The organism is Pseudomonas typographi, assembly GCF_014694385.1.
Classification (GTDB): Bacteria; Pseudomonadota; Gammaproteobacteria; order Pseudomonadales; family Pseudomonadaceae; genus Aquipseudomonas; species Aquipseudomonas typographi.
Window position 1 is genome coordinate 1 of the sequence record NZ_JAAOCA010000014.1, and the last position, 112755, is coordinate 112755.

Below are 112755 nucleotides of genomic sequence, written 5' to 3' on the forward strand. Positions count from 1 at the left end.
GCCCCGAGCCCGCCCACCACACAGAATTGGCTGGGCACCGACAACCAGGCCCGCGACGTACTGGCGCGTGTGCTCTATGGCACCCGCGTTTCGGTGCTGTTTGCGCTAGCGCTTACCTTGATCAGCTCGCTGATCGGTATCGCCGCCGGGGCCCTGCAGGGCTACTACGGCGGTTGGGTCGACCTGTTCGGCCAACGCCTGCTGGAGGTGTGGTCAGGCTTGCCGGTGCTGTACCTGTTGATCATTTTATCCGGCTTCGTCGAGCCGAATTTTTGGTGGTTGTTGGGGATCATGGCGCTGTTCAACTGGTTGGCGCTGGTCGATGTGGTACGCGCCGAGTTCCTGCGTGGGCGCAACCTTGAGTATGTGAAAGCCGCCCGTGCGCTGGGCCTGCCCACCCGCCGGGTGATCGTGCGGCACATCCTGCCCAATGCGATGACCGCCACCCTGAGCTATTTGCCGTTCATCCTAACCGGTGCGATTTCCACGCTCACGGCGTTGGATTTTCTCGGTTTTGGCATGCCCGCTGGCAGCGCGTCATTGGGCGAGTTGGTCGCCCAGGGCAAGGAAAACCTACAAGCCCCCTGGCTGGGCCTTACGGCCTTTTTCACCCTGGCCCTGCTGCTGACCCTGCTGGTATTCATTGGCGAGGCGCTGCGCGACGCCTTCGACCCTCGCCGCTGACGGAGCCCCCATGAGCGAAGCCTTGATCCAAATCCGCGACTTGCATGTGGCCTTCGCCGGGCAACCGGCGTTGAGCGGGGTAAGCCTGGATATTTTCGAAGGAGAGTGCCTGGCCTTGGTGGGGGAGTCCGGTTCCGGCAAATCGGTAACCGCCCACTCGATCTTGCAACTGCTGCCGACCGCCGCCTGCACCTGCGAAGGCAGCATCCGCTACCGCGGGCAGGAACTGCTCGGGGCGGGCCCGCGCATTCTGCGCCACCTGCGTGGTAACCGGGTGGCGATGATCTTCCAGGAGCCGATGACCTCGCTCAATCCGTTGCACACGGTGCAACGGCAAATCGGCGAAACCTTGTTGGTACACAAGGGGTTGTCTGGCAAGGCCGCCACCGCGCGTACCCTGGAACTGCTCGAGTTGGTCGGTATCCCGCACGCCCGGCAACGGCTCAAGGCCTACCCCCACCAACTCAGCGGTGGGCAGCGCCAGCGGGTGATGATCGCCATGGCCCTGGCCTGCGAGCCAGACCTGCTGATCGCAGACGAACCGACCACGGCGCTGGACGTGACCGTGCAGCGCAAAATCCTGCTGCTGCTCAAATCACTGCAGCAGCGCCTGGGCATGTCGTTGCTGTTGATCAGCCACGACCTCAACCTGGTGCGGCGCATCGCCCAGCGCGTGTGCGTGATGAAACAAGGCCAGGTGGTAGAGCAGGCACCCTGCGCGCAGTTGTTCAAAGCGCCGCAGCACCCCTACAGCCGCCTGTTGCTGGATGCCGAGCCTGCCGGCACGGCGCTGCCCCGGGATACCCGCGAGGTGGTGCTGCAGGTAGAACAGCTCAAGGTGTGGTACCTGCTGGGCGGCGGCTGGTGGCGCAAGCCGCTGCACGCGATCAAGGCGGTGGATGGCATCAGCCTGAGTGTGCAGCGCGGTAAAACCCTGGGGATCGTGGGCGAATCCGGTTCGGGTAAATCCACCTTGGGCCAAGCAATCCTGCGCCTGCTGCCCGCCGAAGGGCGCATTCGCTTCGAGGGGCAGGCGTTGGAGGGGCTGAGCGAAAAACAGCTGCGGCCATGGCGCAAGCGCATGCAAGTGGTGTTTCAAGACCCCTTCGGCAGCCTCAGCCCGCGCCTGTCGGTGGCGCAGATCATCAGCGAGGGCCTGGAGGTGCACTCCAGTGCAAACGCTGCCGAGCGTGAGCGGCTGGTGGTCCAGGCCCTGGAAGAAGTGGGGCTGGACCCGGCCAGCCGGCACCGCTACCCGCACGAGTTCTCCGGCGGCCAGCGCCAACGCATCGCCATCGCCCGCGCGCTGGTGCTCAAGCCGGCGCTGATGTTGCTCGACGAACCCACCTCGGCACTGGACCGCACCGTGCAAAAGCAGGTGGTAGCGTTACTGCGCCAGCTGCAGGAGCACCATGGGTTGACGTATCTGTTCATCAGCCATGACCTGGCCGTGGTGCGCGCCCTGGCCCATGACGTGATCGTGGTCAAGGATGGTCAGGTGGTGGAGCATGGGCCCAGCGACCAAGTGTTCGAGGCGCCGCAGCACCCTTATACGCGGGAGCTGTTGGAGGCGTCGGCATTGGAAGGCTGAGCGCTGGATACGGGTTCCGGCTGCACCGCGTTTTCCTTGCCCAGCAATGCCCGCTTACGCTCTACCCCCCAGCGGTACCCTGCCAACGCCCCGTCGTGGCGCACCACCCGGTGGCAGGGCACCGCCACCGCCAGGCGGTTGGCGCCACAGGCCTGGGCCACGGCGCGCACCGCGCCGGGCTGGCCGATACGTTCGGCCACCTGTGTGTAACTGGCGGTTTCGCCGGGCGGGATGTCGCGCAGGGCCTGCCACACCCGTTCCTGAAAGGCCGTGCCGCGGATGTCTAACGGCAAGGCCAGGCCCAAGCGCGGCGCCTCGACGAAACCCACCACTTGCGCCACCCGCTGTTCGAACCCGGGGTCGGCACCGATCAACTCGGCACGAGGGAAGCTGTCTTGCAGCTGCTCCAGCAAACGCTCCGGCTCGTCGCCCAGCAGAATGGCGCAGATGCCTTTGTCGCTTTCGGCGACCAGGATCGTGCCCAGGGAACACGCGGCCAAGGCAAAGCGGATGTGCACCCCTGCCCCGCCTTGGCGAAATTGCTTCGGCGGCATGCCCAAGCGCGGTTGGCTGCTGGCATAAAAGCGGCTGTGGGCGTTGAAGCCTGCGTCGTAAGCGGCGGCGGTCACACTGCGCGAAGGGTCGGCCAAGCCGTCACGGGCGCGGCGCGCACGGGCGGCATCGGCGTAAGCCTTGGGTGTCAGGCCGGTGTGCGCCTTGAACAGCCGGTGAAAATGCGCCGGGCTCAACCCGGCCCGTTCGGCCAGCGCGTCGAGGCGCGGGGGGGCTTCGGCCCGGTCGATCTGCCGGCAGGCTTCGACCACCAGGCGGGCATGCTGGGCGCGGCGTGTGGGGGGCGGCATGGCAAATGTCCTCGAGGCGTCGGCTATAAGCTGCAGGCTAACCAAGCCTGGGCATTGGCGCCTCCCGTTTCTTGTGCTCAACAACGGCAAAGGCCACCCGAAGGTGGCCTTTGTGCAGCATAAGGGCTAACCCTTACTTGACCGGCCAGCCGGTCAGTTCCGACAGCGCCTTGCCGATGTCGGCCAAGGAGCGGACGGTTTTCACGCCGGCGTCTTGCAGGGCGGCGAACTTCTCGTCGGCGGTGCCTTTACCACCGGAGATGATCGCGCCCGCATGGCCCATGCGTTTGCCGGGCGGTGCGGTCACACCAGCGATGTAGCTCACCACCGGCTTGGTCACGTTGGCCTTGATGTAGGCCGCGGCTTCTTCTTCGGCCGAACCACCGATTTCACCGATCATCACGATGGCTTCGGTTTTCGGGTCTTCCTGGAACAGCTTCAGGATGTCGATGAAGGTCGAACCCGGGATCGGGTCACCGCCGATGCCCACGCAGGTCGACTGGCCGAAGCCGGCGTCGGTGGTCTGCTTGACCGCTTCGTAGGTCAGGGTGCCGGAACGGGAAACGATACCGACCTTGCCTGGCAAGTGGATGTGGCCAGGCATGATGCCGATCTTGCACTCGCCTGGGGTGATCACCCCAGGGCAGTTCGGGCCGATCAGGCGCACGCCCAGTTCGTCGCACTTGACCTTGGCGTCGAGCATGTCGAGGGTGGGGATACCTTCGGTGATGCACACGATCAGCTTGATGCCGCCATTGGCCGCTTCGAGGATCGAGTCCTTGCAGAACGGGGCCGGTACGTAGATCACCGAGGCTTCTGCACCGGTGGCTTCCACGGCTTCCTTGACGGTGTTGAACACCGGCAAGCCCAGGTGGGTGCTCCCACCCTTGCCCGGGGTTACGCCGCCGACCATCTTGGTGCCGTAGGCGATGGCCTGTTCGGAGTGGAAGGTGCCTTGCGAGCCGGTGAAGCCCTGGCAAATGACCTTGGTGTCTTTATTGATCAGGACGCTCATTACTTGCCCTCCGCGGCTTTGACGACTTGTTGCGCAGCGTCGGTCAGGCTGGTAGCCGCGATGATGTTCAGACCGCTTTCCGCGAGTACTTTGGCGCCCAGTTCAGCATTGTTGCCCTCAAGGCGAACGACTACCGGCACTTTCACGCCCACTTCCTTCACCGCGCCGATGATGCCTTCGGCAATCATGTCGCAGCGAACGATACCGCCGAAGATGTTGACCAGAACGGCCTTCACATTGCTGTCGGACAGGATAATCTTGAACGCTTCGGTCACACGTTCCTTGGTGGCACCGCCACCTACGTCGAGGAAGTTGGCCGGTTTGCCACCGTGCAGGTTGACGATGTCCATGGTGCCCATGGCCAGGCCCGCGCCGTTGACCATGCAGCCGATGTTGCCTTCCAGGGCCACGTAGTTCAGTTCGAACTTGGCGGCGTGGGCTTCGCGCGGGTCATCTTGCGACGGGTCGTGGAACTCGCGCAGTTTTGGCTGGCGGTACACGGCGTTGCTGTCGATGTTGATCTTGGCGTCCAGGCAATGCAGGTTGCCATCGGCCTTGATCACCAGCGGGTTGATTTCCAGCAGGGCCAGGTCGTAGTCCTTGAACAGCTTGGCAAGGCCCACGAAGATCTGGGTGAACTGCTTGATCTGGTTGCCTTCCAGGCCCAGTTTGAAGGCCAGTTCACGGCCTTGGTACGGCTGTGCGCCGACCAGCGGGTCGATGGTGGCCTTGAGAATTTTCTCGGGGGTGTTATGGGCAACGGTTTCGATGTCGACACCGCCCTCGGTGGAAGCCATGAACACGATACGACGGCTGGAACGATCCACCACCGCGCCCAGGTACAGTTCCTTGGCGATGTCAGTGCACGACTCGACCAGGATCTTAGTGACTGGCTGGCCATTGGCATCGGTCTGGTAAGTCACCAGGCGCTTGCCCAACCACTGGAGGGCAAATGCCTTGGCGTCTTCTTTGCTCTTGACCAGTTTTACGCCACCGGCTTTACCGCGGCCACCCGCGTGGACCTGGGCTTTGACCACCCATTCGGTGCCGCCGATTTTGTCGCACGCCTCTGCGGCGGCTTCCGGGGTGTCTACCGCGTAGCCCTTGGATACCGGCAGGCCGTACTCAGCGAACAGCTGCTTACCCTGATACTCGTGAAGATTCATGCTTTTTACCGTCTTCGTTAGGTACTGCGCTCTCGGCGCTGCGCCCCAATGGAGGGGTGCCGCGCCACCTGTGACTGCTTATTGCAAAAGCGGTTCGGGCACCGGGGTCGCGTCGCTCACTCGGCGCCCTGCTGCTCTACAAGGTCGCGTCCGGCGTACATTCCGCGGTAAGCCCTGGGCTTACGACGGGCAGTGCGCCGTTGGTTTCTTATTGTGTTAACGCTTCTTGCGGTTGGCCACGTGGATGGCACCGCCATTCACGGCCAGGGCTGCCTCGTGCAGCGCCTCGGACAACGTGGGGTGGGAGAACACCATCATCCCGAGGTCTTCGGCACTGGTGCCGAACTCCATCGCGATGGCGCCTTCCTGCACCAATTCTGCAGCGCTAGGGCCGATCACGTGTACACCCAGTACGCGGTCGGTCTTGGCATCGGCGATAACCTTGACGAAACCGCCGGTGTCGTTGGCGGCCATGGCACGGCCGCTGGCAGCGAACGGGAAGGTGCCCACATTCACTTCAATGCCCTCGGCCTTCAGTGACTGTTCGGTCTTGCCCACCCAAGCAATTTCCGGGTGAGTGTAGATCACCGACGGGATCAAGTCGTAGCTCATGGTGGCTTTATGGCCCTTGATGCGCTCGACGACCATCACGCCTTCTTCCGACGCCTTGTGCGCCAGCATCAGGCCGCGCACCACGTCACCGATGGCATAAACGCCCGGTACGCTGGTGGCACAGTAGTCATCGACGAAGATAAAGCCGCGCTCGTCGATGTCCACGCCGCTGTCCGACGCCAGCAGGTCGGCGGTCACCGGGCGGCGGCCGACGGCCACGATCAGCTTGTCGAACGTGATCTTCTGTTCGCCATTGGCGTCGGTGTAGGTCACTTCGACTTCTTCGCCGTTGACCTTCGAACCGGTCACGCGGGCACCCAGCTTGATATCCAGGCCCTGCTTGGTCAGGGTTTTATAGGCTTCCTTGGACACGGCGGCATCGGCAGCCATCAGGAAGGTGTCCAGAGCTTCGAGCACGGTCACTTGAGCACCCAGGCGAGACCAAACCGAGCCCAGCTCCAGGCCGATGACGCCAGCACCGATCACACCCAGGCGCTGAGGCACAGAGGCGAATTCCAAGGCACCGGTGGAATCGACGATGACCTTTTGGTCAACCGGGGCGGGCGGAATGTCGATCGGGCGGGAACCTGAGGCCAGGATCACGTTGTCGGCCTCGATCACCTCGGTGGTACCGTCCGGCTTGGTCACTTCGACCTTCTTGCCGGCCAGCAGTTTGCCGTGGCCCTCGATGGAAGTCACGCCGTTGGCCTTGAACAAGGTGGCCACGCCGCTGGTGAGGTTTTTCACGATACCGGCCTTGCGGCCGATCATCGTGCCCACGTCCATCTTCACCTCGCCGGTGGAGATGCCGTGGACGTTGAAGCTTTCTTTCGCTTCCTTGTACTTCCAGGAGCTGTCGAGCAGCGCCTTGGAGGGAATGCAACCGACGTTGAGGCAGGTACCGCCCAAGGCGAGCTTGCCATCCTTGTCGGTGTATTTCTCGATGCAGGCGGTTTTCAGGCCCAGTTGGGCGGCCTTGATCGCCGCCACGTACCCACCAGGGCCGGCACCGATCACTACTACGTCGAATTTCTGAGTCATAAAGGATCCTTAGTGCTACAAGCTGCAAGCTTTACGCTGCAAGCGCTGGCACAGGCTTCTGCCGAAGCGTGCCGCTTGTCGCTTGCAGCTGCGTTTTAAATATCCAGCAGCAGACGAGCCGGGTCTTCCAGCAGGTTCTTGATAGTAACAAGGAACGTGACCGCTTCCTTGCCATCGATCAAGCGGTGATCGTAAGACAATGCCAAGTACATCATCGGCCGAATCACCACTTGGCCATTGATGGCCATCGGGCGCTGGAGGATGTTGTGCATGCCCAGGATCGCGGCCTGCGGCGGGTTGACGATCGGGGTCGACATCATCGAACCGAAGGTACCACCGTTGGTAATGGTGAAGGTGCCACCGGTCATTTCTTCCATCGACAGTTTGCCGTCGCGGGCCTTCTTGCCGAAGGTGGCGATGCCATTCTCGATCTCGGCCAGGCTCATCAGCTCGGCATTGCGCAGCACCGGCACCACCAAGCCGCGATCGCTGGACACGGCCACGCCGACGTCGGCATAACCGTGATAAACGATGTCGTTGCCGTCAATCGACGCGTTCACCGCCGGGTAACGCTTAAGCGCCTCGGTAGCGGCCTTGACGAAGAACGACATGAAGCCCAGGCGCACACCATTGTGGCTCTTCTCGAACAGGTCCTTGTACTTCGAGCGCAGCGCCATCACTTCGGTCATGTCGACCTCGTTGAAGGTGGTCAGCATCGCCATGTTCGACTGTGCCTCGACCAACCGTTCGGCGATCTTCGCACGCAGGCGGGTCATCGGCACGCGCTTCTCGGTGCGGTCGCCGCTGCCTTGTACCGAAGGTGCGGCGGCAGCAGCGGCGGGCTTGGCGGCCGGGGCCTGGGGGGCGCTCTTCTTCGCTTCGATGGCAGCGACCACGTCTTCCTTGGTCACGCGGCCATCTTTACCCGTGCCCTTGATGCTCGACAGGGCAATGCCGTTTTCCTCGGCCAGCTTGCGCGCCGCGGGTGCGCCGAGGGTGTCGTCCTCAGTGGCAGGCGCGGCGGCAGCAGGCGCGGCGGCGGGGGCGTCGGTAGCGGGGGCGGCAGCCGAAGGCGCCGCCGCCGGTGCCGCGGCGCCGCCCGCTTCGATCGAACCCAGCAGCTCGTCGGACAGAACAGTGTCGCCTTCGTTCTTGACGATCGCGCCCAGTACGCCGTCAGCGGTGGCGAGCACTTCCAGTACAACCTTGTCGGTTTCGATGTCGACAATCAGCTCGTCACGCTTAACGGCCTCGCCCGGTTTCTTGTGCCAGGTGGCAACGGTGCCATCGGCAACCGATTCCGGGAAAGTGGGGGCTTTGATCTCGATAGCCATTCTCAGTGGTTCCTTAAATTCGGTTTCGTTGGCTCGAAGGCCTTAAACGGTAAAGGCATCGCGCAGCAGTTTTTCCTGCTGCTCGGCGTGCATCGAAGCGTAACCGCAGGCCGGCGCGGCCGACGCATCGCGCCCGGCGTATTCCAGGAACAGGCCCTTGTTGTGGCCTGCCAGGATACGGCGGAAATGATGCTGGCTTTGATACCAGGCACCTTGGTTCATCGGCTCTTCCTGGCACCACACCACGTGCTTGAGGCTGGTGTACGGCGCGAGGATTTCGACCAAGTCGTCTTCCGGGAACGGGTACAGTTGCTCGATGCGCAAAATGGCGGTGTCGTCGCGGCCTTCGGCCCGGCGTTTCTCCAACAGGTCGTAGTACACCTTGCCGCTGCACAGCACCAAGCGCTCGACCTTCGCCGGGGCGATATTGTCGATCTCCGGGATGATGGTCTGGAACGAGCCTTCGGCCAAGTCCTCCAGGGTGGATATCGCCAGTTTGTGGCGCAGCAGCGACTTGGGCGTGAGCACGATCAGCGGTTTGCGCAGCGGGCGGATGACCTGGCGGCGCAGCAAGTGGTAGATCTGTGCCGGGGTGGTCGGCACGCACACCTGGATGTTGTGCTCGGCGCACAACTGCAGGTAGCGTTCCAAGCGCGCCGACGAGTGCTCGGCGCCCTGCCCTTCGTAGCCATGTGGCAACAGCATGGTCAAGCCACACAGGCGGCCCCACTTATGCTCGCCGCTGGTGATGAACTGGTCGATCACCACCTGCGCGCCGTTGGCGAAGTCACCGAACTGGGCTTCCCAAATCACCAGCGCGTTCGGCGAAGTGGTCGAGTAACCGTATTCGAAGGCCAGCACCGCTTCCTCGGAGAGGAACGAGTCGTACAGGTCAAAGGCCGGCTGGCCACTGTACAGGTGGTTCATCGGTACGTAGGTGCTTTCATCCTTCTGGTTGTGCAGCACTGCATGGCGGTGCGAGAAGGTGCCGCGGCCTACGTCCTGGCCGGTAAGGCGGATGGGGTGGCCTTCGAACAGCAAGGTGGCGTAAGCCATGGTTTCGGCGTAGCCCCAGTTGATCGGCAAGCCGCCGGCCTGCATCTTCTGGCGGTCTTCGAGGATCTTCGCCACTTGCCGCTGCACCACCAGCCCCTCGGGAATTTCCAGCAGCTTGGCCGACAGTTCCTGCAGGGTCTTGAGGTCGAAACGGGTATCGTGGCGGGCCGTCCAGGAGTGGCCCAGGTAGGGGCGCCAGTCTACGAACAGTTCCTTGTTCGGCTCCTTGACCAGGCTCTTGACCACGTGCAAGCCGTTATCCAGCGCGTTGCGGTACTCGTCTACCTGGGCCTGAACGGCCTCGGTGGTCACGGCACCGGCTTGAACCAGGCGTTCGGCGAACAATTCGCGGGTGGTGCGCTGCTTGGCGATCTGCTGGTACATCAGCGGTTGGGTGCCGCTCGGCTCGTCGGCCTCGTTGTGGCCGCGGCGGCGGTAGCACACCAGGTCTATGACCACATCGCGCTTGTACTGCATGCGGTAGTCGACGGCCAGTTGGGTAATGAACAGCACCGCTTCCGGGTCATCGCCATTCACGTGCAGGATCGGCGCCTGGATCATCTTGGCAACGTCGGTGGCGTACTCGGTAGAGCGCGCATCCAGCGGGTTGCTGATGGTGAAACCCACCTGGTTGTTGACCACGATGTGGATGGTACCGCCCGTTTTGAAGCCGCGGGTTTGCGACATCTGGAAGGTTTCCATCACCACACCCTGGCCCGCGAAGGCAGCGTCGCCGTGAATGGAAATCGGCACCACCTTGTCGCCATTCGCATCGTTGCGGCGGTCTTGGCGGGCGCGCACGGACCCTTCCACCACCGGCGAAACGATCTCCAGGTGGGACGGGTTGAACGCCATCGCCAAGTGCACTTCGCCGCCACCGGTCATCACGTTGGAGGAGAAGCCCTGGTGGTACTTCACGTCACCGGAGCCCAGCTCGACCTTTTTCTTGCCTTCGAACTCGTCGAACAGCTCACGTGGGTTCTTGCCCAGGGTGTTGACCAGCACGTTCAGGCGCCCGCGGTGGGCCATGCCGATGACGATTTCTTTCGAACCGTAAGAGCCGGAGCGCTGGATGATCTCATCGAGCATCGGGATCAAGCTTTCGCCGCCTTCCAGGCCGAAACGCTTGGTGCCGGGGTACTTGGTGCCCAGGTATTTTTCCAGGCCCTCGGCGGCGGTGACGCGCTCGAGTATGTGGGTCTGCACCTCGGGCGAGAATACCGGCCGGCCACGCACGCTCTCGAGGCGCTGCTGGAACCAGCTACGCTGCTCGGAATCGACGATGTGAATGAATTCGGCGCCGATGGTGCGGCAATATGTCTGCTGCAAGGCCTCGTAAATTTCACGTAGGCTCGCTTCTTCCTTACCGATGAACAGGTCGCCGGTACGGAAGGTCGTGTCTAGATCGGCATTGGTCATGCCGTAATGATTGATCGACAGGTCGGCCGGCGCGGGCCGTTTCCACAACCCCAACGGGTCCAGTTGGGCAGCCTGGTGGCCACGCAGCCGGAAGGCCTGGATCATTCGAAGTACTTCAACCTGCTTTTTCTCATGCTCGCTGCTCACGCTACCGGCAGACACCGGCTGTGCGCGGCGCTGGTTCTTCGCCAGCAATACGAAATGGTCGCGAACGGTCGAGTGCGAAACATCGGGAGCGGTGCTGCCGTCGGCGGGCAATTTCTGGAAGTAAGTGCGCCACTCTTCTGGCACAGCGTTAGGGTCGTGCAGGTAAAGCTCATAGAGCTCTTCCACATAGGCCGCGTTACCACCTGAAAGGTAGGCGCTGTTCCACATGCGCTGCATCACGCTTTCTTGCATGCTTGGTCACCCTCGGTTAGGGGCCACCACCGGCGTGAACCACAGCGCGCTCGCGTGCCGCAAGCCACCAAGGATCCCACAGATGTTCCGGGTACCAGCCCGGCTGCCCCTGCTGGTCTCATTGCTTCAAAGTAAAGGCAAAGGCCCGTGGGCCCTGCCCGATTTCGCCATGGCGCGGGCCAAGGCCCGAAACACGGCACACTGCGGTGCTGCGGTGCTGCGGTGCTGCGGTGCTGCGGTGCTGCGGTGGATCAGATACCGCTAGACAACAACATGTTACGCACGTGGCCGATGGCCTTAGTGGGGTTCAACCCCTTGGGGCACACGCTCACGCAGTTCATGATGCCGCGGCAGCGGAATACCGAGAACGGGTCATCCAATGACGCCAGGCGCTCGCTGGTGCGGGTATCACGGCTGTCGGCCAAAAAGCGATAGGCCTGCAGCAGTGCAGCCGGGCCCAGGAACTTGTCTGGGTTCCACCAGAAGGACGGGCAAGACGTCGAGCAGCAAGCGCACAGGATGCACTCGTACAAGCCGTCGAGCTTTTCGCGCTCTTCCGGTGTTTGCAGGCGCTCGATGGCCGGAGCCGGCGTGTCGTTCTGCAAGAATGGCTTCACCTTCTCGTACTGCTTATAGAAGATGCTCATATCGACCACCAGGTCACGTATGACCGGCAAACCTGGCAGTGGGCGGAGCACCAGCTTGTCGCCCTTGACCACGGCAGACAGCGGCGTGATACACGCCAGGCCGTTCTTGCCGTTGATGTTCATGCCGTCGGAACCGCACACGCCTTCGCGGCAGGAACGGCGGTAGGAGAACCCTTCGTCCTGCTCTTTGATCAAGGCCAGCACGTCCAGGACCATCAAGTCCTTGCCGCCGGTGTCGACCTGGAAATCCACCATCGCCGGCGCGGAGTCCTGGTCAGGGTTGTAACGATAGACGCTGACTTGCAACATGGTGATCACCCTTAGTAAGTCCGGACTTTAGGTTCGAAGGCCGGTACGGTCTTCGGCGCGAAGTTGACAGAGCGCTTGGCCACACGTTTCTCCCCAGGGAAGTACAGGGTGTGGCACAGCCAGTTCTCGTCGTCACGGTCTTCGAAGTCTTCGCGGGCGTGCGCGCCCCGGGATTCTTCTCGGGTATTGGCGGCGATCGCCGTAGCCTCGGCAACCTCCAGCAGGTTTTGCAGTTCCAGGGCTTCGATACGCGCCGTGTTGAAGCCTTGGCTTTTGTCATTGATCTTGACGTTGGCGATACGTTCACGCAGGCCCGCCAATTGGGCGATGCCTTTTTCCATGTATTCGCCGGTACGGAACACGCCGAAGTAGTTCTGCATGCAGTTCTGCAGCTCGCGGCGCAGGCTGGCGACGTCTTCGCCGCTGTTGCGCTCGTTGAGGCCGGCCAAGCGCGACAGTGCCACGTCGATGTCGGTGTCGCTGGCGTCGCGGTATTCGATACCGTCAGATAGCGCTTTCTCCAGGTGCAGGCCGGCCGCGCGGCCGAACACCACCAGGTCGAGCAGCGAGTTGCCACCCAGGCGGTTGGCCCCGTGAACCGACACGCACGCCACTTCACCCACGGCGAACAGCCCCGGGATGATGTGGTCGACGCCATCGGTGCCCATGGTGATGGCCTGGCCATGGATGTTAGTGGCTACGCCGCCCATCATGTAGTGGCAAGTCGGGATCACCGGGATCGGTGCGACCACTGGGTCGACGTGGGCGAAGGTCTTGGCCAACTCGCAGATACCCGGCAAGCGACTGTGCAGCACTTCCTCGCCGAGGTGGTCGAGCTTAAGCAGTACGTGGTCCTTGTTAGGGCCCACGCCATTGCCGGCCAGCACTTCCTTGACCATCGAACGGGCCACCACATCGCGGCCGGCCAGGTCTTTGGCATTGGGCGCATAGCGCTCCATGAAGCGCTCGCCATTGGCGTTGATCAGGTAACCACCCTCGCCACGGCACCCTTCGGTGACCAGCACACCGGCGCCGGCGATGCCGGTGGGGTGGAACTGCCACATTTCGATGTCTTGCACCGGCACGCCGGCACGCAGGGCCATGCCCACGCCGTCACCGGTGTTGATCAACGCATTGGTGGTGGAGGCATAGATACGCCCGGCACCACCGGTGGCCAGCACGGTGGCCTTGGCGCGGATATAAACGGTTTCGCCGGTTTCGATGCAAATGGCAATCACACCCACGAAGGCGCCGTCCTGGTTCTTCACCAGGTCCACGGCATACCATTCGTTGAGGAAGGTCGTGCCGCTCTTCAGGTTGGCCTGGTACAGGGTGTGTAACAGCGCGTGGCCGGTACGGTCGGCCGCGGCGCAGGTGCGCGCCGCCTGGCCGCCCTTGCCGAAGTCCTTGGACTGGCCGCCGAAGGGGCGCTGGTAGATACGGCCGGTTTCGGTGCGCGAGAATGGCAGGCCCATGTGGTCCAGCTCGAAGACCGCCTGTGGCCCCACTTGGCACATATATTCGATGGCATCCTGGTCACCGATGTAGTCCGACCCCTTCACGGTGTCGTACATGTGCCAGCGCCAATCGTCGTTCGGGTCGGCCGAGGCGATTGCGCAGGTGATGCCGCCCTGGGCGGACACGGTGTGCGAACGGGTCGGGAACACCTTGGTGACCACGGCGGTCTTGTGGCCGCCTTGTGCCAATTGCAGCGCCGCGCGCATGCCGGCGCCGCCGCCACCGATGATGATGGCGTCGTAGTTCAGTGTACGAATGCTAGACATGTATCAAATACCCCAAAGAATCTGCACACCCCAGACGAAGTAAGCGAACATCACCACGCCGCATACCGCCTGGAACAGGAACCGCACGACCGTCGCCGACTTACCCAACGCCATCGGCGTGAGATAGTCGGTGGAGATGGTCCACATGCCAACCCAGGCGTGGGCGCTCAAGGCGACCAGGGCCAGCAGGCTGAAGATGCGCATCCAGTTGTTGGCGAACAGCGCGTGCCACTGGGCGAAATCGAGGCCCGGGTGCACCACGAGGTATCCGATGAGGAAAATGAAATAAACCGCGAGCACGACCGCAGACACCCGTTGTGCCATCCAGTCATAGAGGCCCGAACGGGACAGGTTTGTGACGTTGGTTACCATACCCAGACTCCTGCCAGAACGATGAGCACCACCGAGACGACGATGACGATTTTCGAGCCCAGCTTGCCGCCTTCAAGCGTTTCGCCGAGGCCCGTATCCATCACCAGGTGGCGCACCCCGGCTACCAGGTGGTACAGCAGGGCAGAAAGCAGGCCCCACGTCACCAGCTTGACCAGCGGGCTGGTCATGAACGCCTTCACCTCGCCGAAGCCATCCTCGGAGCCGAGCGACTTGCCCAGCGCGTAGAGCGCGATGGCAATGCCGACGAAAAGGATGACACCCGAAATGCGGTGGAGAATGGACGTGTAGGCTGTGACGGGGAGTTTGATGGTCCTTAGGTCGAGGTTTACAGGTCGTTGGCTATTCACGGCTTTTTTCACACTGAAGAGCCCCCTTGCAAGCAGGGCAAGTTGTCGGGAAGTGTACTGGTCAGGTACCCACCACCCAGGGAGTGACGACCACGTAAGCTGGCCTTTGCGAGCCGCTGGCGGTCGGACGCCGAGTATAGACAGTTAGGAAACTAATGACAACGCACAGCACTGCCCCGAAGGGCGCATTGCAAACACCCCGTAAAAGGCGTAAATGGCGTTGAAAAGCAGAAAAAAAGCCCTCTGGCGTGCGGCTAAAGGCTAACACTTGGCAAATTGACTTTGGTATTTATCCCACTATAGTGGTGCGGGCCCTGCGTGGGGGGTCTGTCAGATGATTTGAAGCATAAAATAGGAGGCCATATGGCTGACAAAAAAGCGCAGTTGATCATCGAGGGCGCCGCCCCCGTCGAGCTGCCCATTTTAAATGGCACCCTTGGCCCTGATGTCATCGACGTCCGTACACTGACCGCCTCGGGGGTGTTCACCTTCGACCCGGGTTTCATGTCCACCGCCTCATGCGAATCGAGCATCACCTACATCGACGGCGAGCAGGGCGTGCTGCTGCACCGCGGCTACCCGATTGAGCAATTGGCCGAACAATCGGACTACCTCGAAACCTGTTACCTGCTGCTCAACGGCGAACTGCCCAACGCCGAGCAAAAGGCCACGTTCGTCAGCACCGTGAAAAACCACACCATGGTGCACGAGCAGCTCAAAACGTTCTTCAATGGCTTTCGCCGCGACGCCCACCCCATGGCGGTGATGTGCGGCGTGGTCGGTGCGTTATCGGCGTTCTACCACGATTCGCTCGACATCAAGAACCCGCAGCATCGCGAAATCTCGGCGATCCGCCTGGTTGCCAAAATGCCGACCCTGGCGGCAATGGTGTACAAGTACTCCATCGGCCAACCGATGCTGTACCCGCGCAACGACCTTTCGTATGCTGAAAACTTCCTGCATATGATGTTCAACACACCGTGCGAGATCAAACCGATCAGCCCGGTGCTCGCCCGCGCGATGGACCGGATTTTCATCCTGCATGCCGACCACGAGCAGAACGCGTCCACCTCTACCGTGCGCCTGGCCGGCTCCTCCGGGGCCAACCCGTTCGCCTGTATCGCCGCGGGCATCGCTGCACTCTGGGGCCCGGCCCACGGCGGCGCCAACGAAGCGGTACTGGCCATGCTCGATGAAATTGGCGATGTGTCCAACATCGACAAGTACCTGGCCAAGGCTAAAGACAAGAACGATCCGTTCAAGCTGATGGGCTTCGGCCACCGCGTGTACAAGAACTTCGACCCCCGCGCCAAGGTCATGAAGCAAACCTGCGACGAAGTGCTGGCCGAGCTGGGCGTGAAGAACGACCCGCAGTTGGAACTGGCGATGAAGCTCGACGAAATCGCCCGTAACGACCCGTATTTCAAAGAGCGCAACCTGTACCCGAACGTCGACTTCTACTCGGGTATCATCCTCAAGGCGATCGGCATCCCGACCAGCATGTTCACCGTGATCTTCGCCCTGGCTCGCACCGTGGGCTGGATCTCGCACTGGAAAGAAATGCTCTCCAGCCCGTACAAAATCGGCCGCCCTCGCCAGTTGTATACCGGCGAGCGCAAGCGCGATCTGGTCAGGCTCGAAGACCGGAAATAAGCATCGAAACCGCCCCTCGGGGCGGTTTCAAGTGCTAAAGGGTTTGACCTGCCCTTGTAACACCGCCAAATGCTGCCCTATTTTTCCGCAGCCGCCTTCAACCCTTTCAACGTATTGAACGGCGCGTCGACCACAAACTTGTTGGCGACCCATGACGGCACGCTACCGCCTGGCTCGGTATGCACCTGGTAGGTCACTTCGGTACTGTTGGGCCCTTTAGGCACCAGTGCCCAAAAGCCCTTCACCTCGGTAACCCGCACGAAGCCCTTTTCTTCCGGGATATAACCCGGCACACCTTCCAGGGTGCGGGTCAGGCTGCCATCGGCGGCTTCGCGGCTTACCACATGCACCACCGAATCACGGGGCGTCACCGGCCATGGGGTGTTGAACTGGGTATAGGTCCACGCCTCGGCACCGTGAGACTTGAGCAGCTTCGATACCTTGCATTCATGTATCCAGCGGCAGGCATTGGGCAGGTCCTCCTGCAAGGCGCGGATTTTATCGAGGCTGGCGTTGATCAAGGTGGTCCCGCGGTAGGCCTTGTAGCTGGACCCGGGTACGTCGGCCAGCGATACGGTAATGCCCTGCTCGCTCTTGGCGACTTGCCAATCCTCGGCGTGGGCGGCGGCAAGCGGCGTGAGTGCGAGGGTGAACAGCAGTGCAATGCTTGGGGTCGATCTCATGGGTTTTCCTTGTTGTTAGAAGATCAAAAGCGCAGCCGTATCAAGCTGCCGTAGCCGCCTCCAGCCAGCCGATCAAGCGGATGGCCGCTTCACGATCATCACCGCACACCTCGGGCCCTGGCCGAAAGCCCGAACACACCGGGGGGCGGCGTGGGTCACCGAAGAGGCCACAGCGGTAGTCTTCCAACAATTGCACGCAGCGCACCCCGGCGGGCTTGCCATGGGGCATACCCGGTATCGAGGAACTGATCGAGGGCGCGGTGCAACAAGCGCCGCAACCGGAACGGCATTGCATGGACGACCTCATGAAACGGAACGACCGAGCGTGGTGCAGCCAACCTGCATCACGCTCGGTCGATAGTATCGGCTCAAACGGCCGTTTCAAACCACCGAGCGAACCTTTTTTATTGCGGGAATTTGAAATCCAGCGCCGCGCCGTCTACATCCTTGCGCGCCTCAGTGCGCAGGTTCAGGTCCATCTCGTTGCTAAGCAAGCGGCCATTGAGCTCGAAGCCGTCGGGTGGTTTCTGCTCGAACAGCTTGGGCAATACTGGCTTGGGCACCTCTTCGGCGTCAATTTTGGCCTGGGGTTCGAGCTTTTGGACCATGCCTTTGGGCAAGGTCAAGTCCAGCTTAGGCTTGGGTAACTCATTAGCAATAGCATCGGCCTGCTTGCGTGCCGGCGTTTTGTTGGCAGCCTTTTTAGGCTGTTTGCCAGCGGGCGGTTGGGTCGGCGCCTTTTTTGCCGGCACACGCTTGGCCTGGGTCGCCGGCCCCTGGCCCGCTTCGGCCAGTAAAAGGCCGGCCGGCCTAATGCCCGGTTCGGGCATTGGTGTGGCAGCGCCGGCCATCGCGCAAAGCGAAAGGCCCAACAGCAGGCCGATGACGTTGAGTCGTTTCATGGGCGAGGCAGCCAAAGCAAAACGCAAATTCAAAGCCCCTATGCTCTCGCTTGGGCGGGCGGGTAGCAAGTGAGGCCCCATGAATGGCTAATAAACCGTGCCGTGGCCGCCCTCCTGGCACAATTGGGTGGCCAACCAGCCCAGGGTCATCAATGCCTGTTCGGTTTCGTGGTTCCATGCAATACCACAATTGAGCCGGATGCAGTGGTTGAATTGTTCAGTGTTGCTGAAAATCAGCCCCGGGGCGATCGACAGCCCATGCTCCAGGGCACGCACGTGCAGCTCTTGGGTATCGACCCGGCCCGGCAAGCTTACCCACAGCACGAAGCCACCGACCGGGCGGGTCATTTGGGTGCCGGCCGGAAAATGCTGTTGCACCGCCAACTGGTAAACACTGAGGTTCTTGCGAAACTCTTGGCGCACGTAACGCAGTTGGCGGTCGTAGCCACCATGTTCCAGATAACCGGCCACCGCCATTTGCGTAACGCTGCACGCCGAATGGGTGCTGAACGTTTGCAACCGCTGTACCTCGGCCTGGTGCCGGCCAGCCAGCATCCAACCGATGCGCAGCCCGGGGGCGAGCGTTTTGGAAAAACTCGAGCAGTACACCACCAGCCCGGCCTTGTCGTAAGCCTTCAGCGCCTTGTAACGCCCGGGGTCGAATACCAACTCGCCGGCCACGTCGTCTTCGATCACCTGAATGTTGAAATCCGCCACCAGGCGCAATAGGTGTTTTTGCCGTTCTTCAGGCATGGTGCTGCCCAGTGGGTTGCTCAGCCGCGCCGACAACACCAGCGCCTTGATCGACCATTGGTTGGCCGCCAATTGCAAAGCCTCCACGCTGATCCCCAATGCCGAGTCGCTGGGGATCTCGATCACTTTGAGGCCCAACAGGTCCGCCAGCTGCAGCAGGCCATAGTAGGTGGGCGATTCCGCCGCGATCAGGTCGCCGGGGCGGGTGAGCACCCGCAAGGCCATTTGCAGGGCATCCACCGCGCCGTGGGTGATTACCACCTCGCTGGGGTCGACCACCACGCCGGCATCGCGCATGCGTATGGCAATCTGCCGCCGCAGCGGCTCATAGCCGGGGCTGAACATGTAGCTGAAGGCCCGTTGGCTTTGGAACCGAGTCACCCGCGCCAATTGCTGGTGCAGTGCCCGCACCGGCAGGTAAGAGGGGTGCGGCACTGCGGCACCGAGGGGGAACACGCCCTCCTTGCGTGACTCGTCCAGCACCTGCTCGATAATGCTGCTGCGGGTGACCAACCCCGGGCGCTCGACCCTGGCGATGTCCGGGGTCGAGGCTGTCAGCGCTGGCGTTTGGTGCACGTAATAGCCCGACTGCGGGCGGGCCCGGATCAGGCCCTGGTCTTCCAGGCTGGCATACGCCTGCAGCACCGTGGCATGGCTAACGTTAAGCTGCGCACTGAGCTTGCGCACCGACGGCACCTTCTCGCCGGGGCGGTAAACGCCCCGGCGGATGTCGTCGGCCAATTGTTGGGCGACACGCTGATATAACAACGGTGGAATCATCGATGGCTCGAAGCTGTAGCAGCCGCTGGACCGCGAACTGTACGCCATTCATCTTCGGTGGGCCACTATACTACCGCGCATTGACTCCCCGGCCGGCCCTCTTCGCTCAACGACCTCACCGCTATCAGCTCGACGCCACTGCCGTACCCGCGCTCGTCACGGGCCAAAGTGCCTGCCACGAACGGCAGGTATACGGTAAACATCAACAGCCCCGTGGGCAGCGAGGCGCTGGCCATGCGGCCCACACCCAACTGCGCTACCGCGTCGGCCGCAAGCGGCCCCGCCATTTGGATAACGCCCAGTGCGCTGCTGCGCAGGGCGCCGTTGGTTAACGTGCCGTCGAGCACCCGGTTGGGCGTGAGCTTTTCGAATGCAGGGCTAATCCGCAACGGCCCGCTGGCGCCATTGGCGGTAATCAGCACGAAGTCGTCCACGGACGCATGCACGGCAGTGAATGCTGCCGGCAAGGCGACCTGCACCCAGGGGGCTGGAGAGCCAAGCCCGGACAAAACCCAGCCTTGCAGTTCGTTCACCGCCACCCCAGTCAGGGCGAAGGAACCTGCCGCCATCACGGTGGGTATTGGCTGGAGGTCGGCACCGTTACTTTTGAGCGGTATGAACTTACTAATGCCGTCGCGCAGCATGGAATACAAGGCGCTGGCCAGCGTGCTTGCCACGAAGTCGCGCGGATTGGCAAGGGCCAAGACAGTGCCGGCGCTGGACGCGCTCAACGCCATCATCGCCAGCCGGCCAGCACAACTGGCGCCCGTGGCGCGCTTCTGGATCACATCCCGGAGAAACCCGACGGCGTTCAGTGCGGTGGGAACCAGCAGCAGCCATTGGCTGGCTAATCGAGCGTTGGCATCTTCGCCTTCGGCATCACCGACCACCCCGGCCAGCACACCGCGAATGTAGCCCTCGAACGCTGCCGTACAACCGGCGATGATGCCGGTACGCAACGCCACGCTGGCGAGGTTATGCAAGGGGCCGGTTATCACCTGGGCGCTATTGACCGCCTTGGTTAAACGGCCCCATACGCTCTGTAGCGGCGAAGCGTTTTGATACATGTTGTAAAGTGCGGTAACGGGGTATGAGGCGGATACTGCAGGCATGGCACGTGACCTTTATTATGCCGAGTCACCAGCCACTGTCTTCTTCCAGTTCGGCTTGTGCCTCGGGGCTGAATACATCTTGCATAAACTGCTGGATAAGCGCATTGGAGGCAAAGGCAGAGGCAAAGGTATCTGACAGTACCTTGTATTCAGGCCGCCCTTCCTCGCCGCGGCTTTTCATGCTCGCCAGCATCTTCTGCAATATGCCCATTTGCCCCTGCGCGGTTTTATACAAAAGCGCTCCATCCCCGTTGGCATATTGTTTCAAAAAGTTTAAAACGGCGGTGCGCCCTTCTGGTGCCCGCTCCAACAACTGCGAATAGATAGCCTCCAGCTCCGGGTCTGGCCCTGGCAAGGGCACCGTAGCGCCCACACGCGTGTCGAGGTCGGTGACGGTGCCCGCGTTGGCCTGGCTGGCACGTGTGGGGCTGCGGTCAATGCTCGGGATCATGTTCAGGCTCCAAAATGGGTGTGAGTTCATCCAGCAAACGGCCAAACCACGCTTGCACCTGTTCGCGCACCTCGGCATCCAAGGCGCGCGCCCCAGTGCCCGAGCGGCCGAGCTGGCGTACCCATTGCAGGGCTTCCCGTTCGGCAGTGGCGGGTACGTCCAGTTCCAGCACCTGGTCGCCCAAGCGGAACAAGAACCGTTCTTGATCGTGATAGTGCACCTGCAGCGGCCCTTGCCAATGCTGGTTTAGGCGCTCACGTAACGCTACATGGCTGGCTTGGCACGCCCGTGGCAACCACAGCCCCAGGCATTGGCCGGGCGAAGCCTCGCGCTCGGCCAGCCAATGTTCGGCCAAGCAACTTACCCACTGCTCACTGAGCAAGCATTGGCCAAGCCGCGCTTGCAAGGCATTGGCGGCCTCTTGGCGCATGCGCTGCGCCTAGCCTTGTTCACCGAGCAGCCACTGGGCCACATCGGCAGCGGCGTGGGTGATGCCTTGCACATAGCCTTCGCGGTACGCCGCCAGGCGCAGCGCTTGCGCCTCCTGCTGGGCCTGCTCTACCAGTTGCCGCGCCCGGCGCTGCGCTTCGGCCTGCAGCCGCCGTTGCTGCTGGGCACTGGCAAGCGCCTGGGCACTGATGAGCAATGGCTCCTCGCCGGCATCAGCCAGCGTTTTGAGAGAATCGAGCATAATTCACCGCTTGAACGAGTAATCGAAAATCGGCGGGCAGCGCCGGCAAGGTCAGTGCCAAGGCTTCGGCGGCCGGGCTGAACTGCAGCGGCAGGCGTTGGCGCAACGCAACCGGCAGCCCGCCGGCGGCACCTTGCAGGCAGCGCAGGCCGGTGGCTTCCAGGCGAAGCGGCAACGGCACCGCCGGCGCTATGCCGCTAGGGGCCCGCGCACCCAGGGCGAACGTGGCGAAGCGCCGCTGCGCCGGGCTCAGCCCCTGCAGGGCGGCCCCCCAGGCCAACTGCGGCCACAGCAGGTACGCCGCTACCCAGTGCGCTGCGCTCGGCAAGCATCGCCAGTGTTGCACCCACCACCGACATTCAGGTTGGCAGGCCCACTGCCCCTGCCCTGGCGCCAACCCCAGCGCCTCGACCAGCACCGGGCCCAGCGCGGTACGCAGGTGGGGAGTGTCCAGGTCCCGCGGCACGCTTAATCGTGCCGGGTGCAGATAGGCCAAAGGCTGCTCGATAACCTGGCGCCAGGCATCAGCGTGGCTTGGCATACTCAGCCACCTTCTGCTGGATACGCTCACGTTGCCACCATGCGGCGGCGCCGAAAACCAGCAGCACCAGCACAGCGGCCAAGCCGAGTAACAAAGGCCACGGGCTTGCGCTGGCAGCGGTTACCGGGCCGGCATGCTGGGTCAAGGTACGCTTGTTCAACACCACGGAAATGTTGTCGTACTCGACCCCGGCAAAACTGTTGCGCAAAAACCTTTTGATATCGTTCACCAGGGCCTGGGGATCGACGTCACGCTCATACACCGCCAATGCCGACAGGTGCATCGGGGCAGCCTTGCGCCCGCCTTCGCCGGTGTCCAGGTCATAGCTGACGTGCACACGCGCGGCGGTAATGCTATCCAGGGTGTTCAACGATTGTTCCAGGCGTTGCTCCAGCGCTGAGAACAACCGGGCCTTTTCCGCGCGCGGAGACGCGACCAGCGCATCGGAAGGGAACAGGTCGGCCACCTCCGTGCGTGGGCGCGACGGCAATGCATAGGCGTTGATCAGGTCTACCGCCGCCGCGAAGTCGGCCTGGCCTACTTGCACCGAGTAGCCGAGCTTGCCGTTTTCGCGTTTGTTCGCCGCGATGTTGTTGCGCTGCAGTACCGAAACCACTTCGTTGGCCTGCATTTGGTCCAGGCCCTGTAACAATTCGGGTTGGCGGCAACCAGCCAACGCCAGCAACGCCACCACCAATAGGGCGAATGTTTTCATGAGGCACGCAACAAGGTTTCTACCGTACCCACCGCTTTGCGAACCAGGGCGTTGAGCAACGTGACATCGACGTTGTACTGCGCCAACTGGGTTTGCAACTTGGCCAGCACTTCCGGGTGGGTAATATCGGGGCTGTCGATGATTGCCTGGATCGCCGCTTCGGCCTGGCGGGTTTCGACACCGGCCGAGGCATAAGCGCCCAGCAGGCGGTCCTCAAGGGACACGGGGGTGGCCATCGAGTCGTTGGAAAGCGCCGCGATTTGGGTGCCGGCTGCGCCAACATCCGAGATAGCGAGGATTGACATGGAACCTTCCTGTAAAAAAAGAATGGCGCACGGCAGGGCCGGCGCCATGGGGGGGTCAGCGAGCGGCCTGAATAATCGTGGAGTCGATTTCCTTGAAGCCCTTGATGGTGTTGGTCGCTGCGTTGCGGAACACGTTGTACGAGGAGAACGCCGCTTGATAGGCGGCCAGCAGGCCCGGGTTGGAGGGGTCGCTGTGCAGCTCGTTCAAGGCATCATCGAGCACTGTCTTGAGTTCTTGGGCGCCTTGTTCGAAGCCATTGGCCTGCTGGCCGAGAAAATCGTTTGCGAAGCGGACCGGAACGGATACGTTTGCCATGAGTACTACTCCTCATTGTGGCTTGGGGAAATACCAGGACGATGGGGTGAGTTTGATGTACCCCTGGGGGCCGTACTGGAAGGATTTGTCTTTGAGCCAGTCATCCTTGAGCTCTACCGCAAAGTGCACGTAGCGGTCGCCCCACGCCCGATAGAACTCGTTGACGTAGTCGCGCACCGCGATCAATTCGGTATCGGCCAAGTTGCCTTGCACCCGGAAGGTCACCGATTCGGTTTTGTCATCGCGCTCGTAGGGCACCGCCAGGCGCGCCAGGCCACGCTCGGCCGCCGCCACCAATGCCGTGTCGTCGTATTGGCGCAGGTTTACGTCCGCGGCGTAGGGCGCGGCGTCACGCAACAGGCTGTGCAGCGCTTGTTGGAACTGGGGCGTCAACAGGTTGCGCTGCTGGCTCAGCCACAGCTCGGGCTTGCGCACATCGCTCAAGTCGATGCGGTGATAGGCCAGGTTCGGGTAGCGGTCGGCCAATAGCGCCTGCAGCCGGCTGCGTTCATCTTGCAGCGACAACACCGGCGTGGCGCCCTGCCCTTGGCGGGTCAGCACCTGGCGCGCCCAGCGTGCCTCGCGCTCTTGCTCGGCAAACACGTACACTTGGCCGCGCGGGCCACGCACCACCTCTAGGGGCGTAGGCGCGCCGGCGACCAACTGCTCCACATCCGCCACCGGGTTACTGCGCAGTGCCCACGCGCCGATACCCAGCGCCACGGCCAGCAGCAGCGCGCCACTCACGGGCAGCCAGGCCAGCGGCTTTGCCACACGGCGCCCCGCCGGCAGCGGCGCATGGCTGGCGGGCGCATCGAGCACGCCCTCGGCCCACGGCTCACCTTCCGGGCGCAGGGCGATACGCAACGCGCCGACCTGTTCGGCCACCTGGAAGGCCAATGCGCGCTCTTGCCCGCCCTGTTCGCCCAGCACGCGCAGCAAGCAGCCGTCCCGGCTATTGGCGCGTAGCAGCACCTCAAAATTACAACCGCCCCGCTCCAACGGAATGTAGATCGCCTCAGCCGGTACACTGGCCGGTGCATCGGCCTGGCAGAACGTCTCGGCGGGGCCCACCACGAACAAGGTCGCCGGCTGCGAGAGCAAAAATTCGCCACCTTGCAGCGGCCCATTGAGAACGCGCAATACGCACGCCTGTGTGTCTGAAACCTGCATGTTTCACTCGCTCATGCGTTAAAGCGGAGGCACCGGGAGCGCCTTTGATTGCGACCATGATATTGAGCAGCCAATGGCCAATCCTGATCGAATTATCGGGTCGCGGCGCTCAACGCCGGGCGCTGTTCGAGCAATGCCTGGTAGCGCTGCCATACCTTGCGCGCATAACGCCGCCGGGCGGCCTCACGGCCGGCGCCGCCACCTGCGTTGTAGGCGCCTACGGCTGTCCAGTTGTAGCCGTAACGTTGGATGAAACCACGCAAAATGCCCGCCCCCACCTCAACCGCCAGGCAACTGTCGCTGAGCAGGCGCGCTTCGGTAATGCCCTGGCGCGCCAAGCGCGGGAAGTGGTAGCTGTTGATCTGCATCAGCCCCACGTCACGCGAGCCGTCGGCGTTGACGTTCACCGCGTTCGCACGCATGGCGGACTCGACCTCGGCGATGGCCTGCAGCAGCGCCGGGTCGATGGCATGGCGCTGGCCAGCGGTATCGAAACACATCGCCACCACCGGGCCGGCCGCCAGTAGCAGCACGGCCAGTAACCAGCGTTTCATGCGCTAGCCTTGGCCGCCAGCACGCCCAGGTTGCGCAAACGCGGGTCGTCAAGGCGTGCACGCTGCCAAGGTTGTGCACGGCGGGTGAACGCCCGCCACTCAGCGATAATCGCCCCATCGCCATTGAGCTCGCGGCGTACCGCCAATTCCTCGGCTGACACCGGCCAGCCTGCTTGGGCCTCTTGCCAGCTGGCCAAACGCTGGCGTGCGGCGGCCCGGTCGTGGCACGCCAACACGTAGGCTTGCCATAGCCCCAGTTCGCCCGCCAATGGCGCATCACAACCCAGGTTGCGCAAGCATTGCCAAGCGGCCCGCGGCCTACCCTGCCAAGCCAGCACCATGGCGTACCAGCAGGCCATTACCGGTTGCACCTCGCCCACCGCCTTGCGCGCACGCTGGGCCGTGTCCAACGCCACCTCCGGTGTGTACGCGAACGCCACCCGGCAACGCAATAACCAAGCCGCCACAGACTGTGGCGCCAGCCGCAGGGCCTCATCGAGCAGCACCGCCGCCGCCCCATACTGGCGGTTGCACCATTGCAACCAGGCCCGGTAAAACAGCGCATCGGCCTGCGAGGTACAGGGCAACCCGGCCGCGGCGCGTTCCAGGCTGTGCGCGGCAGCCACGCTGCCTTGCGCCCCCGCCACGAATGCCAGGCGCACCAGCGCGTCGCCGTAGTCGGGTTGCGCCTCCAAGGCCTTACCCAAAGCCTCGTCGATCTGCACCACCAGCGTTTCGTGTTCGCATAAGGCCAACGACGCCTGGGCCAGCAACGCTTCGGCCAGGCCACACCAGGCCTGTGCGTTCTGGCCATTTTCGGCTACCAGCCGCCGCTGCTGTTCGGCGGCCTGGGCTAACCCGGCCGGTGTGTAGTCCGCAGGCTTCAGGCAAAAGCTTCGCGGTAACAAGCGACTGGACAATACCGAAGGTTGCACCTCATGGTGCTTGACCTCGCAGGTTAGCCGGTAACCTTTTCCGTAAACGGTGGCGATGTATTTCTTGTAACGCCCAAATGCCCTGCGCAATGAGTAAATACACCGCGTGAGTGAGTCCTCGCCCACTTCCATACCGGGCCAGGCATGGTTTAATAACGCATCTTTCATTACCACTGCGCCGCCGGCGCTTAACAAGGCCTCCAACAGTTTGAGTTCTTTGGGGGGCAAATGCATACGTTCACCTTCTACCCATAGCGTTCCGTCGCTTTGTAATTCCAGCGCGCCAAATTCATAGCGCCGCTGGATAAAAAAACCAGCAACACCAGCCATGAGTGCCATTGCTCCTTTGCCAAATGTAATGGGAGTTTGGAAATACGGAAACGGGCGAAGACTATAAAGAATCACCCATCGAATCGTTATCAGAAACCTCCTAAACGCTACCCGGTGCGCTGCACTCAGCGAGCCGCTAAGCCAACACCGGGTTACGATGGGCCGCGCCCATCAGCCATACCCCTCAGCGAGCTGCAGGTGTACACGCCGCCGACCCAGGGAAGGGGCGAAGCGGGCATTATCGAAAAAAAGGCGGGGCAAACAACAATGGCATTACGCCACCTAAGAAAAGCCTTACACCGGAAATTGGCACAGGGCCTTGAACGTCTGAAGGGCAGGCATTGAAACTTTTTTGGCGAACGGGAAATATCTTTCACCGTTCTGAATCGTCTTGAACACTTTTTAGCTGCCGAAGGACCAGACGGGGCTTAGTTCCTGAACGGCCACCGTGTAGAAACCCGGCTAAAAAAAGACGCAACAGGCTTAACACCGATTGCGCCACAGGTTGAACCCGCCCGGCTCAGCGGGCGGGCACCGCGAAGGCTTGGCAGAGCATCTGATACACGTCACCAGCGGTGCGCAGGCGCCCCACCAGGTGGGTGTCCAATTCACAACGGTACTGCTCGCTGAGCAAGACGCACAACTCCAACAGCTCAGACGAGTCGGCGCCAAGGTCGTAGACCAGGCGGGTGCTAGCGGCTACCGTATCGAGCGGTACGCGGAAATGGCCAGCAATGATGGCATACACAGCTGGCTCCGCCGGGCAGCTATCCGAAAGGTATTCAATGGCCATACTCGATGGGAGCCCCTTATACATAAAAGCGGCATTGACTGCCCGCCACTGGATCAAGCGCTCTCAGTTGGCACCAAGTTTAATTCAACACTACTGCCTTGCCTTTGAGGATTGCTATGACCCGATCTTTTTACCGAGGCAGGCGAGTCCTGTGATGTGCCATCTGAGTTGGCATCGGCAAAGCTTGTGTTTACTTTATAATGATGCATATACAACTTACTGGAAACCGTCGCATGAACTTTTTTATGTTTCCCAATAAACGATGGATCCTTTCCAGTGGGGTCGGTTCCGATCCGCTGGGCGGACGCTAAGCTACCATGGTGAGTAGATTGAAATGTGGAATGTGTGCTATAGATTCTGGGGAGCTCATTAACTTCATAGCGAAACTTTCCATCCAGATTTTTAGTGGCATTAGGTGGGGTGGGATTGGGCTTATCTTGTGGACGCTCCAGCACTATGGCGGGTTCCGGATCTGGTGAACTCTCCAGCACTATGGTGCTAACTATGGGGCTAACCGGACCTGGTGGACTCTCCAGCACTATGGGGCTAACTATGGGGCTAACCGGACCTGGTGGACTCTCCAGCACTATGGGGCTAACCAGACCAGCCGGACCTTGTGGGCCCTGCGGCCCTGCCTCGCCAACCAAACCTTGTGGGCCCGGCGGCCCTGCATGGCCGCCCTTGGAATTCCCAAAATTCTTAAACGTAGGGTTGACGGTAACAGTGATACCCCTGCCTGGGTATTTAGCACGGTCGTCCCCCTTGGTATCGACACTTCCGCGCGTCCCGGAATCTGCGACAGGCTTGGTAAAAGGTTGCTCCAGTAGTTTATAAAGCTGACGTTCAAAAATGCTGAAGTTATCACCCTGCTCACTCAGCAACCCCCGCTGCCATAAGTTCATGGCATCAATCGAACCGTTACCAAAAAGGTAACTCGTTTTAAGGTCTTGGATGGTGGGGGCAGGCTGCCTGTCAAGTAACTGTGCCACATTTTGGTCGGCCACCGTCTTAGCCAAATACTCCCCTGCTTTTTTGCGATCTACAGGGGCGCACTTTTGAAAGGCCTCGACCAATTCCCTTCGAAGTCGCTCCGCGGCGCGGCCTCCACCGTGACCATCACGGCCCAGTGCAGTGTCTCTTCCTGCTTTTACGTCTTCGAGCAGGCGCTGGATCTGCTCTTGACGATCGACACCGCCCGCCTTGATAACCAGGCTGTTCAGCACGCCAAACACCGCTACGTGGCGTTGCGCCGATTGATTGGCGTCGATATCCCGCAGGCCACTCAACTGCCCCAGAAACGCGGCATGGTTCACGCTTGCCTTGCCCTTTAAGCCGGCAAGGTAATCCAGGCAGCAATCGTCTAACCTGACGGCGCTATTGCCAGCCGAGTTTAACCCTGCAAAGCAGTTCACCGCGTGATCTATGGGTAATGTCGGCCTTGAACCACGAACATCATTCAATGGAGTTGATACATTCGGCATATTCCCGTCCTCAATTCAAATAGCCTTTAAGCATCTCAGCGAATTGGCTCAACTGCTGCGACAAAATTTTAACGAAGTTGTCATAATAGGCATTGGCGTTGGAATATTTATTCGTAGCGATCTGCAGATAATTCTTGATCGCGCTGTCATGGGAGTAAAACCCGGTTTGATAGGCCTGAAATTCCGCTGCAGTGAGGTAGATATTCCCGTTATGATTCCCCTCCTCCAAGTTTCCGGTTAGCGCCTTAATGGCCTTGAGCGGGCTCAGGTCGAAGGTCACGTAGAACTTCCCGCCCCCGGCGTCTACCAGGCAATCGGCTGGCAACCCCATCGCTTTCAGCCATTTTTCGGCATCTTCGCGGCTGTTGCTTTCGTACAGCACGCTTTCGGGGGGCGTCCCATATTTAGTTATAAGTTTTTCGACGGCTTCGAGGATTCCGTAGACACCGGGGTCATCGGGCTTGCCTACTTTCAGGATAATCCGGCCATTGGGCTCGCTCACGACCCAGTCCTTTAATTTGGAGATGAGCTCCGCATTGATTTCCTCATAAAAGTCGGTGTACTTCTGAACGAGATTTTCGTAAATCTCCAGGTATTCAGCACCGATCAAGTCGATCAAATCTCGAAGGCTGCCAAAAAAGTCATCGGGGTCGGGTGCCGAGTTCACGTTGAGCAGCCTATCCTCCAGCCCCGAAGGTAAGCCGGCGCTGGCGGCGGCCCCGCGGCCCAGTAGCTGCCTTGCTTCGGTTGACAGGCTGGCCAGCACGGTGTCGGCAAAGCTGCGCAACCCATGGCTGCGTTGCTCGAATTTAGGGCGGTTCTCCGCTAGGCCGGCGCGCGTATCAGCGATATAGCGCTTGTTGCGTTCCGTCTGCGTTTTAATACGCTCTTGCGCGCGGCTATACTCGCCTGCCGCGCTGCCTCCGTTATTCTCGACCCCCTCTTTGGTAAAGCCGGCGGGTGGTTCGGGCAATGGCGCCAATGTTATCCGTTTGGCGTTATCCAGGATGCGGCCCAGTTGCCGCTCCAGAGGGCTTTGCGGCGCCCCCTGCGCGCTGGCTTCAACGCTGGCATGCGGTATCGCAGCTTCGGCGAGTTTCTCGACGGGTTCCGGGGTAACGTTACGCACGGCGACCGGTCGGCTTAGCGATATGTCAGGCATCGGGGTTTACCTCATGCGCGCTGGCTAGCGATGGAATTCATCACCGCGAGGGTGTTTTGTTCAGCGGTCTGCACGGTGCGTACCGCGTCCTTGAACGCCTCTTGGGCTTTGTCTGCTTCGCTGCCGGCTTCCCGGGCCGAGTCATTAAGCGCATTCTGGTCGGCTTTGCGCTTTTCCACCTCGCCCTGATGTTGGGCGGCAACCGGCTGCTGAGTGGCGCCGCCCAGGGCGGCGAGGGGCATGGCCAACCCTCCCACGACCTGACCTTGCGCGCTCTTCTGGGCAATTTGAATAGCGTAGCGCTGCGAGTTCAGGTCTAGGTTTGCCCCGTTATCCGACAGCGCTCGCGACGTTTGCGAGAGCTGCGTGCGGTTTGCCGCATCCACATTGCTGCCATCCACGATATCTCGATGGGCCCTCGCCGCCTCACGCTCGCGTTGGGCCGGTATGCGGTTGTGTTTCAAATCTTTATGCGATAGCTGGCTGGACCGGCTGTGCAGCGCCAGCGAGCCGGAGGCCAGGCCTACGGCGAATACCGCGGTGACGATCGCGCCGACATAATTCGCCTGCGCAGCGGAAACACCGCTTTTGGCCGCGCTATGGGCCATCTCCTTGGCCAGAATTGCCAGTTGGCCATTGAGTTGGCGCATGGTTTGTATCATCGATTGCATCGCTTGCATGATGCCGTACAGCACCTCGATATTCTGGCCAAACTTCGAGGGGTCGAACTTCATGTCGACAGCGCTTTTCAACGCTTCGTCTTTTGCACGCTCGACCTCCTCGGCCAGCGTTTTCTGCTCAGCTTCAGGCAACTGGGCAATGGCCTGCTTGAGCGCTTCCACGGTGTCGCGCATGCGTTCCAATGCCGTGGCGCCCTCGCCTGCCGCCGGGGTGCCCGGTTGCAGGGCGGCGGTTTCAGGCGCGGGCTGTTGCGCCGTGCGGATGCTAGCTGGGGGCGCTGTGGCCACATCGGCCCAAGGGGCGGCCACCGAAGGCGCGCTCAACAGTTGGCTGGCGACGGGCACCGCCTGGGCATCCACCGCCTTGCGTGGCGTTTCGTGTTGGTGGCTTCGCTCGCGAGCTTTGTCGCTCCGCTCGCCGGCTTCGCCCGCTGCGGGGGCATCGGGAAAGTGCGCCAGGTCGATCGACATCGAATTGATAGAAAAAGTCATGGTCGTGGTCCTTATAGAAGTGAGTTAAAGAGCTCGGCTATTGGCGACGTTTCTCGCCATCTGCACGCTGGTGCCCTGGGTATGGGCCAATTGCGATGACATGCTATTCATCACGTCTCGCATCGTCTCGACCGACTGGCTGTTGTTTTCCACCGCATCTTTGAGTGCCCGCTGAACGGTCTTGCTAGCCTGTTCCAGCTCCAGGATCCGGCCCGTCGCCTCGCTCCCACCAACTTGGTGTTGCGCCGCGCGGCCGTCCATACCGCCCTTTGCAGCGGTGCCCCCGACCTGGGTCACGGAGAGCGCCGTTTGGGCGTCTTGCAGCATGGTTTTGCCGGCCGGCCCGCTCACATTAGCGGCGACCTTTTGCATCATCGGCCGCAACAGCGTTTGCAATTGGCGCACCAGCGCTTGCTGGCCGAGCTTGCTGGTGGCCCCTTGCAGCATCTGGCCCATGATCGAGTTCATCAATTTGTCGACGAGCTTGCTGGTGACATCACCGACCTTGGCCATAACCTTTTGCGCAATGGCGGAGCCGGCCCCGGCGCTGAGCAAGCTGACTGCGGCCATCACCGCCGCCGCCAGGGCCACACTGACCGCCACGGACGCTACCAACATCGCCGTGCTGGCATCCACGCCCATGTCTTGGAGCAGGCCTGAAACCGCCTTCATCAAGCCTTCGAGCACCGGGCCCAAGGCCTGCATCAAACCATCTGTCACCGGTTTGAGGGCTTTATCGAGCAGCGGCGTGGCAGCGGCCAACACAGCCACGAAGGCGCCAGCGGCCAAGCCTCCGGTGGCAAGCGTAGCCACCACGCCCGCCACCGCCGTGACCGCCATCACCACCTTGCCGATGCAATTAGCGGCCTTGGCGGCCTTGGCGGCTTTTTCCATTTCCTTGGCGTACTCTTCGGCCTTACGGTTCATTTCAGCTTGGCGCGCAGCCTGAAGTTCCTTGAACAACGCGACGTCACTTTCGAGTTTTTTGTCTTGGGTTTCGCCCATTAGCTCCGAAAAGCGCAACATTAAGGCGACCAGCCTGGCACCGGCGCTGATCTCTTTTTTGGCGGTGCCTTCCAACTCGCTTGACCAACGCCCCGAACCCGCGGCCTCCAACGCCTGTTTGGCGATTTCGTCTGCTGCCACGGCGGCCTTGCCCGCCACGTCAGTGGCAGCACGGTGTTCCAGCTTGGCTTGCTCGGCGCCCTTTTGTATCGCCAGCAGTTGTTGTTGCTGGCGCTCAAGTGCGGCCTGAGCGGCCTTGTACTCCGGGGTGCCCGGCTCCAGCCCCTCGAGCTGGGCACGCGCCGCGGCCACGTCGTTCTGCGCCTGGGCCAGGCGCTCACGGGCGGCCTCGAGCTTGGCTTCGGTCTGCTGCGCGCCGTCGAGGGCGGCTTCCAATGCCTTGACGGCCTCGGCGTAACGCTCGGCGTGCTGGCGAGCCGCTTCGGTGGCCGATTGGCTCATTTTTTTCAGTATCTCCAAGCGGGCACTGGCGCTGCCTTCGGATACCTCGCCAAGCAGGGCGATCAGCTTGAGCATCAGCTTTTCGAAACCCTGCCGGACCCGCTCCGTTGCCCGTGGCAGCACGTGCGATGGCGGCGGCAATTCAGGGCTGCCCGGGGGCAGACCTTCAGCCTGGCCCGCGAACTGGCTGTTTTGTATGCCAGCCAACAGCGTGGTGTCGGCCATCTGTTGCAATTGGGGTGTATAGGTCGCCTTGCGCGCCGCCTGTTCCAATGCTGGGCGATCGCCCGCGCTGGCGGCTGTAGGGCCAACGGGCCTGGCGGTATTGATGGTTGTGAGCATACAGGTTAATCCTCCGAATGATCGGCTTCGATTTCTTCCAGCGCCTTGAGATACCCCAGCGCCTGGTCGCGCAGCGCCCCTTCAGGTAGGCCGTCGCGGCAGTATTCGAAGCACAATTTGGCTTTACCGAGCCGGCCCAGCGCCAAGTGGCATTGGCCGGTGTAGAACATCGGCCGGTAGTCGTCGCGGCCTTGGGTGAAGGCCACCACATAAAGGTCGATGGCGTTCTGGTGCTCGCCTTTGAGTTGCTTGACCGCCGCGAGGCCGAACCAGTAGTCCGGGTTGCGCATGTCGTAGATGCACAAGAAGTGAAAAAAACGCTCCGCTTCGTTCAATTGCCCCCGCTGGTAAAAGCGATGGGCGTGTGCGTACATCTCGTCCATATCGCCCTGGCTCAGGCCTACCACCGCACTCATGGGTTCCCCGCGCATCAGCGCCAGGACCATCTCGGCGGTCACATCGACCAGTTCATCGGTAGTGCTTTCGTTCATTGCTGTGCATTCCTGAAAACGGCGGGCCAGCTCGGCTGACCCAATGATTAAACCAACGTGGCCGCCGCGCTCACCGCAACGAAACGCTCATATGGCGACGGATGAGCGTTTCGCACCGGCGGCCGGCTAGTGCATGCCGGCCTGTTCAACTTCGGCCACCCAGGCCAGCAGGCGCACCACCGCTTCGATTTCGCTCAATTGCACGAAGCTGTAGCGTGGGTGGGTTTTGAACAGGCGCCGCGCCAGCGCGATGTCGTTGACCACCGGTACGCCTACCTGCTTGGCGTAGGCACGCACGGCCAGGGCGCGTTGGTTGGTTTCGATCAACGAAATGAACGGCATCACGGTCACCTCCGGGCGAAAGTAAATACCCACGGCAATGTGCGTGGGGTTGGCGACGATCACCCGGGAATTGCGGATATCGGATTTAACCTGTTCACTGAGCAACTCCATGTGCAGATCGCGCCGGCGCGACGTCGTCTCTGGGCTGCCTTCTTGCTCTTTGTATTCGCGCTTGACTGCGTGTTTGTCCATTTTCTGGTCTTTGATGAACAGCCAATATTCGGCCAGCGCATCGAGCACCACGATCAGCGCGATGCACGCCAGGAACACCCACACCACGGTTTGCAGCAGCGTGCCCCAAATCGGAAACAAGCTACTTATGCGGGTGTGCACTTGGCCGAACAACAACCCACGCTGGGTGCCCCATAGCACCCAAAAGGCCACGGCGAAACAACACAGGTACAACAGCGCCTTGACCGTGTCCTTCACCGTGCGCAGGCTGAACAGCCTTTTGAAACCGTTGACCGGGTTGATCGCGTTGAGGTTGAGCTTGAACGCTTCGGTGGCCAAACGCAGGCCAGTCTGGATTAGCGTGGGGATCGCCGCCGCGATGAAACACACCACCACCAACGGTAGGATCAACCGCAGCAGCAAGGTGCCGAGCTGGCGCAAGTAATCGGCCATCGGTGCGCTGAAGCCACCGGCAATGGCACGTTTGTATACCTCCATCACTTCCAGCAGCGCGCCATCGTGGGCAATGTACAGCACCCCCACGCCCATCAGGCAGGTGGTGGTCATGTCCCGTGCCTTGAAGGTCTGGCCCTTCTTGGCCGCGTCCCGCAGCTTCTTGGGGGTGGGTTTTTCGGTTTTACTGGCTGCCGACATTCAATCGCCCTCCGGGCCGGCCAGCCATTGTGGCAGGGCCCACGCGCGTTGGCCCATGCGCAGCACCTCTTCGGGGATGTACGCACCCAGGTACAGCAACAGCACCACGAAGGCGATCGCGCTCTTGATGGTCAACGACACCGAAAACGCGTTCATCTGCGGCGCGAAGCGCGCCAGCAAGCCCAGCAGCGCCTCGCTGAGCAGCAGCATCGCCACCACCGGCGCGCTCACCAAGATGGTCTTGACCACCAGTGCATCGAGCATGTCGATCACTGCGCTTAACTGAAAGTCACAACCTTCGTCTGGCGTGCACAGGCGGTAACTGTGGGCCAGGGTTTCCAGCACCAACAACATGCCGCCGCCTTGCAGGTACAGCGCCGCGGCCATCAGTTGCAAGAAGTTGGCAAGCTCGGAGGTATCGTTGCCGTTGGCCGGGTCTACGGTATTGCTCAGCATCGCGCCGCGTTGGTTGTCGATCAGGTTGCCCACCGCATGCATCACCCAGAACGGCCAGCCGAGCAAGCAGGCGATGGCCAGCCCCACCGCGCCTTCGCGCAGCACCGCGAGCAGGTACCCTAGGCTGTTCAAGGCCGGCAGGTCGGCACCGGTGTAGGGCCATAGGGCCATGCCGACCAGCATGATGACCACCGTACGCGGCGCCCCGGTGAGCACACCGCCGTTGAGAAACGGCAACATGAAGAACACCGGCGCCAGCCGAGCCATGCACAGCAGTGCGCCGGCCAACCAGGCGTGCAAGTCGAAAAACAGGCTGACATTCATCGCATCAGCCCAGCGCCAGGCTTAGCATGTCTCGGCTGAACTGCAGCAAGGTTTGCCCGTACCAGCCCGAGAGCAAGAACAAGCAGATGCCAACCGCCAACAGCTTGAAGCCGAACGGCAAAGTTTGCTCCTGCAACTGCGTAACGGTTTGCACCAGGCCCACCAGCAGGCCGACCACCGTGGCGACGATGATCGGCCAGGCCACCAGCAGCAAAATCAGGTAAAGCGTTTTGTTACCGGCGAAGACGATATCGTTCATGCCCTAACCCCCCGGCACGGCCAGGTATTGCTCCACCAACCCAGTGGAGAGCAGCGCCCAACCGTCCAGCGCCACGAACAGCACGAGTTTGATCGGCACGGAGATGATCACCGGGCTCATCATCATCATGCCCAGCGCCAGCAAGATGCTGGAAATGACCAAATCGACCACTACGAACGGTAAGTAGAGATAAAAACCGATTTTGAACGCGGCCTTGATTTCGCTGAGCGCGTAAGCGGGCAACAAGGCAAACAACGAAGGCTCCAGCACCTCTAAGGCCTCGCTGGGCGCAGCGGCGTTCGGGTCGTCCTGGTGCGCCTGCGCATGTTGCGCCCGCTCGAAAAATCCAGCCAACTCCGGGTCGGTGTACCGTGCCAAATAGGCCTTGTAACCGTCCAAGCCGCCTTCGGCGAACTCCACCACCGACTCCAAGCTTGCGAAATCGACCCGGTGCTCCTGCTGGTAGTCATACAGCTGCTGCAAAATCGGGCTCATCACGAACATGGCCAACATCAATGCCACGGCATTGAGCACCATGTTCGACGGCACCTGCTGCAAACCCAAGGCGTTGCGCACGATCACGAACACGATGGAGAACTTCAGGTAGCAGGTGCCGGCAGCGACCAGGAAGGGGAACAGCGAAGCGACGGCCAGCAGGCCGATCATCGATACATCATTCATCGGGGGCACCGCCGTGCAGGGCGTGTATTTGGATACCCAGGCGGCCTTCGAGGCGTACCAATTCGCCTCGGCCCACCGTGCGCCCCGCCACTACCAACTCGACCCGTTCGACCGCCCCCTCGGGCAACTCGATCAGGTGCCCCGGCTCCCATTCACTCAGTTCAGCCAGCGAGAGTGGGCTGCGGTGGAGTATGAACTCCACGGTGACCTTGCAAGGGTCGAAGGCCGCTTCGTCACATTGCGGGGCGGCGGTTGGGGTTTGTAGCTGCGTCATCAGGCCCTCCTTTTCAAGGGTGAACGCGCCAATACAGCGGCCCCCCCAATACATTCGCGGTTGTAGGTGCCCGATCAGGGCGATGTCTTCGGCACGCAAGCGCGCCCATTGGCGGGCCGGCATGCGGCTAGTGCCCAGGCTTAACCGCAGCGGCTGTGCGCACTGCCGCAGCCACGTTGGCAGCGGCTGGCGGCCCTGCCCCGCATAGGCCGGCAGTTGCGTCAGCCACACAGGGCCGCTGGCGGTATGCAGCAGGGGCAACGGCTCGCGCGGCACCTGTGCGGCTGGTAGCCACTGCAGCGCTTGCAGGCTTTGGTAGTCGAGTTCGGCAAGGCCCGTTTCTACCGGCCGTGGCAGGCTGGCGAACAGCGCCAGTGACGCCTTGGCGTGGTAGCCCTGTGCAAGAAAGGCCGGCAGCGCCGGCCACTGGTGGCGCAGCCAGGGATCGCGCGCGACCATTCCGGCCCAGGGCGCCGGCCCGCCCACTGCGCGAAAGCTTAGCCAGGCATCGCCTGCCGGCGGGGCCGCCCATTCCACGTTGGTGCCTTGGCGCAGCCAGTGGCGCACCCACTGGCCGCGTCGATAAGCCTGCAGCTCAAGCGTGCGCAGCCCCAGCCCGGTCATGCCTGCGTCTCCTCGTCAGGCAGCGGGTAGCGACGCTCTTGGGGTTGCTCGTCGTCGTCCCTGGAGGGCTGTTCGCGCCCGTGCCCAGGGTGTTGCTCGTCACGCAACGACCAGTTCGCGTCGCTGGCCGGCAGGTGGTGGCGCAAGTGCTCGGCCAGTTTGGGGCTGGTGTCGATCAGCAACCCTGTGCCAATGCCGGCTGGGTCTTTGCTGATCACCAATTCGCCCGCCAGGGTGCCGTTATTGAACGGCACATGCAGGTAGCCGGCCCTGCTGTCTTTAACGGTCGGCTCGGGCACAGACGGTGCTGGCATTGCCATTGCGGCACCGCGCGGTAGGGCCGGCGCGGCAGGCGCGACCGCCAACGGCTTGGGTTCGAACCCGCCCAATGCCAGCGTACGGGGCGTGGCGTCTGCATGCGGCGCGCCGGCTTCGTCGCTAGGTGCCGGTTCGCCTTCGCCAAATGCGGGCGGCGCGGTGACCGCCACGCTCGGCAGCGGGGCCGTGGCGGGGGCCGGTATCGGTGCCGGCGCTGCCACCTGCGGCGGCGCTGGCGCTGCGATCTGTTGCGGCATTGGTGCCGCGACCTGTAGCGGCGTTAGTGCCGCGACCTGTAGCGGCATTGGTGCCGCGACCTGTAGCGGCATTGGTGCCGCGACCTGCAGCGGCGTTGGCGCCGCGACCTGCAGCGGCGTTGGCGCCACGGCCTGCCGCGGCGCTGGTTGGGTTTGCCCCGCTGCAATGGCGGCGGTACCGTTGGCGGTCGCCGTAGCGGTGGGCAGTGCAACCTTGCCCCGGGGCAAGGCAGCCATAAGGCCCGGCGTGGCGAGCTGCCCGCGTGCCACCCCTGGCTGGGCAGGCAAAGCCGGCACGGCCTGCTGGTGGTTGAACAGCGCACTGGCGGCGGGCAGCGATTGTGAAGGCCCTGCGGGATTCGGGCCGGCCGATGCGAGGCGCAGCGGGGGTAGCGGCGGGGCCAACGGTGGGAGCAGCGCCGCCAGCAACTCAGCCAGGGCAGGCATGTCCTGCACATCCGGCATCGTCTCGACCGGCGGCATCACTGGCGCGCCTTCCTCTTCAGGCGGCAGCGCCTCCAACGAGGCGGTGGGTGGCTGTATCGATAACATTATCGTGTACTCATTATCAGGTCTTCGGTTTCGATTTCTTCCAGGCGCCCTTGGCGGGCGCGCAGCCGCTGCCGCAGGCGGCCCTCGATCACGCGGTATTTCTCTTGCTTGCTGTGCAGGCGTTGCCGTTCGCGCTGTTGTTGGGCGAGCATCGCCAGGGCATGGCTGCGCTCTTGCTCGGCCCGGGCACGGTCTATCGCCAACAGGTCGATGCGCCGGCGAATCACTGCCTGCTGGCGCAGCGCGGCAAACAGTTGCCCCTGGTCGAGGGTGATGCCTTGCAGCCCGCCGCTGGCCAGCATGCTCTGCAAACCCTCGGCTTGGGCCTGCAGCGCCTGCAGTTCCTCATCCAGTGGGGCCAACTGCCGATAGGTATCGCGCAGGGCCCGCTCGGCGCCACGCAAGCGCTCGCTGCCCAGGCGCATCAAGCGGCCGACATCATTGAAGGATTTCATGCAACGCCTCCAGAGCCCGCTCGAACTTCGTTCCATCGTCTAACGCTTGCCGTTGCCATTGCTCCAGCGCCGTACGGCACTGCATGGCATGGTCGTTGGCGGGGTTCTCGCCGGGCCGGTATTCACCCAGGTCGATGAACAGTTGCAGGTCTTGCAGCCGCCCCAGCACGTCACGGGCACGGCTGGCCAGGGCGTGGGCGGCGGGGGCGGTCACCTGCGCCGCCACCCGGCTGGCGCTGCGTAACACGTCTATGGCCGGGTAGTGGCCACGCGCTGCTAGCTTGCGATCCAGGTAGATGTGCCCATCGAGGATCGAGCGGATCTCTTCGGCTATCGGGTCGGGGTCATCGTCGCTTTCGAGCAACACCGTGTAGAAGGCCGTGATGCTGCCGGTGGCGGTATTGCCGGGGCGTTCGAGCATCTTCGGCAACGCATCGAACACCGACGCCGGGTAGCCCCGCCGCGCCGGCGCCTCGCCCGCGGCCAAGGCCAGGTCGCGGCGGGCACGGGCGTACCGGGTCATCGAGTCGAGCATCAGCACCACGCGCGCGCCTTCATCGCGGAAATACTCGGCGATGGTGGTCGCCTGCAGTGCTGCATTACAGCGGTCGACCGACGACAGGTCGGAGGTGGCATAGACCACCACGCAGCGCCCGCGCTGGGGTGATGCGCGCAGGTGCTCGATGAATTCGGTCACCTCGCGGCCCCGCTCGCCGACCAGGCCGATCACGAACACGTCGGCCTGCGCGTGTTCGATCAGCATGTTCATCAACGAGGTTTTACCCGCACCCGCCGCGGCGAAAATACCGATACGCTGGCCAACGCCACAGGTCAGCAGTGCATCGACCACCCTGATGCCGGTGGGCAACACCTGGGCAATGGGTTTGCGCTGGCGGTAATCCAGTGGCGTGGCATCGACCAAGCAATCGCGGCCGTGCTCGGCTACCAGCGGTGCCAACTGCTCGACGATACGGCCGCGGGCATCCACTACACTGCCGAGCATCTGCCGGCTGCAATGCAGCGTGAGCCTGGCGCCGGTCGGCACGATCAACGACTCGCGCGACAAGCCCTGGGCCTGGCCCAGCAGGCTGAGCAGCACGGTATCGCCGCGAAACCCGATTACTTGGGCACGGGCGCAGGCCTGTTCGTCGCGCCAGTGCCTACGTATCTCGCACAGCTCGCCGCCCACGGCGTGGCGCAGCGCCGCTTCGATCAGCGGCCCGTCCAGGCGTAAAGGGTGCGCGGCCGTGCGGCCCAGCAGCGGGTCGCTCATCGGCGCAACAACTCCTGCAGCTCGTCGATACTGTGCACAAAGGCTTCGATCGCCTGAGCCATGCTTTCGGCGTCGCCGGTGCTGGCGTCACTGAGCAGCACGCGCAGCTCCAGCCAGCCGTCGATATCGGCGACTTGCAACTGTTCGGTTCGCGCCGGGCCAAAGCCATGCATGATGAAGCCCAGCAAGTGCTCGGCACTGCTCTGGAGAATGGCTGGCGTCAGCTCGGCGATGCGCGCCCAAAACCATACGCCCGTCTCTAACCCCGCGATATGCACGCTGGGTATGCCATTGAATTCCAATTCAATGGTGCTGTGGCCGTCGAAACTACCGATTTGCTGGTCGTTGCAGCCGCTGGCTTTGAGTGCGTCGCGCACCAACTGGGCGATATCGATAGGGGGCATTTCACACTCCTTACAAAGTTCTAAGTACATTGATGGACACCGTCTCGGAGACCTCGCCGTACGAGATCACGTCCAGCTCGCGGAAGCGGTGTTCTACGAATTTCTTCAGGTAACGGCGGATGTCGACCGAGCACAGCAGCACCAAGTCTTTTTGGGCCACGCTCAAGCCCTCCAGTGCCAAGGCCAGGCGGTCGAGCAGGTCGTCGGCCACGCCGGGCTCCACGTTCAGGAAGCTGCCCGCCGAGGTTTGCCGCACGCCTTTGCGCAGCGCCTCTTCGTAGTCGGGCGAAAGCATCAGCACCCGCAGCTCGTTGCCATGGGCGAACTTGTTGCTGATATAGCGCGCCAGCGAAGCACGCACGTGCTCGCACAGGGCGATGGTGTCTTTTTCCCGGCTGCCCCATTGGGCCAACGCTTCGAGAATCAACTTCATGTTGCGCACCGAAATGCGTTCGCTCAGCAGCCGCTGGAGGATTTCGCAAATCTTCTGCACCGTAGCGTGGCGGTAAACCTCCTTGACCAAATCGGGGTAACGCGCCTCGAGTTCGTCGAGCAGCGTTTTGGTTTCTTGCACGCCGAAAAACTCTTGAACGTTACGGGCCAACAACAGCACCAGGCAGCGGTAGAGTTCGTCGTAAGCCTGGCGTACCTGGTAGCCCATGGCGACCAAGGTGTCTTTGTCGGTGGCCAGGCACCAGTGGTTGGGCTGGCGATGAGTGTCCACGCCCTGGCAGATGTCGAAGTCCAACGAGTCCAGTTCCGGCGTATAAGTGACCAGGCGCAGGCGGTCGAAGAAAATATCGAACTGGTCGGCGCGCACTTCGTTGATCAATACCGCGACTTGCCCGGCGGGCAACAGTTCGCTGGCGCGCACATGCAGCTGCGGAATGCGCACCCCGTAGTCAAGAAAGAACTGGCTGCGTAAGCGCTCGGCCACGTTGGCCTTATCCAGCGCATCGTGCTCCTTGGCCGGCACCACCAGCATCAGCGGCACGGTTTCGGTGGCCAACTCGTCTACGTTCTGCAACAACCCATCGGCCGGCTCCGGCACGGCCTGCGGGTCGCCCGCGGCGGCGCTGGGGGCGGCGGCGTTGCTGTTGCGCGAGGCGCGGTGGCGAAACCACAGCAGCGCCACCAATGCGCCGGCAATAATCGCGAACACCAGCAGTGGGAACCCTGGCAACACCCCCACGGCCAATGCCATCAGGCAGGTGACGCCGAGCACGAAGGGGTTACTGAGCATCTGCCGGACCATGTTGCGGCCCAGGTTGTCGTCGTCGCCGCTGACGCGGGTGACGATAAAACCCGCACCGATGGCAATCAGCAGGGCCGGGATCTGCGCGACCAGGCCGTCACCGATGGTGAGCAGGGTGTAGGTCGACATCGCGGTGGATACGTCCATGCCCAACTGGCCGATGCCGATGGCCATGCCACCGAGAAAGTTAACGAAGATGATGATGATCCCGGCGATCGCATCACCCTTGATGAACTTCATCGCACCGTCGAACGAGCCGTACAACTGGCTTTCCCGCTCCAGGATACTGCGCTTCTCGCCGGCTTGTTGAGCATCGATGGCGCCGGCCTTGAGGTCGCCGTCGATGCTCATCTGCTTGCCTGGCATGCCGTCTAGGGAGAACCGCGCCGCCACTTCCGCGACCCGTTCCGAGCCTTTGGTGATCACGATGAACTGCACGATGGTGACGATAGAAAACACCACGAAGCCCACCACCAGGCTTTCGCCGATCACGAATTCACCGAACGAGGCGATGATGTCGCCAGCGTCGGCTTGCGTGAGGATCAGGCGGCTGGTACTGATCGACAGCGCCAGGCGAAACAGCGTAGTGATCAGCAACAGCGCCGGGAACGAGGAGAAATCCAGAATGCGAGAAATATAGAAAGATCCCATGAACACCAGGATGGCGATCACGATGTTCAAGGCGATCAGGAAGTCCACCAGTTGCGTGGGCAACGGGATGATCAGCATGGCGATGATCAAGACCATCAGCGTCAGGATGATCAGCTCCGGGCGCGAGGTGGCGCTGCGTAGAAGAGTGTTGAACATGCTTAGTTTCCAGGGCCCTTGAGCGTTTGGTAACGATGGGTGGCGGCGTGCCGGTCGATGGATTCCTGGCGGTGTACGGTGCTGGCAAGGTCGGAAAATTGTTCAGCAACGCGGCTGAGCGCCTCGTCATCGCCAAACAACCCTGGCGGCAAACTGCAGGCCGCGGCCCGCACGTACTGCAAGGCCGCGCCACGGTCCCTGGCCTCGGCCAAGAGCAGGCTCTGGCCGAAGACCTCGCCCAGCAATTGCGTCACCTCATCCGGGTAGCGCAACAGGCCCAACATGAACACGAGCCAATCCGCTTCTTTAGCGTTGTATTGGCGTACCGGGGCCTGGCCTAACAGGTACGTCACAAAGTTGAGGTCTGCCGAGCGCAATTGCTTGATTTCACCCAAGCGGCTCATCAATGGCCCGAACTCCAAGCGCGAGCAACTGGGGTCGACCGCATCGATATCGGTCAGCAAGGCCGTTTCGACGAAATCCAGGATGTTGCCGCGGTGTTCTTCGCCGTACAGCGCGATCCAGTCTTCATAACAGCCGACCGGGTCGTCGTCCGACTCGAGAAACGCCCGATACGTCTCGCGCATCAGTGCAGCGCGCAAACGCAAGCGCTTGCCGAACAACCGCGCCTTAAGCGCTACGTTGATACCAGCCTTCAGCCGCTTGGGCGCTGCCTGGGCCAGCACGGCCACGAGCAACGCATTGAGCCGCTGTTGCGTGGCCTGGGGCATGTTGCCGCGCTGCAGCAATTCCTTGAGCACCAGCACCAAATCGCTTTCATCGGGGAACTGCTGGCGGGCCTGCTGTAGCAACCACTCGATGGTGCGCCCTGTTTGCCCGGCCAGCTTGAGCACCTGCATCGCTTTGGGTACCGCGTTGTCTTCAAGCACGCGCTCGAAGGCGTCGCCCAGCGTCTCGAGTTTGTCGCCAAGGTCTGCACGCCGGCGAAACTGCGCACGCAGCGAGGCAGCCATTTCATCGCTGCTCTGCGCAAACTGCGCGACCAGGGCCGCCGGTGCGCGGTCATCGTCCGGCCCGTCCAGTTGGCCCTGCTGAAGTTGCTGCTCTTTGGCAGTCAGCTCAGGGGCCTTGAAGCTTGCCGGCCGCGGGGGGGTGAAGATACCTCCGACGATTGCCATCTCAGCGCTCCAGCGAGCGGTAAACCGCTTTCTCCTGCTCGCTCAGCGTGCGTTCATCGAACACCTCGCTGGCCAAGCGATCGGCGTCATCGGCCAAGGGCCCGTGAATTTCCCGGGGCTGAATCAGGAACACGCGCGCGGTATTGGCGCGGTGGGTTTGCTTGTAGCTGAACAGCCGGCCTACAAACGGAATGTGCCCAAGCACGGGGATACGGCGCGTTTGTTGGCTGGTTTCGTCGCGGGTGAAGCCACCCACCAGCAGGCTTTTGCCGTGCGGCACCCGCGCCACGGTACTGATGCGCGTGCGGCCGACGGTGGGCAGCAGGTTGGCGTCTTGGTCGTCTTGGTTGCTACGCGGGTTGTCGACTTCACTGCCATCTTCGATGTTCAGCACCATTTCGATGTCGTTGGCCGCGCCGATACGCGGCAACACGCTGACCAGCGTGCCGTAGGTGACTTGCTGCAGGTCTACCGCGCGTTCACCCACCAAGGGCGCATAGAAGGTACGGTTGTTATCGAAAATCGCCGGTACGTTTTCCTGGGTCAATACCACCGGGCGCGACACCACCCGAGCACGGTCTTGTTGCTCCAGTGCCGACACCGCGGCGAGAAACGACACCGCGTCCTGGGTGCTGACCGAACCGCGGTTCAACGACACCTCGAATTGGCTGCCCACCCGCACCCCGCCTTGCCAGTTCACGCCGAGTTGGTTGAGGTCATCCTGCAGCAGGTCGACGATCCAGACCGACAGCTCGACGTGGCGCTTGGACTCATCCAGCGCGGCCACCAAGTTTTCGATGAAGCGCACCTGCTCGGGCAAACCTTTGACCAGCAGGCTGTTGGTGTCTGGGTAAGCAACGATGCGGATATTACCGGCGCCCAAGTCGCGCGCCATTGCCCTGGCTGTTGTGGCGGTAGCGCCCGCGTCGGGGGCGTTTTCACCAGGAAACGGCGGCATCGACAGCGGGCGCTCGCCACCGGCCACACGGTTGACCTGCACATCGACCCCGCGCTGCTCGCCACTGAGTAGTTGCTCGATCACGGTGGCCATGCCCGGTACGAGAATTTTTTCTTCGCGCATCTCGTACTGGCGGTCGCCCACGAAAGTGTTGCGCAGTTGGATTACGCCAATACGCTGCTGCCCCAGTTGCAGGTCGGCGCTCTGGCTGTCCATGAACGCCGCCGCCTGGCTGACCAGGTCGACGTAAATGGGCGGCCCAGCCACATACAGTGTGCGCTGGCCATCGGTGCGCAGCGGGTAACGCGCATCGAGCAGCCCCGAGCGACGCAAGAACGATTCCAGTTTGGCCACGGTGATGGTGTTGAGTGAAATCACCGCCCGCTTGGCCTCAGCCGCTTCGTACAGGTAAATCGACTGGCCATCGCTGTACCAGATCAAGCCCATTTGGCGGCTGATGCGCTCCAGGGTTTTCTGCGGCTCGCTCAGGGCGAAGTTACCGGTCACCGTGCGTTTGGCCGCGGTTTTGCTCACGATGATGGGCTTGCCAAGCGGCGCTGAGAGCATTTCGAAAAAGCCGCGCAGGCTCTCTTGGCGCGCCACATACCCTTCTGCCCCCTGGGTGGGCTGGGCGGCCATCAGAGGCGCAGGCGTGAAGATGCCCATTACAAGGGCCAACAGGCAGTACCGGATCGTAATCATCATTTACTCACTTGCTGGATAAACGGGTGATATCGCTCAAGCGACTGGGCACCACGCCCACCAGCTCTCTGATTTCCTTTGAAAAATGCGACGAAGAGGCATAGCCCAGTTCCAGGGCCACCTCCGTTAGGGAGGTGGCCCCCTGGGCGAGGGTGAGCAACGCGCGGGCGGTACGCCATTCGCGCAGTTCGGTTTTCACGGTGCCTCCGATCGCGGTGCGGCATAGCCTGCGAAAATGCGACACCGACACGCCGTAGCGCCGCGCTAGCACGTTTAGTTTTTCTTGGGCATTGCGGCTGTCGCTGAGGAACGCCACCAAGCGGTAGCTCTCGGTGTTGCGCAAGGCTTGGGCGAAGGCTGCATAGTCACCACCCCCCTCGACAGCCTTGGCCAGGTACCAGCGGGTGAGCCCATCGCCGCCTTGCTCAGGTACGTGCTCGCCCCATAAGCCGAAGGAGGGCTGGTTGCCTTCAGGATGGCAGGGCAGCGGCAGCCCTTGGTCGATAAAAAATTGCAGTTTGGCCAGCCCTGCGTTTGCCAAGGGCTGCACCCATGCATCGCCCTGCGCCACATAGAGCTGCGGGTGCATCACCAGCAGCCCCCGTGCGCCCGCAGGCGCCTGCCACTGCCGGCCACTGGCACGGCAGCCCAAGCGCAACGGCGCCTGGGTTGTGCTGGCCAGCACAACGTGGTCCGCATGGGCGGCCGCCATGCAGCAATGTGCGAGCGTTGTGGTAGGAAGGCAGATACTGCTTGCCATGGGGTTGGCCCATTCGTGAACGTGGGCCAGGATGATCAACTGTCCTTGGGCGGCAATCCTGATGGAAACTTGATGGCTTTCACCTCGGCTGCATGCGCCGAGGAGCGGCGCTGGCAAACGATACAAGAGGACTTGCTAGGTGCTACCTGCGCCACGACAACTTCAATGTCGTCCTCACCCTCTTCGAGGGTTACTAACTGGGTGGAACAGCGTCGCGGCAAATGGGGCAGTGGCGAGAGCGAGTCGATCCCTTGGTTGATTGAAACGAGTTCCCGCTTGGTATTGCGTGCTGGGCCGTCCGTTTGCGGGGCACAAAATCCGTTGCAGGGGGATGGGGGAAAACGAAGCATGGTGTTGAGCGTTCCTTTGCTAACCAAGGCGCAGGCTAGGTGGGGAAATTGGCCCCACGCTATCAAAAAGCGACCTTTGGGCGGGTCCAGCCTTTGGGTGCTCCGCCCTTCGCTGGGCGAGTAAGCGGTTTGCAGAAGCCTCACAGCCGGGCCCGTTGATGGCCCTGCATGTGTGCCTATCAATACCTTTTATCGTCTACCTATGGTGGTTTACTGGACCGGACAGGATCCATAGCTGGGTCATCTGCTCATCCAAGGCATCCAGCAAAACCGTGAGGCTCGCGCGGCGCAAGCATATTGATACAAAACGGCCTGGCCCCATGAGCGCTATCTGCAAGCGCAAAACGCGCGCCAACACAAGTATTAGCCCACACCCATAATAACCATGGCATTGAATCGCTATGCTCGCTCGATTGACCAGTACACTTTGCCAGTCAGCGCCCCGTATCAGCCAGGTTCGCGAGCGGCTAAGTGTCTTCAGGCTTTCTAAGCTGTTCAAGGCCCGGAATACCAGTGCTCGATTCCAACCGCCTAATCAACCCCTCATCACATTGCCGCCCGTTCATAAGGAGCGCTTGATACGCCTATTCAACGAGCTCGACGCTGATAAAGCCCGCGTTATTTTGGAGCCCCGCTCCATCAACGGAAGTGCCTGGCAGCAACTTATGAAGTCCCCCCGGGTATGCACAACTTTACGTGAAAGTTTGCATGCGCAGGTTGAGCGTTTTGGCGAAGGTTACCTGTTCACGCAGCTACAGGCTGCCCGCAAGCGGTATGCGTTACCACCCGCGGGCGTGATTACCTCGCTTGACTCGCTCATCAACAGCTTGGACGACAGAGGCGCGCACCTGTTCAACTATCACCCGGTGAATATCAAGGCAATCGAAGCGCAGCTTTTGGCACGCCTAGAACGTCTGCCGCGCACGGAAATTAACACCCGACTAATAGAGGCGTTAAACGCGCAACCGGGCATTACTGGCCCATTGTTCACAGCACGCCATCAATCGGCGCTTTTATCCCCGACACAGGCCCCCAAATCTTACAGCGCAACGTCATTGCCGGATGCTTGGCCGATACCCGCTACGCCCGATTGCCCGCTGGCTCCTGACGCCAGCCGAAATGTCGCGAAGTACACCCCGACGCCAGAGCCCGCCGAAGACGAAGACGAAGCATTCGGCTCAGTTTTACCTGTGGCTGATCAGGAGAATGAAAGCCAGCCGCCAAGCGTGCCGACGGCATTAGCCACCGGTGCCGCGTTGGCAGTGGCCAAGGCGGCACGGCAGATCGTCGAACTAGATTTGTTTTACGATCACCGCAACCAGCAAATCGCGACAGCCCAGCTTCAGGTTGCACTAAAACGCCTAGGACAAGCTTCCGCCCTAAGCCTGCCAAAATCATCGGCTGAAAGCCAAGCCTTGCAAGACAGCATTGAGCTGTATCGTCTCATTCTCACATTGATGAAAAGCTCGAGGCCCGAAAACCTGCGTGAGTTGGTCGCGTCCGTGGGCCCAAACGCGACACGCATGCTGAAACCGGATTGGCCGGCGACCATACACTTTGCAATGATTACCAAACAATGCACACGGCCCCAACAAACATACGAGCGGTTGCGCTGCCTGAGCCAAAGGTTGGGTAACGACGCGACACTGCAACTGCTTGCCGATGGCTACCGCGCCAGCACCCGTTAGCCATGAACGCTGGCGGCGCAGATCGTGTCCCGGGAAGTGGTGTAACTGAACCAACCGAACGCGCCCTGCGGGCGAAAGAGGAGGGTCATCGTGGTTCTTGGCTACTGTTGAGTTTGCGAAGACCAAACACTCACCAGAGAAACCACGATGACCAAGCCCACTATCGCATTGACCGAGTTGGTCAAGGCCATGGGCATGACTGGCATCTCGAAAAGCCAGGTATCCAGACTCGCGGGCGAGATCGATGAGCGCGTCAATGCGTTCCTGGATCGACCACTTGAAGGCGACTGGCCGTACCTCTGGATCGACGCTACCTACGTTAAAGTGCGGGAGGCAGGCCGCATCGTTTCGGTCGCGGTCATAATCGCCGTGGCCGTGAGCACCAATGGCGGACGGGAAATTCTGGGCATGCGGGTTGGCCCTTCCGAAGCTGAGCCGTTCTGGACGGACTTCCTGCGCAGCCTGATGCGCCGTGGCTTGCGCGGGGTAAAGCTGGTGATCTCTGACGCTCACGAAGGCCTCAAGGCAGCTGTCGCCAAGGTCTTCCACGCGACTTGGCAGCGCTGCCGCGTGCATTTCATGCGCAATGCGATGGCCCACGTCGGCAAGGGCCAGCGCAGCATGGTGGCGGCGTTACTGCGCACAGTCTTTGCTTAGGACAGTCGCGCTGATGCCATCAACAATGGCGTCTGTTGGCCGATCAGTTACGCGAGAAGTATCCGAAAATCGCGGCGCTAATGGACGGTTGCGAAGATGAAGTGTTGGCGCATATGGCCTTCCCGGAGGCTCACCGTCAGCAACTGCACAGCACAAGCCCGCTGGAACGGCTGAACGCCGAGATCAAGCGGCGCACCGATGTCGTGGGTATCTTTCCTAACGATCCGGCGATCACCAGGCTGGTGGGTGCGATGTTGCTGGAGCAGAACGACGAATGGTGCCTGCAAAGGCGCTACATGCAGTTGGAAGCCTTCGAGGCAGCCAGCGATAATCCGTAGGCCAAGCTGTCGGCCGTGATCAACTAAACGGCAAGCTCAATGGCCAAGGCCATGATGAGTTACACCACCTCCTGGTATGGCGTTTCAGGAGTTCACGCGTCAATTCGCGTGTGAATCGCCAGGTATAAACAACCTGCACGGTACCGGCAAGATTATTCCGCCACTGGCCTGGCACCCTAGCGTGATGCCGCCGCAATTGAAGGGCTAAGATTAGTCCCAAATGCCTATCTATGGCCAATGGGCGATTTTTTATTGCCGTGAGCCCCTTAACCGTTGAAGCTACCATTTTGAAAACACACTACAGGTAACTTTCATAATGCATATAACTGTCTCGCCCTCGCCGGCACATGCGTTTGCGCCGATCGCCGAAACGCAACCCCACGTCGATCAGGCCCCATCCACCGCACTCACTGGGGCAAGCCAAAGCGCTGCAACATTTAGACCACTTCTAAAACACCGCGAACGGTCCTCATCTGACCGTATAAAAAAGCTGGAACGCCAGGCGCTGATCGAACTGCGGCGTGCAACCAACAATACTCCGGCGCTAGGGTATAGCGACGAGTCCCTCCGAAGCGCTATCGTAGCGCTGGCCACAGAAGATGCAGAACTCAATGGTATATTTTCGGAACTACAGCGGCTCACGCAAAGCGAACAAGCCCGTGATGACGTGGTGAACATTCTTCGAAAAAGCACTGATCAAGACTCTATCATCATTAATACGATCACGGAGGTACAATTGGGCAAAGGTACAGCAAGGCTACTGGCCCTCAAGCAAGGTCTCAATATTCCGCCCGGGCGTGCGCGGCATTCCAGCCTTTACAAAGCTGTAAGCGCTTTATCTCCAGCCGACCGTGAAAAACTCAAGCAAGCCATATCGATTTTGCTTGGCAGGCCATGACGATTGGCCGCGAATAAGAAGTCCATCATAATTTCGCTTTTCCGAATAACTTAAGTTACCGCTCACTGAATCCCGCCGAGAGTCCAATATAAAAAATGCGTATAATAAAGCCTGTAACAATAGCCAACACCTCGTTCGATCACGAAAAGGTGTCGCAGGGCGTATCGCTACGGCTGGTGAACGGCGGTGTTTCTCCTACCCAAAAGCCACACATCTATCCGCCGTCGTCTACATCGGCAGCGCCTGCATCCCAAAAGCAGGAAGACAGGGCGGCCGAAGCAGTGTGCACGCGGTTATTCCAATTTCTAGACGACTATTCAGATGCAACGCTGGAACCTCGGTACTCATGGTTGCATAATGATTACCTCTTACGTACCGCCGGAACTACGCCGCCTGTAGCCCTAGGGCCACCATCCGCGGAGCTGCCCGGGGTGAAGTCGCCACGCTTGCGTATTCCGTGACGTCCCGAGAAGCAAGCCCACGATCATCTATAGGCCGCAAAAACGGAATCCATTGCGTGAACGATCAATCCTTCAAACTTATAAAACTACCAAAATGGACCTGGTCACATCTCACCTTCTTCACCAGCCACCAACCTAATAGCCATCTATTTAAAGCCTTCGCCGTTAAAATTATCTAACAGAAGTCCATTATAGTTTTCGTCCTGACGCCGCTACTCGATACCATACCTAATCCAACAAGCATGAATGCCCGTGCCCTGCAGCCAACGGCGATCGTTTTTTAGAAGCGCGTTACTGGAGGCTGCCGTAAAACGCCCCTGCGCCGAGCGGGCTACCTCGCCGGGCCCCTTTTCGAACCAGCAAGGATTCTCGCCATGCCTATAATGCAAGCCACATGCAACATTCAGCCTCATACAGCTGGCCACAAGAGCGCAATTAATTGTTACGAGTACCAGTCTGCTGTTACCCGTTTCCCTAGGCTCGACCTACAAATCGAGCCGCAGGTGCTCAGAGTGCACAGAACCGCAAACCATCCGGCTAACTTGGAGTCCATGATCGACCCCAAAAATCCCTCAACCGAGCCACCGCAGCGTGACAAAAGAGTACAACTTAGCGATCGGCTCAAGGTTCAGGAAAAATATAGCCAGGCGCTGCTTAACGCTAGAGAACCTAAATTATTAGGCTGGCGCGTGGATGCGTTTTTCTGTACTAGCGAAACCCTTTCACCCAGCGTCCCATCTCCTCTTCCAGCCAAAGTACTCGCGGTTGAAAAGATCTTAAAAAACCCAACAATTCTTCATTCTTTGTGAGCTGTCGGTGTAGGTGTTGATCGTCAACCAGTGAGACGTTTTACCGGGTTCGCGTAGAGACTAGATGACGCGATTGTTGAAGTGGATGTGGTCACTTGCGCGCACCCGGTAGTGCCCCCTATCCCACGCGCACCAGAACCTATCATGATTGATTTCATAAACCGTTGTACCCTACACCTGATGGCCACGCTCCGTTCGGTGGTCGCGCTGTTTGCTCGCTTCGCCGGCGGCATGGTCAGTCGCCTCGCTCACCGCCAGCGCCCCACACACGCCACTGTCACTGTGCGAACGCCTGATATCGTCAAATACCCTCGCTGAAGAGGCCGCTGCCCTAGACCGGGCTGGGCCAAACGCACCGGTGCACCGCGGTAGCCAACTCGTTCCGTTGCCCAAATACGGCTATTCGAAGGTAAACGGGATTATGCACGGCTTCGGTCTTGTAACCCTTCGCGGCAAAGCCTCGACTCAGGGGTAATGAGAAAATAATTCTCTGTGAGCGTATCGATACTCCTATAAATAACCCGGGCAAGCCCGGGTTATTTATTCAACGGCTCAATAATTTAGACCAATTTCTCCAATTCCGGCACCGCCTCGAACAAATCCGCCACCAGCCCATAATCGGCCACTTGAAAAATCGGCGCTTCTTCGTCTTTGTTGATCGCCACGATCACCTTGGAGTCCCTCATGCCGGCCAGGTGCTGGATCGCGCCGGAGATGCCCACGGCGATGTACAACTGCGGGGCTACGATTTTGCCGGTTTGGCCCACTTGCATGTCGTTGGGTACGAAACCTGCGTCTACCGCTGCGCGCGAGGCGCCTACGGCTGCGCCGAGCTTGTCGGCCAGTGCATAGAGGTGCTTGAAGTTATCGCCGTTCTGCATGCCACGGCCACCAGACACCACGATCTTGGCACCGGCCAGTTCCGGGCGGTCGGACTTGGCCAATTCTTCACCCACAAAGCTCGACAGGCCAGCATCGTGGGCGGCAGCCACTGCCTCGACGGTGGCCGAACCGCCTTCGGCGGCCACCGGATCGAAACCGGTGGTGCGCACGCTGATCACCTTCACTGCGGCATTGGATTTAACCGTGGCAATGGCGTTACCGGCGTAGATCGGGCGCTTGAAGGTATCGGGTGCCTCGACGGCGATGATCTCGGAAATTTGGTCCACGTCGAGCAATGCCGCGACCCGTGGCAGGTAGTTCTTACCGTTGGTGGTGGCTGGTGCCAGCACATGGCTGTAGCCGCTGGCCAGCTCGACGACCAACGGGGCGACGTTTTCCGGCAGCAGGTGGGCATAGGCGGCGTTATCGGCCTTGAGCACCTTGGCCACGCCCGCCACCTTCGCGGCGGCCTCGGCCACGGAATCGACGCTTTGCCCTGCCACCAGCACGTGGATGTCGCCGCCGATTTTTTGCGCGGCGGCCACGGTGTTCAGGGTGGCACCGGCCAGGGCGCCGTTTTCGTGTTCAGCGATTACCAGGATTGCCATCAGATCACCTTCGCCTCGTTTTTCAGTTTGTCGACCAGCTCAGCCACCGAAGCCACTTTTACGCCAGCATTGCGCGCCGCCGGGGCCTCGACCTTCACCGTGCTGTAGGTCGAAGCGGTGGAAACGCCCAGGTCTGCCGGGGTCAAGACCTCGAGGGGCTTTTTCTTGGCCTTCATGATATTGGGCAGGGTTGCGTAGCGGGGCTCATTCAGGCGCAAGTCGGTGGTCACGATCGCCGGCAACTTGAGCGCGACGGTTTGCAGGCCGCCGTCGATCTCGCGGGTCACATTGGCGGTGTCGCCAGCCAGTTCCACCTTCGAGGCAAAGGTGCCCTGGGCGTAACCGGTCAGCGCGGCGAGCATTTGCCCGGTCTGGTTGTTGTCGCTGTCGATCGCCTGCTTGCCGAGGATCACCAGTTGCGGCTGCTCTTTATCGACCACGGCCTTGAGCGCCTTGGCGATGGCCAGGGAGCTGAGGTCTTCACCACACTCGACCAAAATTGCCCGGTCGGCACCCAGCGCCAACGCGGTGCGAAGTTGCTCCTGGGCGGCGGTAGGGCCCACCGATACGGCGATCACTTCGCTGGCCAGGCCCTTCTCCTTCAGGCGCACAGCCTCTTCCACGGCGATTTCGCAAAAAGGGTTCATCGACATCTTGACGTTGGCAAGATCGACGCCGGAGTTGTCCGCTTTGACACGGACCTTGACGTTATAGTCAACCACTCGTTTGACAGCTACAAGAACCTTCATGGATTCCTCGTTACTCTCCGGTGAAAGAAAGTCGCACGGCCCACGGCCTGCGATCGGTGGTGGCACTGCAGCTCAAAAAAAAGGCTGGTACCTAGGCTTGGAGCGTTGCCAAGGGCAGGGCATTCCGCCCGCCCGCCAAACCCGCAGCGCAGACGCTTCTATACAAGCCCTGCCCCCCAGCGCACCGGCAAACGGCCACGGTGCGCGGCAAACGGCGCCAGCACGAACCGCCCGTATCTTGACCGCATCGCTACCCTCGGTCAATACGCGGAACCGGCCAGTCATGGCCGCCACACGCCACGATTTTACTGGGCCGGGCAACTTTCAAACAAACGTTTGATTTGGACCCGGGCTCTGGTGTAGATATAATGCCCAAGCTTATGCAAGCGGTTTTGTAGTGCCCTGGCCATTACACTACAGGCCGGGTAGCGTTGCCCAGCGTATGCCCATACTTATTAGAAAATAGAAAACCAGCCTCGTGTTAGGAGAGAACCTGTGGAACGCGAATACATGGAATTCGACGTCGTCGTCGTCGGAGCGGGCCCAGCAGGGCTGGCCGCCGCTTGCCGCTTGAAGCAAAAGGCCGCCGAAGCCGGCCAAGAAATCAGCGTGTGCGTGGTGGAAAAAGGCTCTGAGGTCGGTGCCCACATTCTCTCCGGCGCGGTGTTCGAGCCGCGCGCCCTGAACGAGTTGTTCCCCGACTGGAAGGCCCTCGGTGCGCCGCTGAACACCCCCGTAACCCGCGACGATATCTACTTCCTGAAGAACGAGCAGGCCGCGAGCAAAGTCCCCAATGCCTTCGTGCCCAAAACCATGCACAACGAGGGTAACTACATCATCTCCCTGGGCAACCTGTGCCGCTGGCTGGCGCAGCAGGCCGAGAACCTGGGCGTGGAGGTATACCCCGGTTTCGCCGCGCAAGAGGTGCTGATCGACGACACTAACGTGGTGCGCGGCATCATCACCGGCGACATGGGGGTGAACCGCGAGGGCCAGCCCAAAGACGGCATCTACACCCCCGGCATGGAATTGCGCGGCAAGTACACGCTGTTCGCCGAAGGTTGCCGCGGCCACCTCGGCAAGCAGTTGCTTAAGCGCTACCAACTCGACAGCGAAGCCGACGCCCAACATTATGGCCTTGGCATCAAGGAAATCTGGGACGTCGACCCGGCCAAGCATCAACCCGGGCTGGTGGTGCACACCGCCGGCTGGCCGCTGGACAACGACAACCTGGGCGGCTCGTTTCTGTACCACCTGGAAAACAACCAAGTGGTGGTGGGCCTGATCGTCGACCTGTCGTACAGCAACCCCTACTTGTCGCCGTTCGACGAATTCCAACGCTATAAGCATCACCCGGTGGTGGCGCAGTACCTCGAAGGCGGCAAGCGCGTGGCCTATGGTGCGCGGGCCATCTGCAAGGGCGGGCTGAACTCGTTGCCGAAAATGGTATTCCCCGGCGGCGCGCTGATCGGCTGCGACCTGGGCACGCTGAACTTCGCCAAGATCAAGGGCAGCCACACCGCAATGAAGTCTGGCATGCTCGCCGCCGATGCGGTGGCCGCCAACCTGCTCGCCGGTGCCGAGGGCGGCGATGTGCTGGAAGCTTACCCGCAGGCGTTCAAGCAAAGCTGGTTGTACGAAGAGCTGTTCCAAAGCCGCAACTTCGGTGCCGCCTTGCACAAGTATGGTGCGCTGCTGGGCGGGGCTTTCAACTACGTGGAGCAGAATTGGTTTGGCGGTAAGCTCCCCTTCACCCTGCACGACACCCAGCCCGACTACGCCTGCCTGAAGCCGGCCAAAGATGCGAAAAAAATCACCTACCCCAAGCCCGATGGCAAGCTCAGCTTCGACAAGTTGAGTTCGGTATTCTTGTCCAGCACCAACCATGAAGAAGACCAGCCCTGCCACCTGAAACTCGCCGACCCCAGCATCCCGGTGAGCCAGAACCTGCCCCTTTACGATGAACCGGCGCAGCGTTACTGCCCGGCGGGGGTATACGAAGTGGTGGCGGCCGAAGGCGGTGAAAAACGCTTCCAGATCAACGCACAAAACTGCGTGCACTGCAAAACCTGTGACATCAAGGACCCGGCGCAAAACATCACCTGGGTGGCACCAGAAGGCTCCGGCGGGCCGAATTACCCGAACATGTAAAAAAGGTTGCAAAGCAGTCGCGGCGGGCCCCTACCACCCCGGCCGCGTCAGGCGCGCCGTTGGCCTGCCGTGCGTTACCTTCGCCTGTCGCGGCTCTGCACCGCCAGGTCGAAGGCTTTTTGGATATCCAGCCGCGCCGAGCGGCCCACATCGGGGTGGTTGAGGTCGAAATTGCGCTCTGAAGGCAGAATGGGCGCGGTCAGGTTTTCGGCACCCACGGAGTCGAAATCGTAATTGCCGCCAATGGGCAACGCGCTGCGGCGCAGCAGTATGCGCAATTGCTCGGGGGTCAGCGCCGGGTTGATCGACAACATCGCTGCCACCGTGCCGCTGACCATGGGGGTGGCGAACGAGGTGCCGCAATGCACCGTGCCGGCTTCACCGTTAGCATCCGTGGCGCCATGGGTGCAGGCCGCCGCGCTGATGTCTACACGCAGGCCGATGTTTGACGAGGCGCGTTTGACCGCGTAGCCCGGGGCCCCCACGGCCATATCCGCCTGGTCGCTGCGCTGGTGCCCGCCCACGACCAGCAGTTGGTCGGTCACCAATGACGACGGCAGGCGGTATTCGTCGCTGTCGGCGCTGGCACCGCCGTTACCCGCGGAGTTCACCACCACCACATCCGGGTGATTTTGCCGCAACCAGCGGAAAAAGGCTTCCAACAGTGCTTCATAGCCCTTCATGGCCAGGCCCGAATGTACCTCGCTGTCGACATCCCCGCCCTGCACGGCCTTGGCACCGATGCGGTTGAGGCCCCAACTCCAGTTCAGCACCCGCGCGCCGTCTTCGACCAGGTTGACCGAGGCCGCCACGTTGGCGAGTACCCCGGCGTCCGAATCGCGGTCAACGATCACTTCAAAGCCCTTGCTGGCCCCGTCCAGGCCTCGTAACAGCCCGGTATTACCGCCTTTTTGCCAATGCGCGGCGAGCACCCCGACAACGCTTGAGCCATGCTGGCTCGCCTGGGCCGCATCGCGGGCATAGACGCAGGTGCGTGGCAGTTCGCAGGCGCCCAGGTACTCGGCGAAATCCGGAGAGTCGAAATCCACGCTGCGCTCAATCACGCCCACCTTGACCGGTACGGTCTCCAGCGGCGCACCACGGGCGGGGATGCGCCGCCGGTAATAATTCAGCGCATCGGCAAAGCGGTTACTCGCCCATTCGTCCTCGCCCGGGGCAGGGCCAGGGGCGGGCGGGGCCTGCTCCACCGCCGCGCCTTCTTCGATCACCACCGCCGCTACGCCAGTTTCGCTGCCCAGGCGCAGCACCAGCGCATCGCGTTCGGTCAGGTCACGGGTGGGCAGGCGCAACTGATAGGTGTTCAGCACTGGGATCGCGGCCACCACGCTGGCACTGTACTTGCGGGCCAGAGCCTGGGCCTGCTGCAGGCCCTCGCCCTGGGCGTCAATGATCACGCTGACGAGGTTCACATAGGTGCTCAGGCCATCCATGTTCTGCGCCGTTTCGCCGGGGCGCGCGGCCACCACGTGGTTATCGGCCAGGCTCAGCCATACCGGGTTGCTGAACCGCCCGCCCTGGGCCAGCAGCAGCGGGCCACTGTGCTGGCCAGGCTGCGCTTCGAATTGCAGCCCCTGGCCTTGGCGCTCGGCGGTGAGCATTTGGCCGCCGAAGCGCACGTGCAAGGGTTGATCGTCCAGGCCATGGGCACAGAGGCAAAAGCGCTGGTGGCTATGATCGAGCAAATCGCCACAACGCACCAGGTGCTCGATCCGCAAAGGTGTTTCGGCACTGGCCAAACGGGCCAGGCAGGCAAGCAATAAAAACCACAACCCGCGTGTTTGCATGGGCGACCTCTCGCAACATTCGCTTCTGAGACTGTGGCCCAGCCTGGTGGTTTCAGCAAACCGGTTCGCTTCAATGCGCGCCTAATTCCGCGCTTATCGCCCGTGCGGCCGCCTGCACCTGGGGCAGTAACGCGGTCATTTTCTCAAGGGGCATGTACGGCACGGTACTGGCCACGCTGATCGCCGCGACGATCTGCCCGCTAGCATCGCGCACCGGCGCCGCCACGCAGCGAATCGACGGTTCGTTGTCTTCCAGGTCGAACGCGTATTGGCCGGCCACGTACGCCTGCATGCGTGCCAAAAAGGGCACCCAGGCCGGCTGCGGGTGGTTGGCCGGCTGCGCGGCCGGAGCGCGCTCGCACGCCTGGAACAACCGTTGCCATTCACCCTGGGGTGCGTCGAGCAGCAGCGCTTTGCCAATGCCGGTGCGCATCAGCGGCATGCGGTGGCCCACCCGCGAGCGCATCTCCGGGCCGTGCCGCCCAGGGGTTTTGTGCAGGTAAAGCACCTCGTCGCCGTCGCGCACGGCCAGGTGAATGGTATCGCCGGTGTGCTCGGACAATTGTGCCAGCCAGGGTTCGGCCAACATCACCAGGGGCAGTTGGTCGCGGGCCTGAAAGCCCAGCTCAATCAGCTTGGGCCCTAGCAGGTACCCCACTTGCGGCAGCAGGCGCAGGTAGCGCTCTTCGACCAGTGCGCTGGCCAGTCGGTGGGTGGTGCTGCGGGTAGTGCCCACGTGCTGGCCTATGGTTTTAAGGTCGCGCGCCCCGGCGGCCACCGCATGAACCACCGCCAGCCCGCGCAGCAGCGTTTGGGTACCGGTAGGGGCGGCGGTGGGTGAGTCGTTGTCGGGCATTGCTATAACCTTATGTTCACAACTGGCGCCGGCTGGGCGGCGGGCCTTGCGCAACCCTTGCCAAGAGGCGCTATCCTAACGTTTTCACAGCGCCGGAGGCACCATGGCATCGATCGACCTGCTTATTTGCGACTGCGACGGAGTGCTGATCGACAGTGAAATCGTGGCCGAGCGCAACCTTCGCCAATCGCTGGCACAGTTTTACCCAGCCGATGAGCTGAACCAGGTGCTGGAAGGCACCTTCGGCTTGCAAAGCCGCGACATCCTCAAGCTGGCGGAGCACTATTTCGGCCGGCCGCTGCCGGCCGGTTTCGTCGATAACTTGCATGCCCATACCGAAGCGCTGATCCGCAGCGAGGTGCAACCCATCCCCGGTGTACGTGACGCCTTGCTGGCTATCGAATTGCCACTGGCGGTGGCCAGCAACAGCCGTTTGGATGGGGTGCAATTCGCCCTGAAACGCGCCGGGTTGGTCGAGCGGGTCAACGCCGGTGTATACAGCGCCGAGCAAGTCGCCCTGCCTAAACCGGCGCCGGACGTGTACCTGGCCGCCGCCAAAGGCGCCGGTGCCAGCCCCGGGCGCTGCCTGGTGGTCGAAGACAGCGTGACCGGCGCCACCGCCGCACTGGCCGCCGGCATGCGCGTGCTCGGCTTTCTCGGCGCCAGCCACATTCCACCGGGGCATGGCCAGCGCCTGCTGGAATTGGGTGTGGAACGCACCTTCACGCACATGCGCGAACTGCCACAGTTGGTGGCCACACTCAACGGCCTACCGGCCCCGCTACCCCCTCATTAGCGCCCGCGCCTACTCGACCTCTATCCGCTCGACCTTACCCACCAGCACGATGTAAGACAGCGCCCCGGCCAACGCCGTCGCCGCCACGTAGGCGATAGGCAGCGCGAAGGAATTACCGGTGGCCAAAAAGCCGATCACCACCGGGGTAACGACCGCCGAGAGGTTGCCGATGAAATTGAACATGCCGCCGGTGAGGCCCAGCAGGCGCGCCGGCGCCAAGGTCGACACCAACGACCAGGTGATCGAGGCCAGGCCGTTGCCGAAGAAGGCCAGTGCCAGGCACGCCACCACCGCCGGGGTAGACTCCACATAGTTGGCGCCAATGATGCTGGTGGAGATCAGCAGGCCGCCAATGATCGGCAGCTTGCGCGCCAAGCCCAGGGTGGCGCCACGGCGCAGCAGCCAATCGGAGAAGAACCCCGAGCACAGCACGCCGGCGAAGGCCGCCAAAAACGGCAGTGAGGCCAGCAGCCCAGACTTGATGAAATCCATGTGGCGGTAATTGACCAGGTACGTGGGGAACCAGGTCAGGAAGAACCACAGCGTGGAGTTCAAGCAGAACTGCCCCAAGTAGATACCCCACAGCTTGCGCTGGCTGAGCACGATGGCGACGTCTTTCCAGCGGAAAGGGGTTTTCTCGGCTTTGCTGGACATATCCACCAGGCCGCCACCTTGCTCGATCAAGGCCACCTCGGCCGCATTGGCGCCCTTGAACTGCTTGGGCTCGCGGTATACCGCGTACCACACCAGCGCCCAGCCCAAGCCGACCAGGCCGGTGGCGATGAACACCATATGCCAGCCAAAGCTCGCTTGCAGCCAGGCCAGCACCGGTGTAAGGAATGCCAGCCCGACGAACTGCCCGCTGGTGTAAAAGCCGATCGCCGTGGCGCGCTCGCGCTCGGGGAACCAGGTGGTCACCACCCGGCTATTGATGGGGTAAGCCGGCGCTTCCAGCGCGCCCACCGCCAGGCGTAATACGAACAGCGCGACGAAGCTGCCGGCCATGCCGAGGAACACCGTGGCCAGCGACCACAGGGCCAACGCCAGGCTATACAACAGCCGCGGCGGCACCCGGTCGACCAGCCAGCCACCGGGGATCTGCATGGCGGCGTAGGTCCAGCCGAACGCCGAAAAAATCAACCCCGCGTGTACCGGGTCGATTCCCAACTCTTTGGTCAAAGCCGGGGCAGCGATCGAAAGGTTACTGCGGTCCAGGTAGTTGATCACCACCGTGATGAACAACAACAGCATGATGAAAAAGCGCTTGCGGCTGGGCGTGGCCAGCGCCGCGCGGGCCGCGGGCATGGCCTGGGAAGGCATAGGGCGGGTCATGGCGTGCACCTTTTTGTTGTATACGGCCCCGTATGCCGGGGCACGGAATTACCACTCGGCGAAGCTGCCGTCGGCATGCCGCCAGACCGGGTTGCGCCAGCGATGGCCGGCGGCGGCCCGTTCGCGCACGTAAGCCTCGTTGATCTCGATGCCCAGCCCCGGGCCACGGGGGATCTTCACGTAGCCGCTGTCGTAGGCGAACACCTCCGGGTTTACGATGTAATCGAGCAGGTCGTTGCTCTCGTTGTAATGGATACCCAGGCTTTGTTCCTGGATGAACGCGTTGTAGCACACCGCATCCAGTTGCAAGCACGCGGCCAAGGCGATCGGGCCCAGCGGGCAATGCAGGGCCAGGGCCACGTCGTAGGCTTCGGCCATGTTGGCGATCTTTCGGGTTTCGGTAATACCGCCGGCGTGGGAAGCATCCGGTTGGATGATATCCACATAGCCCTCGGCGAGGATGCGCTTGAAATCCCAACGTGAGTACAGGCGCTCACCCAAGGCAATCGGCGTGCTCGACAGCGGTGCCAGCTCTTTGAGCGCTTCGGCGTTTTCGCTGAGCACCGGCTCTTCGATGAACATCAAGTTGTAGCCGGCCAATTCCTTGATCAGCACCTTGGCCATGGGCTTGTGCACCCGGCCGTGAAAGTCAACGCCAATGCCCACGTTCGGCCCCACGGCGTCACGCACCGCAGCCACGTTCTGTAGGCACAAATCGACTTTGTCGAAGCTGTCGACGAACTGCAGCTCTTCCGTGCCGTTCATCTTCACCGCGGTAAAGCCACGCTCCACCGCCTCTTTGGCGGCCCGCGCAGTGTCGGCCGGGCGGTCGCCGCCGATCCAGCTGTACACACGAATGCGCTCGCGCACCTGGCCGCCGAGCAAGTCGCTGACCGATACCCCCAGGGCTTTGCCCTTGATGTCCCACAATGCCTGGTCGATGCCGGCCAGCGCGCTCATGTGCACGGCGCCGCCGCGGTAGAAGCCGCCCCGGTAGAGCACCGTCCAGATATCTTCGATGTTGCGTGGATCTTTGCCGATCAGGTAGTCGGCCAGTTCCTCGACGGCGGCCGCCACGGTATGGGCGCGCCCCTCTACCACAGGCTCGCCCCAGCCGGCCACGCCTTCGTCGGTGTCGACCTTCAAAAAGCACCAGCGCGGTGGAACGATGAACGTTGTGAGCTTGGTAATCTTCATCGGTTTGTCTCTTTTGTCGATGCGTAGATGGTTATTGGCCCAGAGCGCGCCAGGCGTGTACGTACCCGCGCGCGCGCTCGCGCACGCCCTCGGCGCCTAGCCCGGGGGTGAACAACCCCGAGCCCAGGCCGAAACCCTTGGCGCCAGCGGCCGCGTAGGCTGCAAGGTTTTCCGCGGTGATCCCGCCCACCGGCACCAACGCGGTGCCCTTGGGCAACACCGCGAGCAAGGCCTTGACCACCGCCGGCGGCATGGCCTCGGCGGGGAACAGCTTGAGCATGTCGGCACCGTGCTCCAGGGCGCTGAACGCCTCGGTAGCGGTGCCCACCCCTGGCGCCAGGTATAAGCCGGCGGCCTTGGCTGCATCGAGTACCCGGGGGTCGCAGTGCGGCATTACGATCAACTCGCCCCCGGCCGCCTTGACCTGCTCCACTTGGGCGGCGGTCATCACCGTGCCGGCGCCAACGATGCAGTCTGCCGGCAGGCTTTGGCGCAGGATGCGAATGCTGTCGAACGGTTGTGGCGAATTGAGCGGTACTTCAATCACCCGAAAGCCCTCCTGGTACAGCACATCGCCGATGGCCTGTGCGTGAACCGGCTCGAGCCCGCGCAAGATGGCGATCAAGCCATTGCTGGCCAACGCCTGTTCCAGGCTTGACTGTTGGTGCATGGGTAAACCCTCCTATCAAACAAATTGCAACGTATGCGGTGGACGCTCTACCAGCCCGGCGGCCTGCGCCACCGCCCACAGCCCATGTTCGGTCGCCTGGGCCGCCACGCCAGCGACGGCGAAACCGGCCGACTGCAGCGCTGTCGCGTAGCGCCGGCAAAGGGCCTCGCTGCCGATCAGGTGCACGGCGGGCAGCGCGCCCTGGCGCGCGTGGGTCACCTCGCCCAAGGCGCGCGCTTCGTGGCCGATGAACAGCCCCGAGAGGTAATCGGCCTGCTCGGCCGCGCTGAGTACACCGGTGAGGCCAAGGGTGCGGGCACTGAAGGCGGTAGACAGCGGCCCGAGGTCGCCGTCGGCCGACAGCGCCGTGGTCACACCGCGCTCGAACGCGGCGGCGACGAAAGGCTCGCCCTGGCGCAGGGTTCGGCCAAGGATGGAATGGGCACAGGCCACGGCGTAGAGTTCGCCGGTCATGAAGGTATCGAAGTGCTCGATGCAACCCTGGCGTACCCTCACCCACTTGCTATGGCTGCCGGGCAAGCCCACCAGCAAGGGTTCGTCGTGTGCCGCCGCCGGCAGCCCGCGCAGCAGGCCGAGCACCTGGGTTTCCTCGCCGCGCATCACATTGGGCAGCCGCCCGTGCTGAAGCACGCCAGGCACCAAATGTACGGTATAGCCCAGGGCGGTGGTGACCGTTTGCAGCCGTTCGCCCAAGTCCGCCACCCGCGCCGGTGCCGGGCAGTACGGCACTTCGCGCCAACCTTGGGCACTGCCGACCATGCCACAGGCGATCACCGGCACTCCGGGCGCGGCGGCCAGCCAATCGCCACAGGCCTGTTCGAACGCCGCATTGAAATCGTTGCCGGCCGGCAGGTGCATGATGCCGTGGCTGGAGCCGCGCTGCGCCAATACTTGGCCAGCGGCGCCCAGGCAATAGGCGCGCAAGGAGGAAGTGCCCCAGTCCAGGGCGATCAATCGAGGCTGCATCACTTCACCTTGTTGGTTGTTCTTGGGGTGGGTGCATGGCTTGAACTATACGCCGCACCGGGTGACTATCTCAATATATAAATGTGTGTCCCATATATAGGGACAATCTGCCCGCAGCGGTGGAATCGCCCGCCCGCATTCGTCCAAGCACAGCGTGGAAAACTGCAAAACAGCGGCGTAACAGTGGCCTACGATAAACAGCAAACGGGCCATAACAGGAATAACGTCCATGCTCGCTACCCCCCCTGCCCCTCATACCGTGACCCTGCCGGTCTCCGGTAGCCCGGCGCGCTTTCCGGTTAACCGGGTACTGTGCCTGGGCCGCAATTACCATTGGGGCGCCCCCAGCGAACCACAGGGAGAAGCGCCGCCGCCGTTGTATTTCATGAAGCCGGCCAGCGCGGTGATCGACGCCAGCGGGCAGATCCCCTTCCCCCCCGCTACGGCCGAGTTCTGCCATGAGATCGAGTTGGTCGTGGCGATTGCCGAAGGTGGCTTTCGCATCCCTGCCAGCCAGGCCCTGGCCCATGTATGGGGGTATGCCGCAGGCTTGGATATGACCCGCCGCGACCTGCAAACCCGGGCCAAGGCCGAAGGGCAGTCGTGGGAGGCGGCCAAGGCCTTTGACGGTGCCGCGCCTATCGCCCCGCTGGTGCCGGTGGCCGAATGCGGCCACCCCGCCCAGGGCGCTATCTGGCTGCGGGTGAACGGTGAGGAACGCCAGCGCGGCGACCTGGCCCAACTGATCACACCGGTGGCCGAGGCTATCGCCCTGCTGTCGCAGTACTTGCGGCTGCAGCCGGGCGACCTGATCATGACTGGCACCCCCCCGGGGGTTGCGCCGCTGCAGCCCGGCGACCTGATCGAAGCCGGCATCGACGGCGTTGGCGCGCTGGAAGTACGCGTTGGCCCACGCCCCTAGTTTTGTATAAACCGCCCACAAGGAGAACAACAATGAGCACACCTGCCCCTATCGCCCTCGTCACGGGTGCCGGCAGTGGTATTGGCCGCGCCGTGGCGCTGGCACTGCTGGAAGACGGTTTTACCGTGGTACTGGCCGGCCGCCGGGCCGAGCCGTTGCAGGCCCTTGCCGACCAAGCCCTGACCGAAGGCCGCCAAGCCCTGGCCGTACCCACCGATGTGCGAAACGCCGAAAGCGTCGAGCACCTGTTCGCCACCATCGAAAGCACGTATGGGCGCTTGGATTTACTGTTCAACAACGCCGGCGTGAACGCCCCGGCGGTGCCGGTGGACGAACTGGACCTGGCGCACTGGACCAACGTGATCGACACCAACGTGACTGGGGTTTTTCTCTGCGCGCGCGCCGCCTTCGGGTTGATGCGCCGCCAGCAGCCCCAGGGCGGGCGCATCATCAACAATGGTTCAATCTCGGCGCACACTCCGCGCCCGTTCACCGCGCCCTACACCGTGAGCAAGCATGCGGTACTGGGCCTGACCAAAACCCTGGCCCTGGATGGCCGCGAGTTCGACATCGCGTGCAGCCAGGTAGACATCGGCAACGCCCTGACCGAACTCTCCGAACGTATGACCCGTGGCGTGCGCCAGGCCAATGGCGAGATCGCCGTAGAGCCGATGTGCGATGTGCGCCACGTGGCCGATGCCGTGCGCTATATCGCCGGGTTGCCGCTGTCGGCCAATGTGCTGAACATGACCGTAATGGCCACTAAAATGCCCTTTGTCGGCCGCGGCTAAGCCGGGAGACCTTGATGAAACCCACCGTATTGCAATTGTCTGCCATTCTGATCCCCGAAATCCGCGAGCAACTGGCCGAGCGCTTCGACCTGCACCGCTGGTTCGAGCAAACCGACAAAGCGGCCTTTTTAAAAGCGCACGCCGCGGGCATACGCGGGGTGATCACCGGTGGCCACACCGGCATCACCCGCGAGTTGATGGAACAGTTGCCCAACCTGGAAGTGATCGCCGTTAACGGCGTGGGCACCGACGCGGTAGACCTGGCCTATGCCCGGGACCGTGGCATCAAGGTCAGCGCCACCTTGGGTGCACTCACCGAAGACGTCGCGGACCTCGCCATCGGCTTGCTGCTGGCGGCGTGCCGTGGCATTCCCAGCGGCGACCGTTTCGTGCGCGCCGGGCTTTGGGAGCAAAGCCCCACGCCGCTGGCGCCACTGCCCCTTGCGCGGCAATTCTCCGGCATGCGGGTCGGCATCGTCGGCTTGGGCCGCGTCGGCCGGGCGGTGGCTACCCGCGCTTCGGCCTTCGGCTGCCCGATCGCCTACACCGACCTGCGCGCCATGGACGACGTGCCGTACCGCTTCGTACCCGACCTGCTGGCCTTGGCCGAGCAGAGCGATGCGTTGGTGGTTGCCGCGGCAGCGGACCAGGCCGAAGGCATCATCGACGCCCAGGTGCTGGCCGCGTTGGGCCCCCAGGGCTACCTGGTCAACATCGCCCGCGGCAAACTGGTCAACGAGCCAGACCTGGTCGCCGCGCTGCAGAGCGGGAGCATTGCTGGCGCGGGGCTGGACGTGTTCGTCGACGAACCGCGGGTGCCACCGGAGCTCTACGGCAACGAAGCCGTGGTGCTGCAACCGCACCGCGCCAGCGCCACCGTGCAAACCCGTACCCGCATGGGGCAAATGGTGGTGGACAGCCTGGAGGCCGTGTTCGCCGGCCAAGAGCCGCCGGGGCGGGTGGCCTAAGCGCGGGGCGAACGCCCCTGGCTGCCAATACCACCCAGCGGCCCAGGGGCGATCGCCGCCATGTTTTTCGAACCCTGCCGGCAGGTGTGTTTCCGATCTAGTAAGCACTTTCGTATTGCCTACTGGAGAGCCACATGCCTGACTACCCACGCCCACCGTTCGACGCCCAACCACAAGCCGTACCGGGCGAACAAAAAGCGATGAACCCCTACCCGGATTGCGGCGAACAGAGCTACCAGGGCCATGGCCGCTTACAGGGCAAGGTCGCCCTGATCACCGGTGCCGACAGCGGCATCGGCCGCGCCGTGGCCATCGCGTTCGCCCGTGAAGGCGCGGATGTGGCCATCGCCTACCTGGATGAGCACGACGATGCCAAGGAAACCGCGCGTTGGGTCGAAACCGCTGGCCGCCAGTGCCTGCTGCTGCCCGGTGACCTGGCGCAAAAAGCCCAATGCCAAGCCATCGTGGCCAAGACCGTCGAGCAATTCGGCCGCATCGACGTGCTGGTGAACAACGCCGCCTTCCAGATGAGCCACGAACGCTTCGAGGACATTCCCGACGAGGAATGGGTACGCACGTTCGATATCAACATCACCGCCCTATTCCGCATTTGCCAAGCCGCCGTGCCGCACATGCCCAAGGGTGGCTCGATCATCAATACCAGCTCGGTCAACTCCGACATGCCCAAGCCCACCTTGCTGCCCTATGCCACCACCAAGGCAGCGATCGCCAACTTCAGCGCCGGCCTGGCGCAACTGCTGGGCGAGCGCGGCATCCGGGTGAACAGCGTGGCCCCAGGGCCGATCTGGACACCGTTGATCCCGACCACCCTGCCCGATGAAGCCGTGCGCAGCTTTGGCGAGGAAACCCCATTGGGCCGGCCCGGCCAGCCCGTGGAACTGGCGCCGGTGTATGTGCTGCTGGCCTCGGATGAGGCCAGCTACATCTCGGGCGGGCGCTATGCAGTGACCGGCGGCAAACCAATTTTGTAAGCAAGGTGGGTTATCCGCCGCGCTATCAGCCTTGCAACGGCAGCGTGAGCTCGGCGCGCAGGCCGTCAGGCAAGCTGGCAAAGTGCACTTGCCCACCGCAGCGCTGCACGATCGCTTGCACAATCGCCAGGCCCAAGCCGCAGCCCGCGCTGGTGCTGGCGCGCCAGAAACGTTCAGTGAGGTGTTCGAGGTCTTCGGCGGCAATGCCGGGGCCGTGGTCGCGCACCTGAAACAGCGCGTAGCCGCCCTCGGTACGCACTGCCAGCTCTACCGGGGCCTGGCCCGGGCTGTGGCGCAAGGCGTTGTCGAGCAGGTTGCGCAGCGCGGCGATGGCCAACACCGAGGGCATCGCCAGGGCGGTGCCGGCCAACCCCGCCGGTAGCCGCAGCGATATACGCTGGCGGTCGCCGGCACAGGCATCGCCGATGGCGGTGCGCGCCACTTGGGCCGCATCCATTTGCACACCGTCGTCGAACGACAAACTGCCCTCCACCCGCGCCAGCAACAACAACTGCTCCAGCGTACCGTGCAGCCGGTCGGTGGCCTGTTCGGCGTGCTCCAGGGCTTGCGCCTGGGCGGCGGCGGTGGTCATGCGGGCCACCTGCAGGTGGGTTTTGATGGCGGTCAGCGGGCTGCGCAGCTCATGGGCGGCATCGCCGGTCAGGCGCCGCTCGCGCGCCAGGGTACGGCCAATGCGTTGGAACAGCTGGTTCTGGCTGTCGACCAAGGGTTGCAGCTCGCGCGGCAACGGCTCGATGGCCAGCGGCTCGAGGGAATCGGGGCTGCGCCGCAGCAGTGCATCGCGGATACGGTTAAGCGAGGCGAGGCCACGGCCCAGGCCTAGCCACAGCATACCGAGGCTACCCAACAAGGCCACCACCACCGGCGCCGAGGCCGCCAGCAACATTGAACTGTTCAGTGCCTCGCGTTCCTGGTGGCGGTCGGCGGTGGTAATGCGCACATCGCCGCGGTCCAGGGTGTAGGTGCGCCAGCCTTCGCCCTCGATGGTTTGGTCGTGGAAGCCGGAATGGTCGGCCAAGCCCTGCTCGGCGCCGGTGTGGCTGCGGGCGATGACCTCGCCGCGCAGCGAGCTGATTTTGCAGGCCATGCCGTCGGGAACGGTCAACGGGCTGGCCGGGTAACGCGCAACGCCGGCCTGCGGCGCCGGCAGTTGGTCGAGCAGCCCGGCCACCATGCGTGCCGAGGCGACCAGGCGTTGGTCGAGCGAAAACATCATTTGGTTGCGCAGGTCGCTGAACATCCAGGCCGAGGCCAGTACCCAGATCAGGATAAAACCGCCGCCCAGCACCAACGACAGCCGCAGCCGCAGGCTCACCCTTATGCCCCTTTGCCGGCAGGGCCCAGGCGATAACCCAGGCCGCGTATGGTTTCGACGATGCCGTTGCCGAGCTTGCGGCGCAGGTGGTGGATGTGCACATTCAACGCATTGCTTTCCACATCGTCGTCGAACCCGTACACGCAGTCTTTGAGTTGGTCGGTCGAGAGCACCCGCCCCGGGGCTTGCAACAACGCATGCAAGATGGCCTGCTCGCGCCGCGACAGGTCGACCCCCTCGCCTTGCAGCCAGGTTTGGCGCGTGCTGGGGTCGTAGCACAGCGGCCCATGGTCGATACGGTTGTGGGCGCGGCCGGTGGTGCGCCGTACCAGGCTGTGCAGGCGCGCGGCCAACTCGCGCAAGTCGAAGGGCTTGAGCAGGTAGTCGTCGGCACCGGCCTCCAGCCCCGCGACCCGGTCGGTGACCGCATCCCGGGCAGTGAGCACCAGCACCGGCAAGGTGTTGCCGGCCTGGCGCTGGCGGCGCAGCAGCTTCAGGCCGTCTTCGTCGGGCAGGCCCAGGTCGAGGACCATCACATCGAAATGCCCAGCGCGCATTAGCGCCTCGGCGGCCGATGCGCTGCCCACCCGATCGACCACCGCACCCTGGGCGGTGAGCCCGGCAACGATGCCGCTGGCGATCAGGTCGTGGTCTTCACAGAGCAGTACGTGCATGCAACAGTCTCGGAAAAGCGGGGGTGGCGCAGATCCTCACCGCCAGCCATTAAGGCTGCATTATGCGCCAAGTTCCCATTAATGGGAGCTTAACCGGCCGTTCGGATGATAACGCCAACCTAACACTGGAGGCTTGCATGCTCAGCCTGTCGCTCGGCCCCTTTGCCCTCTCGCTGGCCCACCTGGCCCTGCTCGCCAGCCTCGCCTTGGCGCTGTTCGTGGCCTACCTGAGCGGGCGCCGCACGAACGATGGCGATTCCCAGGGGTTGGTCTGGTGGTTGCTGCTGGTAGCACTGGGCGGCGCCCGGCTGGGCTTCGTCGCGGCCTACTGGCCACAATACCAGGGCGATTGGCGGCAGATGCTCGACCTGCGCGACGGTGGTTTTTTACCCTGGGCTGGAATTGCCGCGGCATTGCTGGCGGCGGCCTGGCTGGCCTGGCGGCGCCCGGAGGCCCAGCGCGGCCTGCTCGCCGCCACGGCCTGCGGCCTGGTGCTGTGGTTGGGCGCCAGCTGTGCCATCGACCGCTACGGCAAAGGCACGCCGCTGCCCGCCACCGCCCTGCAGCGGGCCGACGGCAGCACACTGACACTGGCAGAGCTGCGCGGCCGGCCGATGGTGGTGAACCTCTGGGCCACCTGGTGCCCGCCCTGCCGGCGCGAAATGCCCGTACTGGCCGCCGCCCAGCGGCAGCAGCCGCAGGTGCGCTTCGTATTCATCAACCAAGGAGAAAGCGTTGGGCTGGTGGCCAATTTCGCCGCCACTGCCGGCCTCGCCCTGGACCACATCGTGTTCGACCCCAGCGGCGCGGTCGCCCGCGAGGTGGGTGCCATGGCCCTGCCTACCACGTTGTTCTACAGCGCCGAAGGGCAATTGCTCGGCACCCACCTGGGTGAGCTGTCGCAGGCTACCCTCGCCCGCGGCCTGAAACTGCTCGCCACGCCCGAGGCCGCGGCGGGCGCTTCAATGCCCTGACGACTCGGGGCCGGCTTTGGCGGTGAACGGCGGTTTGGCGATGAACACCAATACGATCAAGGCGGCAAACATCCACCCCAGCAGGGTGAAGTAATCCACCGTAGACAGCATATACGCCTGCCCGGTCACCGTTTGCTCGAGCTGGGCATACGCCTGGCTGCCCGGCCCGCCCATTTGCGCCAGCGTTTGTTGGGTGCTGGGGCTGTACACGGTAACGTCTTCGGTCAGGTAGGCATGGTGCATGATCATCCGTCGGTCCCAGATCCAGGTGGTGAGCGACGCCGCGAAGCTGCCCCCCAGGGTGCGCAAAAAGGTCGCCAGGCCCGAGCCGTCGGCGATCAATTTGGGTGGCAGGTTCGACAGCAAGATACTCAAGGTCGGCATGAAGAACAGCGCGATGCCGATACCCATGAACCCTTGCACCAGGGCGATGTGCAAAAAGTCGATCTCGTTGGTGAACTGCGCGCGCATGAAGCACGATAAGCCTATGGCAGTGAACGACAGCCCCGCCAGCACACGTAAGTCGAAGTTGTGCGCGTAGCGGCCCACGAACGGCGACAGGATCACCGGTAGCACCCCAATCGGCGCCACCCCCAGGCCCGCCCAAGTTGCGGTGTAGCCCATTTGCGTTTGCAGCCATTGCGGCAACAGCAAGTTGATGCCGAAAAAACCCGCGTAACCGAACACCAATACGAGGGTACCCACGGCGAAGTTACGGTTGGCGAACAGCCGCAGGTTCACCACCGGGTGCTCGTCGGTGAGTTCCCAGATCATGAACACCGCCAGCCCAATGGCCGAAATCACACTGCCGATGATGATGAACTGCGACTCGAACCAGTCCAAGTCGTTGCCTTTGTCGAGCACCACCTGCAGCGCGCCCACCCCGACCGTAAGGCTCAGCAGGCCAACGTAGTCCATGGGCTGGCGGCTGGTGTGCACCGGTCGCTTGGCCAATTGCTGGCGTACGGTCACGGCGGCGAACAAGCCAATCGGGATGTTGATAAAGAAGATCCACGGCCAGCTGTAGCTGTCGGTGATCCAACCGCCGAGAATCGGCCCGGCAATGGGCGCCAGCACCGTGACCATCGCCAGCAAGGCCAAGGCCATGCCCCGTTTAGCCGCCGGGTAAACCGCGATCAGCAGCGTTTGCGCCATGGGGTACAGCGGCCCGGCCACCGCGCCCTGCAGCACGCGAAAGCCCACCAACTCGGGCATCGAGGTGGAAATACCGCACAGGAACGAGGCGACTACAAACAGCAGTGTTGACCAAATGAACAGCTTCACCTCCCCCACTCGCCGGCTCAGCCAGCCGGTAAGCGGCAAAGCGATGGCATTGGCCACCGCGAACGAGGTGATCACCCAGGTGCCTTGGTCTGAACTCACCCCCAGGTTGCCAGAAATGGTCGGCAACGCCACGTTGGCGATGGTAGTGTCCAGCACCTGCATAAAGGTCGCCAGCGACAGGCCGATGGTGCTCAACACCAGGCTCGGCGGTGTAAATTGCCCGTTATCACTCATGGCTCATACCTGGTCTGGCCCCGCGTGCGCGGCCGGTGGTGCGGTTAACGCTGGGCAGCCTTGCCGCCAGCGCTGTTGTCGCGAATCAGCCGGGCGATCATGTCGTCGGCATCCAGCAATTGCTTGTCGTACACATCGGTGGTGAACGACGCCTGCTGCGGGGGCTGTTGCGCGAGCATGGCACCGCTTTGGTCGTGCAGGTCCACCTCGGCCAGGGTCGATAGGCCGATGCGCAGTGGGTGCTGCTTGAGCTGCTCGCCATCGAGCTTGATCCGAACCGGCACCCGCTGAACGATCTTGATCCAGTTGCCGGTGGCGTTCTGCGCCGGCAGCAGCGAGAACGCGCTGCCGGTGCCGGCGCCCAGGCTTTCGACGCTGCCGCGGTACTCGACATCGCCACCATACAGGTCGGCGGTGATGGTCACCGGCTGGCCGATGCGCATGTCGCGCAATTGGGTTTCCTTGAAGTTAGCATCGAGCCAAAGTTGATCGAGCGGGATCACCGCCATGGTGTTGGCCCCCGGTTGCAGGCGCTGGCCCAGTTGCGCGGTGCGCTTGGCCACGTAGCCGGTGACTGGCGCAACGATGGTGGTGCGCGCCTGGGCAAGGTACGCGTCGCGCACTTGTGCCGCCGCGGCCTGCACGTCTGGGTGCGAAGCGATCTCGGTGTCGTCGACCAGCGCCAACGTGGTGGCCAATTGCTGCTCGGCGTTATTCAGCGCACTTTGTGCGTTGGTCAGGTCATCCCGGGCATGGGACAGCTCTTCCTGGGAAATCGCTCCGCCGGCAGCGAGGTTCTTACGCCGGTTGTAGTTGTCTTGGGCGCGCTGTACGTCGGCCTTGCGCGAGGCCACCTGGGCCCGCTGCGCATCCACGTTGGTGTAATAACCGCGTACCTGGCGCACGGTGCGGGCGAGGTTCGCCTGGGCGCTTTGCAGGGCGATGCGGGCATCGGCCGGGTCCAAGGTGATCAGCGTTTGCCCGGCTTGCACCAAGTCACCGTCGTCGGCTTGGATGCTGGTCACCGTACCGCCGGTCAGCGGTGTGATCGACACCACGTTGCCGTTCACATAGGCATCGTCGGTGCTTTCGTACCAGCGCCCGTACATCTCGTGCCACACCCATACCCCGATTGCCGCGAGCACGATCAGCACCAGCAAAATCAGCAGCAATAGCTTGCGCTTGCGTGTGTTGCCCTTCGGTTGTATTTGGGCATCATCGGGCTTGCCGCCCGCAGTGTTCTCGGCAGTTGCCATGGTTTTAAGTACCTTGCAGGTTAGTCGTGGGCATTGGTGGGGGCGCTGGCGAGGTGCTCGCCGGTAAACCCACCGCCCAGGGCTTGCATCAGTTGTATCGAGATGCCTATACGCTGGGCATCGAGGCTGGCCAGCTGCTGCTGGGCCTGAAGCAATTGCTGCTCCACGGTGAGCACGTCCACGTAGTCGCCGATACCCGAGGAATAACGCTGGGTGGCGGTGGCGAAGGAACGTTGCGCCACTTCGGCGGCATGGGCTTGGGCCGCGATCTGCCGGTTCAAGCCGTCGAGCTGGTTGATGGCATCGCTGACATCGCCCAGCGCCTGGCTCAGCGCCTTGTTGTACTGCGCCACCGCCAGGTCGTAGTCGGCATCGCGGGCATCCAGGCCGGCGCGCAAGCGCCCACCGTCGAAAATTGGCAACGACACCGCGGGGCCCACGTTCCAGAACTTGCTGGGACTGCCAAACAACGCATCGCCCAGCAGCGACTGGATACCGGCGGCCGCACTCAGGTTTAGGTTGGGGTAAAAGCGCGTTTTGGCCACGTCAATGTCCTTGGCCGCCGCCTCCACCCGCCATTTCGCCGCCACCAAGTCAGGGCGCCGGCCCAGCAGGTCGGCCGGCAGGGTCGAGGGCAACTGCACCGCGGCCGGTTGCAGCACGCGGGGGCGCGCGACGTCCCCAGCCCGGTCCGGGCCTTTACCAAGCAACACGGCCAAGGCGATGCGGGCACTGCGCAGTTGCTTCTCGGCGCTCACCGCCTGTGCCTGCGAAGTGGCCTGCAAGCTTTCGGTTTGTTGCAACTGGAATTCGCTGTCGATGCCCGAGGCCAGCCGGCGCCTGCCCAGGTCAAGCAACTGGCCGGTGCGCTTGAGATCATCCTGGGCCAGGTCGTTGATCACATAGGCCTGGGCCAGGTCGCTGTAGGCCTGGGCCACGTCGGCGGCCAGGGTCAAGCGTGCAGCCTGGCGGTCGACTTCGGCGGCACGGGCTTGGCCAAGCGCGGCCTCCCAGGCGGCACGCTGGCCGCCCCACAGGTCGAAGGTGTAATTGAAGGCCAACTCGGCGCTGCGCAAGGTGCCGTAGGTATCGCCCTGCCCCAGGGGGTCTTGGTAGCGAGAAATCCGCGAGCGGGTCACCCCGGCATCGGCATCCACTTGCGGCATGCGCTCGGCATTGGCCTGGGCGGCAGCGGCAGCGGCCTGGTGGGCGCGGGCGCTGGCCACCTGCATGTCTGGGTTATCGCGCAGGGCTTCGCGGATCAAGCCGTCCAGTTGCGGGTCGCCCAGCGCTGCCCACCAATCTTCCCGTGGCCAAGCCGCCGGGCTAAGCTTCACCCCACCCAGGGTTTGCCCGGCCTGCAAGCTGGCGGGGTCGGCGAGCTCGGCGGTGGTGTGCAGCCCCTGGTAGTTGGCGCAACCGGCCAGGGCAAGGGCCAGGTACAACGGGGTGAATCGGGGTAAGGCGGCAAGCAGGTTCATTTATCGATGTCACCTGGGGACCAGCAAACCGCGCGGTCGCCGGCGTGGGTCAGTATTTTGCTTAAGATACGTTCGAGCTCTGTCAATTCACTACTTTCAAGCACCCCGACAAACTCGTTCATCGCCGCCGCGCCGATGTGCGGGAAACGCTGGGCCAGCGCTTGCCCGGCGGCCGCGAGCACAATGTGCACTTGGCGCCGGTCGGTGTCGCTGCGCCGGCGTACGATCAATTGCTTTTGCTCCAAGCGGCCGAGCATCCGCGTCATCGAACCGCTGTCCAGCGCCAGGTGCCGGCACAACTCAGCCGGGGTGTCGACGTTCCAGCGCGCCATGATGATCAGCACCTTGAACTGTGCGGCCGTGAGGCCGTACGCCTCCAGGTGCTTATCCAGCAAGCGGTCTTTGAGAATGGCGCTGCGGCCCAAAAGCATGCCGATCTGGCTGTCATAAAAGGTTTGGGGGGTAATGTGCGGCATCGCGATGCTTTGCAATAACTGTCTAGGCAGGAGTGTGTCGGGATATTACTGCCTAGGCAGTTATTGTCAAGTGACAGATGCTGGCAAGGGTTTACGGGGGGCGTCCGGGCGGGGAAGCGCCGGGCAATGCCATTTCGCGGCCATGGGCGCGGGGTACGCTGGGCGGTCTGCGAGTGGGCCCGGCGCGCGGGTGGACTTACCTGGGCAGCCCTAACCCGGCATCCCTAAAGGTCGTCCCTAACTGGGCGTCCCTAACTGGGCGTCCCACTATGAAAGCGAAACTCGGTATCTGGCGTTTCGATCAGTTGCGCCTCGGCACTGCGAACCCGCTCTATCGTGCGGGCGATGTCGGTGGCATCGCCGTATTGGTGCGCAAGCTTCAGGTAACCTTGGTAGTGCCGGGCCTCGCTTTTGAGCAGCCCGTGGTAGAACGTGCCCAGGTCTTCATCCAGGTGCGGCACCAGCGCCTCGAAGCGCTCACAACTGCGGGCTTCGATAAAGGCGCCTACCACCAGGGTATCGACCAGCTTCACCGGTTCGTGGGCGCGCACGCATTTACGCAGCCCCGACGCATAACGCCCGGCCGACAGCGGCAGTGGTTCAACCTTGCGCCGCTTCATGAGGCGCAGCACCTGCTCGTGATGCACCAGTTCTTCGCGCGCCAGGCGCGACATCATGTTGACCAGGTCCAGGTGGCTGTTGTATTTGGCGATCAGGCTCATCGCCGTGGCGGCGGCCTTGTACTCGCAATTCTTGTGGTCGATCAGCAGCGTGGCCACGTTGGCCAATGCGGCGTGCACCCACGCCTGTGGCGTGCGGCATCCTAGAAATGCGTGGATTTCACTCAGCATGGGCCATCTCTGGCTGGAAAAAACGGCGGATTATACCGGCACAGCGGCTACGCTGATAGGGTCGACGAACGAGGGCACGGGCATGTACGAGATCGGCCGGTTACTGGTGGTACTGGGTGACGAACACGGGCAAAGCCTGGCCCTGCGCCGTGCGCGGCTGATCGCCAAGGCCACGGGCGCGCACATGCACCTACTGGTGTGCGACCGCCAGCATGACCGCACCGCTTTGTTGGCTGGGCTCAAGGCGCAACTGGTCGATAATGGCTACAGCGTGACCAGCGAACAGGCCTGGGAGGCCAGCCTGCACGAAACCATCCTCTCAGTGCAGCAAGCCGAAGGCTGCGATTTGGTGATCAAGCAACACCTCCCGGACGGGCCGCTGAAGTTGATTGCCCCGGAAGACTGGAAACTGCTGCGCTACTGCCCCTGCACGGTGCTGATGGTCAAACACGACCGTTTCTGGACCGGTGGGGTGGTGTTGGCCGCGGTAGACATCGGCAACGCCGACACCACCCACCGCGCGCTGCAAGAACAGATCATCGACCAAGCGTTCCAGATCGCCGAATTGGCCAAGGGCTCGCTGCACCTGGTCAGCGCCCACCCTGCCCCGACCTTGGCGGCAATACCGCTGTTCCAGGCCGCCAGCGAAGTGCTCGAACCTTACCGCGAGCGCTACCAGAGCCTGCAAGCGCATTTCGACATCGATGACGAAGCCCTGCACATCGCCCAGGGCCCAGCCGACGCCCTGATCCCGTTCGTGGCCGAGCAATTGGATGCGGTGGTCACGGTGATCGGCACCGTCGCCCGCGATGGCATCGCCGGGGCGCTGATCGGCAATACCGCCGAGGCGGTGCTCGATACCCTGCAAAGCGACGTGCTGGTGCTCAAGACCGAGGCGATCAGTGCGCATTTAGTGGCGCGGTTGCAAAGGGGCTGACTTGAATTGAATTTAGTAAATTCCACATACGTGCAGGTGCGTGCTTATCACCAAAACGACTGGCCTCGTTAAGCATTCCGGCCGCTCAACACGAGTAAGCGATTGAAGACGTCGGGGCTTCTTGCACACGGATCGGCAGTGGGCGGTAACTGCCCTCGCGGGTCAACGCGTATAACGGCTCCAGGCGTCACGCTTGGAATTCATAACCGCTACGAACCCTTGGGTGGAGCGATTCGAAGAAAACCGCCCGTCCAAGCCAATCGTTCGCCGTAAGGGTCTGCCCCAATTCTACTAATGGCAGCAGGGGCGACGCTGGCGCCGAGGATGGCTACGAACCCGCCCTGCATGATGCTCAGATCAACGTCATGTATACACCGTCTTCCAGCACGCAGCACTTTGCAATGTGCTCGAAAGAGACAATGGGCTTGATAGCCCACGTATCACTTATTGCGCAACGGCCCACTCTTGTACGGAGAACGTCCGGCGGATCAACTTCAGGCGATAAGCCAGGTCAACGCTGGCTTGCAACCGCTGGAGAAAATCCGCATCGAGGTCGGGGTTGAAGGTCGTCTTGAAATCGAGGCCATTTAAGGGGTCGAATGTTCTAGGGTAACCAGAGAGCTCGGTAAATATCTGGCTATATTCCTCATCATGCTCACCGCTTCGCAGCCACTCAAAGGCTTTACGCTGAACCTGGAGAAAACGCTGAGTGACCTCAGGGTAGTCGTCAACGAACCCCCCGCGCGCAACCAGTACCCCTTGAAACTGCCCCGCCCCGTCAGGGAAGTGGCTGGAGTCCACGGCGATATCGGCCGAGCCACTCTTCTGCAACGCCAACAAGGTCGAAGGGCCCCAGATCGCGTCTAATTGCCGGGCAGACAGGGCTGCCGATGCGGCATGTGCGTCTAGATTGATGAGTTGGATATCCTTCTCGGTCAGCCCTTGGCTGGCCAGGGCCGAATCGAAAGACAAATGGTTGGAGGTGCCTTTGCTAACGCCGACCCGCTTACCCTTCAAATCGGCCAAGCGATGGATCGCCGACCCGGGGACAACGGCCAGGTACCCCGGGATGCCGCGCGTCGTTGCGCTGAGCAAGCGGGTATCCAGGCCGCCCGATTTACCGATGATGGCTGCTAGGTCGCCGATGTAGGCAAAGTCGACCTGGCCATTGGCATAAGCCTCGTTAATCGCTGGGCCAACGCCTTTGAAGTACAGCCATTTGATGGCGATACCATCATCGGCGAACGCCTTCTCCAGCAAATGCTGATTTTCCAGAACGACGGTTACACCGGCACCGGTGCTGCGATTGCTCGCGCTAACGTCCGGTACGGCGATACGTATTTCCTTAAGCTCGGCAGGCTTGGCTTGACTCAACGATGGGCCCAGACACCCAGCGAGTATCAGCAGGCTCAACCAAAAACCGAGGTGTTTTTCTCTGACCAAGGTGATGTTCCTTTTATGAATGTGCCGCCGCGCCTCGCTATTGCAACGAAACACAGCGCCTCAGAAATCGTAACGGGCCGTCATGCCGAGCGTTCGGGAATCACCCAGGCTAGCGTTATAGCTGCCATTGGAGCCGCCCCAAACGTAGGTGGCATAGGTTTTGTCGAAAGCGTTCTTCAGCCACAGCGAGACATCCCACTGGCCTTGGTAAAGATCGCCCCGCAGGCCGGTCGAAAGGTTAACCACCGCGTATGAAGGGATTTCACTATATTCAGAATTATCGAGCGTCCCTACGGTGTGAGAACGGAAAGCATAACTGGCGTTGACATAGGGCTGCAGCCCGCCTTCGAGAAACCACTGGTAGTGGGTATTGAGGTTAGCGATCCACTTTGAGGCGCCAGGTACCGTTGCGCCCGAGAGGTCACACTCGGCCGCGCCAGTGGCGTAACTTATTTCCGGTGCACAAGAGGCGTTCTTGTAGGAGGTGTAACGCACGTCGTTGTACGATGCGTTGGCATTCACCGTCCAATTGCGATTGGGCTGCCAAGTGGCATCCAACTCGGCGCCCCGCGACCTTACCGCACCGGCATTGGTGAGGTAGTTCGCACGGACGTCCGGGTCATAGGCAGTGGCTTGATAGCCGGTCACCCGGGTCAAGAAAAGGTTGGCATTGAGCAGCAAGCGCTGATCGAACAGGGTGCTTTTTAACCCTACCTCCAAATTGTTTGACCGTTCGCTACCGATCAGCAAAGAGCCCGCCCCAGCGGTGCGTGCGCTGCCCACCGCCAAGTTAACTCCCCCAGACTTTTCGCCGTGGCTGAGCGTGGTGTAGCCCAGCAGTTGATCATTGAAACGATAACTGAGTGAGGCCATGGTCGAAGGGCTGAAACTGTATTGGCTCAAATCGCCGGAATCGAAGGCACCGAGTTGTGCCTGGCGCGCGGTGGCTGCCGCTCCGCTGACGCTGGCGCCCCCGGTCGGGGCCTGCCGTTGGACCCAGGCGTCCTTTTCTTCGTAAGTACCGCGCACACCCAACGCCAAATCGAGGCGCGGCGCCAGATGCAAGGTGAGCTGCCCAAACAAGGCATAACTGTTGGTGGTGATATGGCCGTTTGTGAAGCTATCGACGTTGGCCAGTGCGCCCTGGGCAGTACCGAGAAAGTTATCTGCATCGGAACCATAAAGGGTGGCTCCGTAGTTATTCAGCACCTGGCGATAATAATAGGCTCCGACCACGTAGTCGTAGGCATCGCCTATGGGTGACGCCAGCCTTATTTCTTGTGAGTACTGTTTATCTTTGACCGCGACGCCATTGTTTCGGTATACCGAGATGTCCAGCCCATCATCGTTGTTCGGCGTGAAATCCCACCAGCGGTAGGCGGTGATGGAGGTGAGCGTAAAGTCACTTGGCGCACGCCAGTTGACCTCGACTGAAGCGCCGCCCTGGAACGTGGTCTTGGTGCTATCGCCATCGAAATTGACCTTTCGGTTGCCACTGGCCAAGGTACCGCCAGCGGAGGCGACACGCTGCAGGAAGCGGTTGCTGCCATTGATGTAGGGCCCCACGCTATAAAGCGTGGGCGAGCCGTAGGTGGACTTTTCCTGGTTGTAATCGCCAATAAACCGCACGTTCAGATCGTCGTTTATGTTCCAGAGCAGTTGGCCCCTCATGCCTTCGCGGGCCCCACCGTTGACGTCATGGCCGTCGAAAATGTTTCGCGTATCACCGTCTTCGCGCGTGCGGTACAACGATAAGCGCCCAGCCAGTCGATCGTTAAGCGGGCCGGAGATAGAGCCTTTGGTCTGAACATAACCGTGCTCACCCACCGAGGTTTCAATGCTTCGCTCAGGGGTAAAAGAAGGCTTGCGGGTGCTGATATTGAGCACGCCCGCTGTCGTGTTTTTGCCAAAAAGAGTGCCTTGAGGGCCCCGCAATACATCGACTTGTTCGACGTCCAGCAAATCGAACACAGCCATACCCGGTCGGCCTAGATATACGTTATCCAAATAAAGCCCGACGCTGCCTTCCAGGCCATCGTTGGCCGGGTTGTTGCCAAGGCCGCGGATGGAAACACTGGCCTGACGCGCATGCTGATAAGCAACGTTGGTACTGGGAGCCAATTGTTGGAGATCCTGAATCCGATAAATGCGCTGGTTTTCCAGCGTCTGCGAGTCCAGGACGGTTATTGGCGTAGGGACATCCTGCGCACGCTCTTCGCGACGGCGGGCGTTGACCGTCACTTTGTCCAGGCGGGTATCCGTTCCGGCTATGGGCGCCTGGCCATCCTGCCCGGGCTCTGCATCTGCGGCGTGTGACATCAACGATACAGACGCCAGGGCTAGCGCCATGACCAGCGGCGTTTTCTGCGTCAAGGGATCGTGACGCAAGCGACGGGGATGAACCATGGAAATTCCTTGTACGAGGCGCACTGCTTGATAACGACTATTCCCGAGCGGGGATGGCCGGGGAACCGGAGTCGGATTCTCAGCGCATCAGCGCCGATCGAGCAATGTCGCCAAGTTCATAGTTTCGATACCTGTTCGGCATTGTTTACCACCAAATCGGTACTGGCTTGCATCACCTGCGAGTTGTCATTAGTTTTGTCGCAAACACCTTCCATAGCGCCCGAGCGGCGCCCCTTGCGGAGTTCAAATGTCCCGTCCAACGTCTTGCTGCCTGCCGAGTCTCAGACGTGATTCGCCTGCGGCCCACGTCAAAGCGCCCATGCCATGCCCTGAGTTTTCCCGGGTAGCGATGTGCCGCATCAACGCGGGCGATTTCGTCATGGGCGCGCAGGATGCGGATGGTTGGCCGGATGACGGAGAGGGCCCGGTGCGCGTCGTGCAACTCGATGGGTTCTGGATCGATGCTTGCTGTGTGAGCAATCGGGAATTTGCACGGTTCGTTCAGGCCACCGGCTATTGCACAGTGGCGGAACAGGTAGGCTGGTCATGCGTGTTTCATCTTGCCCTGACCAAGAGCCTGCAACCACGCCGCGATCTTTGGCGGCCGCTTGATAGCCCTTGGTGGCTGGCAGTCGATGGCGCTCACTGGCGCTGCCCGCAAGGCCCGGCCTCAAGCCTGGAGGGGCTGGATAATCATCCAGTCGTCCATGTGGCCTGGGAAGATGCCCAGGCCTATGCCGCCTGGGCCGGTAAACGCCTACCCACCGAAGCCGAATGGGAAAAAGCGGCGCGTGGAGGGCTGCCCAGCAGTCGTTATCCATGGGGCGATGACCTGCACCAGGAAGGTAAGCACCATTGCAACATCTGGCAGGGTGCCTTCCCCTCCCACAACGACTGCACTGACGGATACTTCACCACAGCGCCAGTCGATGCTTTTTCTGCCAACGATTACGGCCTCTACAATTGCTCTGGAAACGTCTGGGAATGGTGCTCCGATTACTGGTCTGCGCGTTGGCATTGCGAGCAAGCACCCCATACCCGCGTCAATCCACAGGGTCCCGATCTGGGCGAAAGCCGGGTCATCAAAGGCGGCTCGTACCTGTGCCACGCATCCTATTGCAATCGGTATCGGCTGGCAGCACGCACCCATTGCGCGCCTGGCATGAGCTCGGCCCACTTAGGGTTCCGTTGCGCCGCCAGCGAACCCTAAAACACAGCGCCCACTGGTTCTGGAGCATGCTTCATGGCCCGGTATTGTTTAAGGGGCTACTGAACATGGCGTCAAGGGTGCCACTGCCCGGGCCGTGGTAGTTCGACGTCGGGCCTGCGAGCCCCCAACTGGTCCGGCAAAACGTCCGCGGTTTCCACCAGCCAGCGCAACAATCGCTCACGCAACTCCGACTCGATCGACGCATACTGCACCTGCCCGAACAGATTGTTGAGTTCTTGAGGGTCATCAATACGGTTATACAATTCGGCGCCCTCATAAAGGCGCCAGACGTACGTCCACTCCCGGTTGCGGATCGCAACCACCTTACCGGCCGATGTCGGCACCCGGCGCGGCAAGGTAGATTTCAAGTCGTAAGGGTAAGGCGCCGTGTGCAGGCGTTTGACCTCCTCGGTCGTGAAACCACCCTCGGTGAAAACTTCGTGGCGATGCTCGCGGGCAGGATCCGCCAGGCAGGCAACAAAACTGCGCCCGAAATGCGTGTGTTGTCGCGCCCGATCAATACCGGCAAGTTCGAGCAAGGTCGGGAAAACGTCGATCAGTTCAATCAGTGCATTGCTCTTGGTCCCGGAAGCTAAACCTGGACCAGAAATGAGCAGCGGAATGCGCACCAAGCATTCATTGACCCCCGATGGCCATTTTTCTATGGCGCCGTAATCGCCCAGGTATTCGCCATGGTCAGCGAAGAACGCCGTAATGGTATTTTTTGAAGTATTGGCGTCCATCAGGCGGCCCACATGGCTGTCCAACCGCGAGATCATTCCAAAATAGACAGCTTTGATTTCACGCCACTGCGCCTCGCTAAGGTTATCCCAGCCATGCTCACGAATCAGTTCCGAAAGAAAGCGTGGCTGAGGCCCGCTGGCGGAGTTGGGCAACGCTATCGCTTCTCGTTGGTACATCGAAAACCAAGGCTGCTCTACTTCGAAAGGTGGATGCGGGAAAAATAGCGGTACGAACAGGATCCACGGCGAGCTGGGCGGGTTGCGCAACCAAGGCGGATTCAACCGGTCGTCGCAACACCTTGATCGAGGTGTTTATGGGACTACCCGCAGGATGGATGCAAAAATTGACGGGCCGGGGAGCGATGCGTTCTCCAGGTGCACCCTCACTTCGTAATGAGATCGAGCGGCTATTTTGGGTGCAGATTGCAACAGGCATCACTAGCGAAAAGGCAGCACATGCCGTTGGCGTATCAACAGCGGTAGGTACACGCTGGTTCCGTCATCGAGGTGGGATGCCATTATTCATGTCGAATCACATATCAGGACGATACTTATCGTTCGCAGAGCGAGAAGAGATTGGGCTGCTTCGAGCGCAAAGTGTTGGCGTTCGTGAGATCGCCCGTCGTCTTGGACGAAGCCCATCGACAATTTCACGGGAGCTGACACGAAATGCTGCTACCCGTTGCGGTCGGCTTGAATATCGAGCGTCAGTAGCGCAATGGAAGGCAGAACTGGTGGCCAAGAGGCCGAAACCAGCGAAACTGGTCACCAACCCGCGACTGCACCAGTACGTACGCGATCGCCTTGAGGGCAAGGTTCAAGACGCCGATGGTCGTGAGATTTCTGGGCCTCGGCAAGCGCCCTTCAAAGGCCGAAATAAACCGCATCGCAGTGACCGTAAATGGGTCAATGGCTGGTCGCCTGAGCAGATTGCCAACCGGCTCCAGATCGATTTTCCGGATGATGAATCCATGCGCATCTCTCCTGAAGCCATATATCAGGCACTCTACATTCAGGGTCGAGGAGCTCTCAAGCGCGAACTGGTGAGCTGCCTGCGCTCAGGACGAGCATTGCGCGTGCCGAGAGCCAGAGCGCAGGCCAAAGTGTGGGCACACGTCAGCGAGGACGTCATGATCTCCAGTCGCCCTGCTGAGGTAGAAGGTCGGGCTGTACCCGGGCATTGGGAGGGCGACCTGATCATCGGTCTGAACCGTTCTGCGATTGGAACTCTGGTCGAGCGCTCAACTCGATTTACCATGCTCGTCCATCTGCCTCGCGAGAAAGGTTATGGGCTAATTCCCCGCACGAAGAACGGCCCGGCGCTGGCTGGCTATGGGGCTGTTAGTATGGCCAACGCACTGAAGAAGTCGGTGACTGATCTTCCCATCGAGCTGTGGCGATCTTTGACCTGGGATCGTGGAAAGGAGCTGTCGGATCACGCTCGATTTACCCTCGAGTCCGGAGTAAAAGTTTTCTTTGCTGATCCACATAGTCCATGGCAGCGCGGCACAAACGAAAATACGAACGGCCTCTTACGGCAATACTTTCCGAAAGGCACCGACCTGTCTCGTTGGAGTGCCCAAGAGATCCGGGCAGTAGCCCACGCGCTTAACACGAGACCCCGAAAAACACTCGGCTGGAAAACACCTGCCGAAGCATTGAATGAGTATCTAAAATCTGTCCAACAATCTAGTGTTGCGACGACCGGTTGAATCCGCCCAATGTTCGGCTGTGCGAATGGTGGCCTCGTCGGCATCGGCCTGAGCATCTTCCTGGCTGCGCTCACCGCGATAATAGGCGCGCGACAGGGGATTGCCTTTGTCCCACTGCGCAGGCCCGGTCACGCTCCAATGCTCATCAGCGTTGGCCGTTGGAAGGTTGCCGTATTCATGCGCTGACAGCTCATTGGCCCCCGGGCCTAATGCGTCACCTCGGTTGCCGGCGATAACGACGTGATAGCCGTTGTCCTTGAACGTGCGCAAGAAGTTGGGCTCATCTTGTTGCAACAGGTAATGCAAGGTTCGGTGCCCGGCCACATGTGGATACTTTCCTGAGAGGAAGGACACCCGAGAGGGTGAACATACGCTGTGCTGGCCAAATACTTCAGCAAAACTAACACCGTGCCTGGCCAGTTTATCGAGGCAAGGGGTCAAGACCGGTGTCGAAGCGTTCAAAAAAGGCAGGCTGTCGGCACGTAACTGGTCGGCGACAATAACGATAAAGTTGGGGCGTTCAGTCATGGTTAAACCTAAAATCATCAACGGGCGATTTGGTTATCAGGGCCTTTTTCAGCCTGCAGTGCCAGGTCGTGATGCGCACGGGCCTGCAAATGGCGGGCGTCGGCATGCCCTTGCTGTGGAAGGCCGAGTCGTTCGTACTGTTCGGGTGGGGCATGGTTGGCGCGCAGCATATTAAGGAGCATATCGATCATGCGTAACTCAATAGCATCGTCCAGCAACGGGTGCTTCTGCCCAGGGTCTTGCTTTAAGTCGAACAGCAACGTGCCATAACGTTCAGCACCCCGGCGGGAGGCTGAATGGGCCGGGAGTTTCAACGTCGGGGTCGCTTTGCTAAACGGAAACGGCGGATGAAGCGATGCTTGTTGCAAGGTCGGCAACTCCATGAGCGCTCGCATACGCATGGGCATCAGGGTGTATTCGAACAGCGGGGTGTTCTGTTCCGGCACGGCAGGGCCGCGCATATAGACATATCGCCCGTCGGTGACATTGACCTGGGCACCGAATGTACCGTACAGGTTGCCGGCACGGGCCGGCTGGTCGGCGATAATGCGCTTGGCCAACGGCACGCCCTGCATGTCAGGCGTAGGTTCAAGGCCGAAGAACTCTAATAAGGTCGGCGCCAAGTCGATCATCTGCACCAGCGCTTGGCGGCGCTCGTCTCGCACCCCAGTACGAGGGTCCCATACGAACAACGGCGTATGAGCCACTTCATTGAACCAGGGCTGAACGCCCTTGGCCCACCATCCATGTTCGTCCAGCAGATAACCATGGTCAGTGCAGACAATGAGCAGCGTGTCCTGCCACAGCGACAACTCATCCATCACGTCCATGACCCGCCCCAACGAGCGATCGCACATACTCAACAGTGCCGCATATCGATAGCGGATATGCTCGACCTCCTCGGGCTTTTCACTCACGGGCTGATAGCCAGGCCAATCGAAATGCAAGCCGTTATAAGTGTCCGGGTATGGGTCCAAATAGCGATCATAGGTGTAGAACGGCTCATGCGGATCGAATGTTTCGATTTGCAGAAACCAATTATCCGCCTCGGCGTTGGTGGTCATGAACGCCAGGCCAGCATCGAACGTTTTGGTCTGGGGGTGATCCGCTTCAGTCCGCATGTGCTGGCGATTGACCCAATCCTGCCGCCATAGCGGATTGCCCGCTCCCGATTTCAACGTGGGAGGCATCGCGGGCTCCGCAACTTGGCCCTTCCATTTGTCGCCCTCCTGGCCGCGAAAGAACTCCCAGCTGTCATAGCGCGAATGGTAAGTCGACCCGCCATCTTCCCAGTAATGCTGGTGGTCACTGACCAGATGGCTATAGACCTTATGTTCGCTCAGTATTTGCGGCATGGAGTCGTCAAAAGGCTCCAGTGGCCCCCAGCCCCTATGCAAAAAATTGTAACGCCCGGTATGCAACTCACGGCGCGCCGGCATGCACGGCATGCTGCCAACGTAACAGTTATCGAAGGTGACGCTGCGTTTGGCAAGCCGGGTAAAATTCGGCGCATTTACCCAATCGCAGCCGTAAGGGGGAAGCATTCTACGATTCAATGAATCGAACATGACCATGATTGCTTTCATTGGATACCCATGTGAGCGAAGATTGTTATTCTTTATTTGAATAACAATATTTCATAACCTTATTTTTAGAAATTAAACAATAGGTTAATACTGCCGCTCGGATACCTCCAATGCATTGTCGGACTTACTTCTATGCCGAAAAAGCAATGAATATCAAGCAGCTCGAACATTTTGTCGCCTTGGCCGAGCACCATAGTTTCATCCGGGCTTCGGAGGCCTGCGGAATCACGCAGCCCGCTTTCAGCCGCAGTATCCGTAACCTCGAAGAGACCCTGGGCTGCCAGCTCGTGGATCGTCGATCAGGCCGTAATTTCCGCCCGACATCTCAAGGTGAGCGGGTACTGCAACACGCCCTTACGGTGCTGCAAGGCATCTCCAGCCTGACGAACGAAATAAACCAAACCGCGCGGCTGGAGATGGGCGAGGTAAATATTGGCGCAGGGCCTATGCCTGCCTTGCAACTCGTGCCACACGCGATCGCGCAATTTCTCAATCGCCATCCGCGAATGCAGGTGCATTTCGAGGTCGCCAACTGGCGTACGTTGGACAAGGGGATGAAATCCAAGCAATTGGATTTTGTGGTCGCGGCATCGCCTCCTTTTCTCAACGATCCTGCCTATGAGGTCACCTTGCTCACGCCCCAACGAATGGCGCTATTCTGCCGCAGGGGTCATCCATTACTAGAGAAGCCAGCCCCTTTGAAAGGCGAGGATATCTTTGCCTACCCCATGGCCATGGCCGGTGCATCGCGGGACCAAGTTTCGAGGGTGGCACGTTCGCTCGGCGCAAATGGCGTCCGCCTGGGCATGGAAAGTGACAATATCCACGCCCTGCTGACCGTTATCGCCAACAGCGATGCCGTGGGGCTTCTGCATGCGGACAGCTATCGAGGTACCACGGGGGACATTGCGCGCCTAGATAATCTGCCCCGAGCGTTAGATGCCGTTGTTGCTCGGTATGGAATCATCGTTCGCAGGGACCACCGGTTGTCACCCGGCGCTGAACGCATGCTGCAAACTATTAAGGAGCTGGACAATAACGCCTTACGTGATCGCACGTTTTTACCTGCCAACTGATGATCAGGAACCAACCTGTTTCGGTCCTGGCGATGTTAAGTGTCGTACTGGCATTTTTCTTGATGTCAGCGCCCTCACCATGCGCCGGGTGGCAAACCTCCGGGCCTGCAGCGGCCACTCATGCGTGAGATGGCCCATTACCGGGGCGAGTGGGTAAACCTGGCGGCACCTAGCGATGCCCAGCGTCATGGGCGGTGTGTGTAAGAACCGCCATCGCCAAGCCCATCTCCCACTGCCCAACGACACCCACCCCCTGAATGCATTACCATAGTGGCCCCCGGCCCCGCGAGGCGGCCCGGCGCCCATTCAGGAAACCCCAGCCCATGGAACACCGTGAAGCGCTTATGGCGCTGCGCAACTTTTTGGCCACCCAGATCCATGGCCAAGACAAGCTTATCGATCGTTTGCTGATCGTGCTGCTGGCCGACGGCCACATGCTCGTGGAGGGGGCCCCGGGCTTGGCCAAAACCCGCGCGATCAAGGAGCTTGCCGAGGGCGTCGAGGCGCAGTTCCACCGCATCCAATTCACCCCCGACCTGCTGCCGGCCGACATCACCGGCACCGAAATCTACCGCCCGGAAACCGGCAGTTTCGTGTTCCAGCAGGGGCCGATCTTCCACAATTTGGTGCTGGCCGACGAAATCAACCGCGCCCCGGCCAAGGTGCAGTCGGCGCTGCTCGAAGCCATGGCCGAGCGCCAGGTGAGCGTGGGCCGCAGCACCTATGACCTGTCGCCGCTGTTCCTGGTGATGGCCACGCAGAACCCGATCGAGCAGGAAGGCACGTACCCGCTGCCCGAAGCCCAACTCGACCGGTTTCTGATGCACGTGAAAATCGGTTTTCCCGAAGCGCACGTGGAGCGCAAAATTTTGCAGCAAGCCCGTGGCGAAGCACTGGGCGGCGAGGCCAAGCCAGAGCGGCGGGTTACGCAACAGGCGATCTTCGCCGCGAGGCGGGAGATCCTCGGCCTGTACATGGCCGATGCGGTGGAGGAGTACCTGGTGCAGTTGGTGATGGCCACCCGCACCCCGGCGCGCTACGACGCGGAGTTGGCCGAGTGGCTGGCCTATGGCGCCAGCCCGCGCGGCTCGATTGCCCTGGACCGCTGTGCACGGGCCCATGCCTGGCTCGCCGGGCGCGATTTCGTCAGCCCCGAAGACCTCCAGGCGATGATTTTCGATGTGTTGCGCCACCGGGTGATTCTCTCGTTCGAGGCCGAGGCCGCCGGGGTCGACCAAGACCGGGTGATCCAGCGCATCCTCGACGTCGTCGCGGTCGCCTGAGCGCGCCATGGCCACGCACCAGCACCCGCCCGGCATCGGCGTGAGCCTGGCCGAGTTGATCGAGATGCGCTACCGCGTGCGTGAGGTGCAGTTGTTTTCCCGCCCCGGCCAACGCAGCCCGCTGGTGGGCCTGCACCACTCGCGGCTGCGCGGCCGCGGCGTGGACTTCGACCAGGTGCGGGTGTACCAGGCCGGCGACGACGTACGCAACATCGACTGGCGCGTGACCGCGCGCGCCCAAGAACCGCACACCAAGCTGTTCCACGAGGAGCGCGAACGCCCGGTGTTCCTGCTAGTGGAGCAAAGCCGCCAGTTGTTCCTGGGCTCTACCGAGCGGTTCAAATCGGTACTGGCAGCCCAGGTCGCGGCACTGTTCGGCTGGGCCACGCTGGAACACAATGACCGCGTGGGCGGCCTGGTGTACGGCGACCGTGAGCATTACGAAATCAAACCGCGGCGCAGCAAGCAAAGCTTGCTGCAGTTGCTCAACCGTCTGGTGAAGGTCAACCAGTCACTCAATGCCGATACCCTGCCTGAACCCGGCACCCTTGGCGGCGCCCTGCGCCGTGCACGGGAGGTGCTGCGACCCGGTAGCCTGGCGGTGGTGCTGTGCGACGAGCGCGCGCTGGACCCCACCGCCGAGCAGCAGTTGAGCTTGCTGGCGCGGCACTGCGACGTGCTGCTGCTGCCGATCAGCGACCCGCTGGACCACGCGTTGCCGGCGGCCGGGCTGCTGCGTTTCGCCCAGGGCGGGCGGCAGTTGGAGATCGATACCCAGCGCAGCAGCGTGCGCCAGGCCTATGCCGACCAAGCCACGGCGCGCCAGCAGCGCTGGCAGCGCCTGGCCAGCCAATTCGGCACCCTGATGATGCCGCTGTCGACCGAACGTGACCCGATCGACCAACTGTGCGACTACCTCAACCCGCAGCGCCCGGGCCCGGCGCCATGACCAGCCCCCTGCAGCTCGAACCGCTGATCACCCCGCCGGCCGTGGCGTGGTGGCCACCCGCGCCGGGCTGGTGGGCCCTGTTGCTGTTGGCGATCGCCGGCGCCTGCCTGGCGTGGCGCCACCGGCATTGGCGGCCGGCACAGGCGCCGGTGGTAGAAGCCGAAGCGACCGAGCCGCAGGAAGACCCGTTGCGCACCGAGGCGCTGATCGAGCTGGCCATGCTGGATCGGCCCTACGGCGGCGCCCCAGCTGGCGCCTGGTTGCAACAGCTCAACGCCTTGCTCAAGCGCCTGTGCCGCATTCACTACCCCGCCAGTAACAGCCATATCCTCAATGGGCGGCAGTGGCTGGCGTTTCTCGACAATCGCTGCCCGGCGGCGGGGTTAACGCGCTGGATGGTCTTGGTCGAGGGGGTCTACAAACCCGAGTGCAAGCTCGACGATAAAGCCATCGACGGGCTTAACCAGTCTGTGGCCGTGTGGATACGCAAACATGTTTGAATTCGCCTGGCCCTGGCTGTTTGCCGTGCTGCCACTGCCTTGGGTGTTGCGCGCGCTGTTGCCAGTGGCCGACAGCGGCGAGCCGGTGCTTAAGGTGGCCTTTATCGACGAGCTCGAACGCAGCAGCGGGCGGCAGGCCCGGCTTAACCTGCCGGGTTGGCGCCAGCAGTGGCCGCTGCTGCTGGTGTGGCTGTTGTTGCTACTGGCCGCGGCCCGGCCGCAGTGGCTTGGCGCACCGTTGCCGATCCCGGCCAGTGGCCGCGACCTGCTGGTGGCGGTCGATGTGTCTGGCTCCATGGACTACCCCGACATGCAATGGCAGGGTGAACACATCAGCCGCTTGGCCATGGTCAAGCAATTGCTCGGTGATTTTCTCGAAGCCCGTGAGGGCGACCGCCTCGGGCTGATCCTGTTCGGCTCACGGCCCTACCTGCAAGCACCGCTGACCTTCGACCGGCATACGGTGCGCACCTGGTTGGATGAAGCGCACATTGGGGTGGCCGGTAACCACACCGCCATCGGCGACGCCATCGGCCTGGGCCTGAAACGCCTGGGCGACCGCCCGGCACAAAGCCGGGTGATGATCTTGGTCACCGACGGCGCTAACAACGGCGGCCTGGTACCCCCGGCCACCGCCGCGCGCTTGGCGGCGCAGCAACACGTGCGCATCTATACCATCGGCATTGGTGCCCCACCCGGCAGCGATGGCCAGTTGGGGCTGAACCCCAGCCAGGACCTGGACGAAGCCGCGCTGGGCGAGATTGCCACCCTCACCGGCGGGCGGTACTTCCGCGCCCACGATGGCGGCGAGTTGCAGGCGATCGGCAGCACCCTGGATCGCCTCGAACCGGTGCAGCAACAACCTACCCGCGCCCGCCCGGTGCGCGAGTTGTACCCCTGGCCGCTGGGCGTGGCGCTGCTGCTGAGCGCGCTGCTAACCGTGCGCCAACCCTTGCGCAGCCTGTGGCAGCGCAGCCTCGACCGTGCCAGCCAGCACCTGCCGGTGGTGCCACGCTGGCGTGAGCAACTGAAGTGGCGGAGGCGCGGATGAGCGAGGGGTGGCCACAGGGGTTGCGCCTGGGCTGGCTGTTGGCCGTGCCCCTGCTGCTGTGGCTGTTCGTAAGGCTGTGGCGGCGCCGCCAACGCACCGGCCGCTGGCAAGCATTGTTGCCAGCGGCATTCCATTCAGCACTGCTGGGTGCGGGTAATGGCCGCGGCGGGCGCTGGCCGTGGGTGCTGCTGGGGCTGGGCTGGGCGTTGGCCGTGCTGGCCCTGCTCGGCCCGGGCTGGCAACGCTTGGAAGCCTTCGAACAAAAGCCGGCGGACCCGCTGGTGGTAATGCTGCAATTGACCCCAGACATGCTCGCCGCCGATGTAGCGCCCAACCGCCTCGGCCAAGCCCGGCGCAAGCTGCTCGACCTGCTGCGCAGCCGTGGCGAGGCGCAAACGGCGCTTATCGTGTACGCCGGAAGCGCCCATGTGCTGGTGCCGCTGACCAACGACCTGGCCACGGCCGCCAACCTGCTCGACGCGCTGAAACCGTCGCTGATGCCAGTGCCCGGCCAGCGCGCCGACCTTGCCGTGCAAAAAGCGCTGGCCTTAATTGCCCAGGCCGGGCAAGGCCAGGGCCGCTTGCTGCTGATTGGCTCGGCACTGAGCACCACCGAGCGCGAAGGCATCGACCAGCAACTGGGCCGGCAAAGCCCGCCGTTGCTGATTATCGGGGTCGGCAGCCGCGATGGCGCACCGGTGACCCTGGAAAACGGTGAACTGCTCAAGGACGCCGAAGGCGCCATTATGTTACCGCGCCTGGATGCCAACACCCTCGAAGCGGTGGCCCGGCGCCACGGCGGCAGCTACCAGGGCGCCCGCCTCGATGACCAAGACCTACGCGCCTTGGGCCTGCTCGACGCACCGCGCGGGCCACGCAGCGGTGCCCAGGCCCAGCGCCTGGATGCCTGGGCAGACCAAGGCTACTGGTTGCTGCTGCCCTTGCTGCTGATCGCGGCCCTGGGTGCGCGCCGTGGCTGGTTGCTGTGCCTGTTACCGCTGCTGCTGGCCAGCCCACGGCCTGCCATGGCCAGCGGCTGGGAAAACCTTTGGCTGCGCCCCGACCAACAAGGCCAGCGCCTGCTCGAAGCCCATCGCCCCGCCGAAGCGGCGCGGCACTTCACTGACCGCCGCTGGCTGGGTGTAGCGCTGTTCGAAGCAGGAGACTATCGCGCTGCGGCGCAGCGCTTCAGCCAGGGCGACAGCGCCAGCGACCACTACAACCGCGGCACCGCACTGGCCCGCGCGGGCGACCTGGCCGCCGCGCTGCAGGCCTATGAGCAAGCGCTGCAGCGCCAGCCGGACCTCGCCCCGGCGCTGAAGAACCGCGACCTGGTGCAACACCTTCTGGCACAGCAAAAAGCCGCTGAGGCAGCCCAGGCCGCAGGCCCGGCCAAAGCTGCCAACGCCACGGCCGGCCCTACCGAAGGCGGCCAACTCGGCGCAGCAGCGCCCGCGCAAGGCACCCCAGGCACACACGCCGAGGCGCCCGCAGGCGCCTCGCAGCCCACGGCAGCAGTCGCCGACCCCAACATCCCCGGCGCCGCCACTGCCGGAGCACAGGGCGCCGGTGCGGCCGAAGGCAGCGAAGCCACTGCCGCCACCAACGGCGAACCGGACTCAGCGGCCGAGCAACAGCAATCATTGGAACAATGGCTGAGACAGATCCCCGACGATCCGTCAGAATTACTGCGGCAAAAATTTTGGTACGAACAGCAACAACTGCAGGACACCCCCCCATGACCCGGCCATGCGCCCTCGTTCTCTGCGCCCTGCTCGCCTGGCTGGCCCTGCCTACGTATGCCGCCGTGCTGCTGGCCAGCGTCGACCGCACGCGCCTGAACGAAGGCGAAACGTTCCAGCTCACCCTGGAAACCAACGATGTCACCCAATTCGGTAAGCCAGACCTCAGCCCCCTGGCCACCGACTTCGAAGTGCACGACACGCGCCAAATCAACCATTTGGCCACCCTCGCCGAAGACGGCCCCGGCACCACCCGCTGGGTCATCACCTTGCTGCCGCGCAGCCGTGGCACCCTGACCCTGCCGGCACTGACCCTGGGCGAGTTGCACAGCCAGCCGATCGTGGTCCAGGTGCTGCAGGCTGGCAGCGAGCCCCACGATAACCTGGCGCCGGTGTTCATCGACAGCCGCCTTGAGCCCAGCAGCGCTTACGTACAGGCGCAGGTGGTACTCACCCTGCGGGTGTACCATTCCGTGGCGCTCTACGACGACGGCAGCCTGTCACCCCTGCGGGTGGACGACGCCCGGGTGGAGCAACTGGGCCCTGCGCGCACCTACGAAAAACTCATCAACGGCGTGCGCCATGGGGTGATCGAAACCCGTTACGCCCTTTACCCGCAACGCAGCGGCGATATGCTGATCCCCCCGGTGGTGTTCACCGCCACCCCGGCGCAAACGGATGCCACCGGCAGCCCGCACCCCGGCGCCTTGGCCCGCGTGGCGTCGGCGCAGCTGACGCTGAACGTGCGCCCGCGCCCGGCGCTGTACCCCGCCGACCAACCCTGGCTGCCCGCCCGCAGCCTGAGCCTGTCGGAAACGTGGAACCCCGACAGCGACCAGGCACAGGTGGGCGATTCGCTGACCCGCACCTTGACCCTCAAGGCCGAGGGCCTTACCAGCGGCCAGTTGCCGCCGCTGCCGGTTACCGAGATCACGGGCCTGCGCCATTACCCCGACCGACCCCAGTTGGGCAACCAGTACAGCGAGCGCGGCGTGGTGGGCAGCCGTACCGAACGCGAGGCGCTGGTGCCCTCGCAAGCCGGCAACTTGGAGTTGCCAGCACTGGAAGTGGTGTGGTGGAACACCTTCGAAGACCACCTGGAGCACACCCGCCTGCCCGCACGCACGTTACACGTGGCCGAGGCGGCCAATGTGCCGCCGGGGCCGGCGCCCGGTGCGCCGGCCGTGGCCAACCCGCCGCGGCTGTGGCCATGGCAAGTGGCGACCGGCATATCCCTGGCCTTGGCCGCGCTGGGCTTCACCCTGTGGTGGCGCGCACGCACCCGGCCGGCGGTAGCCAAGGCCGCGCCGGCGGGGCCTACGCCCCGCGAACTGCTTGAAGAGCTCAAGCGTGCGTGCCTGACCAATGAACCGCAAACCACCCGCCAAGCGCTCGATGCCTGGGCCCGCCAGCAACCCGAAACCCTGGCCGACATGGCCGCCCGCTACGCGCCGTTGTCCGAGGCCTTGGACAAACTCAACGGCGCGTTGTACAGCGAAGCCGGCCGTTATTGGCAAGGTGCCGAACTGTGGCGCGCCATCGGCACCATCCCCGCCAGCGAGCGGGCCAGCCCACGCGGTGGCGACAGCCTGCCACCGCTGTACCCACAATAGTTTCCCGGACAGCCCATGCGTTTGCTGCACACCTCCGATTGGCACTTGGGCCAATCGCTGCACGGCCAAGACCGTGACTACGAACACACCTGTTTTCTTAAATGGTTGCTCGGCCGCGTGGTGGCGCTGCGCCCTGACGCGCTGTTGGTGGCCGGCGACATCTTCGACACCGTGAACCCGCCACTGAAGGCCCAGGAGCGGCTGTACGAATTTATCGTGGCCGCCCACGAGCAATTGCCGAGCCTGACCATCGTGATGATCGCCGGCAACCACGACTCCGGCTCACGCATCGAACTGCCGGCACCGCTGATGCGGCGCTTGCGCGCTCACGCCTTGGGCCGGCTGCTGTGGCTGGACGACGGCGAACTTGACACCGAGCGGTTGCTGATACCGTTGCCAGGCAAGCGCGGCAAGGTGCTGGGCTGGTGCTTGGCGCTGCCGTTCTTGCGCCCCGCGGAGGTCACCGGCGGCGTGCTGGGCGACGACTACCTGAGCGGCATCGCCACGGTGCATGCGCGCCTGATCGCCGCCGCCAACGCCAAACGCAAGCGTGGCCAAGCCCTGGTCGCCATCAGCCACGCGCACATGGCCGGCGGCAGCGTGTCGCTGGATTCCGAACGCAGCCTGGTCATCGGCAGCGCCGAGGCCCTGCCAGCCAGCCTGTTCGACAGCAGCGTCGACTACGTTGCCCTTGGCCACCTGCACAAGCCGCAACGGGTCAACGCAGACTTTCGTTTACGCTACAGCGGCTCGCCCATTCCGTTGTCGTTCTCCGAAGTCGACTACCCACACCAGGTGTTGCAGGTCGATTTCGACGACAAGGGCAAACTGGTCGACGTACACGCCCTGCGCGTGCCCCGCGCGGTGGAACTCAAGCGCGTGGGCCCGGCACCGTTGCCGCAGGTGCTGGCGCAACTGGCGGAGCTGCCCGCGCCGGGCTTGCTCGCCGAAGACGTGCACCTGCCATGGCTCGAAGTCCGGGTTAGCCTCGACCAGCCCCAACCCGACCTGCGCCAGCAGGTGGAAACCGCGCTGCTGGGCAAGGCCGCGCGGTTGGTGCGCATTGCGGCCGAATACCAGGGCGGCATCCGTGCCCAGGAAGCCGATGGGGCGTTGCTCGAACTGGACCAAATGACCCCACAGGAACTGTTCGCCCGCGCCTGGCACGACCAGTACGGCAGCGAGGCCGATGAACAGGCACTGAACGATTTCGCCCTGCTGTTGCAGGAAGTGCAACTGGAGGACGACGACACATGAAAATCCTGGCCATCCGCCTGAAGAACCTGGCTTCCCTCGCAGGGCCGGTGACCCTCGATTTCACGGCCGAGCCCTTGGCCAGCGCCGGCCTGTTCGCCATCACCGGCCCCACCGGCGCGGGCAAGAGTACGATCCTCGACGCCCTGTGCCTGGCGTTGTTCGGCGCCGTACCGCGATTGGGCGACATCACCCCTAGCGCCAAGGTGCCAGACGCCGAGGGCGAGATTGGCACCAGCGACCCGCGCACACTGCTGCGCCGCGGCACCGGCGCCGGCTTCGCCGAAGTCGACTTCGTCGGCGTCGACGGGCGCCGCTACCGCGCGCGCTGGGAAGCCAACCGTGCCCGTGACAAGGCCGACGGCAAGTTGCAGGCCAGCCGCCAGAGCCTTACCGACCTGGATGCCAAGCAACTGTTGGCCAGCCAGAAAGGCGAATACAAAACCCAGCTCGAAACCCGCCTGGGGCTGAACTTCGCCCAGTTCACCCGCGCGGTGTTGCTGGCACAGAGTGACTTCAGCGCATTCCTCAAGGCCGACGATAACGAGCGCAGCGAACTGCTGGAAAAACTCACCGACACCGGGCTGTACACCCGCCTGGGCCGGCGTGCATTCGACAAGGCCAAGGCCACGCGCCTTGCCCTCGACGCGCTACAGGCCGAGGCCCGCGGCGTAGCACCACTTGAGGCCGAGGCGCGGCAAGCGCTGGAGGCCGAGTTGGCCCAGGCCAGCGGCGCGCTGAAGGCCGCTGCCGTGCAGCAGCGCCAGGCCGAGCAGGCACAGCAGTGGTACCTCGAAGGCGACCGCTTGGCCGAACTCAAGGCCCAGGCCTATGCCGAGTGCGCCGCCGCCAGCGCCGCCCTTGAGGGTTTGGCCGGCGAACGCCACGACCTGCACCTGTTGGAACAATTGGCCCCGCAGCGGCACCTGTTCGCCCGCCAGCAGCACAGCCAAGCACAATTGGCCACGTGGCAAGCGCAACACGCTGAACATGCCCAAGCCCTGGCGGTGCAGCGCGAGGCCTGGGCCGGCTTGCAACAGCAACAGGCGGCCTTGCAAAGCGCCGTGGAACAGGCCGAACAGGCCCAGCAGGCCGCCGCGCCAGCGTTGCGCCAAGCCTTCGACGAAAGCCATGGGCTGGCCACCCTCGAGCATGATCGCAGCCCCCTGGCCGAGGCCGTGGAGCAGGCCCGCCAGGCCGTTGCCAGCGATGCCGAGCACCTGCAGCAACTGCGCGAGCGCCAGGCTCACAGCGAGCAACGCTTGGCGCAATTGGCTGAGCAACTGGCCCACAGCACCGCACTGGCGCAGTTGGCCGATACCTGGGCAGTGCAGCGCCCACGCTTGCAGCAGGCACTGGCCATCGCGGCCCGCCTGGCCCAGGGCGACAGCGAACGGCCGGCGCTACAGCACGCCGCCGAGCAGGCCGCAGGGGAGATGCGGCGGCTGCAACAGGCCCTGGATGAGCTGTACCGCGAGGCGGGCGGCCAGCCACACGAGTTGGGCGAACGGCTGCACATCCTCACCCAGTTGCTCGCCGAAAACCGCACCCAGTTGCGCGACACCGAAGCCCTGGAGCGCGCCTGGCAGCAGGTGGCCGACTATGACCTGCGCTTGGCGCAATTGGCCCTGCAGCAACAACGCCTGGGCGAACAACGCCAAGCGCGCACCGACGAAGGCCTGGCGGTGCGCAAACAGCACGAAACCGCCAGCGCCGCGCTGGAGCTGACCCTACGCTTGATCGAACGCCAGCGCCTGGCGCGCGATAGCAGCGTCGAGGCGCTGCGCCAGCACCTGCAGCCCGAGCAGCCGTGCCCAGTGTGTGGCAGCCTCGAACACCCCTGGCACCAGCCCGAGCCATTGATGGCCGCCATCGCCGGGCAAGATGCGGTCGAAGAACAGCAGGCCCGCCAACAGGTAGAGCAATGCTCCAACCGCTTGGCCGAGTTGCGCGCTGAAGTTGCCGGGTTGATCGAACAGCAAAAACAGCTGCGCGAGCAAGAGCAGCCCCTGCAGCAACAGCGCCAAGCCTGCCAGGTGCAACTCGAGCAAATGCCGCTGTACGCGCGCCTTGCCCAGTTGCCCACCGCCGAACAGGGCGCGCGCTTGGTGCAGCGCCGTGAACGGCTCGGCCAGCAAATCGCCGGCGACGAACAGCAACAAGCGCAATTGATGCAGTGGCAACAGCAGACCGGGCAATTGCAGCAACACCTACGCCAAGCAGAGCAGGCCGCCCAGGCCAGCCAGCAGCAATGGGATGACCACCTCAAGCAACTGGCCAGCGACCGCCAACGCCTGGATGAAGAACTGGCAAGCTTGGCCCAAACACTGCCACAAGCCGAACGCGACGCCCTGCTGGCCAACCCCGCCGAGGCGTTCATGGCCCTCGACCAGCGGGTGGCGGCGCGCCTTGAACAACTGCGCCAGCAGCTCGACGAGCAACAGGAACACCGCGAACGCGAGCAACGCTTACAACTGCACAGCAGCGGGCAACAGGCTCGCGAACAACAATTGAACGCCCAACACGCGCAACTGGCCGCGTTGGACGCCAAGCGCGAGGCTGCCCAGCAGCGCTTGGCTGGCCTGTTGGCCGGCCAGCCAAGCCCCAGCGCCTGGCAACAGCAGTTGGAACAGGCCGTGGCCAGCGCCCGCCAAGCCCTGGCGCAGTGCAGTGAACACTGCCAGGCCGCACACACCGATGGGGTACGCCTGGACAGCGAACTCAGTGCCCTACAGGCGCAAGTCGCGGGCGAACAGGCCAATGCCCAGGCCCTCGGCCAAGCCCTGGCCGAATGGCGCGCACAACACCCGCAGCTCGACGATGCCACCCTCGCCCGCTTGCTGGCCTGCGACGACGCCCACACCCAAGCCCTGCGCGGGCGCCAACACAGCGCGCACACCGCCCTGGCCCAAGCGCAGGCACTGCTGCAAGAACGTGAACAACGCTGGCAAGCGCACCAGGGCCAAGCCGCTGACGCGCCGCCACGGGAGGCCCTGGAACAGCAACTGGTGCACCTGCGAAGCACCACCGAGCAGCTCGAACACACCTGCGCCAGCCTGCGGGCCCGCCAACTCGACGACCAACGCCGCCATCAGCAACACCAGGCCCTGCTCGCTCGTACTGTTGAGGCCCAGGCGCAGATGCAACGCTGGGGGCGATTGTCGGCGTTGATCGGTTCGGCCGAAGGTGAGCGCTTTCGCAAGATCGCCCAGGCATACAACCTCGACATGTTGGTGCAACACGCCAACCTGCAACTGCGCCAACTGGTCAAGCGCTACCGCTTACGGCGCGGCGGCAGCCTGTTGGGGCTACTGGTGGTCGACACCGAAATGGGCGACGAAACCCGCTCGGTGCACTCGCTGTCCGGCGGCGAAACCTTCTTGGTGTCACTGGCCTTGGCGCTGGGCCTGGCGTCGATGGCGTCGAGCACACTGAAGATCGAGTCGCTGTTCATTGACGAAGGCTTCGGCAGCCTCGACCCCGAGTCGCTGCAACTGGCGATGGACGCCCTCGACAGCCTACAAGCCCAAGGCCGTAAGGTCGCGGTGATCTCCCACGTGCAAGAAATGCACGAACGCATCCCGGTGCAAATCCAGGTGCGCCGCCAAGGCAACGGCCTGAGCGTGGTCGAAGCCGTGGGCACGGGGTCGGTTTAAGGGCAAGGGCGGGCGGCTGGCGCGGGGGGCAACGGGCCGTTGCCGCCCGCGCCAGGCTGCACCGCCAGGCCAGGGCAGCCCGCTGCCGGGATAATAAAAAACTAAACCGTGCAGCAAATCAACGTGTTAGCGGTCTGAGCGAAAGTTTTCCGACAACCCGTTGCAAAAAGGCGCGCAGATAAATACTGTACGCCCATACAGCAACATAAGGATGCACTTGCGTGAATGACCTTGCCGCCAGCAGCTACGAGCAACTCGGGCTGCGCGTTCAGAAAATCATCAACTCCACCACTGCCCAGACTTCACGCAGTGCCCTGTTATTCCGGGAGGCGCAGGAGTCGCCCGAAGACTGGAAGCGCCTGCTCGATGAAATCGGCGAAAACGACAACGTAACACTGGCCTGGCGCGATGACGGCGGCATCCAGTTGTTCTGGACGGTGCAGCGCGATGATTGACCGCTTGCGCCTGCGCCACCTCGCCCCGCTCGGCCTGCTATGGCTGGCCCTGGCCGCCCAGGCCGATGCCCCGCGCACCTTTGCCGAGGCCAAAAAGGTTGCCTGGAAGCTCTACGCCCCGCAATCGACCGAGTTCTATTGTGGGTGCAAGTACAGCGGCAACCGCGTCGACCTGCAAAGCTGCGGTTACGTCCCCCGCAAAAACGCCGCCCGCGCCAAGCGGGTGGAGTGGGAACACATCATGCCGGCCTGGCAGATCGGCCACCAGCGCCAATGTTGGCAGCATGGCGGGCGGCAAAACTGCACGCGCCACGACGCTATCTACCAGCGCGCCGAAGCCGACCTGTTCAACCTGGTGCCAAGCATCGGCGAGGTGAACGGCGACCGCAATAACTTTGGCTTCGGCTGGCTGCCCGAGCAACGCGGGCAATACGGCGCGTGCCTGACCCAGGTCGACTTCAAGGCGAAAAAGGTGATGCCGCGCCCTTCCATCCGCGGCATGATCGCTCGCACCTACTTCTACATGAGCAAACGTTACGGCCTGCGTTTGTCCAAGCAAGACACCCGGTTGTACCAAGCCTGGAGCAACACCTACCCGGTCGAAGCGTGGGAGCGTGCGCGCAACCAACAGGTGGCCTGCGTGATGGGCCACGGCAACGAGTTCGTGGGTGCGGTGGACCTCAAGCGCTGCGAACGGGGGTGATCACTGGCCAGCCGGTGGTACGCCGCCCGCGGGCGCCAAGGCCGGTTGCAGGGGCAAAGCGCAACCGGCCACATGAAGGCCATGGTTTTTTTTGTTAACCTTCGCCCTCCGCCAGCCGCAGCGCCCCCCATGGTCAAGAAAACCCGCAGCCACCTCGAGCCCAATAGCGCCTATGCCCCCACCTTGATCGACGTGGCCCAGGTTGCCGGTGTTTCGCCGATCACCGTGTCACGCGCGCTGCACCGGCCGGAGATCGTCAGCGAAAGGGCGCGGCAGAAGGTGCTCGCGGCGGTGGAAAAAACCGGTTATGTGCCCAACCAATTAGCCGGAAGCCTGGCCAGTAACCGCAGCCGGCTGGTGGCCATCTTTTTGCCGACCATCGCCAACTCGATTTTCGCCGACACCGTACAGGCGCTGATGGACCGCCTGACGCTCGCCGGCTACCAAACGCTGCTGGGCCTGACCGGCTACTCGGCCGAGCGCGAAGAAAAGCTGTTGGATGCGGTGCTGGGCCGGCGCCCAGATGGCATCGTGCTCACCGGCACCCTGCACACCGAATCCAGCCGGCAACGCTTGGCCCGCTCCGGGGTGCCGGTGGTGGAGGCCTGGGACTTGGCCGAGGCGCCGCTGGACATGCTCGTGGGGTTCTCCCACGAAGCCGTGGGCCAGGCTATCGCCGAGCATTTGCTGGGCAGGGGCTACCAACGTTTCGGCATCATCAGCGTGGCCGACCCGCGCGGCCTGCGCCGCTGCCACAGCGTGCTGCACACTCTGCGCCGCCACGGCGTGGAAGCTGCGCCGCTGGAGGCGATCACCCCGCCGGCCACCCTGGAGGTGGGCCGCGAAGGCTTGCGCCGCCTGCTCAGCCGCGCCCAGCCACCGCAGGTGGTGGTGTGCAGTTCCGACACCATCGCCCAAGGCGTGCTGGCCGAAGCGGCCAGCCGCGGCTTGCGCGTGCCGCAAGACCTCGCCGTGATGGGCTTTGGCGACCTCTCCAGCGCGGCGCAGGTACACCCACCGTTGTCTACCGTGCGGGTAGACGGCGGGCGTATCGGCGAAGAGGTAGCCAATGGTTTGTTGGCCCGCTTCGAAGGCCGCGATGCCGGCCAGCCGCCGCTGCGCCTCGATACCGGTTTCACCCTGATCGACCGCGCCAGCACCTGAGCACCCTGGCCCTTCAGGCCACCCATGCTCAAGCCACTGGTCTAGTCATTCAACCCCCTCGGCGCCAGCGCTTCGACCCGTTCAGGCGGGCCCGGGTCGAAACGCTACCCAGGGGCTTATTTGGGCTCGGCCGGGTGCGGAACCACGGCCGACTCGATGCCTTGCGAGGCCATCAGTTCGGCCTTTTTCGCCTCGGCTTCGGCCTGGGTCGAAAAAGGCCCCAGGTACACTTCGGTTTTGCCGTTGCGGGTCGCCACATTGGCCACGAAGCCTCTTTCCAGCAGGCGTGAGGTCATGTCGCTAAGCGCCCCCATGGCGCTGTCGGCAATGCGCACTTCCCAGCCATTGCTGGCAGCGGCGCTGGCCGGTTCTGCCGGTTCTGCCGGCGGCGGCGAGCCGCATACGGTACGCACCGCCTGGTTATTGCCATCGGTATCGATGATCGCGTGGTAACCGTCTTCGGCCTTGATCGCCACGTAGCTCTGGTAGCCGGTGTAATTACCAGTGGCATCCTTGCCACGGACTTGCCCGCACACGTTACCGTGGGCCAGCGGGCGCACGTTGGTGAACTTGGCCGTCGAGGGGTTTTGCAGCAGTGCCGCCACTGCTTTGTGGGCTTCTTCGATATCGCTGCCACAACCGGCCAGGGCCGCCAGGGCGGCGATCACCATCAACTTGCGCACGGGACCTCCGCGAGGGTCGTTAAAAGCGCCGATTCTACCATTAAGGCGCGGCCGGGTATGTGGCATCATGGCGCCTTTGCTCGCCACCTGCCGAGGTTGCCCGATGATCGCCAAAGAAAACCGCCACCAGGCAGCCCTGGACCGCTACCTGGCACAACACCCCGAATTGGCCGAAGAAATCGCCGCCCTAAGCGAGCCTGAACAACGCCAGCAGATCGAATGGGCGTTCGAAGACGCCGCCGGCGAGCGCGGCCTGCAAGCCTGGGAATACGCCCTGGAGCTGATCGCCGAAAGCCCGGAGGCATTAGCCGTGATGCGCCTGGAAACCCACCGCGAAGTGGCCGAGGCGCTGGGCATGAGTTGGGAAGAATACTGCCAGTTCAACGACGTGCAGGGGCACGCCTAACACGGCAGCAGCGCCGCGCCTTGGCCGGCTTCGATCGCCACCCGCTGCAACACCCAGTCGATGAACACCCGCAGCCGTGGGGAGTGGTGCCGGTGCGGTGGGTACACTACCGCGATGGGCCAGTGTGGCACCGGCAGGGCCGGCAACACCGGTACCAAGCTGCCAGCCTCGAGGGCCTGCTCCACGTGGTAGCGCGGCAGTTGCACCAAGCCAAAACCGGCCACCGCCGCACCCACGTAAGCATCGGCGTTATCCACACTGATCACCCCCGGCAGGCTTACCTGCACCGGTTTGGCCCCGCGCTCGAATACCAACGGAAAGTACTGCCCGTTGCTGGCAGGGAAATTCACCATCAGGTGGCCATGCTGCAGGGCCTCCCAGCGCTGCGGGGTGCCGTGGCGGGCAAGGTACCCAGGGCTGGCGCAGGTCAACTGCGGCACCCGTGCCACCGGCCGCGCCACCAGGCCCGGATCACCCACGGTGCCGGCGCGTAGCGCGCAATCGACGCCTTCGCGTTGCAGGTGCACATGGCGGTCGTTGAAGCCCAGGTCCAGTTGCATGTTCGGGTAGCGCGCGTAAAAGTCGGCCAGGTGCGGCACCACCCAGCGGCACCCGAATGCCGCGGGCAGGTCTACCCGCAGCACCCCGCGCGGGCCGCCGTCGCGCGCAGCCACTTCGCTTTCCAAGTCGTCGAGGTCGGCCAACAGCTGTTGGCAGCGCTGGTAGTAGCGCTGCCCCTCCAGCGTCGCCCGCACTCGCCGGGTGGTGCGCTGCAGCAACTGCATACCCAAATGGCTTTCGAGCTGCTGGATGGCCAGGCTCACGCTGGCACGGGGCAGGCTCAGGGCGTCGGCGGCCTTGCCGAAGCCACCGAGTTCGATGATGCGGCAGTACACCTGCATCGCTTGCAACCGATCCACAGGCACGCTCCATTATTCGTGAAACCTGAATAGTTAAATCAAGAATGCCGGGTTTATCCAGAAAACCTCAAGCGCGACACTGCCCAGGTAGTGCTGATACCCATGCTTATACACAGTACCCACGCGAGGAGAACACCACGATGAAGACCCGCCAACTCGGCCAGTACGGCCCACAGGTTTCGGCCATCGGGCTGGGCTGCATGGGCATGTCTGACTTCTACACCACCGGGCTCGACGAGGGCGAGGCGCTGGCAACGCTTGAGCGAGCGCTGGAGCTGGGCATCAATTTCTTCGACACCGCCGACATGTATGGCCCGCACACTAACGAGCAACTGCTGGGGCGGTTCCTGGTTGGGCGCCGCGAGCAGGTAGTGCTGGCCAGCAAGTTTGGCATCGTGCGCAGCGACGACCCGCACAGCCGCGGCGTGAACGGCCGCCCCGAATATGTGCGCCAGGCCATCGACGCCAGCCTTCAGCGCCTGGGTACGGATTACCTGGACGTGTATTACCAGCACCGTATCGACCCGCAGGTGCCCATCGAAGACACCGTGGGCGCCATGGCCGAACTAGTGGCCGCCGGCAAGGTACGCCACATTGGCATCAGCGAAGCCAGCGCCGCCACCATCGAGCGGGCGCACAAGGTTCACCCCCTGGCAGCGGTGCAGTCGGAATACTCGTTGTGGTCCCGCGACCCGGAACACAACGAAGTGCTGAGCACGTGCCAGCGCCTGGGCATTGCCTTCGTAGCGTACAGCCCGCTGGGGCGCGGTTTCTTGACCGGTGAGCTGCGCAGCCCGGAGGATTTCGCTGCCGATGACTACCGACGCTTCAGCCCGCGCTTCCAGGGTGGGAACTTCGCCCGCAACCTGGCGTTGGTCGACCATGTAAGAGCCCTGGCCGCGCGCAAAGGCATCAGCGCGGCACAGTTGGCGCTGGCGTGGGTACTGGCCCAAGGCGAGGGGGTTATCCCGATCCCCGGCACCAAGCAACGGCGTTACCTGCAAAGTAACGCCGCCGCGGTGGAGGTACCGCTCAGCCCTACGGAGCTTGCGGAACTGGAGGCGATATTTCCGCCCAGTGGCGCGGTGGCTGGCGGCCGTTACAGCGACGAGGCCATGCAACTGCTCAACGGCTGAGTGCCCGTTCGTCCACCACGGGCAACTGGCGGATGAAAACGTGGGCCTACACCTAGGCATTCACGCAAATGAGGTGAGCACCATGTTCAGCCTATTGAACAACCGGGCCCCCGCTGTGGCGCTGGCAGCACTGATGCTGCTGCCGGCTGCTGTCTCCTACTCGGCCCACGCCGACACCGCACCGGTAAGCCCCGCAAGCCCTGAACCCCCAGCCCTGCAAGGTAACCCCGGCGGCGAACCGGCCTTGCCGGGTAACCCGCAGGCGCCGGATAACCCCGCCAAAGGCCAGACGGACCCCAGCAGCGCCGATGGCGCCCTGGACCTGGGGCCGATGCAAAAGGAAAAAAACCAGGCAACGCCCTATAACCAGGAACAGCCGCAGAAGCCGCCACAGGAACCTAGCAGCAAGCCTTGACGCCGCGGCATACGCCTGTGCGGTAGGTGTAGGCCGCAAGGCGGTTGGCCCCCAACGCGTCCCTTTCCCAAACGCAAAAGGGCGACCCTATCGGGTCGCCCTTTTCCAGTGCCCGCTAATCGGGGCTTCGATTTGGTAGGCACAATTGGACTCGAACCAACGACCCCCACCATGTCAAGGTGGTGCTCTAACCAACTGAGCTATGTGCCTGCTGTGAGGCGGCATTTTACGGACTGCCGCTGGGCTGTCAACGGTTTTTTTACCTAACTGCCTGATACACCAGCTGTTTATGCCGATAGCCCGGGCGGGCGCTGAACTGGCGGTGTTTTACAAATTCAGGTACGATTTGCTCATTCGTCAATAATTTTAAACAGAGGTTGCCGGATGGCGCACATACCCTACCCACCGTCTTATTATGCGGCGTCCGCCAACCCTGCCCCGCTACGCGATGAGCTACAAGCCGATATCCAAGCCGATGTGTGCATCGTCGGGGCAGGTTACACCGGCCTTTCCAGTGCCTTGTTCTTGCTCGAGCAGGGCTTTTCCGTGGCCATTGTCGAAGCTGCCCGCGTAGGCTTCGGCGCCTCCGGGCGCAACGGTGGGCAAATTGTAAACAGCTATAGCCGCGATATCGACGTGATCGAACGCAGCGTGGGCGCCCGCCATGCCCAGTTGTTCGGCGAAATGGCCTTCGAGGGTGGGCGCATCATTCGTGAACGGGTTGCGCGCTACAACATTGCCTGCGACTTGAAAGACGGTGGCGTGTTCGCCGCCCTGGGCGCCAAGCAGATGGGCCACCTCGAAGCACAAAAACGCCTGCGGGAACGCTACGGCCATCAGCAGTTGGAGCTGCTCGACCGGGTTCGCATCCGTGACGTGGTCGGCAGCGACCATTACGTAGGGGGCCTGCTCGACCTGAGCGGCGGCCACATCCACCCGCTTAACCTGGCCCTGGGCGAGGCGGCCGCGGTGGAATCATTAGGCGGGCGGATTTTCGAACAGTCACCGGCCACCCGCATCGAGCGCGGCGCCAACCCGGTGGTGCATACGGCCAGGGGTAAGGTGCGCGCCAAGTTCGTGATCGTTGCCGGTAACGCGTACTTGGGCAATTTGGTCCCAGAACTGGCCGCGAAGTCGATGCCCTGCGGCACCCAGGTCATCGCTACCGAGCCCTTGGACGAAGCATTGGCGCGCAGCCTGCTGCCGCAAGACTACTGCGTCGAAGACTGCAACTACCTGCTCGACTACTACCGCCTCTCGGCAGACAACCGGCTGATCTTCGGCGGTGGCGTGGTGTATGGCGCGCGCGACCCGGCCAACATCGAGGCGATCATCCGGCCCAAGCTGCTCAAGGTGTTCCCGCAGTTGGCCAAGGTCAAGGTCGAGTTCGCCTGGACCGGCAACTTCTTGCTGACGCTGTCGCGCCTGCCGCAAGTGGGCCGCCTGGGCGATACGGTGTATTACTCCCAGGGCTGCAGCGGCCATGGCGTGACCTACACCCACCTGGCTGGGAAGATTCTCGCCGAAGCCTTACGTGGCCAGGCCGAGCGCTTCGACGCCTTTGCCAGCTTGCCGCATTATCCGTTCCCGGGCGGGCGCGCGCTGGGTGCCCCGCTGACCGCCCTGGGCGCGTGGTATTACACCCTGCGCGACAAGCTCGGGGTCTGATCAGCGCGCTTCCAGCGTGCGGGTGGCTTGGGCGGCGGCTTGTTCCTGCCCGGCTTGGGCCAGCTTGCCGGCCGCCTCGCGCCAACGTGTGGCATCGACATGGGCCGGCAACTGGCGGGGAGACTGCACCAGCACTGCCCAATGCTGCTGCTTGGCCCAGGCCGAGGTGAAGTCGCTGATGGGCATGCGCAGCCGGCGCTGCTCGCCCGCGCGCAGGATCACTTCTTTGTGGTAGCGATCAAAGCCCACCAACAGTGCATAGCGTGGCTGGCTCCAGAACATGGAGCCTTCGTCGTACCGCACCAGTACCGGAAACCCCGCCGCGACCTGGAACATCAGCGCCTCCAGCTTCGGCTCCAACGGGTACACCACCATGCCGTATTCACGGGCGGCATTGCTGATCGCTTCATTGAGTTGCCCATGCTGCTGGTCGAGCTTGAGGGCCGGTTCCACCAACCCTGGGGTCACGGTTACGCCCTGCTGGCGCAGCGCAGCGGCCAGCACTTCGGGGGCGCTTTGGTCATCTCGGCCACGATAGAACGGTACGCCGCCCAGCTCGACTTTGTCCGGCAGGCCGGCGATTGGGGTGGGTGGCACCAGCGGCGCCGGCTTGGAACTGCAACCGGCCATGGCCAGCGCCAAGGCAAGCCCGGCGGCCAACCTCAGCCGGTACGCAAAGGGAGAATACTGGGGCGCCATCACAACTCTCGTATCCGCTGCCGGGCGGGGGTGCCCGGCTCATTGGCCGAGATAATAGGCACCCTGGCGGCATAGGTACAGCCTACCGCCAGTCACATGCATGAAACATACGGGCCATTAAGCTGCTCTATAGGTGTAATGGCAGCGTTTGTCGCATACAGGAGGCCTGATGATGAGCCTGACCATGGCGATCACCCTGATGCTCGGCGCCTGGTTGCTCGCGGCAGCAGCCATGCTCTGGGGGGTACTGCGCATTTCCCGCCACCACCGCCGGGCACCTCACCGGCCAGCCGCCACGCCCGCCGAGAACGCCGCTGCCCCGAGCAAGGCGCCACGGCGAACCGCCGGGGCTCAATGAGCCGCCTCAGGCCAATGGTTCGCCGCCGCCTGAACGCCGCTGGCGCGCCCGCCGGGCCCAGATGTTCAAGCACTCGATAGCCGCCGAGAACGCCATAGCCGTATAGATATAGCCCTTAGGCACATGGGCGCCGAAGCCCTCGGCGATCAGCGTCATGCCGATCATGATCAAAAAACCCAGGGCCAGCATCACCACGGTGGGGTTGTCGTTGATGAACTTGGCCAGCGGCTCGGACGCCAGCAGCATCACCAGCACCGCTGCGATTACGGCGATCACCATGATCGGTAAGTGAGCCGTCATGCCGACGGCGGTAACGATACTGTCGATCGAGAACACAAGGTCCAGCACCAGGATTTGCCCGATGGCGGCGGCAAAGCCGAGGGCGACCGTATTGCTGGCGTTGTCTTCCTGCTTGGCCGTGGGGTCCACACTGTGGTGGATCTCGGTGGTGGCCTTCCACACCAGGAACAAGCCCCCGGCAATCAGGATCATGTCTTTCCACGAGAACGCCTGCCCGGCGACCTGGAACACCGGCTCGGTGAGCGTGACGATGAACGCCACGGTGCTGAGCAACCCCAGGCGCAGCACCAGTGCCATGCTGATGCCGACACGCCGGGCCTTGGTGCGGTATTGCACAGGCAGCTTGTTGGTCAGGATAGAGATGAAAATGAGGTTATCGATGCCCAGTACGATTTCCATGGCCACCAGCGTGGCCAGGGCTAACCAAGCCGCGGGGCTCGCGGCGAGTTCCAATAAATAATCCATGAGGCAAACTCGACGTAGGGGTGATTGGCGTGGGATTCTAGCCAGCCGTATACTTCCTGAAAATTCGTATTTTTAGCGAGGAAGCTTCGGTTTTAACGAAGTATTCGTATGCTCAATTATCGCCAACTGTATTATTTTTGGAGGGTCGCGCGCACCGGCTCGATCGCCCGCGCCTGCGACCAGTTGAACCTTACCCCGCAAACGGTCAGCGGCCAGCTTAGCGTGCTGGAACAGCACTTGGGCGTGCCGTTGTTCCAAAAAGCCGGGCGCCAGTTGGAGCTGACCGACGCTGGCCGCCAGGCGTTACCCTATGCCGAGCGTATCTTCCAGGCCGGCGCCGAACTTGAAGCGTTGCTACGCCACCAACCGGCCGAGCAGCCGCTGCTGTTTCGCGTAGGCGTGGCCGATGTGGTGCCCAAATCCATCGTTTACCGCTTGTTGGCGCCGACCATGGAGTTGCCCGAGCCGCTGCGCATCACCTGCCGCGAAGACAAACTCGAGCGGTTGCTGGCCGACCTGGCCATCCAGCGCCTGGACCTGGTGATTTCCGACAGCCCCATGCCCGCCCACCTGGATATCAAGGGCTATAGCCACAAGTTGGGGGAATGCGGCGTGGCCTTTTTCGCCACCCCTGCCCTGGCCAACGCCCTGCGGGGTAGTTTTCCGCAACATTTGCAGGGCCAGCCACTATTGATTCCTGGCCCCGACAGCGTGGTGCGCAAGCGCTTGCTGCGCTGGTTCGACGAGCAACACATCCAACCCAGGGTAGTCGGCGAATTCGATGACAGCGCGCTGATGCAGGCCTTCGGTGAGTCCGGCGCGGGTATATTCGTGGCCCCCGCGGCCATCGCCGGGCAGGTATGCCGCCAATATGGGGTGATCTGCCTGGGCCATACCGACAGCGTGAATGAATCGTTCTACGCGATCTCGGTGGAACGGCGCATCCGCCACCCGGCCATCGTCGCCCTGAACGAAGGCGCCCGCCGGGAACTGTTCCACCAACCTTGAATACGCTTTCCCGGCATGGGCGCGCAGCCTAAGTGAGTGCGTGTTTCAGAAATACACACAAGCATTCACGTGTGAGTTTTGCTGTCGGGCAAGGCGCCGTGACAAGCCATAGCAGGGCGATGGCCAGCAGGTGTAACGCGACCGTGCGGCAAAAGGCACCGCCAACATTGTGCAGCCAACTTCGGAAACACCATACTAGTGCTTTTGCGCCTGCAGGTATGTGCCCATGAATGACACCCCCACCCCTATTACCGAGCCGCGCTTGACCCCCACCGATGTGCGAGTGCTTGGTGCGCTCGTGGAAAAACAGGCCACCAGCGCCGAAACCTACCCACTCACGCTCAACGCCTTGGTATTGGCGTGCAACCAAAAAACCAGCCGGGAGCCCATTACCCAACTGAACCCGGGCGCAGTCGGCCAGAGCTTGCGCGCCCTGGAACAACGCGGCATGGTTCGGCTGGTGATGGGCAGCCGCGCCGACCGCTGGGAGCACCGGCTCGACAAGGCGCTGGAACTGACCCCGGCACAGCTCACGCTGCTGAGCCTGATGTTCCTGCGCGGCCCGCAAACCCCCAACGAGCTGCTAACCCGCAGCCAACGTTTACATGACTTCGACGATGCCGAACAGGTGGTTCACCAACTGGAGCGCTTGGCCGCCCGTAGCTTGGCAGTGCTGATCGGCCGCCAACCCGGCCAGCGCGAAGACCGCTACACCCACGGCCTGGGCGACTTGGCCGAGGCCGAGGCAATCATGGCCGCGCGTGCGGCCCATGCACCAGAGCGCGCCGCCGGCGGCATACTGGAGCGCCTGGAAGCCCTCGAGGCGCGGGTGGCGGAGTTGGAAGCGCGCTTGGGCGATGATCAGTAATCGCTGCCGGTACACGCTGTGCCGCATAACGGCGCTTGCAACCTGCTGCTATCTGAATTCAAACCGCGCGGGCAAACGCCACCGCCTCCTCCACTAGCGCCTGCGCCGGGCGCACGCCGGTGTACAGCACGAACTGCTCCAGGGCCTGCAGGGTTGCCACATCCAGGCCGGTGATGGCCGGCTTGCCAAGGCGCTCGGCCAGTTGGACCACTGGCGTACGCGCCGGCAGCGCGACCACGTCGAACACCCAGTCGGCAGCCTCGACGGCGGCGGCTTCGAAGGCCAGGGCGTCGGCGTCGGGCCCGCCGGCCATGCCCAGGGGGGTTACGTTGACCAACAGCGCCGGGCGCAGCGCGCCCAGCGTCGGCTGCCAGTGGTAACCACAGCGCTGCGCCAAGGCCGGGCCGGCCTGCCCATTGCGGGCCACCAGGGTGCCACGGCGAAACGCCGCGTCGCGCAGGGCACAGGCCACGGCCTTGGCCATGCCGCCGCTGCCTTGCAGGGCAAAGGGCATGGCAGGGTCTAGCCCAGGGCGCTGTAGCAATTGCCTGATGGCCAGGTAATCGGTGTTGTAGGCCCTCAAGTAACCGCCATCATTGACGATAGTATTGATCGAGGCGATCGCCGCCGCGGAGGGGTCGAGTTCGTCTACCAGGGCGATACTGGCCTCTTTGAACGGCATCGATACCGCACAACCGCGAATGCCCAAGGCGCGGATACCGCAGATAGCGGCCGGCAGGTCGTGGGTGGTGAACGCTTTGTACAGGTAGTTCAGGTTCAGCCGGCCATAGAGAAAGTTATGGAAACGCGTACCGAAGTTACCGGGCCGCCCGGCCAGGGATATGCATAACTGGGTGTCTTTGTCGGGTACTTTAAGCATCTAAGCATCCTAAAGCAGGCTGTTGATTTTGTAAGTGAAACGATACGTAGCCCTTACACAAAATTTACGGTTCGCTGTCGCAGCTTTTTACCTTTTTGCTGTCATATTGTGCATGGCAGTCCATGATCCCGCAGCGGGCTCATCGTGCCGTGTCGTAATACGAGGAAACATCATGATCCGTCATTTTTCCAAGGTCGCCCTGCTGGCCGGGGCGCTCGCTGCCGGCCTGGCAGGCCCCGCTTCCGCCCACGGCGGCCCTGGCGCTGGTCCGGGTGCGGTAGTCGGCGCCCTGATCGGCGGCACCTTGCTGGGTGCCATGGTGGCACGGCCGGCGCCGGTGTATGTGCAGCAACCTGTGTACGTGCAGCAACCGATGTACGCCGCACCGCCGCCCCCGCAGCCCGTGTACGTAGCCCCGCCCGTGGTGTACCAGCCGGCGCCCGTGTATATGGTACCGCCGCCACCTCCGGGCTATTACTATGGCCACTATGGCCGTTGGTAACAGCCACAGTGGCGACTGGGGGTAGTCGGAAGTTGGCTGTACCGTTTGACCGTGCCTTTTGCCGCTGAGCACCTTGCCCATGAACAAAAGGCACGCTTCAATTCTTCTGCGAACTTCTGGTGCGCCCCGCTGGCGCAATATGATCGGTCGATGATCCCTATCGAGATCATCGATTTCTCCCCGGCACCGTTGGGCCCTACATTGAGCCCATTGCCCCGGGGAGGTTCCCATGAAAGGTCTAAGCATCATGTCGGTCATTGGCAGCGCCGTTCCGGCGCGCATTCGTGACCTGGGCCTATTGGCGTGCTGGTACGTAGTGCGCGACGGCGAAATCGTCAGCAAACCCTTGTTATGCCGTGAGGATGCCCGCGCCCTATGTGAGCATCTTGAGGGGGCATTACTGGCCTGATTCGCGCTACTCTGCTCCCGCCCGCCGCTGCGCACGCTACTGCGCATGCCCCGAACCCGCCGCCACGGCGGGTTTTTTATATCCGACGAAACGCCCTGCATGAAAAAACATTCACCCATCAGGGCAATCGACAGGCATATAGCCATACTCCTAGAATGTGTCAGCTTTTTTCATCGCGAACTTTCTTTTTTATTCATTTTTACCGAGTGCGTATTTCGTGAAAAAAACCTTGTCCTTCTTGACCTTGTTCGTTGCCCTCGCCGCCGCCCCGCTGGCCAGTGCAACCGACTCCACTCTCGCACGCGACCCTTCGCAACTTCATCTGGCCTCCGGCAGCGCGATGCTGATCGATCTGCAAACCGGCAAGGTCATTTACGAAAATAAACCGGACCTGGTCGTTCCGATCGCTTCGGTGACCAAGTTGATG

The 112755-nt window shown here is 62.6% G+C and carries 106 protein-coding genes, 1 tRNA gene and 2 pseudogenes (1 of these 109 only partly in view); 39 read left to right on the forward strand and 70 right to left on the reverse strand.

The features are described from left to right. Together HAQ05_RS12335 and HAQ05_RS12340 are read left to right on the forward strand one after the other, a co-directional pair. Positions 1–684, forward strand: a 684-nt coding sequence (locus HAQ05_RS12335; RefSeq protein WP_190420930.1) for an ABC transporter permease subunit, incomplete at its 5' end; no start/stop codon positions are given. 10 nt (positions 685–694) lie between these two features. Next, positions 695–2275, forward strand: coding sequence for an ABC transporter ATP-binding protein (locus HAQ05_RS12340; protein ID WP_190420932.1), 1581 nt, complete (start codon positions 695–697; stop codon positions 2273–2275). Here HAQ05_RS12340 and ada read toward each other — a convergent pair. The 10 genes and pseudogenes from ada to sdhC all read right to left on the reverse strand — a co-directional run. After that, positions 2233–3114: pseudogene (gene ada / locus HAQ05_RS12345) on the reverse strand (bifunctional DNA-binding transcriptional regulator/O6-methylguanine-DNA methyltransferase Ada); the annotation flags it as partial. The gene HAQ05_RS12340 and the pseudogene ada sit on opposite strands and share 43 nt — an antisense overlap. A gap of 157 nt (positions 3115–3271) precedes the next feature. Further along, the gene (gene sucD / locus HAQ05_RS12350) at positions 3272–4153 is read right to left on the reverse strand and encodes a succinate--CoA ligase subunit alpha (protein ID WP_190420936.1); all 882 of its coding nucleotides are present in this window, start codon (positions 4151–4153) and stop codon (positions 3272–3274) included. Continuing rightward, positions 4153–5319, reverse strand: coding sequence for an ADP-forming succinate--CoA ligase subunit beta (sucC, locus tag HAQ05_RS12355; protein WP_190420938.1), 1167 nt, complete (start codon positions 5317–5319; stop codon positions 4153–4155). Before sucC ends, sucD begins: the two co-directional genes overlap by 1 nt. A 216-nt stretch (positions 5320–5535) precedes the next feature. After that, complete coding sequence (lpdA, locus tag HAQ05_RS12360; protein WP_190420940.1) at positions 5536–6972, reverse strand: dihydrolipoyl dehydrogenase; 1437 nt, start codon at positions 6970–6972, stop codon at positions 5536–5538. 95 nt (positions 6973–7067) lie between these two features. Continuing rightward, the gene (gene odhB, locus HAQ05_RS12365; protein ID WP_190420942.1) at positions 7068–8306 is read right to left on the reverse strand and encodes a 2-oxoglutarate dehydrogenase complex dihydrolipoyllysine-residue succinyltransferase; all 1239 of its coding nucleotides are present in this window, start codon (positions 8304–8306) and stop codon (positions 7068–7070) included. A 42-nt stretch (positions 8307–8348) separates the two neighbouring features. Further along, positions 8349–11180: a 2-oxoglutarate dehydrogenase E1 component gene (locus HAQ05_RS12370; RefSeq protein ID WP_190420943.1), complete on the reverse strand. Its 2832-nt coding sequence runs from the start codon at positions 11178–11180 to the stop codon at positions 8349–8351. 251 nt (positions 11181–11431) lie between these two features. Further along, the gene (locus HAQ05_RS12375; RefSeq protein ID WP_190420945.1) at positions 11432–12136 is read right to left on the reverse strand and encodes a succinate dehydrogenase iron-sulfur subunit; all 705 of its coding nucleotides are present in this window, start codon (positions 12134–12136) and stop codon (positions 11432–11434) included. Positions 12137–12147: 11 nt separating this feature from the next. Further along, a complete protein-coding gene (sdhA, locus tag HAQ05_RS12380) occupies positions 12148–13920 on the reverse strand; it encodes a succinate dehydrogenase flavoprotein subunit (protein WP_190420947.1) in 1773 nt (590 codons plus the stop codon). A gap of 3 nt (positions 13921–13923) precedes the next feature. Beyond that, positions 13924–14292: a succinate dehydrogenase, hydrophobic membrane anchor protein gene (sdhD, locus tag HAQ05_RS12385; protein ID WP_190420949.1), complete on the reverse strand. Its 369-nt coding sequence runs from the start codon at positions 14290–14292 to the stop codon at positions 13924–13926. Then, entirely contained in the window at positions 14286–14672 is a 387-nt protein-coding gene (gene sdhC, locus HAQ05_RS12390) for a succinate dehydrogenase, cytochrome b556 subunit (protein WP_190420951.1), read from the reverse strand. The genes sdhD and sdhC overlap by 7 nt, the downstream gene beginning before the upstream one ends. A 351-nt stretch (positions 14673–15023) precedes the next feature. On the opposite strand from sdhC, the gene gltA reads away from it, so the two are divergent. Then, positions 15024–16313 carry a citrate synthase gene (gltA, locus tag HAQ05_RS12395; RefSeq protein ID WP_190420953.1) on the forward strand — a complete coding sequence of 430 codons (1290 nt, stop codon included), beginning with the start codon at positions 15024–15026 and terminating at the stop codon, positions 16311–16313. Positions 16314–16390: 77 nt separating this feature from the next. Here the strand turns inward: gltA and HAQ05_RS12400 are convergent, their stop codons facing one another. From HAQ05_RS12400 to HAQ05_RS12570, 34 genes are all read right to left on the reverse strand, one after another. Further along, positions 16391–16996: an START domain-containing protein gene (locus HAQ05_RS12400; RefSeq protein WP_190420955.1), complete on the reverse strand. Its 606-nt coding sequence runs from the start codon at positions 16994–16996 to the stop codon at positions 16391–16393. Positions 16997–17036: 40 nt separating this feature from the next. Beyond that, the gene (locus HAQ05_RS12405) at positions 17037–17291 is read right to left on the reverse strand and encodes a YkgJ family cysteine cluster protein (RefSeq protein WP_190420957.1); all 255 of its coding nucleotides are present in this window, start codon (positions 17289–17291) and stop codon (positions 17037–17039) included. A gap of 109 nt (positions 17292–17400) precedes the next feature. Then, positions 17401–17898 carry a translation initiation factor 2 gene (locus HAQ05_RS12410; RefSeq protein ID WP_238935118.1) on the reverse strand — a complete coding sequence of 166 codons (498 nt, stop codon included), beginning with the start codon at positions 17896–17898 and terminating at the stop codon, positions 17401–17403. Between the two features lie 87 nt (positions 17899–17985). Next, positions 17986–19431: an aminotransferase-like domain-containing protein gene (locus HAQ05_RS12415; protein WP_190421217.1), complete on the reverse strand. Its 1446-nt coding sequence runs from the start codon at positions 19429–19431 to the stop codon at positions 17986–17988. A 65-nt stretch (positions 19432–19496) separates the two neighbouring features. Continuing rightward, positions 19497–20543, reverse strand: a complete 1047-nt coding sequence (locus HAQ05_RS12420) for a hypothetical protein (protein WP_190420959.1) — start codon at positions 20541–20543, stop codon at positions 19497–19499. Positions 20544–20568: 25 nt separating this feature from the next. Continuing rightward, positions 20569–20994 carry a hypothetical protein gene (locus tag HAQ05_RS12425; protein ID WP_190420961.1) on the reverse strand — a complete coding sequence of 142 codons (426 nt, stop codon included), beginning with the start codon at positions 20992–20994 and terminating at the stop codon, positions 20569–20571. Beyond that, positions 20978–21424 (reverse strand): hypothetical protein, encoded by a 447-nt coding sequence (locus HAQ05_RS12430; protein WP_190420963.1) that lies wholly within the window; start codon positions 21422–21424, stop codon positions 20978–20980. Before HAQ05_RS12430 ends, HAQ05_RS12425 begins: the two co-directional genes overlap by 17 nt. A 9-nt stretch (positions 21425–21433) precedes the next feature. Beyond that, positions 21434–21685 (reverse strand): hypothetical protein, encoded by a 252-nt coding sequence (locus tag HAQ05_RS12435; RefSeq protein WP_190420964.1) that lies wholly within the window; start codon positions 21683–21685, stop codon positions 21434–21436. Then, entirely contained in the window at positions 21657–22226 is a 570-nt protein-coding gene (locus HAQ05_RS12440) for a hypothetical protein (protein WP_190420967.1), read from the reverse strand. The genes HAQ05_RS12435 and HAQ05_RS12440 overlap by 29 nt, the downstream gene beginning before the upstream one ends. Further along, positions 22210–22941: an EscJ/YscJ/HrcJ family type III secretion inner membrane ring protein gene (locus tag HAQ05_RS12445; RefSeq protein WP_190420968.1), complete on the reverse strand. Its 732-nt coding sequence runs from the start codon at positions 22939–22941 to the stop codon at positions 22210–22212. The genes HAQ05_RS12440 and HAQ05_RS12445 overlap by 17 nt, the downstream gene beginning before the upstream one ends. Beyond that, positions 22938–23246: a type III secretion system inner rod subunit SctI gene (sctI, locus tag HAQ05_RS12450; protein ID WP_190420970.1), complete on the reverse strand. Its 309-nt coding sequence runs from the start codon at positions 23244–23246 to the stop codon at positions 22938–22940. The genes HAQ05_RS12445 and sctI overlap by 4 nt, the downstream gene beginning before the upstream one ends. A 55-nt stretch (positions 23247–23301) precedes the next feature. Next, positions 23302–23562 carry a type III secretion system needle filament subunit SctF gene (gene sctF, locus HAQ05_RS12455; protein WP_190420978.1) on the reverse strand — a complete coding sequence of 87 codons (261 nt, stop codon included), beginning with the start codon at positions 23560–23562 and terminating at the stop codon, positions 23302–23304. Between the two features lie 12 nt (positions 23563–23574). After that, entirely contained in the window at positions 23575–24735 is a 1161-nt protein-coding gene (locus HAQ05_RS12460) for a PrgH/EprH family type III secretion apparatus protein (protein ID WP_190420980.1), read from the reverse strand. Between the two features lie 92 nt (positions 24736–24827). Next, a complete protein-coding gene (locus HAQ05_RS12465) occupies positions 24828–25289 on the reverse strand; it encodes a lytic transglycosylase domain-containing protein (RefSeq protein WP_190420982.1) in 462 nt (153 codons plus the stop codon). Next, the gene (locus HAQ05_RS12470; protein ID WP_190420986.1) at positions 25286–26554 is read right to left on the reverse strand and encodes a winged helix-turn-helix domain-containing protein; all 1269 of its coding nucleotides are present in this window, start codon (positions 26552–26554) and stop codon (positions 25286–25288) included. Before HAQ05_RS12470 ends, HAQ05_RS12465 begins: the two co-directional genes overlap by 4 nt. Positions 26555–27074: 520 nt before the next feature. Further along, positions 27075–27302 (reverse strand): phosphopantetheine-binding protein, encoded by a 228-nt coding sequence (locus tag HAQ05_RS12475; RefSeq protein ID WP_190420988.1) that lies wholly within the window; start codon positions 27300–27302, stop codon positions 27075–27077. A gap of 98 nt (positions 27303–27400) precedes the next feature. Further along, a complete protein-coding gene (locus HAQ05_RS12480) occupies positions 27401–28828 on the reverse strand; it encodes a collagen-like domain-containing protein (RefSeq protein ID WP_190420990.1) in 1428 nt (475 codons plus the stop codon). 10 nt (positions 28829–28838) lie between these two features. Continuing rightward, positions 28839–29990, reverse strand: coding sequence for an IpaD/SipD/SspD family type III secretion system needle tip protein (locus tag HAQ05_RS12485; RefSeq protein WP_190421000.1), 1152 nt, complete (start codon positions 29988–29990; stop codon positions 28839–28841). A gap of 11 nt (positions 29991–30001) precedes the next feature. After that, a complete protein-coding gene (locus HAQ05_RS12490) occupies positions 30002–31162 on the reverse strand; it encodes a hypothetical protein (protein ID WP_190421002.1) in 1161 nt (386 codons plus the stop codon). 24 nt (positions 31163–31186) lie between these two features. After that, positions 31187–32971, reverse strand: coding sequence for a type III secretion system translocon subunit SseC family protein (gene sctE / locus HAQ05_RS12495; RefSeq protein WP_190421010.1), 1785 nt, complete (start codon positions 32969–32971; stop codon positions 31187–31189). Positions 32972–32976: 5 nt separating this feature from the next. Continuing rightward, a complete protein-coding gene (locus HAQ05_RS12500; protein WP_190421019.1) occupies positions 32977–33462 on the reverse strand; it encodes a SycD/LcrH family type III secretion system chaperone in 486 nt (161 codons plus the stop codon). 126 nt (positions 33463–33588) lie between these two features. Further along, the gene (locus HAQ05_RS12505; RefSeq protein ID WP_190421022.1) at positions 33589–34629 is read right to left on the reverse strand and encodes an EscU/YscU/HrcU family type III secretion system export apparatus switch protein; all 1041 of its coding nucleotides are present in this window, start codon (positions 34627–34629) and stop codon (positions 33589–33591) included. Further along, positions 34630–35409, reverse strand: a complete 780-nt coding sequence (sctT, locus tag HAQ05_RS12510; protein WP_190421024.1) for a type III secretion system export apparatus subunit SctT — start codon at positions 35407–35409, stop codon at positions 34630–34632. It abuts the gene before it with no gap. A gap of 4 nt (positions 35410–35413) precedes the next feature. Then, on the reverse strand, positions 35414–35668 hold the full coding sequence (locus HAQ05_RS12515; protein ID WP_190421026.1) for an EscS/YscS/HrcS family type III secretion system export apparatus protein: 255 nt from the start codon (positions 35666–35668) through the stop codon (positions 35414–35416). A 3-nt stretch (positions 35669–35671) separates the two neighbouring features. Then, entirely contained in the window at positions 35672–36349 is a 678-nt protein-coding gene (locus HAQ05_RS12520; protein ID WP_190421027.1) for an EscR/YscR/HrcR family type III secretion system export apparatus protein, read from the reverse strand. Next, positions 36342–37247 carry a FliM/FliN family flagellar motor switch protein gene (locus tag HAQ05_RS12525; protein WP_190421029.1) on the reverse strand — a complete coding sequence of 302 codons (906 nt, stop codon included), beginning with the start codon at positions 37245–37247 and terminating at the stop codon, positions 36342–36344. Before HAQ05_RS12525 ends, HAQ05_RS12520 begins: the two co-directional genes overlap by 8 nt. Next, positions 37244–38374, reverse strand: a complete 1131-nt coding sequence (locus HAQ05_RS28675; RefSeq protein WP_238935120.1) for a hypothetical protein — start codon at positions 38372–38374, stop codon at positions 37244–37246. The genes HAQ05_RS12525 and HAQ05_RS28675 overlap by 4 nt, the downstream gene beginning before the upstream one ends. Then, positions 38374–38829, reverse strand: a complete 456-nt coding sequence (locus HAQ05_RS12540) for a type III secretion protein (protein WP_190421035.1) — start codon at positions 38827–38829, stop codon at positions 38374–38376. The genes HAQ05_RS28675 and HAQ05_RS12540 overlap by 1 nt, the downstream gene beginning before the upstream one ends. Continuing rightward, the gene (gene sctN, locus HAQ05_RS12545; RefSeq protein WP_190421037.1) at positions 38813–40102 is read right to left on the reverse strand and encodes a type III secretion system ATPase SctN; all 1290 of its coding nucleotides are present in this window, start codon (positions 40100–40102) and stop codon (positions 38813–38815) included. Before sctN ends, HAQ05_RS12540 begins: the two co-directional genes overlap by 17 nt. Beyond that, positions 40099–40506: an InvB/SpaK family type III secretion system chaperone gene (locus tag HAQ05_RS12550; protein ID WP_190421039.1), complete on the reverse strand. Its 408-nt coding sequence runs from the start codon at positions 40504–40506 to the stop codon at positions 40099–40101. The genes sctN and HAQ05_RS12550 overlap by 4 nt, the downstream gene beginning before the upstream one ends. Positions 40507–40516: 10 nt before the next feature. After that, on the reverse strand, positions 40517–42568 hold the full coding sequence (locus HAQ05_RS12555; RefSeq protein WP_190421041.1) for an EscV/YscV/HrcV family type III secretion system export apparatus protein: 2052 nt from the start codon (positions 42566–42568) through the stop codon (positions 40517–40519). 2 nt (positions 42569–42570) lie between these two features. Beyond that, positions 42571–43707, reverse strand: a complete 1137-nt coding sequence (gene sctW / locus HAQ05_RS12560; RefSeq protein WP_190421043.1) for a type III secretion system gatekeeper subunit SctW — start codon at positions 43705–43707, stop codon at positions 42571–42573. 1 nt (position 43708) lies between these two features. Further along, positions 43709–45370 carry a type III secretion system outer membrane ring subunit SctC gene (gene sctC, locus HAQ05_RS12565; RefSeq protein ID WP_420825772.1) on the reverse strand — a complete coding sequence of 554 codons (1662 nt, stop codon included), beginning with the start codon at positions 45368–45370 and terminating at the stop codon, positions 43709–43711. A gap of 4 nt (positions 45371–45374) precedes the next feature. After that, positions 45375–46052 (reverse strand): helix-turn-helix domain-containing protein, encoded by a 678-nt coding sequence (locus HAQ05_RS12570; RefSeq protein WP_338050208.1) that lies wholly within the window; start codon positions 46050–46052, stop codon positions 45375–45377. A gap of 826 nt (positions 46053–46878) precedes the next feature. On the opposite strand from HAQ05_RS12570, the gene HAQ05_RS12575 reads away from it, so the two are divergent. The 4 genes and pseudogenes from HAQ05_RS12575 (at position 46879) to HAQ05_RS12590 (ending at position 51328) form a co-directional block, all read left to right on the forward strand. Further along, positions 46879–48165 carry a hypothetical protein gene (locus HAQ05_RS12575; protein ID WP_190421045.1) on the forward strand — a complete coding sequence of 429 codons (1287 nt, stop codon included), beginning with the start codon at positions 46879–46881 and terminating at the stop codon, positions 48163–48165. Positions 48166–48324: 159 nt separating this feature from the next. Beyond that, positions 48325–49160, forward strand: a pseudogene (locus HAQ05_RS12580) (IS256 family transposase); the annotation flags it as partial. A 316-nt stretch (positions 49161–49476) separates the two neighbouring features. Continuing rightward, positions 49477–50058: a hypothetical protein gene (locus tag HAQ05_RS12585; RefSeq protein ID WP_190421047.1), complete on the forward strand. Its 582-nt coding sequence runs from the start codon at positions 49477–49479 to the stop codon at positions 50056–50058. A 1012-nt stretch (positions 50059–51070) separates the two neighbouring features. Beyond that, positions 51071–51328, forward strand: a complete 258-nt coding sequence (locus HAQ05_RS12590; RefSeq protein WP_190421049.1) for a hypothetical protein — start codon at positions 51071–51073, stop codon at positions 51326–51328. A 560-nt stretch (positions 51329–51888) separates the two neighbouring features. Here the strand turns inward: HAQ05_RS12590 and HAQ05_RS12595 are convergent. After that, positions 51889–52818, reverse strand: a complete 930-nt coding sequence (locus tag HAQ05_RS12595; RefSeq protein WP_190421051.1) for an electron transfer flavoprotein subunit alpha/FixB family protein — start codon at positions 52816–52818, stop codon at positions 51889–51891. Further along, positions 52818–53567: an electron transfer flavoprotein subunit beta/FixA family protein gene (locus tag HAQ05_RS12600; RefSeq protein WP_190421053.1), complete on the reverse strand. Its 750-nt coding sequence runs from the start codon at positions 53565–53567 to the stop codon at positions 52818–52820. Before HAQ05_RS12600 ends, HAQ05_RS12595 begins: the two co-directional genes overlap by 1 nt. Positions 53568–54062: 495 nt before the next feature. Here HAQ05_RS12600 and HAQ05_RS12605 point away from each other — a divergent pair, with 495 nt between their 5' ends. After that, positions 54063–55718, forward strand: coding sequence for a 4Fe-4S dicluster domain-containing protein (locus HAQ05_RS12605; RefSeq protein WP_190421055.1), 1656 nt, complete (start codon positions 54063–54065; stop codon positions 55716–55718). A gap of 74 nt (positions 55719–55792) precedes the next feature. On the opposite strand, the gene HAQ05_RS12610 is transcribed toward HAQ05_RS12605, so the two are convergent. Beyond that, the gene (locus HAQ05_RS12610) at positions 55793–57523 is read right to left on the reverse strand and encodes a S8/S53 family peptidase (protein ID WP_190421057.1); all 1731 of its coding nucleotides are present in this window, start codon (positions 57521–57523) and stop codon (positions 55793–55795) included. Positions 57524–57593: 70 nt separating this feature from the next. After that, complete coding sequence (locus tag HAQ05_RS12615) at positions 57594–58379, reverse strand: IclR family transcriptional regulator (protein WP_190421059.1); 786 nt, start codon at positions 58377–58379, stop codon at positions 57594–57596. Positions 58380–58482: 103 nt separating this feature from the next. On the opposite strand from HAQ05_RS12615, the gene HAQ05_RS12620 reads away from it, so the two are divergent. Continuing rightward, complete coding sequence (locus tag HAQ05_RS12620) at positions 58483–59175, forward strand: HAD-IA family hydrolase (protein ID WP_190421061.1); 693 nt, start codon at positions 58483–58485, stop codon at positions 59173–59175. 9 nt (positions 59176–59184) lie between these two features. On the opposite strand, the gene HAQ05_RS12625 is transcribed toward HAQ05_RS12620, so the two are convergent. Genes HAQ05_RS12625 through HAQ05_RS12640 form a run of 4 tightly spaced genes read right to left on the reverse strand, consistent with a single transcriptional unit; the run spans position 59185 to position 63361 of the window. After that, positions 59185–60507 carry an MFS transporter gene (locus HAQ05_RS12625; protein WP_420825773.1) on the reverse strand — a complete coding sequence of 441 codons (1323 nt, stop codon included), beginning with the start codon at positions 60505–60507 and terminating at the stop codon, positions 59185–59187. Between the two features lie 48 nt (positions 60508–60555). Then, a complete protein-coding gene (gene dgoD, locus HAQ05_RS12630; RefSeq protein WP_190421063.1) occupies positions 60556–61704 on the reverse strand; it encodes a galactonate dehydratase in 1149 nt (382 codons plus the stop codon). A 31-nt stretch (positions 61705–61735) separates the two neighbouring features. Then, positions 61736–62374, reverse strand: coding sequence for a 2-dehydro-3-deoxy-6-phosphogalactonate aldolase (locus HAQ05_RS12635; RefSeq protein WP_190421065.1), 639 nt, complete (start codon positions 62372–62374; stop codon positions 61736–61738). Between the two features lie 15 nt (positions 62375–62389). Then, positions 62390–63361 (reverse strand): 2-dehydro-3-deoxygalactonokinase, encoded by a 972-nt coding sequence (locus tag HAQ05_RS12640; protein WP_190421067.1) that lies wholly within the window; start codon positions 63359–63361, stop codon positions 62390–62392. Between the two features lie 229 nt (positions 63362–63590). On the opposite strand from HAQ05_RS12640, the gene HAQ05_RS12645 reads away from it, so the two are divergent. From HAQ05_RS12645 to HAQ05_RS12660, 4 genes are all read left to right on the forward strand, one after another. After that, on the forward strand, positions 63591–64283 hold the full coding sequence (locus HAQ05_RS12645) for a fumarylacetoacetate hydrolase family protein (protein ID WP_190421069.1): 693 nt from the start codon (positions 63591–63593) through the stop codon (positions 64281–64283). A 32-nt stretch (positions 64284–64315) separates the two neighbouring features. Next, positions 64316–65074 (forward strand): SDR family oxidoreductase, encoded by a 759-nt coding sequence (locus HAQ05_RS12650; RefSeq protein WP_190421071.1) that lies wholly within the window; start codon positions 64316–64318, stop codon positions 65072–65074. Between the two features lie 14 nt (positions 65075–65088). After that, complete coding sequence (locus HAQ05_RS12655; protein WP_190421073.1) at positions 65089–66042, forward strand: 2-hydroxyacid dehydrogenase; 954 nt, start codon at positions 65089–65091, stop codon at positions 66040–66042. Between the two features lie 134 nt (positions 66043–66176). Continuing rightward, the gene (locus tag HAQ05_RS12660; RefSeq protein WP_190421075.1) at positions 66177–67034 is read left to right on the forward strand and encodes an SDR family oxidoreductase; all 858 of its coding nucleotides are present in this window, start codon (positions 66177–66179) and stop codon (positions 67032–67034) included. A 25-nt stretch (positions 67035–67059) separates the two neighbouring features. Here the strand turns inward: HAQ05_RS12660 and HAQ05_RS12665 are convergent, their stop codons facing one another. Both HAQ05_RS12665 and HAQ05_RS12670 read right to left on the reverse strand, forming a co-directional pair. Further along, entirely contained in the window at positions 67060–68370 is a 1311-nt protein-coding gene (locus HAQ05_RS12665; RefSeq protein ID WP_190421077.1) for an ATP-binding protein, read from the reverse strand. Positions 68371–68372: 2 nt separating this feature from the next. Then, positions 68373–69044, reverse strand: coding sequence for a response regulator (locus HAQ05_RS12670; protein ID WP_190421079.1), 672 nt, complete (start codon positions 69042–69044; stop codon positions 68373–68375). 137 nt (positions 69045–69181) lie between these two features. On the opposite strand from HAQ05_RS12670, the gene HAQ05_RS12675 reads away from it, so the two are divergent. Continuing rightward, positions 69182–70018 (forward strand): TlpA family protein disulfide reductase, encoded by an 837-nt coding sequence (locus tag HAQ05_RS12675; RefSeq protein WP_190421081.1) that lies wholly within the window; start codon positions 69182–69184, stop codon positions 70016–70018. Here HAQ05_RS12675 and HAQ05_RS12680 read toward each other — a convergent pair. From HAQ05_RS12680 to HAQ05_RS12700, 5 genes are all read right to left on the reverse strand, one after another. Next, positions 70007–71536: a DHA2 family efflux MFS transporter permease subunit gene (locus HAQ05_RS12680; protein ID WP_190421083.1), complete on the reverse strand. Its 1530-nt coding sequence runs from the start codon at positions 71534–71536 to the stop codon at positions 70007–70009. The genes HAQ05_RS12675 and HAQ05_RS12680 overlap by 12 nt on opposite strands. Before the next feature lie 44 nt (positions 71537–71580). Continuing rightward, positions 71581–72792: an HlyD/EmrA/EmrK family protein gene (locus HAQ05_RS12685; protein ID WP_190421085.1), complete on the reverse strand. Its 1212-nt coding sequence runs from the start codon at positions 72790–72792 to the stop codon at positions 71581–71583. Between the two features lie 20 nt (positions 72793–72812). After that, a complete protein-coding gene (locus HAQ05_RS12690; protein ID WP_190421087.1) occupies positions 72813–74273 on the reverse strand; it encodes an efflux transporter outer membrane subunit in 1461 nt (486 codons plus the stop codon). After that, positions 74270–74749: a MarR family winged helix-turn-helix transcriptional regulator gene (locus tag HAQ05_RS12695; RefSeq protein WP_190421089.1), complete on the reverse strand. Its 480-nt coding sequence runs from the start codon at positions 74747–74749 to the stop codon at positions 74270–74272. The genes HAQ05_RS12690 and HAQ05_RS12695 overlap by 4 nt, the downstream gene beginning before the upstream one ends. A gap of 251 nt (positions 74750–75000) precedes the next feature. Continuing rightward, positions 75001–75600 carry a MiaE family protein gene (locus HAQ05_RS12700; protein ID WP_190421091.1) on the reverse strand — a complete coding sequence of 200 codons (600 nt, stop codon included), beginning with the start codon at positions 75598–75600 and terminating at the stop codon, positions 75001–75003. A gap of 82 nt (positions 75601–75682) precedes the next feature. Between HAQ05_RS12700 and HAQ05_RS12705 the strand changes: the two genes are divergently transcribed. Beyond that, complete coding sequence (locus HAQ05_RS12705; protein ID WP_190421093.1) at positions 75683–76537, forward strand: universal stress protein; 855 nt, start codon at positions 75683–75685, stop codon at positions 76535–76537. A gap of 444 nt (positions 76538–76981) precedes the next feature. Here the strand turns inward: HAQ05_RS12705 and HAQ05_RS12710 are convergent, their stop codons facing one another. Next, positions 76982–77980 carry an ABC transporter substrate-binding protein gene (locus HAQ05_RS12710; RefSeq protein ID WP_194718551.1) on the reverse strand — a complete coding sequence of 333 codons (999 nt, stop codon included), beginning with the start codon at positions 77978–77980 and terminating at the stop codon, positions 76982–76984. 60 nt (positions 77981–78040) lie between these two features. Continuing rightward, positions 78041–80386 carry a TonB-dependent receptor gene (locus tag HAQ05_RS12715; protein WP_190421226.1) on the reverse strand — a complete coding sequence of 782 codons (2346 nt, stop codon included), beginning with the start codon at positions 80384–80386 and terminating at the stop codon, positions 78041–78043. Between the two features lie 247 nt (positions 80387–80633). On the opposite strand from HAQ05_RS12715, the gene HAQ05_RS12720 reads away from it, so the two are divergent. Next, positions 80634–81596: a formylglycine-generating enzyme family protein gene (locus HAQ05_RS12720; RefSeq protein ID WP_190421095.1), complete on the forward strand. Its 963-nt coding sequence runs from the start codon at positions 80634–80636 to the stop codon at positions 81594–81596. Positions 81597–81667: 71 nt separating this feature from the next. Here the strand turns inward: HAQ05_RS12720 and HAQ05_RS12725 are convergent, their stop codons facing one another. Further along, positions 81668–82621: a sulfatase-like hydrolase/transferase gene (locus HAQ05_RS12725; protein WP_190421097.1), complete on the reverse strand. Its 954-nt coding sequence runs from the start codon at positions 82619–82621 to the stop codon at positions 81668–81670. Positions 82622–82674: 53 nt separating this feature from the next. Here HAQ05_RS12725 and HAQ05_RS12730 point away from each other — a divergent pair, with 53 nt between their 5' ends. Further along, positions 82675–84051: an IS30 family transposase gene (locus HAQ05_RS12730; RefSeq protein WP_190421099.1), complete on the forward strand. Its 1377-nt coding sequence runs from the start codon at positions 82675–82677 to the stop codon at positions 84049–84051. Here the strand turns inward: HAQ05_RS12730 and HAQ05_RS12735 are convergent. Further along, positions 84010–84579: a sulfatase-like hydrolase/transferase gene (locus HAQ05_RS12735; protein ID WP_190421101.1), complete on the reverse strand. Its 570-nt coding sequence runs from the start codon at positions 84577–84579 to the stop codon at positions 84010–84012. The two genes, HAQ05_RS12730 and HAQ05_RS12735, sit on opposite strands and share 42 nt — an antisense overlap. A 17-nt stretch (positions 84580–84596) precedes the next feature. After that, positions 84597–86165, reverse strand: coding sequence for a sulfatase (locus tag HAQ05_RS12740; RefSeq protein ID WP_190421103.1), 1569 nt, complete (start codon positions 86163–86165; stop codon positions 84597–84599). Positions 86166–86311: 146 nt separating this feature from the next. Between HAQ05_RS12740 and HAQ05_RS12745 the strand changes: the two genes are divergently transcribed. From HAQ05_RS12745 to HAQ05_RS12800, 12 genes are all read left to right on the forward strand, one after another. Then, complete coding sequence (locus HAQ05_RS12745) at positions 86312–87241, forward strand: LysR family transcriptional regulator (protein ID WP_190421105.1); 930 nt, start codon at positions 86312–86314, stop codon at positions 87239–87241. A gap of 323 nt (positions 87242–87564) precedes the next feature. Further along, positions 87565–88524 (forward strand): AAA family ATPase, encoded by a 960-nt coding sequence (locus HAQ05_RS12750; protein ID WP_190421107.1) that lies wholly within the window; start codon positions 87565–87567, stop codon positions 88522–88524. Between the two features lie 7 nt (positions 88525–88531). Beyond that, a complete protein-coding gene (locus HAQ05_RS12755) occupies positions 88532–89473 on the forward strand; it encodes a DUF58 domain-containing protein (protein ID WP_190421109.1) in 942 nt (313 codons plus the stop codon). Continuing rightward, complete coding sequence (locus HAQ05_RS12760; RefSeq protein ID WP_190421112.1) at positions 89470–89973, forward strand: DUF4381 domain-containing protein; 504 nt, start codon at positions 89470–89472, stop codon at positions 89971–89973. Before HAQ05_RS12755 ends, HAQ05_RS12760 begins: the two co-directional genes overlap by 4 nt. Beyond that, positions 89966–91024 carry a vWA domain-containing protein gene (locus HAQ05_RS12765; protein ID WP_190421114.1) on the forward strand — a complete coding sequence of 353 codons (1059 nt, stop codon included), beginning with the start codon at positions 89966–89968 and terminating at the stop codon, positions 91022–91024. Before HAQ05_RS12760 ends, HAQ05_RS12765 begins: the two co-directional genes overlap by 8 nt. Next, positions 91021–92766 (forward strand): VWA domain-containing protein, encoded by a 1746-nt coding sequence (locus HAQ05_RS12770; protein ID WP_190421116.1) that lies wholly within the window; start codon positions 91021–91023, stop codon positions 92764–92766. The genes HAQ05_RS12765 and HAQ05_RS12770 overlap by 4 nt, the downstream gene beginning before the upstream one ends. Then, positions 92763–94379 (forward strand): BatD family protein, encoded by a 1617-nt coding sequence (locus HAQ05_RS12775; protein WP_190421117.1) that lies wholly within the window; start codon positions 92763–92765, stop codon positions 94377–94379. Before HAQ05_RS12770 ends, HAQ05_RS12775 begins: the two co-directional genes overlap by 4 nt. A 15-nt stretch (positions 94380–94394) precedes the next feature. After that, a complete protein-coding gene (locus tag HAQ05_RS12780; protein ID WP_190421118.1) occupies positions 94395–95636 on the forward strand; it encodes an exonuclease SbcCD subunit D C-terminal domain-containing protein in 1242 nt (413 codons plus the stop codon). Continuing rightward, on the forward strand, positions 95633–99289 hold the full coding sequence (locus tag HAQ05_RS12785) for an AAA family ATPase (RefSeq protein ID WP_190421119.1): 3657 nt from the start codon (positions 95633–95635) through the stop codon (positions 99287–99289). The genes HAQ05_RS12780 and HAQ05_RS12785 overlap by 4 nt, the downstream gene beginning before the upstream one ends. A gap of 221 nt (positions 99290–99510) precedes the next feature. Next, positions 99511–99744: a DUF1654 domain-containing protein gene (locus tag HAQ05_RS12790; protein WP_190421120.1), complete on the forward strand. Its 234-nt coding sequence runs from the start codon at positions 99511–99513 to the stop codon at positions 99742–99744. Next, positions 99737–100447, forward strand: coding sequence for an endonuclease (locus tag HAQ05_RS12795; protein ID WP_190421121.1), 711 nt, complete (start codon positions 99737–99739; stop codon positions 100445–100447). The genes HAQ05_RS12790 and HAQ05_RS12795 overlap by 8 nt, the downstream gene beginning before the upstream one ends. 129 nt (positions 100448–100576) lie before the next feature. Next, complete coding sequence (locus tag HAQ05_RS12800; protein ID WP_190421122.1) at positions 100577–101611, forward strand: LacI family DNA-binding transcriptional regulator; 1035 nt, start codon at positions 100577–100579, stop codon at positions 101609–101611. 116 nt (positions 101612–101727) lie between these two features. Here the strand turns inward: HAQ05_RS12800 and HAQ05_RS12805 are convergent, their stop codons facing one another. Beyond that, positions 101728–102294, reverse strand: a complete 567-nt coding sequence (locus HAQ05_RS12805) for an SPOR domain-containing protein (protein ID WP_190421123.1) — start codon at positions 102292–102294, stop codon at positions 101728–101730. A 103-nt stretch (positions 102295–102397) separates the two neighbouring features. Here HAQ05_RS12805 and HAQ05_RS12810 point away from each other — a divergent pair, with 103 nt between their 5' ends. Then, the gene (locus HAQ05_RS12810; RefSeq protein ID WP_190421125.1) at positions 102398–102700 is read left to right on the forward strand and encodes a DUF6388 family protein; all 303 of its coding nucleotides are present in this window, start codon (positions 102398–102400) and stop codon (positions 102698–102700) included. Here the strand turns inward: HAQ05_RS12810 and HAQ05_RS12815 are convergent. Further along, entirely contained in the window at positions 102697–103620 is a 924-nt protein-coding gene (locus HAQ05_RS12815) for a LysR substrate-binding domain-containing protein (protein ID WP_190421127.1), read from the reverse strand. The genes HAQ05_RS12810 and HAQ05_RS12815 overlap by 4 nt on opposite strands. Positions 103621–103760: 140 nt before the next feature. Between HAQ05_RS12815 and HAQ05_RS12820 the strand changes: the two genes are divergently transcribed. Beyond that, the gene (locus tag HAQ05_RS12820) at positions 103761–104756 is read left to right on the forward strand and encodes an aldo/keto reductase (RefSeq protein WP_190421128.1); all 996 of its coding nucleotides are present in this window, start codon (positions 103761–103763) and stop codon (positions 104754–104756) included. A gap of 82 nt (positions 104757–104838) precedes the next feature. Continuing rightward, entirely contained in the window at positions 104839–105171 is a 333-nt protein-coding gene (locus HAQ05_RS12825) for a hypothetical protein (protein ID WP_190421129.1), read from the forward strand. A 133-nt stretch (positions 105172–105304) separates the two neighbouring features. On the opposite strand, the gene HAQ05_RS12830 is transcribed toward HAQ05_RS12825, so the two are convergent. Continuing rightward, positions 105305–105381 (reverse strand) — tRNA-Val (locus HAQ05_RS12830). 174 nt (positions 105382–105555) lie between these two features. On the opposite strand from HAQ05_RS12830, the gene HAQ05_RS12835 reads away from it, so the two are divergent. Next, complete coding sequence (locus HAQ05_RS12835; protein ID WP_190421130.1) at positions 105556–106839, forward strand: NAD(P)/FAD-dependent oxidoreductase; 1284 nt, start codon at positions 105556–105558, stop codon at positions 106837–106839. Here HAQ05_RS12835 and HAQ05_RS12840 read toward each other — a convergent pair whose 3' ends face one another. Beyond that, positions 106840–107538 (reverse strand): peptidase C39 family protein, encoded by a 699-nt coding sequence (locus HAQ05_RS12840; protein WP_190421131.1) that lies wholly within the window; start codon positions 107536–107538, stop codon positions 106840–106842. A gap of 169 nt (positions 107539–107707) precedes the next feature. Between HAQ05_RS12840 and HAQ05_RS12845 the strand changes: the two genes are divergently transcribed. Continuing rightward, positions 107708–107896: a hypothetical protein gene (locus tag HAQ05_RS12845; RefSeq protein WP_190421228.1), complete on the forward strand. Its 189-nt coding sequence runs from the start codon at positions 107708–107710 to the stop codon at positions 107894–107896. Between the two features lie 6 nt (positions 107897–107902). On the opposite strand, the gene HAQ05_RS12850 is transcribed toward HAQ05_RS12845, so the two are convergent. Next, positions 107903–108661, reverse strand: coding sequence for a TerC family protein (locus tag HAQ05_RS12850; protein WP_190421132.1), 759 nt, complete (start codon positions 108659–108661; stop codon positions 107903–107905). A gap of 108 nt (positions 108662–108769) precedes the next feature. Here HAQ05_RS12850 and nhaR point away from each other — a divergent pair, with 108 nt between their 5' ends. Continuing rightward, complete coding sequence (gene nhaR / locus HAQ05_RS12855) at positions 108770–109669, forward strand: transcriptional activator NhaR (protein ID WP_190421133.1); 900 nt, start codon at positions 108770–108772, stop codon at positions 109667–109669. A gap of 226 nt (positions 109670–109895) precedes the next feature. Continuing rightward, positions 109896–110537 carry a YceH family protein gene (locus tag HAQ05_RS12860; RefSeq protein WP_190421134.1) on the forward strand — a complete coding sequence of 214 codons (642 nt, stop codon included), beginning with the start codon at positions 109896–109898 and terminating at the stop codon, positions 110535–110537. A gap of 58 nt (positions 110538–110595) precedes the next feature. Here HAQ05_RS12860 and HAQ05_RS12865 read toward each other — a convergent pair whose 3' ends face one another. Further along, positions 110596–111417 (reverse strand): shikimate 5-dehydrogenase, encoded by an 822-nt coding sequence (locus HAQ05_RS12865; protein ID WP_190421146.1) that lies wholly within the window; start codon positions 111415–111417, stop codon positions 110596–110598. A 172-nt stretch (positions 111418–111589) separates the two neighbouring features. On the opposite strand from HAQ05_RS12865, the gene HAQ05_RS12870 reads away from it, so the two are divergent. The 3 genes from HAQ05_RS12870 to pbpG form a co-directional block, all read left to right on the forward strand. Continuing rightward, a complete protein-coding gene (locus HAQ05_RS12870; RefSeq protein ID WP_190421148.1) occupies positions 111590–111919 on the forward strand; it encodes a hypothetical protein in 330 nt (109 codons plus the stop codon). Positions 111920–112148: 229 nt separating this feature from the next. Beyond that, on the forward strand, positions 112149–112328 hold the full coding sequence (locus tag HAQ05_RS12875; RefSeq protein ID WP_190421150.1) for a hypothetical protein: 180 nt from the start codon (positions 112149–112151) through the stop codon (positions 112326–112328). Between the two features lie 217 nt (positions 112329–112545). Further along, a protein-coding gene (gene pbpG, locus HAQ05_RS12880) for a D-alanyl-D-alanine endopeptidase (protein ID WP_190421152.1) crosses the window boundary here: on the forward strand, positions 112546–112755 show its 5' portion. 693 nt of this gene lie beyond the right edge of the window; 210 of the gene's 903 nt are visible here — the first part of the coding sequence; the start codon lies at positions 112546–112548; the stop codon falls past the right edge of the window.

What these genes read in the sequence shown, in the direction of transcription:
- HAQ05_RS12340 (WP_190420932.1), top strand. Translation starts at nt 695, where the DNA reads ATGAGCGAAGCCTTGATCCAAATCCGCGACTTGCATGTGGCCTTCGCC.
- sucD (WP_190420936.1), bottom strand. Translation starts at nt 4,153, where the DNA reads ATGAGCGTCCTGATCAATAAAGACACCAAGGTCATTTGCCAGGGCTTC.
- sucC (WP_190420938.1), bottom strand. Translation starts at nt 5,319, where the DNA reads ATGAATCTTCACGAGTATCAGGGTAAGCAGCTGTTCGCTGAGTACGGC.
- lpdA (WP_190420940.1), bottom strand. Translation starts at nt 6,972, where the DNA reads ATGACTCAGAAATTCGACGTAGTAGTGATCGGTGCCGGCCCTGGTGGG.
- odhB (WP_190420942.1), bottom strand. Translation starts at nt 8,306, where the DNA reads ATGGCTATCGAGATCAAAGCCCCCACTTTCCCGGAATCGGTTGCCGAT.
- HAQ05_RS12370 (WP_190420943.1), bottom strand. Translation starts at nt 11,180, where the DNA reads ATGCAAGAAAGCGTGATGCAGCGCATGTGGAACAGCGCCTACCTTTCA.
- HAQ05_RS12375 (WP_190420945.1), bottom strand. Translation starts at nt 12,136, where the DNA reads ATGTTGCAAGTCAGCGTCTATCGTTACAACCCTGACCAGGACTCCGCG.
- sdhA (WP_190420947.1), bottom strand. Translation starts at nt 13,920, where the DNA reads ATGTCTAGCATTCGTACACTGAACTACGACGCCATCATCATCGGTGGC.
- sdhD (WP_190420949.1), bottom strand. Translation starts at nt 14,292, where the DNA reads ATGGTAACCAACGTCACAAACCTGTCCCGTTCGGGCCTCTATGACTGG.
- gltA (WP_190420953.1), top strand. Translation starts at nt 15,024, where the DNA reads ATGGCTGACAAAAAAGCGCAGTTGATCATCGAGGGCGCCGCCCCCGTC.
- HAQ05_RS12400 (WP_190420955.1), bottom strand. Translation starts at nt 16,996, where the DNA reads ATGAGATCGACCCCAAGCATTGCACTGCTGTTCACCCTCGCACTCACG.
- HAQ05_RS12405 (WP_190420957.1), bottom strand. Translation starts at nt 17,291, where the DNA reads ATGCAATGCCGTTCCGGTTGCGGCGCTTGTTGCACCGCGCCCTCGATC.
- HAQ05_RS12410 (WP_238935118.1), bottom strand. Translation starts at nt 17,898, where the DNA reads ATGAAACGACTCAACGTCATCGGCCTGCTGTTGGGCCTTTCGCTTTGC.
- HAQ05_RS12415 (WP_190421217.1), bottom strand. Translation starts at nt 19,431, where the DNA reads ATGATTCCACCGTTGTTATATCAGCGTGTCGCCCAACAATTGGCCGAC.
- HAQ05_RS12420 (WP_190420959.1), bottom strand. Translation starts at nt 20,543, where the DNA reads ATGCCTGCAGTATCCGCCTCATACCCCGTTACCGCACTTTACAACATG.
- HAQ05_RS12425 (WP_190420961.1), bottom strand. Translation starts at nt 20,994, where the DNA reads ATGATCCCGAGCATTGACCGCAGCCCCACACGTGCCAGCCAGGCCAAC.
- HAQ05_RS12430 (WP_190420963.1), bottom strand. Translation starts at nt 21,424, where the DNA reads ATGCGCCAAGAGGCCGCCAATGCCTTGCAAGCGCGGCTTGGCCAATGC.
- HAQ05_RS12435 (WP_190420964.1), bottom strand. Translation starts at nt 21,685, where the DNA reads ATGCTCGATTCTCTCAAAACGCTGGCTGATGCCGGCGAGGAGCCATTG.
- HAQ05_RS12440 (WP_190420967.1), bottom strand. Translation starts at nt 22,226, where the DNA reads ATGCCAAGCCACGCTGATGCCTGGCGCCAGGTTATCGAGCAGCCTTTG.
- HAQ05_RS12445 (WP_190420968.1), bottom strand. Translation starts at nt 22,941, where the DNA reads ATGAAAACATTCGCCCTATTGGTGGTGGCGTTGCTGGCGTTGGCTGGT.
- sctI (WP_190420970.1), bottom strand. Translation starts at nt 23,246, where the DNA reads ATGTCAATCCTCGCTATCTCGGATGTTGGCGCAGCCGGCACCCAAATC.
- sctF (WP_190420978.1), bottom strand. Translation starts at nt 23,562, where the DNA reads ATGGCAAACGTATCCGTTCCGGTCCGCTTCGCAAACGATTTTCTCGGC.
- HAQ05_RS12460 (WP_190420980.1), bottom strand. Translation starts at nt 24,735, where the DNA reads ATGCAGGTTTCAGACACACAGGCGTGCGTATTGCGCGTTCTCAATGGG.
- HAQ05_RS12465 (WP_190420982.1), bottom strand. Translation starts at nt 25,289, where the DNA reads ATGAAACGCTGGTTACTGGCCGTGCTGCTACTGGCGGCCGGCCCGGTG.
- HAQ05_RS12470 (WP_190420986.1), bottom strand. Translation starts at nt 26,554, where the DNA reads ATGGCTGGTGTTGCTGGTTTTTTTATCCAGCGGCGCTATGAATTTGGC.
- HAQ05_RS12480 (WP_190420990.1), bottom strand. Translation starts at nt 28,828, where the DNA reads ATGCCGAATGTATCAACTCCATTGAATGATGTTCGTGGTTCAAGGCCG.
- HAQ05_RS12485 (WP_190421000.1), bottom strand. Translation starts at nt 29,990, where the DNA reads ATGCCTGACATATCGCTAAGCCGACCGGTCGCCGTGCGTAACGTTACC.
- HAQ05_RS12490 (WP_190421002.1), bottom strand. Translation starts at nt 31,162, where the DNA reads ATGACTTTTTCTATCAATTCGATGTCGATCGACCTGGCGCACTTTCCC.
- sctE (WP_190421010.1), bottom strand. Translation starts at nt 32,971, where the DNA reads ATGCTCACAACCATCAATACCGCCAGGCCCGTTGGCCCTACAGCCGCC.
- HAQ05_RS12500 (WP_190421019.1), bottom strand. Translation starts at nt 33,462, where the DNA reads ATGAACGAAAGCACTACCGATGAACTGGTCGATGTGACCGCCGAGATG.
- HAQ05_RS12505 (WP_190421022.1), bottom strand. Translation starts at nt 34,629, where the DNA reads ATGTCGGCAGCCAGTAAAACCGAAAAACCCACCCCCAAGAAGCTGCGG.
- sctT (WP_190421024.1), bottom strand. Translation starts at nt 35,409, where the DNA reads ATGAATGTCAGCCTGTTTTTCGACTTGCACGCCTGGTTGGCCGGCGCA.
- HAQ05_RS12515 (WP_190421026.1), bottom strand. Translation starts at nt 35,668, where the DNA reads ATGAACGATATCGTCTTCGCCGGTAACAAAACGCTTTACCTGATTTTG.
- HAQ05_RS12520 (WP_190421027.1), bottom strand. Translation starts at nt 36,349, where the DNA reads ATGAATGATGTATCGATGATCGGCCTGCTGGCCGTCGCTTCGCTGTTC.
- HAQ05_RS12525 (WP_190421029.1), bottom strand. Translation starts at nt 37,247, where the DNA reads ATGACCGGGCTGGGGCTGCGCACGCTTGAGCTGCAGGCTTATCGACGC.
- HAQ05_RS28675 (WP_238935120.1), bottom strand. Translation starts at nt 38,374, where the DNA reads ATGTTATCGATACAGCCACCCACCGCCTCGTTGGAGGCGCTGCCGCCT.
- HAQ05_RS12540 (WP_190421035.1), bottom strand. Translation starts at nt 38,829, where the DNA reads ATGAAATCCTTCAATGATGTCGGCCGCTTGATGCGCCTGGGCAGCGAG.
- sctN (WP_190421037.1), bottom strand. Translation starts at nt 40,102, where the DNA reads ATGAGCGACCCGCTGCTGGGCCGCACGGCCGCGCACCCTTTACGCCTG.
- HAQ05_RS12550 (WP_190421039.1), bottom strand. Translation starts at nt 40,506, where the DNA reads ATGCCCCCTATCGATATCGCCCAGTTGGTGCGCGACGCACTCAAAGCC.
- HAQ05_RS12555 (WP_190421041.1), bottom strand. Translation starts at nt 42,568, where the DNA reads ATGTTCAACACTCTTCTACGCAGCGCCACCTCGCGCCCGGAGCTGATC.
- sctW (WP_190421043.1), bottom strand. Translation starts at nt 43,707, where the DNA reads ATGGCAATCGTCGGAGGTATCTTCACCCCCCCGCGGCCGGCAAGCTTC.
- sctC (WP_420825772.1), bottom strand. Translation starts at nt 45,370, where the DNA reads ATGATGATTACGATCCGGTACTGCCTGTTGGCCCTTGTAATGGGCATC.
- HAQ05_RS12575 (WP_190421045.1), top strand. Translation starts at nt 46,879, where the DNA reads ATGCTCGCTCGATTGACCAGTACACTTTGCCAGTCAGCGCCCCGTATC.
- HAQ05_RS12585 (WP_190421047.1), top strand. Translation starts at nt 49,477, where the DNA reads ATGCATATAACTGTCTCGCCCTCGCCGGCACATGCGTTTGCGCCGATC.
- HAQ05_RS12590 (WP_190421049.1), top strand. Translation starts at nt 51,071, where the DNA reads ATGATCGACCCCAAAAATCCCTCAACCGAGCCACCGCAGCGTGACAAA.
- HAQ05_RS12595 (WP_190421051.1), bottom strand. Translation starts at nt 52,818, where the DNA reads ATGGCAATCCTGGTAATCGCTGAACACGAAAACGGCGCCCTGGCCGGT.
- HAQ05_RS12600 (WP_190421053.1), bottom strand. Translation starts at nt 53,567, where the DNA reads ATGAAGGTTCTTGTAGCTGTCAAACGAGTGGTTGACTATAACGTCAAG.
- HAQ05_RS12610 (WP_190421057.1), bottom strand. Translation starts at nt 57,523, where the DNA reads ATGCAAACACGCGGGTTGTGGTTTTTATTGCTTGCCTGCCTGGCCCGT.
- HAQ05_RS12615 (WP_190421059.1), bottom strand. Translation starts at nt 58,379, where the DNA reads ATGCCCGACAACGACTCACCCACCGCCGCCCCTACCGGTACCCAAACG.
- HAQ05_RS12620 (WP_190421061.1), top strand. Translation starts at nt 58,483, where the DNA reads ATGGCATCGATCGACCTGCTTATTTGCGACTGCGACGGAGTGCTGATC.
- HAQ05_RS12625 (WP_420825773.1), bottom strand. Translation starts at nt 60,507, where the DNA reads ATGACCCGCCCTATGCCTTCCCAGGCCATGCCCGCGGCCCGCGCGGCG.
- dgoD (WP_190421063.1), bottom strand. Translation starts at nt 61,704, where the DNA reads ATGAAGATTACCAAGCTCACAACGTTCATCGTTCCACCGCGCTGGTGC.
- HAQ05_RS12635 (WP_190421065.1), bottom strand. Translation starts at nt 62,374, where the DNA reads ATGCACCAACAGTCAAGCCTGGAACAGGCGTTGGCCAGCAATGGCTTG.
- HAQ05_RS12640 (WP_190421067.1), bottom strand. Translation starts at nt 63,361, where the DNA reads ATGCAGCCTCGATTGATCGCCCTGGACTGGGGCACTTCCTCCTTGCGC.
- HAQ05_RS12645 (WP_190421069.1), top strand. Translation starts at nt 63,591, where the DNA reads ATGCTCGCTACCCCCCCTGCCCCTCATACCGTGACCCTGCCGGTCTCC.
- HAQ05_RS12650 (WP_190421071.1), top strand. Translation starts at nt 64,316, where the DNA reads ATGAGCACACCTGCCCCTATCGCCCTCGTCACGGGTGCCGGCAGTGGT.
- HAQ05_RS12655 (WP_190421073.1), top strand. Translation starts at nt 65,089, where the DNA reads ATGAAACCCACCGTATTGCAATTGTCTGCCATTCTGATCCCCGAAATC.
- HAQ05_RS12660 (WP_190421075.1), top strand. Translation starts at nt 66,177, where the DNA reads ATGCCTGACTACCCACGCCCACCGTTCGACGCCCAACCACAAGCCGTA.
- HAQ05_RS12670 (WP_190421079.1), bottom strand. Translation starts at nt 69,044, where the DNA reads ATGCACGTACTGCTCTGTGAAGACCACGACCTGATCGCCAGCGGCATC.
- HAQ05_RS12675 (WP_190421081.1), top strand. Translation starts at nt 69,182, where the DNA reads ATGCTCAGCCTGTCGCTCGGCCCCTTTGCCCTCTCGCTGGCCCACCTG.
- HAQ05_RS12680 (WP_190421083.1), bottom strand. Translation starts at nt 71,536, where the DNA reads ATGAGTGATAACGGGCAATTTACACCGCCGAGCCTGGTGTTGAGCACC.
- HAQ05_RS12685 (WP_190421085.1), bottom strand. Translation starts at nt 72,792, where the DNA reads ATGGCAACTGCCGAGAACACTGCGGGCGGCAAGCCCGATGATGCCCAA.
- HAQ05_RS12690 (WP_190421087.1), bottom strand. Translation starts at nt 74,273, where the DNA reads ATGAACCTGCTTGCCGCCTTACCCCGATTCACCCCGTTGTACCTGGCC.
- HAQ05_RS12695 (WP_190421089.1), bottom strand. Translation starts at nt 74,749, where the DNA reads ATGCCGCACATTACCCCCCAAACCTTTTATGACAGCCAGATCGGCATG.
- HAQ05_RS12700 (WP_190421091.1), bottom strand. Translation starts at nt 75,600, where the DNA reads ATGCTGAGTGAAATCCACGCATTTCTAGGATGCCGCACGCCACAGGCG.
- HAQ05_RS12705 (WP_190421093.1), top strand. Translation starts at nt 75,683, where the DNA reads ATGTACGAGATCGGCCGGTTACTGGTGGTACTGGGTGACGAACACGGG.
- HAQ05_RS12715 (WP_190421226.1), bottom strand. Translation starts at nt 80,386, where the DNA reads ATGGTTCATCCCCGTCGCTTGCGTCACGATCCCTTGACGCAGAAAACG.
- HAQ05_RS12720 (WP_190421095.1), top strand. Translation starts at nt 80,634, where the DNA reads ATGTCCCGTCCAACGTCTTGCTGCCTGCCGAGTCTCAGACGTGATTCG.
- HAQ05_RS12730 (WP_190421099.1), top strand. Translation starts at nt 82,675, where the DNA reads ATGCAAAAATTGACGGGCCGGGGAGCGATGCGTTCTCCAGGTGCACCC.
- HAQ05_RS12735 (WP_190421101.1), bottom strand. Translation starts at nt 84,579, where the DNA reads ATGACTGAACGCCCCAACTTTATCGTTATTGTCGCCGACCAGTTACGT.
- HAQ05_RS12740 (WP_190421103.1), bottom strand. Translation starts at nt 86,165, where the DNA reads ATGAAAGCAATCATGGTCATGTTCGATTCATTGAATCGTAGAATGCTT.
- HAQ05_RS12745 (WP_190421105.1), top strand. Translation starts at nt 86,312, where the DNA reads ATGAATATCAAGCAGCTCGAACATTTTGTCGCCTTGGCCGAGCACCAT.
- HAQ05_RS12750 (WP_190421107.1), top strand. Translation starts at nt 87,565, where the DNA reads ATGGAACACCGTGAAGCGCTTATGGCGCTGCGCAACTTTTTGGCCACC.
- HAQ05_RS12755 (WP_190421109.1), top strand. Translation starts at nt 88,532, where the DNA reads ATGGCCACGCACCAGCACCCGCCCGGCATCGGCGTGAGCCTGGCCGAG.
- HAQ05_RS12760 (WP_190421112.1), top strand. Translation starts at nt 89,470, where the DNA reads ATGACCAGCCCCCTGCAGCTCGAACCGCTGATCACCCCGCCGGCCGTG.
- HAQ05_RS12765 (WP_190421114.1), top strand. Translation starts at nt 89,966, where the DNA reads ATGTTTGAATTCGCCTGGCCCTGGCTGTTTGCCGTGCTGCCACTGCCT.
- HAQ05_RS12770 (WP_190421116.1), top strand. Translation starts at nt 91,021, where the DNA reads ATGAGCGAGGGGTGGCCACAGGGGTTGCGCCTGGGCTGGCTGTTGGCC.
- HAQ05_RS12775 (WP_190421117.1), top strand. Translation starts at nt 92,763, where the DNA reads ATGACCCGGCCATGCGCCCTCGTTCTCTGCGCCCTGCTCGCCTGGCTG.
- HAQ05_RS12780 (WP_190421118.1), top strand. Translation starts at nt 94,395, where the DNA reads ATGCGTTTGCTGCACACCTCCGATTGGCACTTGGGCCAATCGCTGCAC.
- HAQ05_RS12785 (WP_190421119.1), top strand. Translation starts at nt 95,633, where the DNA reads ATGAAAATCCTGGCCATCCGCCTGAAGAACCTGGCTTCCCTCGCAGGG.
- HAQ05_RS12795 (WP_190421121.1), top strand. Translation starts at nt 99,737, where the DNA reads ATGATTGACCGCTTGCGCCTGCGCCACCTCGCCCCGCTCGGCCTGCTA.
- HAQ05_RS12800 (WP_190421122.1), top strand. Translation starts at nt 100,577, where the DNA reads ATGGTCAAGAAAACCCGCAGCCACCTCGAGCCCAATAGCGCCTATGCC.
- HAQ05_RS12810 (WP_190421125.1), top strand. Translation starts at nt 102,398, where the DNA reads ATGATCGCCAAAGAAAACCGCCACCAGGCAGCCCTGGACCGCTACCTG.
- HAQ05_RS12820 (WP_190421128.1), top strand. Translation starts at nt 103,761, where the DNA reads ATGAAGACCCGCCAACTCGGCCAGTACGGCCCACAGGTTTCGGCCATC.
- HAQ05_RS12825 (WP_190421129.1), top strand. Translation starts at nt 104,839, where the DNA reads ATGTTCAGCCTATTGAACAACCGGGCCCCCGCTGTGGCGCTGGCAGCA.
- HAQ05_RS12835 (WP_190421130.1), top strand. Translation starts at nt 105,556, where the DNA reads ATGGCGCACATACCCTACCCACCGTCTTATTATGCGGCGTCCGCCAAC.
- HAQ05_RS12840 (WP_190421131.1), bottom strand. Translation starts at nt 107,538, where the DNA reads ATGGCGCCCCAGTATTCTCCCTTTGCGTACCGGCTGAGGTTGGCCGCC.
- HAQ05_RS12845 (WP_190421228.1), top strand. Translation starts at nt 107,708, where the DNA reads ATGATGAGCCTGACCATGGCGATCACCCTGATGCTCGGCGCCTGGTTG.
- HAQ05_RS12850 (WP_190421132.1), bottom strand. Translation starts at nt 108,661, where the DNA reads ATGGATTATTTATTGGAACTCGCCGCGAGCCCCGCGGCTTGGTTAGCC.
- nhaR (WP_190421133.1), top strand. Translation starts at nt 108,770, where the DNA reads ATGCTCAATTATCGCCAACTGTATTATTTTTGGAGGGTCGCGCGCACC.
- HAQ05_RS12860 (WP_190421134.1), top strand. Translation starts at nt 109,896, where the DNA reads ATGAATGACACCCCCACCCCTATTACCGAGCCGCGCTTGACCCCCACC.
- HAQ05_RS12865 (WP_190421146.1), bottom strand. Translation starts at nt 111,417, where the DNA reads ATGCTTAAAGTACCCGACAAAGACACCCAGTTATGCATATCCCTGGCC.
- HAQ05_RS12870 (WP_190421148.1), top strand. Translation starts at nt 111,590, where the DNA reads ATGATCCGTCATTTTTCCAAGGTCGCCCTGCTGGCCGGGGCGCTCGCT.
- HAQ05_RS12875 (WP_190421150.1), top strand. Translation starts at nt 112,149, where the DNA reads ATGAAAGGTCTAAGCATCATGTCGGTCATTGGCAGCGCCGTTCCGGCG.